The organism is Lepagella muris (assembly GCF_004793975.1).
GTDB classification, from domain to species: domain Bacteria; phylum Bacteroidota; class Bacteroidia; order Bacteroidales; family Muribaculaceae; genus Lepagella; species Lepagella muris.
In genome coordinates, this window is the sequence record NZ_SRYB01000005.1 from 115,343 (window position 1) to 206,815 (window position 91,473).

Here is a 91,473-nt window from a genome sequence, read left to right on the forward strand (position 1 = left end):
CCCACAAGAGGATGAAGAGAATTAACTTTGATTTTTAAATTTAATAATAGATATTGATATGGACGAGAAACTTAAAATTTTGCTTTGCGAGGATGATGAAAATCTCGGAATGCTCTTGAGAGAATTCTTGCAAGCCAAAGGCTTCAATGCCGACCTCTATCCCGACGGGGAAAAGGGATATAAAGCGTTCCTGAAAGGAAAATACGACCTGTGTGTGCTCGACGTGATGATGCCTAAGAAAGACGGATTCACTCTCGCTCAAGAGATAAGAAACGTAAATAGCGAGGTGCCTATCATTTTCCTTACGGCAAAAGCTCTAAAGGAAGACGTGCTCGAAGGATTCAAACTCGGAGCCGACGACTATATAACCAAGCCTTTCTCTATGGAGGAATTGGTATTCAGAATTGGTGCGATCCTGCGTAGGGTGAAAGGTAAGAAAGATAAGGAAATCACTCTATACAAGATTGGGAAATATACGTTCGACACTCAAAAGCAAGTACTTATCGCTGATGATAAGACCCAGAAACTCACAACCAAGGAATCTGAACTGCTTGCTCTTCTCTGTTCTCACATAAATGAAATTCTCGAACGTAATTTCGCACTCAAATCCATCTGGATTGACGACAATTACTTCAACGCGAGAAGTATGGACGTGTATATTACAAAACTACGTAAGCTACTTAAAGACGATCCAAATATCGAGATCATCAATATCCACGGCAAGGGCTATAAACTTATAGCTCCTGAAGGTCAAGTCTCTTCGCAAGAGATATGACGACTTTCTGGAATTTCCATCCTTAATGTGTCTACGGGAGAGAGCGGCAACAATCGCATCTCTCCCGTAGACATACATATTAGGGTGATGAAGATTCTATAATTTTACGTAGAAAATCTCAATCCCTACTCTTTACGCGTCCCTCATAGTAATTTATAAATGCCTTATTGACAAGTCTATTCCCTCCAGGAGTTGGATAATCTCCCGTGAAATACCAATCACCGGGATGATGGGGTATAGCCTTATGTAGATTTTCAACTGTCTGAAACACAATCTTCACCTTAGCTCTTACTGTATCCGGAGTAAGCATTTCTGCTATCTTGTCGGAAATCTCCTCATCACTGAAATTTTTATAGATATCCTTCACGTAATTACGGATTTCCTCTTTTGGCAAACTCTCCTGATCCTTGCAACGTCGGTACACCGAATCTATAACATCATGCATGCCTCGTTCCTCCAAAAGCGACATGGCGGCTCTAAATGCGATAAACTCCCCCATACGAGACATATCAATACCGTAACAATCAGGATAACGCACTTGAGGAGAACTTGACACTATAATTAATTTTGATGGATTCAGACGGTCAAGTATCCTGATGATAGACTGACGCAAGGTCGTGCCTCGTACTATGCTGTCGTCTATCACCACCAGATTATCACCTCGGTTGATTGAGCCGTATGTGATATCATACACGTGGGCGGCAAGATCATCACGGGTGCTACCCTCCGATATGAATGTGCGGAGCTTGATATCCTTTATAGCCACCTTCTCTTTTCTGACACGACGATGAAGCACCTCCGATATATTCTCATCCGTCAATGCCCCTGCTGCTGACAGTTGCTGAATCTCCTTAATCTTCTGACCTATCAGATTATTTTCAATCCCCTCCACAAGTCCATAAAAAGCCACTTCCGCCGTATTGGGAATGAATGAAAATACCGTCTTGTCTATATCATTATCCACAGCATCCAGTACCGGATCAACCAGATAACGCCCAAGAGTCTTCCTCTCATTATATATATCCTTGTCTGATCCCCTTGAAAAATAAATACGCTCAAAACTACAACGTGAATTACTCTTCGCCGGAAGAATACGCTCAATATCTACTGTACCATCACGGTCAACCACCAAAGCACATCCCGGCTCAAGCTCCTCCACATCTTCAGTCTGAAGGTTGAATGCCGTCTGTATGACCGGTCGTTCACTTGCCACAACCACAATCTCTTCATCCTTATAATAAAATGCCGGACGTATACCGTTGGGGTCTCTCATTGCCCACATATCACCGTTACCGACAATGCCGCAGATCACATAGCCGCCGTCCCACATCGGAGAACAACGTCTGAGTATCTTCGATACGTCAAGATCTCTGGCAATACTCTCCGCAAGTTCAAGATACGATAATCCGGAATCCTTATGAAGCGCATACAGACGCTCATTCTCCCTGTCAAGCGCATGACCCAATTGCTCCAGAAGGAGAAACGTATCGGCATATAGACGGGGATGCTGACCTGTACTTACTATGGAATCAAAAATCTCATCCACGTTTGTCATGTTGAAATTACCGCACAGAAGCATATTGCGCGAACTCCAATTATTGCGCCGCATAAACGGATGTGTATAATTAAGACCTGACCTACCCGTGGTGCTATAACGCAGATGCCCCATATACACATTGCCCAAATATGGCACATCCTTATAATCCGGATCTTCAAGTGACCGCCCTGTACGTTGACTCTCCTGAGCTATCTCTTTATAAACGGCATCAAACACTTTTGTAATTGCATCCGCCCCTTGTGCCCGCTGGCGGAATATATATTCATTTCCAGGCAACACATCAAGTTTAACGCATCCTATGCCTGCTGCCTCCTGTCCGCGGTTATGCTCCTTCTCCATTATAAGATAGAGTTTATTCAAACCATAGAAAGGGGTGCCGTATTTTTCCTTATAGTAATTGAGTGGCTTAAGCAGGCGTATCATCGCCACGCCACATTCATGTTTTATCAGTTCCATATATAATTTATCTTCCCTTCTCTGTGCTATATGCTATCGCTGCTTCCATAAACGACTCAAACAATGGATTTGGATTGAGCACCGTACTTTGGTATTCCGGATGATACTGCGTGCCTACAAACCATCGGTTGCCTTTCAGTTCAACTATCTCCACCAAGTGTGTGTCAGGATTCTCTCCGACACATTGCAAACCGGAAGCCTCGAACCGGTCTCGATAATCGTCGTTAAATTCAAAGCGGTGGCGATGACGCTCCCTTATATGAGTGGTGCCGTATGCCTGCGCTGCCTTCGAACCCTCCCGAATAACACAGTCATATCCTCCAAGGCGCATCGTGCCGCCGAGATTGGAGATACTTTTCTGCTCCTCCATCAAGTCTATCACATTATAAGGTGTAGTTGAATCCATTTCCGTTGAATTGGCATTCTTCATCCCGAGCACATTCCTTGCAAATTCTATCACCATACACTGCATGCCGAGGCAGATGCCGAACGTAGGCACATCATGCTCCCTACACCATTTTATCGCCACAAACTTCCCCTCGATACCACGCTGACCGAACCCCGGTGCAATTATGACGCCATCCATATCCCTCAGTTTCTCATCTACGTCTGATTCCGTCAACTTCTCTGAATGGATATAGACCAACTCAAGTTTACGGTCGCAATATGCAGCGGCATGGTTCAGCGACTCGCTTATCGATTTATAAGCATCCTGCAACTCCACATATTTCCCCACAAGACCTATCCTTATCCTCTTTGTGGCATGTTCCAATTTATGCAGGAAGTTATTCCAGGCACTGAGATCCGGATCTCCATCTCCATTAAGTCCGGTCTTTTCAAGCACTATTCTGTCAAGTCCCTCCTTATGCATCATGATCGGCACTTCATATATGGAAGATGCGTCAAGACTCTGGATAACCGCATCAGTCGATACATTACAGAACTGAGCCACTTTCCTACACATCGACTGAGGCAATTCCTTCTCCGTGCGCAACACAAGGATATCAGGCTGGATACCTGCCTGCTGAAGCATCTTGACTGAATGCTGTGTAGGCTTCGTCTTCAATTCCTTGGCAGCCTTAAGATAAGGCACGTAAGTGAGATGTATGCACACTGCATTCTTGCCAAGTTCCCAACGCAACTGCCTTACAGCCTCAAGATAGGGAGTGGATTCTATATCTCCGACAGTACCTCCTATCTCCGTGATGACAAAATCAAAATTACCTTTATCACCCAGCCTTTTCACACATCGCTTTATCTCATCAGTTATATGAGGTACGATCTGAACCGTTTTCCCAAGATAATCCCCTCGCCGCTCCTTATCTATGACCGATTGATAGATTCTACCCGTGGTGACATTGTTTGCCCGTGTAGTCTCAATGTTAGTAAACCTCTCATAATGCCCGAGATCAAGATCTGCTTCATGTCCGTCTACCGTCACGTAGCACTCTCCATGCTCGTAGGGATTCAAAGTGCCCGGATCTATGTTGATGTAGGGATCAAATTTCTGAATAGTCACTCTATATCCTCTTGACAAAAGAAGCCTTGCCAACGATGAGGATATGATCCCCTTACCCAATGATGACACTACGCCACCGGTCACAAAAATGTACTTTGTATCCATTGATATATTATTTTGATTAGGTATTCTTTCCGTCCTTAACATTGCATGCACCATGAAAAAAAAGAGAATCGGCATCAGAGGTGGGCTGTACTTCCGTCTGCCGATCATCTCTAACGCCGATTTTTATCTGTTTTTCTTCCGTTTGCGGGTATCGGATTATTCTTGATATCGTTTTATGGAGGGTAGTTACCCCAACCGACGCGCAAACACCACTTTGGCAATATTCCGCGCCGCGTTGAGGGATAATTAATATTGTCTTTTGTTCAAACATACTGTTTTTACCCGATCCCAAATCCTTATCAGAATAGTATTTTACCACATCAGGACATGAAATTTTCCGCGATGTTATTTTTTACAAGCTGCAAAACTACATCTTTTTCACAAATCTCGCAAATTTTTATTTATTTTTTATCATTATTTTTTTATCGGCAAAATCTCAAAATATCCCTTTTTTTATATAATTTTGCAGCATGTAAAATTAGCTATTAGTCCTTAAATTCCTCGGATAACATTTTTACGACATATCCATGACATATAATTTGGTGATAAGTGGTTATTATTCCAGGTGTTTTTATCTATGTTTTATATTTATATTGTGTCGCTGATATGTTATGCATGTGTCGTATTTTTGGTACCCGTAGGTTACTTTTTTGGTACCCGTGGATTTCAGTTTTGGTACTCGTGGTACTTTTGATACTCATCTTTTTTTAATCAATCAGTTATGGCATCAGTAAAAGAACCGGTGCGACTCCGGGAAAAGAGTCTCGCCAACGGTAACAAGTCGTTGTATCTTGCGATATATGTAAACGGTCAGAGAAGCTATGAGTTTTTGCGGCTGTATCTGATCCCTGCCAAGACTAAGGCGGACAGGGACCGGAATAAGGAAACGCTGGCTCTCGCCAACTCGGTCAAGGCCCAGAGAATCCTCGAAATACAGAATGGCACGTATGGCATCAGGAAGGCAAGGAAGGATGTGAGGTTCTATGACTTCATTGAGAATCTGGTAAGGACACACCAGAAGGGATCCAGCGCGAACAGGTCTATCCATCACTCGTGTATGAACCGGCTTAAGGATTATGACGGTCGGATAAATCTGACGTTTGCGGACATCACTGCCGAGTGGGTGAAGGGATTTTACAAATATCTTGACGAGTGTGACGATAATGAGGATTCCAAGTTCGGGAGGTTGTCACCAAATTCAAAAAGGGTGTATTTCGGCATATTCAAGAGTTTCCTTAACAAGGCTCTCTCGGAAGGGATCATCGACAAGCTGCCGACACATAACGTGCCGTGCTTTGCCGGGGAGGACAGTGTGCGCGAATACCTGACCATCGAGGAGCTGAAAAGGCTCGCTTCGACGGAGTGTCTTTATCCGGAGGTGGGAAGGGCGTTCCTGTTTTCGTGTCTGACGGGTCTGCGGCGCTCTGACATCGTGAAACTGACGTGGGGTGAGGTATCTACCCTTGCGGGGAGAACGCGGCTTATATACCGCCAGAAAAAGACGAGGAGCCAGGAGTATCTCGACATAACGGCACAGGCGGCGGAATTGCTCGGTGAGCGAGGGGATGCGGGTCCGGACGATCTTGTGTTTGATTCGATCTATCATCCACAGCGGACAATCGATATTCTGCGGGGATGGGCTGCCATGGCCGGGATAGACAAGAATATCACTTTCCATTCCGGACGACATACATTCGCGGTGATGATGCTGACGTTGGGGACAGACATCTATACCGTAAGCAAGCTTCTCGGGCACCGTTCGCTCCAAACGACCCAGATCTATGCGAAGATCGTGGACGCGAAGAAGCAGGAGGCGGTTGACAATATCCCGCAAATATTCTGATCGGGACGGGAGGGAGGAGGCTGTTTTTCCTTCCTCTCCATTTCTTAAAATATGTTAACAAAAATTTTTCTTTCTCGCGCGTATGCGCGTATGCGCGAAGTGAGAGAATATATATATATCTTTTCTTTTATTTGTGGTATAAATGCAGCATTAATCGGTATAAATGCAGCAATATCACGTATTTATTGCCATTAATGCAGCATTTATGGGAATTAATGTTACATTTATTCGGATAAATGTTGCATTTATTATGATTAATCCTACATTTATAAGTGGTAAAAAATGGCTTAAAACAGGCGTTTTTACCCCTTTTTTACCCTGTTTTCGGGGGTGTTTTTGCATGTTTTTGAATTATTGCAAACTTTTGTGCATTTATTGCGATAAATGCAGCATTAATCGGATAAATACGGTATTAATCGGATAAATGCAACATTTATGGGAATTAATGTTACATTTATTCGGATAAATGTTGCATTTATAGCTGTATTTCACGGTTTTTATAGTGTGTTTCTTGTGCATTTCCGTGCGTTTTCCGGCTTGTAATAGATCGGGGATGAGGCGTTGAATTTTTAATTATATTTAATATTAGTTAACAATATTATACAGTCGGGATCAAGGGCGTGGGAAGGGGGTCTACAAGTAGAGATTAGTAGATTGGAGCTGTTTTCGGGTGGTCGTTCATGGGTGTGGGCGGCCGCCTGTTTTTGTTGTCTTTTTTTTGTTGCCATTTGTTTTGCAGGTCGGCAAATAATGACTATCTTTATAGCCTAATCCATTATAACCTAATCCTATCCTAAAGAAATGAAGACTGATCCGCTTGAATCGATCATGACGCTCAGGGAGTGGCATGACTATACCGCTAATTTTTCGCTCAAATCCTACAGGGAGTCGCTGCAACGTAAGTTGTCGGCCCTTGACGTCATAGGCATGACGGAGGGGAGCGTGACGCCGGAGAAGCTGAGACTCGTGGCTATAATCGACAAGCTCGCCGACAGGGTGCTGTTTGGTGGGGAGGAGAAGCCGCGGTCGCTGGAGGAGTATTCCGACGAGGAGCTCGGCGCGGAGATCCAGAGGCGCGAGCTGCTCCGGCTGGAGGCTGAGCGCAAGGCTGCGAGGATCTGCGGCAACTGCAGGCATGTGTTTCAAATTCCGGAGATTGCGGATAAATCGTTCTGTGGGGCGAGGACTTCGGTATCGCGGGGCATAACAAGGAATTATTCAGTTATGCCGGAACAGAAGGCCTGTGTGAAGTTTTGCTCACGTCATGAATCGTAATAATGGGAGGTATGATATTAAAGAGTATTATCCCATCGACGCGGAGGGCTGACGTGACGTTTAGCGTGGACGGCAGGATTGATATATCGTCGCACGTTGTCACGGCTCTCGACATACAGCCGGGTGACGTGCTTGACGTGTTGGCGGCAAGTGACGGGAGTCTGTTTGCCGGGGTGCGTATCCCGGCAGAGAGTGTAGTGGGTAATCATCGCATGGCGTGCTATCCGACAAAGAGAGGATCGCGCAACTATCGGACGCATTGTGCGGAGATGGCGCGGGAGATACTGTTGCGGACGTTTCAGCCGGTAAGGGCGAGGTTTGCAGCCGGAGAGTCGCAGATGATTGACGGGAGGGTGCTCGTTGCCCTCATTCCAATATTGCAATAATAATCACAGATCATATATATGAAGAAGGAGATACATTTTGCGGGGATCAATGTGGTGCCCACGGATCATGATGCGCAGGACGGCATGCTTGAGGCTGCGTATAATCTGCTGCCGGAGCGTTCGGGGGCCCTCTCCCCTATCCTGCCTCACCGGACGGTGCTGGCGAGAGTGCCGCATAAGGTAATCGGTTTGCACAAGGTTTCGGGAGGACGGACCAATGTGCTGGTGTATGATGCGGGTAAGCGGATGGTGATGTATGCGCCGATGGATGATGTTGACGCGGGGTATGCGTCGGTCACGTCGTCGGATTCGGAGCCTAAGGTGGCGATACTGGACAAGACTCTGTTTTTCTCGGATGGTGAGTCGTCGAGCTATGCCCGCTGGGACACGGAGAGGGAGAGTTATGTCTCGCTTGGCAGGGGGATACCGGAGGTGGAGATAAGTCTTGCGCTGGCGCATAAGACGCTGACGGGGGAGGTGAGCAAGGGCGTGCTGTCGGTGCCGATACCGGAGGGGGTGTCGACGGACCTGACGGCGGCTCTGCTGGGAGGATTGTCGGGAGGACGGAGGCTTGTGCCGCCCCGGTCAAGCTCTGATGCGTTTATAGACTCGGTTAGCAATGCCGTGATAGGTTTTGCGGACAAGACGGTGGCGGATGCCGCCAATGACGGTCTGTTTATGATGCCGTTTATGGTGAGGTGGGCGATACGGCTGTTTGACGGGTCGTATATCCATCAGTCTGCCCCGATATTGATGATACCTAATTCCGCGGCTCCTCCGGTAAGATACAAGACATCTACGGACAATGGGATAATCAAGATGGAGGTGGAGATGCTTGCAAGGAAGTGCCGGCTGATGTACAGGATGGAGGGATTGTCGGATATGTGTCTGTGGCGGGATGTGGTGAAGTCGGTCGATTTCTTTGTCAGCCCGCCGATATATACATACGACCAGTCGGGTTCGGTGTCTGTGTCTCACCGTCAGGATCGGGAGATGTTCTCTCATTCGGGGGCTGAGTCTCCGATGGGATCAGGGGTGGCTGATATGGGGGGATCGCACCGGCATCCGGTGACTCCGGTGGAGAGTGACGTGTATTATGAGTTTGCGGATGGCAATGTTGAGTCGGGGCTTACGTTCGACGGGTCGTATCTCGAGATAGAGCCGTTCACGCGCCAGCATATAGAGGATGCAGTCACGTCGGCTGCGGCGTTTCATCTGATCGCGTCGGTGAGCCTTGACCTTGATTCGGCGGACGCGACGGCGGGGATGCCGGGCTTTGTGCCGTTGCCGATAGAGGATGCGTCGCTGCGTAACATCGCGGTGCGTCCGGCGCTTGGGGATGACTGGCGGTCGCACGACAGGGTTGTGTTCCGGCATCCGTTTGCGTATAACTCGCGTCTGGTGCTTTCGGGGGTGGGTTCACGGCTGTTCGGGGGGTTCGCGCTGCGGAGCATGTCGCAATATAGTGTATCGGCTGATAATGCGGATGCGGAGGTTGACGTGTGGGTCAAGGTGGTGCGCAATGCGCGTCCGTATTGGGTGGTGAGGCGTAGGGACAGGCTGATGTGCGGCAGATTGCCACGTCTGCTATATTATCCGGATGCGAATGCCGTGGAGATGCGCGTTGTGGCGACTGACGGGAGCGGGGGCTGGGCTTTGCCGCTGAAGCGTCATGATTTTCTGAACGGGGCGTATTGGTTTGACGGTCTGGGTAGGGAACGGACCGGAAAGCAGGCTGGTGTGAAGGCACCGGAGAGGGATGATACGGATGCTCTGGCGGATGAGCCTAACAGGATCTTTGTGTCGGAGGTAAGCAATCCTTATTTTCTCCCATTGGAGGGGAGGGTGACTGTGGGTAGCGGGAGCGTGATGGCGACTTCTGCGGCTGTGATGGCGTTGAGTCAGGGTCAGTTCGGTTCGTTTCCGCTGTATGCCTTCTCGACTGACGGGGTTTGGGCGTTGACGGTTTCGGGGACGGGTACGTTCTCGGCGGTGCAGCCGGTGTGCCGGGATGTGCTGCTGTCGTGTGATTCGGTGGCGCAGATAGACAGGTCGGTTGTGTTTGCGTCGGGTCGGGGTCTGATGCTGCTGTCGGGGTCGAGTGTCGAGGAGCTATCGGTGCAGATACATACCGATATGCCGTTTGATATATCGCGTCTGCGCGGTGGCGGCACGTTGCTCTCTATGGTGGGACATAACGTGCAGGACTCGATGATGGTGCCGTTTAGGGATTATCTTTCCGGTAGCCGTATTGCCTACGATTATCGGCGACAACGGATTGTGGTGTATAATCCGGATATGGCATATTGTTACGTCTATTGCATGGGATCCAAACAGTGGGGGATGTCGTGGTCGCGAATTTTTTCCTCGCTCAACTCATATCCCGACTCGTTGGTGCTGGTTAGGGATCATGATGGGGAATCTTACGTAATATCTGACCTGTCGGATGATGATGGGGATGAGTCGTGGGGGATGCTTATCACGCGGCCTATAGGTTTCGGGGATCCGGATATGCTGAAGACGGTTTCGCGTGTTATGGTGCGCGGGGTTATGCGTGAGACGACGGTCAAGGTTGCGTTGTATGGGACGCGTGATTTCAGGGATTGGCATCTGGTGGCGTCGTCGGGTACGGCGCATGTGGGGAATTTCCGGGGGACACCGTGGAAGTGTTTCCGGCTGGTTGTGCTGGGTCAGTTGCGGAGGGATGAGTCGCTGACGGGGGCGTCGTTTGAGATGACGCCGCGGTTTGTGAACCGTCTGCGCTGACACGTGTATCCCCTATCACTATATATTTTCCCTATTCCTATATATATAATCCCTATTCCTATACATATATAATAAGGAGAGCCGTCAGTGGTGGCGACTCTCCTTATTATATATGGGGGCAGGCTACATGGGAGTGTTCAGGAAGCGTTGCGGGTCGCGCATTGCGTTTACGCATTGGCGCATGACGGAGTAGTATTCGGCTTCGAGGTCTTTCAGGGCTTCCTTGTCGGTCTCTTCCTTCATTGCGTCGGAGAGGGCATCGATGTCGGGGGCGAACTCTCCGAATATCTCGTAGCGGAGGTATTGGTCGGAGTTGTAGAGGAAGTCGGCGCGTTCGGCGTATCCCATTATTCCGTCGTCGGCTGCGTTCTCGTATTTACGGAGCAGGCGTTCGGTCTCGCGGGTCTCGTTGAGGTAGTTGAAGTATTCGTTGCGGAGCTTGCGGAAGGCGGTGCGCTCGTCGCCGGCCTTGACGACACGGTTTGCGAGAGGTGTGTTGGACCATTCGAAGGGACGGTCTCCGAGGTCGGACTCGACGGACTTCCATAGTTTTTCGGGGAAGGAGAATGCCCCACCCAGATATCCTTTCAGTAGATATTCTACTTTCTGTGGGTTGATCTCTATTGCACCTCGTCGGAATTCATCTCCACCGGATGCCTCGCTGATCCATCTGGAAGCCTGCATTAGATTTCTGTCGGCGCTTTTGAAGACTCTCCGGTATTCGGGATCGTTTCGGTTGAAGTAGTTCTGTCGGGCGATTGGTAGTCCGGACCAGCTTCTGCCGCCATTGTCGGCGTCGATGAAATATGCCTCAGCTATTGGCTTGACGGCAGAAGGGACAAATGGGGAGATTCCTCCCCCACCCTCAAGCACATCAATGGGGAGGATCTGGGAGACCTGGGCTGCGATCTGCCAAGCGAGTTCAGAGTCGGAGTATCTCTCCTTTCCGGAGATGGCACCGGTGGCAAGTTCGCCGAGTCCGTATATTGCCCTGAATTCAATCGGGAGAGGTATCGCCACCCATTTGTCGCCGTCATTTATGCAGATGTTGCTTCGGCGGACGTATTCGGGGAGGTTGTAATATGCATTCTCGTCGTCGTCGTCACCGCCAGTCATACACTGCGCCAGAAGGGGGATGACAGCGCCCAGTATGAACATCGCGCTTGCGGCGACGGCAGCCTTTGCGGGATGGCGTGCGGAGTATCGCCCGAAGTTTGTCATTCCCTGAACCCCGGCGTTCCAGAATACGAAGAGGCTTCTTCCGGCACCGCTCATCAGAGCGCCGGCATTTCCCATGGCGGTCTGATTCCGCTTTCCGTAGAATTTTCCGCCGGAGCCTTTCTTGTTGAAGTTGACGGATACTTCCTTTGCATCCCAGATTGAGCGGTCGATGCTCCGCCCCATCTGTCGGGATGTGAGGAATGCCGCGAATCGTGCGGAGTTCTCCACGGAGCGGTTGAGGATGTCGATCTGCTGTCCGATGGCTGCCCAAGCCTGGCGAGGTATGGATCCCTGTCTCCTTAGCTCCTCGATGATTGTCTTCTTGTGGCGTTCAATATCCTTTATGGATGTGAATCCGGTCTCGCCTCCGTTGATCATGAAGTCGTAGAACATCGCCTGGAACTTGTCGGACCGGTCGAGGGTGCCGTTTTCCCATCTGTCAAACAGATACCACATGTTGGCGGGATTAAAGTCGAGGATATTCTTGAGGAACCGGAGAGCGTAGCTGGGGGGTTCCTTGACCCAAGACATAGCGTTTGAGTATAGGAAGTCGCGGATGTAGTTGCTGACGACGAAGTCTGGATTTCGGGTTGTGTATAATGCTGACAGCTCGCGGTTGAGCCTGACACCGATTTCGGATAGGCGGGCGATTCCCTCGTTGGAGACATCGGGGTTGGTGAGTCCGTTTAGAGCTTGTGCGGCGCGTGGGCTGCCGTTGATGGTGAGGACTTTTGTCACACCGTCGCGACGGACGAGCACTTGGTGTTGCCGGAGGTTTTCTTTCCTTACCTTGTATGGGATTGCGCGTGCTTCCTTGCCGTGCCTATAACTGTCGGGGTTAGCCTTCTGCAATGCCCTCATCTTCTCATTGAATTTGCTGACGGCCTCGGACACCTGTTGTGGTGTCATGTCTTCATCGATGTCGGCAAATACGGGCTGCCACTCACCACTGACGGCATCCTTTTGGAGCCAGAGATCGTTGTGAGCTACGAGGTCGGACGGGTTGTTGAGGACGAAGTTTAGAAACCGCTGCTTCATGATGTTGCGGTTTCCCTGACGTATGGCATCGTCTGCCATCTGAGCTATGTATGCGATTGGGTCGTCAGCCTTTGAGCGGCGTCCCTCGGCGTGGCGGAACACGTTGCCATGGAGGGGACCATCGGCATCGGTCACATAGTCGTAGACCTCGTCGCTTGTCTTTGCGTCCCATCCTCGGAGGGGGATGTAGTAGCGGAACATGGCGAGGGTGGAGTTGAATGTCTCCTCGCTCAGGATTCCGGAGATGTATAGCTTGCGGAGGGTTGCGCCGGTGGCAGCCTGTGTGGCGTCCCAGAGGGGGGATGTGTCGTGGGCGGCTTCGTAGCGGTCGACCATTTCCTGTGCCTTTGCTTCGGCATGGACGTTGGCAGGGATGCCGGTGAGGGCTGTGAGACCGGAGTAGTCGCGCTTGCGGTTTGCCTGATATTTCTTGTCGAGAGCCTCGTCGAAGAGCTGCTGCGCATCGGCGAGATCCTTCTGAAGGGCTGCGTCGGCGGGGTCGGCGGCGAGTGCCTTTGTGGCCTCCCTGAGGTCGTTTTCTTCGTTGGATCCGATCATAGCCTGCTCGGCATCGCGACGGGCAAGGACCTCGTTGCGCTCGAGACCGTGTTTCGCCATCATGTAGTCGGAGAGCGCACGGCGCTGCACGGCATCGCTGCCACAGAGCTTTCCGACCTCCTGGAGTAGCGGGGTCATGTATTGACGGAAATATTCATGCTGCTCGGCGTTGTTCTGGGAGGACATACGGTTTTCGGCGAGGTATGGGTTCTCGAATCCGGGAATGTCCTCAATGTAGGTTTTTCCTCCCTTTATTGCCTGCATTAGTTTCTTGAGAGACAGCATCGAGTCTTGCATTGCTTCCTGGAATTGGAATGATCCTTTTCGCATCATGCTGTCGTAGACGTCGGCTGCGAGTGCATGGTCGCGAGGAGAGAAGCCGGGGTCGCGGAAGCGGAGGTGGGAATGGGGATTCGCTTCTTTATGGGGGGAGAATTGCCCGACTCCAAGTCGGCTTTCCATTGCGATGCGCTCAGCCTGACCGAGGTAGGATCGGTAGGCACCGGGGTCTTGGAGATTCTTGTAGGAGATCCAGAGGATGTAGCGTAGCTCGTTGTCGGATATCGGGGCAATTGAGTCTAAACCGCAAGCACGCAGGAAACGGGAGAATAGGGTCTTGATCTTTCGCCACCAAGCTGCGGGAGTGTTTCGGAAGTCGGTTTCTTCGGCGAGGGAAGCGAGGTATTCCTCGGTGGCCTCGCGACGGTCCCATCCGTTGCGGGCAGCGAGGGAGTCGATTTTCTCCTTGACGATTCGGGAAGCGTTGAGATAGACGTGGTCGAGGAATTGGTCGAACCGGTCGTTGAAGAGGTCTCGCAGGCCTTTGTGGGCGACAGCCTCGTGGAGGATAGTGCGTGTGATGTCGGCGGTGTCGGCATGGTTGCCGAGAATGATTGTGATTTTTCCATTGGAGATGTCGAACCAGCCTTTTGCCCGGGCAAGTTTAGGGGGTAGGCTTTGCGGGGATTCGATAATCCCGATTTGGATTCCGAGACGGTCGGCAACGCCGGTTGCATGGTTTCGCATGTGGGAGCGGCGGTCGTCGCGGGATTTTGGGGATTGGTCATCTTGACTCTCCTGCAAATTTTTTTTGCCCTTATCGTAGGATTTTTCGACTCCATTTATTAATTTTGCAGCGGGAAAAGTACCCTCCTTTGAGGATGTGGGCGATTCCAATTCATTAGACGTGCTTGGCGATTCTTCGTTGAGCACGTCTATTTTTGACACATCTCCGGGACGGGAGTGCAATCTTGAAGGGTAGGATGAGTTCAGCTGACTCTCCTGCAAAATTTTTTCGCCGGATTTGTTGTGAATCTCAGCGCCTTTTAGTAAATTTGCAACTCGCACGGTGGAGTTCATGTATACGCCTGCGATACCATTCGGAGTGCTTGGCGCGTTGTCGTCGAGCACTTCGATTTTTGTAACCTCGTATGTATGAAGTCCGTTCCTTTCTTGTGATACATCCTCTTTTAGAGTCGTAATGACACGATGTATTGTGCCATCCAGACTCACCGCACCGGCGAAACGATGCATAAGGGCATCGGTATTATATCCGTTATCCTCGCTTCTTGATCCATTTTTCTTGCGGACATCCGGATGCTCCATAATCTCGATGCTTTCAGCAATCACGGCGTCCAGTTTATCCATCACTGCTGTATGAACGCCTGGATTCTCGCTTTTGCCAGAATGATTTGCGGCGTATGTCAATGAGCGTTTTGAGATTGTGTAGTCAAACTTTTGGTCATGATTATCATAGTGCAAGGTTTTGCCAGCATAACGTCCAACAGCCGCTTCCACGGCCTGGGAAAGCGGTTTATCTCCGTTGTATCCATGTTTGGGAACCTCGACCACCTTGACGACAGCCTCATTCAGGCCGGGCATTACAGTGCCGCGATTCCCGACAGCTATGCGCTGCCTCTGTTGGAATGTGAGGGGATCGTCGCCGAGACGGGTGCGTATGTCTGACGAGGGGGTGCGGGTCATCTCCTCGACGGTTTTACCGGCAAGACGTGCTGCGAGGGCAGCCATTTCGGCATATACTGCCTGGGCTTCGGGACCGCGCCATTCTTCGGCAGCGTATCCGGAGAATCGGTTGAAGCAGTCCTGAAGATAGCCCGGGAGGTTTTCCGGGGTGCGTAGCGCCCAATTGATGCTTGCGGAATTGAGGTATCTTCCGATCACGCGTATGCCGTCATTGTCAAGCTCGACTTCAGTGACTTTTTTCATGGAGCGGAGTTCGCGGGCGACAGGGGCGGCTTTCTTTCTGAGGCGTGCGTTGTGGTCGATGGTTCGCGCTGGCATGGAGACATCCCGGAGGTCGGCAAAGAAGTCCTCGATCTTGGCGTATTCGCGGTTGAGGTTGTATCTGCGGGCACGGGCGGCAGCTGCGGATGCGAGCTTTGGATTTGAAATCTTATCAATGACGAGAACACGACATGAGACGGCGGTGCCGGCCTGCTGGAACGTTACACGTGGGAGCTGCACCTCACCGGAGATCACGGCGGCTTTTTCAGAAAAGAACCATTTATCGAATTTTGCATCGGCGGATCCGCGTGGTATGAGAGCGACAACACGTCCGCCTTCCTCAAGATGCGAGAATGCCTTTGCGAGGTGATCGACGGCGAGACGTCCGGCAGTGCCGAACGGAGGGTTCATGAGAATAACGTCGTGCTTGTTGATGACGTTGTAGTTCTCGAAAGTCTTATTCTCGAACTTTCTTCCGACACCGCCGCACTTAACCTGAAGACGACCGAAGAGGCTCATTGATGGCTCTATTGCCGTGAGAGGGTTGTGCCGGGGGACGTATCGGGCAATGGCTCCGTGACCGGCTGAGGGTTCGAGGACGGATTCGCCCTCGGAAATCTCGCCCCACTGAGCCATCTTGAATCCGAGTGGTTCGGGAGTGGGATAATAGTCGGCTCCCTCGCGGTTGTCGCGACCGCCATTCAGCTTCCGGTTGCCGTAGAAGTCGAGGACGGCACGGTCAAATGGGTCAATCTCGACTGTCTCGCCAGCGTCATACTCCTTTCCCCCGATGCCCTGATCATCGAGGGACACGTCACCGCTGTGCTCATCTACCCCACGGGCGAAGCTATCGCGGAGGTTGCGTGCCTTGGATCCGAGGGCAAGGTTCTCGGTCGTGCCTACCTGTGCATTGAATTTCTGACCGAAGAGCAACATTTCGGAGTCGAGTCCGAGAAGGGGGTATTCAAAAATGGCGTTGCTGCGGTTTCCGATACGATATATGCGTCCTTCGGTCTGCAACGCGGTGATAGGACTCTGCGGAAGAGCGAGGGAGATCATTACGCGCGGATGATTTCCTGTGGTGTCATGTAGTGAGATTCCTTCTTTTCCGGATGCCTCCTGAATGACGATGATGTTCTTCCCAGATTTGTCGTCGTTGAACAGACGGACCGCCTCGTTCTTCTGCTTGGCACTTTCCTTTCCGGAGAAGAAAAGTATGTTGTCGATGCCGAATATATCGGCAAGCTGCTGGCGTGGCATACGGAGGTCGATTGTCTTCTCCCATTCGAGGAGCGGGGCGTATTTCGTTCTCATTCCGGCAATCTCAGCAAGCCGTTTCTCGCGTTTATTGAGATCGTATTCGCCCATTGCCAAGTTTACCGCAGCGTCGAAGATGCGGCGGAATGGAGGGCGTAGCGGCTCGCTGGTCTCGACACGGCGATGGAAGACGACAATCTTTCTACCGCGTTCCAGATGCTCGCGGATTCGGGGAGCAATCCGGTTGACCTTCATACTCTCGAAAAGTGCGCTGGAATATACGTAGTCGCCAAGGACTCTCCAAGTAGCCTCGCTCATGGACCCGGAGGCGCGGAATTCCTCGACTGCCTGGTTAAAGAGTGGAGCATATTTTCCGGTGACGGTCGGGAAGTCGCGCGAATAATCGAATTCGCTGTCGATGATTCTTCCGGACATGGTCTGAAGAGTGTTCTGCAAATAGTCGGAGAATTCGATTTCCTGCTGTGCGATAGCCTGCGGGTTGGATGATGAGGATTCGAGACGGTTGTATCTCCATTTATATGCAGCGCCGAAATGATCGAGATAGAATCTGCTTCTCGGATTGAGAGCGGAGGAATTATCTTCCTTTGGATATGAGAATATGTAGCCTTCGGCGTATGAAAGGTTCTCGCGGGTGTTGAATGGAGTAGCCGAAAGGAAAACGACCTTTGTCTTTGCCACTGCTTCCTTTGCCTTCTGCTGCAGGAGAGGCTTGACTTCGTTGTCAAATTTGCGGGAAAGTCGGAACACTTCATCCCTAATCGCGGCGAGTTTCGGGTAATCGGCAATATGTCGGGCATCCCAGTCCTCATGGATTTGGGGAGGAATCAGACCGTTTCTGACAAGATCATACGTTCGGTTGATGCCTGACTTCTCGGCAGCTGTGACCATCAGTTTGTCGTATTCCCGTTTGAACTCCTCGTTCTTCCTTGCGAGTTGCTGCCAGGTCGGGTCAATATCCCGAAGACGGGAGAAGGCGTGGTTCTGGTCCTTATTCGAGATCTTGTAGTGCCGGAAGAGTCCGGACGTGTCGGCACCTTTCTTATTTTCAAGGATTCGGTGGGACTCATCGTAGACAACAAGGTCAAACTCTGCATTCAGGAGAGCCTGATTCTGCCGGAAGTTAGCGAAGGTGGTTATGACGGGACCTTCTCCGGCTTCCTGCGTGGCATTTGTGGCCCTGGCTTTTGCCCAGTCGTCGAGGGATCGGAGGGGTATCTGCAAGTTGGCAGCATCCTTAATCCAGTCGGAGACCTTGGTCTGGCTTGGTGTGAGTATAAGGATGCGTGTCTTGCCCTGCTTCATGAACCGCTTGACGATTCCGAGTCCTGTATATGTCTTTCCAGTGCCGGTGCCGTTGGTGAACATGTATCCCTTTCCGTGGGCATGGTCGTGGTCGTCGTGACTCTTGTCGAAGAACTGCGTCTCGGCTCTTGCGACGTCTTCCTGCTGCTGAGGGAGGAGGAACGGGAGGGTCTGACGTATGTTGTCGATACTGCCGATCTCGACAGGGATGTCCTCAGCCTGTGCCTGTGCCTTTCTTTTCTCCCCGATGGTCATTGCCACCTTTTGGCGTAGGGATTCATGGCCCAATATTGAGGCCCATTCACGGACAGAGTGAGTGGCGCCATCGACGGTGAAAGAGCAATTCCACATCTCGTCTATCCATTCGTCGAGCTCGCTGCCTGTAATCCCGACGGCAGCCATGGGCTCCTGAATGTTGCGGCGCATCTCCGCGCTCCATTTTGAGAATGAGGTGAGTCCCTTACGTATAAGTGCATATCCGACCTTTGCCCCGGCGACGATTAGCCTGGGGAGCATCTCTATCTGGCGAGGATTCAGGAGGGCGATGTTTATGGATAGGGAGTCGCGGGCGGCATTGCCGAAGTCTCGTAGCAGGCTTTTAAATTCGTCGAGCGCACGGGTCAGATCGTCATGAGCTGTGCCATTGTCAATGGGTCGGGCCGGAGTGTGGCCTGCTCCATCTCGGAGAGAAGGATTGCCGCCTGTTTTTCCTCGTTTTGGTCTGCCATTGCTTCCCTTGCCCCGAGTCTGGCTCCCTCGTGAGGGTCTGTCACCTTTGGGAGGTATGGGATCCACTGGGGGTTTTCTTTCAGGAATCGGGCTATCGCCTTTCTCTCGAGGGTCAACAGTATTGACTCGCGGATTATCCGGTCTGTCAGTTGACTGCCGGGGAATCTGAGTGCTGCTGTCTGTTGTATCCAATTGGATAGGATTTCCTCCATCTGCTGCTCTTTCTCCCAGTCGGTGGCTCTCTCCAGGATTGGGAATATCCAGCTGTTGGCTTGTGGAGTCTTGAGGAGCGGGATGATTTCGATTGGTATTCCTAACATTTTCGTATGCGTTTAGATAAGATATTTGAGCGATTGCGTCACGGTCGCCGTTTAAGAAACGGATGGCGTTAGCCTTTATGACGTCGTCGACGTTGGAGGCGTCGATTTCTTGGGTGGATAGTGGTGCTTTTTCGGCATGAGCGATGCGTTCGGCTCCGTTCATGAGGGACCATGGTTTGGTTTCGGGGAGGGGGATGCCCTCGGGGCTGGGTTCGGTCGCGGGATTCAAGCCGGAGGAGGCATCTTCCGGAGATGGAATCTCCGGGACTTGGACGCCTTGGGCGCGAGACTGAGGCGGAGCGGCGACGGAGCCTTCGGCGCGAGACTGGCGGAGCGGGGAGAGGGATGGAGTTGAAGCTATGGATGCTGTCGGAGAAGTGATTGGGGAGCCATCTTGAGTAGGATTTTGTTCGTCGAATATTTGTAAATTTGCCGATGGAGTGTTATCTTTGCCGGTGGAAGTCTGAGAAGAGTTTCCTGCTGGCGCGGTTGCATCCATAGAAAGGCCGCTATTAACTTGGGGGGTATCGATGCCAGTACCTTCTCCGACTGCGGGTAAGGACCAGACTTTTGCTTTACGGCGCGAGTATTTCTTATTGAATATACCCGCGCTGTTTACGTTCCAAAAGCTGCCATCTCTTGACAACTGAATGAAAAGAGTGTTGTTATGCTTATCCGGGACTTCCAATAGATATGTCGGTTTATCCCCTATTCTTGCGCCCTCCCGAATCTCGGTATAATTTTTGGCGACATTCTCAACAAAATCCACAACGGATTTATATCCGGCATTGCGAATCTGCTCTCCATGTCCAGCCTCAATATGGAGTAACCCATAACCATGATTTTTTCCATCCTCGCCTACTGAATTTACTCCGAGGCTAAGCCGAATCGGAGCATCGGAGAGTCCGCTTCTGGCATCAATCTTTCCAAAAACAGATGTACCGTCAGAGGCAAGCACCAACGGTTTCCCATAGTAATCGGTTTCTTCCGGTGATAAATCGGCATCTAATTTTTTAGATTCCTCCTCATATCGTTGCCTTTGAGACAACTCTCGCTGATGATCAAGGGGGGTGGTTCCCTCTGACACGATCTCTGGCGCGGGGTTCAAGCCGGCGGTTGAATCGTTTTGATGGAGGTTGGCGAGGGCTTTGTGGAGACGGTCGGCGGCGTCGGCAGCGCGGTTTTCTGCGTCGTCGAGGTCGTGGGCGATGTCGGATAGGATCGAGTGGTCTTCGCCTGCGGCATCGGCATCGTCGAATTCTCCACGGAGGTTTTCAACGCGGTCGTTTGCGTGGTCCATTTCGTAGAGGGCGGGTGCGATCTGGGCTATCTGCAGGGGGGAGAGTGTGTCGGGGTCGATGTGGCTGATCTCGCCACGTCCGATCAGCTGGTCGATTCGCATGCGGACGTAGTCGGGGTCGAAGTCAAGTGGCTTCTCTTCCGAGATTGTCTTTTCTTGCGGAGATGGAATCTCCGGGACCGGGACGCCTTGGGCGCGAAACTGAGGCGTGGGCTTATCGGAATCTTCCCTGCTTTTTATTTGGGCATCTGATGATTTCTGATTATCTTTGCCGACATCAACAGACGAATCGATACCGAGCCCGATGCCATGATTGCCAGATGATGTAGTGGCATGCGAATCGTTGAGAGGAACCGGCTCCCCGACCTGCGCCATCGGATGCAGGCTGTTGTTTGAATTTATCCAAGCTGTCTTTCCTTGTTGAAGTGGCTTGGATATTCTATTTACAGTTGGTCGGGGTGTGCCTTGAGGTAGAGATCCCTGCGGAGAAGGGATTCGGGGCCCATCTTGAGGAGGAATTGCCGGTCGTGCTTCATCCTGGATATTTCTCCGGGACGGAAGAGATGATGTCGGAGGCAGAACCTGACTGCCTCGGCGAGGAGCTGTGCCTTCTGGGATGGGTTCATCTGTGAGATTTTCTCGTAGTCTATCATAGTCTTGGGTGTCTGATTGTGCAGTTGGCTCTGACTGAGAGAGCTGTTGTGAGGGTGCAATATTAGTATAATCGGGGGATTCCTGCAAGGCCTGATGGTCTTTTTCAACGGAATCCATTGCTATTTCGTCGTATTCGGCAATCTCGTCGGCAATTGCGCCGGCAAATTCTTCGGGGTCGAAGTCGGCAAGATGCTCCTGCGCCTGTCGGCGTGCGTCTTCGAGGGATGATTCGTAATCTTCGAAGGACATGTGGTATGATTCCTGTGCCCATTCCTGGCGCATGTCTTCCTCACGGCGGCGGAGCTGGTCGGCAATCTCTGTGGATTGCTCCATGCGACGACGGCGGATGTATTGCGTGATATCGGATGGGACCGAGGCCTGACGGATCATCTCGATGAGTGCGTCGCGGGCTTCGTTGTTGTCGTATGGTATGCCGTATTGCTCGCAGTATTCCTGCATGACGTCTTCGGCGAGGCGCTGCAGGCTGACGCCTCCGTTTTCAGCACGGCGAAAGATTGAGAAGAGTTTTTTTCTCTCCCCTTCGCGGAATCCGGTTTCGGATGCGGTGCCTTTTGAGGAACGGGTGTCGCCCCAAAGGACCTTGTGGCGAGAGAGGACGATGGATGCGACTTCAAGGATGTCTTCGGGTTCCTGCTGCGAGAGGCGGCTTACTGCTTCGGGGTATTCCTTAACATCGTCGAAGATGTCGGCGTATCGGCGGTCGATCTTTGCGAGTGCCTTGCGATTTTCCTCCTCTTCCTTTTCGGCGGCCTTTCGCTCAGCTTCGATGCGCCTGGCCTCCGCTTCTTGGGCTGCTTTTTGCTCGGCAAGCAGGCGTGCCTCTTCCTCAGCCCGTGCACGGGCTTCCGCCTCTGCCTGACTTTTGCGCAGTGCGGGGGTCTGTGCCATTGCTTTCCAATGGTCGATGTCGCGCTGCAATGCGTCGATGGCTGCCTTTCTCCGCTTTCCTTCCTCGATCTTTTGCTGGAGTGATAGACCGCCGGGGGTTTTCTGTTTTGTGAGCTGCCTGAGGTCGGCTTCTTTTTCGGCGATTGTCTGGGAAATCACGTCGGTGGCTATCCGGGTGTCGCCGTCGGTCTGCTCGAGGATTGCATCCCAGGCTGTGGCGGGGTCTGCCTGCTCGTAGATGGGGCTGCCGTCGTGGTCGGTCGGGATGCGGGAGAGTGCGGATGGGGATTCGGCCGACTGCTGGGGCCCGGCTGTGGTTTCGGCTGTGGGGACGATCCCCTCGCCCGTGGGCTCGGGCACGAAACTCCAGTCATTGGAGGCGGAAGGCTCGGGCACGGAACTCCAGTCGTTGGAGGGATTTTCCGGAGATGGAATCTCCGGGACTTGGACGCCTTCGGCGCGAGACTGACCCGACGGGGCGACGGAGGCTTCGGCGCGAGACTGAGGCGACGTGGCGGTCGGGGCAGTCGGGGCTGCTATTGGAGTCGGGGGGGCGGTGGGCTGCGCTTGCCGGGTGGATTCTGTCTTGCGGAGGATGGGGTGGTCAACGAGGATACGACCGCCGGCGAAGCGGATGTTGTCGCGGGTGAGTCCGAGTGCCTGCATGTAGGGGGTGAGGATGTCGGCGGCTGCCTCAAACTCGTCTTCGTGGACTGTGGCGGGGTCGTAGCTTCCGGGATCGTAGTCGCGAAGTTGGAGTGGGTTTGAGGGTGAGGCCATGTTGATTGGGACGGATGTTGTGATGATGGCACCGGATTCGTCGCGCTGGAGAGAGTAGCCGTGACGGAGCTGGTTTGCGAGGTTGCGGAGCCCGTCGGGGGATACGGATGAGTGCTCGGTGAGCTGATGGCCGTCGGGGAGGAGGGCTTGCGCGGATGTCATGAGGGTGCGGAAGAGGGATTTGTCGCCGGTGTCGTTCTGGAATTTGGCGGTCCAGCGGTCGGTGGGTGTTCCGTCGGGGAGGTATTCTCGCATGTAGCCGGCATAGGATCCGTCGGAACGGGCGGCGAGGACTATTGCGTCGTTGCCGTTGTCGTCGCGGTATAGGACGGCACCGACTCCGTTGTCGGCCGGGGTGAAACGTGCGGCATGTGTAGTGATTCCGGCGTAGGGTGAGGCGAAGTGGTCGGGGAGGAGGGATGTGTCGCGACGGGGGTCGGTGAGTCCGGCGGACTGACGGGCGAGTTGCTGCTCTTTCTCTTGGGCGCGCTGGTCGGCGAGGTCGGATTCGAATTGGGTGACGGCTTGGTCGCGGCGTGCGTCGGCCTGCTCCTGGAGGTCGGTTTTCGACATGGAATGGATGGAGCCGTCGGGCAGTTGGACGTCAACAACTCCGGGGACGAGGGTGCCGTCCTCCCCTATCGTATCGCCGATGATGATGGCTTCGGCCGGATTCGCTTCCGCTGACTCGCTATTATTTGCGGGCGCAGTCCCCTCGCCCATGGGCTCGGGCACAGGACTCCAGTCATTGGAGACGGAGGGAGCGGGCACGGGGCTCCGGTCTTCGGACTGGAATGCGACGGAGGGAGCGGGGGCGGAGTCGGGAGCTTCGGGGGTGATTATGACTGATGAACCCGGTGTGAATGGGAGGACGCCTTCTATGGCGTCGGCAGCCTGACGGGCGTGGGAGTCGGCTATGCGGTCGCGCTCCTGCTGACGGAAGGCGGCGGGGTCGAGTGTGGGGTCGGCCTGTGCGATGCGTGCCGGGGATGAGAATGCTATCTCGCTGGTGTCGTCGTAGCGGATGATTATGTCGGGGGATGATTGGTCGGGGATTATACTGCCGTCGGTGTCGATGAGGATCTCTCCATCGATGATATGGGCGGGGCGGTGTTCTTCTCCGGTGATGGAGACGGGGTGGATGAGTCCGGTGGTGCGGTTGACGGATGCGTTTACTCGCTCGTCGGATGCCGCAATCTCTTCGTCTATTCCGGACTGTACGGCGGAGATCATACCGTCGTAGACTGCCTTTGAGCTGAGGTAGTCGGCGGCCTGCTGGCGGAGTTCGGGGTCGGATTCGGGGATTGCGCGGAGGGCGTCGACGGGGTCTTCGGAGTCGAGGCGGTCTACCCATTCGGGGCTTGTGGATTGGGAGAGTCGTTCGCGGCGTGACTGCATGAGGGTGTGTGCCTGTGCCATTGCGTCGGAGTTGCCGGATCCGGCGATTTCCTCACCGTGGGAGAAGCTGTCGGAGATGGCAGTCTGCTCCGGGGAGTCGAGGTTTTCGGAGCGGCGGGCAACGTCGGCGAGGTTGAATCCCCGGCTTCGCATGAGGTCGTGGGCGTAGGTGGCGATTGCCTTTGCCTGTTCGGGGGACTGTGCATGGTCGATTGTGAGGTCGCGGACGATGGTGGCGAGGTCGGAGTCTTCTGCCTGATCTATCTGCGAACGGATGCCGTCCCAGTCTTCGCCGAATCGGAATGAGCCGACACGGTCGGATGTGCGGAGGTCACGACGCGCGCGTGAGCGTGCGACGGGGTATCCGGCGGCCTTCACGCCACCCATGAATCCGCCGAAGAGCCCGACACCGAGAAAGATGTCGACCTGTGTGTCGTAGTCGGTAAGGTCGGAGAGTGAGTTGTCGCCTGTGAATATTGAGTTGAGAACGATGCCGGCTTCCTCTTCGAGGATCTCTCCGGCGGTGCCGTTTATATTGGCGCGATTACCTGTGTTGTAGATTATCTTTACCCAGTCTTTTGCCTTGATTCGGTTTATAAGGTTGGACGTGTTATCGACGACTTTGCCGAGTCCGACCTTGCGCATGCCTTTTGCGGCGGTTTTTCCGGCGAAGTTGCCAATGACACCGAAGTGGTTGCCGAGCATCTCGGTGTAGTTTTCGATTATTGCCGCTCCCTGTGCCTTTGCGATTGCTGATGTGAGGTCGTGGTCTCCGTCGAAAGATATTGAACCGTCGGGATTTTCGACGGGGGCACCCTGGTATCGGCTTATTGCGTCGGCGGCAGTCGCGGGGGCCTGGAGTGTGTTTGCGAGGACGGCGGATTCGGCGACGTCTCCGGCGACGGTGAGTGCGATGCGTTTGAGTGCGTTTGTGCCAAACTTCTTTACAAGGGCACGGCTGAGACCGGATGCGGGGTTTAGCATCATCTGCACAATGTATGGTAACGCTCTGGTGATTGTCTGTCCGGCGGTGTAGCCGTGCGGGACATGGGCGTTGTCCTGGATGTCGTTGCCGAGCATTGTGGAATATAGGAGTGATGTCTCGGCATCGGAGAGGTCTTGTCCGGCTTTTAGCTTGTCTTCGATTGCGAGCATATGTGAAGCCGTCGATATAGACATGACGCCACCGGTGTAGATGTCTCCGTCGGAGAGGGCGTGGGATGCGCCTTTTGCGAAGTTCTTGAGATTGTTTATGTTCCAGAATCCGTCCATGAATCCTTCGGATTTGCGGAGGTGGCTTGCCTCGAGTCGTTTTCGCGCATTGTCGAGGATGTAGTTTTCGGCTATTAGGGCGCGCAGCTCGCTGTCGGATTGGGATAGGGATGCTTCGGGGCGTGGCGCGGGGTGCTGACGCTCGACGGATCGGCGCGTGGCACCGCCTATTATACGCGCCATGTTGTCCCAGAATCCCTGTGAGTCGTCCCAACGATTGGAGCCTTGGTCGCCGTCAATCTGTTGGGCGCGTCGGCTGTTGGCTTTGGCGATGTTTTCCTCGTTGCGTTCGATGCGGGCAGGGAGTGTCTTTTCGGCGACGTCGAGGGTGTCGCGGCGTCGTTGCTCGTCGATGTCTTCTGGGGTGGCGGGGTCGAGTCCGTTCTGCTTCATTCGGGAGAGGAAGGTTTGCCGGAGGCGTGCCTCTCGTGCGGAGCTGACGGCTCGGTCGGCTTCGGCGAATGAGTCGGTGATGGATCCGTCGGGGAGCTGCCATGAGCCTCGAAGATTGCCTTCGTCGTCGGTGGTGACGGTATGGAAGGTGGGGTTCTGTGTGGATGCGGGTGGGACGGTCCCCTCGCCCGTGGGCTTGGGCGCGGGACTCTGGTCGCTTGTGGCTGAGGAGGAACCTCGGATTATTCCGATTGGGTCGGTCTCTATTCCCATCTGCCGGGCGGCCTGACGCATGAGCCGGGAGCGCTGGCGGCCTTCGGGGGTGTTGGCTTGGGCGATGCGATGGGTGGCGGCGGAGGAGGCATGGAGGGAGCTGACTGTCTGCCCCACCCTGTCGTTGATGGAGCGGAGGATGGCTTCTTTCTGACGAAGGGATGGCTGCCAGGGTTCTGCCGGGGGCTGGGGGGCGGGGACAATCCCCTCGCCCATGGGCTCGGGCACGGAACTCCAGTCGACGGAGGGATTTTCCGGAGATGGAATCTCCGGGACTTGGACGCCTTGGGCGCGAAACTGACCCGACGGGGCGGCGGGAGCTGTCAGGACTGTGGGGGCAGACGGCGCGGCAGGGGCCGGTTGAGGATTGCCGAGCATGTCGGTGCGGAATGTGTCGTAATCCGGGGGGGTGTATCCTTCGCGGCGTAGTGTCTCGTAGACCCCCCGCAGATTTTTGTCGGCAGTCATGTCCTGACGGAACTTTTCGTATTCGGGGGGCGTGTATCCTTCACGGCGGAGGGTCTCGTAGACTTGGCGAAGGTTTTTGTCGTCGTTAGTTGCCATATCCTGTTCCTTTAGATGGGTTGTCTCCGTAGCCTTGTCCTTTTGCGGGCTTGGCTGGGTATCCGTTTTGTTTTGTGGTTGTCTTTGTTGTGGTGGAAGTTATTGGTTTGCCTTTGGAGTCGGTGATGGGTTTTCCTGACCGGGACGTGTTGGGCTTGACGGTTGTCTCGCGGACGTCGTATTCCTCGACATGGAATGTACCTTGCCGTCGGGCAAATTCGTGTGCTGCCTCCTGACTGACGAACTTATGTTCGCGACCCTGGGCATCCCATGCGCTGAATTCCTTTGGCTTGTCGGTGCCGGCGGCTTGTGCGTTGTATTTCTTAGCCTGTGCGTTGGATGCTCCGGCTGCGGCTTTCCGTTGGTCAATGCCAGCTTGCTTGTATTGGAGATCCAGCTTCTCATTTTGCTCGGCATATTGAGATTTAATCCTCTCCTGCTCTGCCTTGTATTCCGCCTCTGTGATTTGATGTTGCCGCAACTTTTCGTTGAGTGCTGCGAGAGCCTTATCTTGTTCCGCCTTGGCCTCGTAGCGCTCGTCGGCAATCTTCTCGCGGTCGAGGGTGTGCTGCCAGTTGCGCTGGTCTTTTTCATCGGCGTCGTCCATTGCGCGGGCACGGACGTAGGCTTCGTAGTAGGCCCGGTCGTTTGCCTGACGGTCGGCGTTGATCTTGTCCCAACGTTCCTTTGTGCGTGCAAGCATTGAGTTGGAGGGGTTGAAGGAGTCGGGCGCGCCGCGTGTGGTGAAGAATAGGTTGGCGAGTGATGAGATCCCGTCGGAGATTGCGGACATTACGTTTTCGCGTTTCTGTTTTTTCTCGCGCTGGCGCCGCTGCTCGACGGTCTCCGGCTTTTCGAGACCACCGAGCTTTTCGAAGAGTTCGGTATAGGACATCTTAGGACGGCTCTTGGATTGGACAGGGACCGGGCTTCTGTAAGAGCCTGGCTGCATTTTCTCGATCACGGAGATTCCATCGGGAATATCTTCCGGCGATGGAATCCCCAGGACTTGGACGCCTTTGGCGCGAAACTGACCGGACGGGGCGGTCGGGGATTCGGGAGCCTGGGGCGCGGATGAGGCTGACGGAGTCTGTGAGGTGGCGCCCGCAGTCGCTTCTTTGGGGGCGACTGCGGGGGATGCGATCCGCTGGCGGAGTTTCATTATTGATTCGTAGACTCCCATATCAGAAGGCTCCTCCCATGCCTGCGGCTGCCTGCTGGACGCCTTGGATTGCCTGTGAGACCTGTCCGGCTTTCTGTCGCTGGAGGTCGTTGAGTTCGGCACGGAGTGCGGCGTCTTTTGCCTGGTATTGCGACTCGATTGCGTCTTTGCGGCGCTCGGCGTTGACGACGATGTCGGTGGTGGCGTCGGTGAGCACCTTGTTGTTGGCGGCTTTTGCTGCTGCGACACTCTCGTCGGTTGCGCCGCCGACGGCTGCGGCGCCTGCTGCGGCTCGGTTTCGCTGACGGATGCTCTCCTCGGTGCGAGAGAGCATCGCCTGCGCGTCGGCGCGTTGTGTGGCGTCCTCGTTGTAGCGACGGTCGTACCAGTTCTGGTTTTCGGTCTGCTGCTGATTGAGGTCTTTCTCAATGTTTTTCATTGCCTTTGATGCGGCACGGCCGCCGAAAATGCCAGCTATCGCGGACACGCCGGCTCCGATTGCTCCTCCTATAAGTCCCATAATGGATTCGGTTTTAAAAGATATAAGAATGGCATAAAATTAGGGAGGTATCTTTGCGGATGTGGAATAAGTATTAAAGAACGGAAATCATGGCATTAGGAAGGAAGACCGGTGGGCGCGTGAAGGGGACACCGAATAAGCGGGAGCATCCTCTGAAGCGTCCGATAAGGGAGTATCTTGAGGCACAGTTCGAGCGCAAGGAGCGGGTGGATGAGGATACGGGGAAGAGATACACGGCATCGGATTTCGAGCTGGACATGGCGGCTCTGGAGCCGGGAGAACGGATCCAGGCGACGATGAGGTTGCTTCGGTTTGTGACTCCGGAGATGAAGGCCGTGGAGATGGAGACGACGAGCACGGCAGAGACGGAGTCGCTGTCGGAGCGTCTGTCGGAGCTTGCCGGTGAGGAATGATTAAAAGATAAGGTGAGGGAGGATGATGGGATTGATATATTTGCGCATCAAACGTAAAGAGAATGAAGGAACTGACGCTAATTGTCGCGAAGGGCGACGTATATGACGAGGTTGCGCTGACGACGAGCTACACCGGCTCGAAGATGGGTGGCGATCCGGATGCCTACGAGCGGATCTACACGACGACTGCGGACCAGGCGCAGCTTAACCGCTTCTGGACGGAGTCGAGGGTGGCGGTCTGCGAGGCTCTGCGGAAATTTCTTGATGATGTCGAGGAGGATGAGACGGGGCTGAGGATAGTGCTTTCCCTGCCGTCGTCGTTTGACGACAGTCTGGGGGAGGCCATGCAGGAGGAGATGCGGAGTTTCTTCGTGATGAACATCACGGCGAAATGGTACGTCTTCACGAATAAGGGTGAGGCGGGACAGTATTCGCTTGATGCGGCCGCACATATGGAGGGATTGAGGCGGAAGGCGTGCTATAAGCGCAGGCCTGTGCGCCCGACCTACGACCGAAAATAATGTTGAACCATATAAACCACCACATTTATGGCAGAAAGCAAGAAGGAGCTCACGGTGAGACTCCACGTCAGGGAGATGATGTATGACATCACGAATAAGGCTTACCTGACAGGACGCGCGCGTGAGGCGGAGAAGACTAAGGATTATGAGGCTGCATCGAACATGCAGGCGAGTGAGGACGAGGAGGATTCGTCGCAGCTGCGACGCTCGATGGCGGCGCATTTCACTGCGCTGAAGAGTCTTCTCGGCGAGTATCTGAACGAGGACAAGACCACGACGGATAATCTCATCAATGAGGAGATCGACAAGGACACGACGCTTGAGCTATGTTTCCGCCTGCCGTCGAACTATAACAATGCGTCGGCGGACAGTCTTGGCAAGGGTATCCATTCGTATATCGTGCACATGACGCTCGGGGACTGGTTCACAATCACGAACAAGGCGGATGCGAAGGAATATTTCGAGCTGGCGCAGGTGAGTCTTGACAATGTGAAGAGGGCGCTTTATAAGCGATCGCGCCCGGTGAGACCGACGTATGCTTCCGGAGGAGGCGGCGCATGATCAAGGAATGCGGAGAAAAGGAGAAGGGGGAACGACGGTTTCTCCTTCTCTTCAAACTGAAGGAACTGCTCTATGACATAGGGAATATGGCATGGGTGGAGGGTCATATCCTGGAGAGCGAGAATCTTGAACTTCGGCATACGGTCCAGGATATAGTTCAGGATGGAAACAGGGACAGGGTTGCCCGAATATTGGATAAGGCGCATTGTATAGTGACGGAGGCCCTGTATCCATATACAAGCCGTGAGCTTTATCTGAAATGGAGGGATGACCGTCCGGAACGCCGGCATGTGTTTGGAATATTGCTTAGGGTGCCGGATGATTTTTCGCAGACGACGATGAATCTGATGGAGCATCTGGTGCATGAGTATATGGTGGCTGACGTGATGCAGGATTGGCTGACGATCACTCACGCGGATAAGGCTGCGGTATGGCTGGAGAAGCGTGAGGAGGCGTTGAGCCGACTGCGGAGCTGCGTGAATCTGCGGAGGGGTGGCCAGCGTGTCAGACGCCGTCTGTCGCCGTTCTGAGCATAAGGATATAACGGAGCCTTTCCCGGGAGGGAGTGTGACGGCTCTGTGTTTACTATCGGTTAGATTTATTTTTTTACAGGAATGCAGGAGCCGTGGGTCGTGAGATTCGCGGCTCTTTTCGCGCTTCGCGCTCTCACCGGGATCAGAACTGCTGCGCTGTGCAGACGTCTTCCCGGCTTATGGTGAGGGTTATTGTTTATATATTAAAAGGAGATTATGGAGTAAGTCACACTCACACCTATGTATGTGGCAATCCCTTTGTGAGTGCAGCCAAGACCTATGGACGGTCCGATATGCCATCGTTTTGGTTTTCCGGGAGGCTGCCTGATTGTCACGGTCCTGATTCTCGGGAATACAGATATGCTGTCAAGCCTGGGAGCATATCCGCTGACCCATGCGTGATAATCATCACCCTCATATTCCCTCTGCGTTATCGGAATCTCCACCGCCATACTGTCAATCTCCGGTGGAATATTTTCCTCGGCCATTTTGCATGAATCCGGAATAAATCCGGATGTGCTGTCTTTGGAGATGAAGACGGGGAGAAGCCTGATCTGGGTGCCGAGGGAGAGCTCCTGTCGTGGGGATGGGAGGGAATACGGCACCGTGTCGATGTATGTCACTGTATCAATCACCACATCCCCGACAGTTCCGGGAGGATATGCCTGTTGAGGGGTCTGACACTTGTGCAGGTAGGCTCCGGCAATGATGCTGAGGACAACCACTGCAATGATTCCAAGAAGATTCTTCATGATTTAAGGGAATTTATATGGTTGATGTAATCAATGATTCCGTTGACGTGAGCGAGTGCTATGCGCTGCTTGCTTCCAGTGAGGAGCCTCACCCCTTCGCGAGTGTCATGGAAAGCGCTCTCGGTCAACACTGCGGGACATTTCGTGTCGCGACAGATGGCGAGGTCCTGCTGAATGAATCGCTTCCCCGGCTTGTCGACCACGGCCCGGTTTCCCCTGAGCCCGGCTTCTATGGCCCTTGCCCAGATGGCATCGGCAAGCCTCTTTGATTTCTGCGAGGCGTTGAGTGCCACCTCGGCGACGAATCCGGACCACTCGCCGTCATGCCACTTGCCGTCGCAAGAGTTGGCATTGCTGTGGATTGACACGAGCATCACATCCTCCTTGCCGTATAGGTCGCATATCGTGTTGACGCGCTTCACGCGGCTGTCTGTGCCTTTGTTGATTGGGATGTCGTCACGCTCCGGCACAAGCAGACGTGCGTCATAACCCAACCGTGTAAGCTCGCGCACGATGATGTCTGCCAATTCGCGGCTCCATGCCCATTCCTGATACTTCCCGTCCGGCGAACACTTACCCTTCGTGTCGAATCCGTGACCGTTGTCTACTAAGATTATCATTATCCAAAAGTTTTTTGATTAAATATTCAGTGATTAAATATTCAGATGGTGTCGTATCCATAATTCCTCAATATCAGATTTAGCCATCCTCTTCCGTTTTCTTAGCCGACACATCCTCCAGGCATTTGCCTATGTCGTGCCGACCGATAATCAGCTTCCAAAGATTCAGGATTTTTCCATAGCCGCGATACTCCGCATAATTGTTGATCACGCTGCTCAACTCATTGGCATAGACATAGATCACAATCGCTATCGACACCAGCGGGACACCCAACACCACACCGAAAGAGTGACGGCAGATGTATGCCACGAAAATCCATGTCACATAGTCAAGCATCTTGTTCATTGTCCTGCGGCGCATACGGCTGCCACGAATCTGCTCCCCGCGTTTCCTTGCCGCAAGGATCCCGAAACGGAGGTCTGCCATAATAAGGGCAATCGCAAACATCGCCCACCATCCCATGACGCTCACGAAATCAGCGAGCGTAACCCGGATCAGATCCTGGATTCCAAATAAAATTTCCTCATTCATTTTCGTTTCAGTTTTTTTGGTAAAATTTCTATCTATACCGTCGCCCTCTCCTCGCAAATGAGAGGCATGCGCATCAGTATACCCTTCTGAAATAAGCGGTCACAGTGCCGGTGGTGTTCCAGGTCTTTCCCCCGTCATTTGAGACCTCTATTACTATTGATGACGTCGTGCCGTATGGAATCAATGCATTTGCCTGTGCGTAGAGTGTCGTCTTTGACTTCGCCGCCATCGACCAACTGTTTTTTTCGGGACTTGCCGCGGGCTGGTCGGATATTTTCAGGGGTATGGGCTTAGACCTCGAGTAGTCATCTTCAGATATGTATCCCATGTTCTGCGGGATCCGGTCGAATGAGCCATAGGCAGTCGCACGCAATATTATGTGTCCGGATGCCTTCTGCATCTGGCTGTCGAGATAAGCCGTGCTGTTGGCGTTGTTGTCAAACCTCACCTTGAAGCGCAGCGAATCCGAGGATATCCTCGTCTCGGCAGAGGGGAAGTTGGCGTAGGCGGTAGACGTGGTGAGCGCGTATTGGAGCATGTTGGCGATGTATGGGGAAGCTTTCGTGACGGTTATCTTCGTGACGCATCTCTGGGCGGAGAGGCTGTAGGGGGCGATGAACGCCGCGCCGTTTGCCGCCGCGTAGGCGTTGGCAGGGGTAATCTGATAGTAGCTACCCTTGTCGGTCTTTGTCGCCGAGGACTTCACGCGGTTGAACCCCACGCAGGCGATGAAGTTGTAGTTGTTGGCAGTCAGTCCGCCCAGTGTCTCAATGACGGAGAGCGGCACCTCGATGCGCAGCCCCATACCCGTGGTGGCATACAGGGTGGTCTTCGGCGCGAAGACCGCGAATGGCACCTTGGTCGAGAAGTCGCCCCCGGTGACGGATTCATAGTCGGCGGTCTTATACAGCTCCACGACGAAGTAATACTCGTTGGGCTCGGGGATTAGATATCTGAACATCCACCCGACGGAGTCAGCCGGGATTAGGGCGTAGAACGGCACGTTGACGTCGTCATATCTGTTGACTGACATTGTTGCCGGCTTCGCGTTGATGCCCGCGGCGGCGCCCGCCACACCCGCGTCAAGGAACTGAGCGTTGTTGTGGCGGTATCCGTCGAAATCGGCGAGACGGCTGTAGTCAGTGCCGGCGACAGGCGGACGATATATGAAGTTGGAATGATTGCCGCCGCTCATGGCGACCACATCATAGCACAGCTGTATCAGGTTTCCCGTCGCTTTCCTGCAGTAGTTCTGCTCGGCGGTGTTCATGGGGTATTCCATTCCCCAGTATATCGGCTTGCCTGCCGCCTGCCCACGATTGCCGGCATAGATGCCCGTCTTGTCGGTGGCATTGCCGGGCGTTGTGCCGGTGCCGGGGTCGAAGTCCGTGCCGAACGGGTTGGTGCCCCTGACGGGCTTGCACCGGCTCCATTTGCAGATCTTGCCGTGGGAGTTGCCGCACAGATATGCAAGGTCATAGGCACCGTCGCTCTGCGCGGTGCCCAGACCTAAGAGGGAATACATCTCCGCGATCGTGATGGGGGCGGAGACCAGTCCGTTGCTCACGCTCATCTCTGCTGATTGGTGAAATAGTTTGTGAGCATGCCGAGGAACTGGATGCGCTCCTGCTCGAAGCAGCCAGCGGCATGGGATATTGTGATAGTGCCCTCCGTGCCGACGACGTCCACGATGTCGTCAAGCTCCTTGCGCGTCATGGGCTGGATCTCGACTTCCGTTGTGACTTGCGCCTGCTTGCGGCGCACATCGGAATATGCCTCGGTGAGCCCGTCCACAATCTTGTCGAACTCTTTGTCATATTCGTTGCCCTTGGATTTGGCTTCCTCATGCGCCTGTATCCTGGAGTCGAAGTCACTGTACTTCTCGTCTTTCTTGAGCTCATCGAGGGCTTTCCTGCATGCCTCCTCGTATTCCTCCATCTTGCGCTGATGCGCGAGACGGTGCAGCAGGATTGTGGTGACGGTGGATGCGGGCATCTTTCGCCCTTCCATCACGGTTGGGATGTTGGAGAGGATCTGATTGCTGATGAAGATCTCGTTGTAGGTCGCTTTCATTGTCTGATGATGTTTTTTAGGATATTGTTATAATGATGCCGTATTGATTGAGCCGCCCTTGACGGACTCGCTCACGTTGTTGACGAACGCGATGACCGCGGATAGGATTTCAGGCTGAGTGTCGTTCTCCACGTTCTGGAAGTTGATGGAGAGGTTCTTGGAAAGGTTCCCCGCGTCATATCCGCTGAATGATGCGAGGTTCACGCCTTCCGCTGCCACGGAGCCGACGATGTTGCCCGCTGAGTTTCCTGTCACGTCTACATTGCCCGTGATGTCATACGCCCTTGCCGGGTCGTTGGAGTTGTCAACAGTCAGGTTGGCACTGTTGATCCCTTTCAATGTCAATTTGTCATTCATAATTAAAAAGAGTTTAAAACATTTTTTTGATATATTTCAGGAATCTCTGGATGTCAAAGATTGCCTGTGGAAATTAATTCCTTCAGTTTTCTGTTTTCCCTTTCAAGGGCAGCGACCCTGCCTTTGAGGTCAAGGGTTTCCTTGCCCACGGATATCACGGACAGGAGAGCCGCCTTGCCGTAGTCGAGGGAGAGGGAGTCGCCACCCTCCACGACCTGCGGGAGTATGCGCTGCCAATACTGCGCGGAAGAGCCGACGTGGATGCCCCTGTCGGGGCGGTCGTTCCATACATGACGGAATGAGGGCGCCTTTGCGATGTCATCCAATCGGAGGGAGAGCTGGCTCACGACGGTCTTGTGGCGCATGTCGGAAAGACAGGTTACGCCTCCGGAGCAGACGAACCCACCCGATTGTGTGATCTCGGCAGTGATTGACGCGGTGCGGAACTTGATGCCCTTGTAGCCGTTGAGGTGAACGTAGTTGTCGGCGGCGAAGGTGAGTCCGTACCAATATGTCGAGCCTGTCTTGTCGTCGGGATATTGGGTGATTCCTCCACCACTACCGACCTGCATAAATGAGGCAAAAACTTTTCCGAAGAACCTTCCGTCGCCCGTGTGTGAAATTGAAGCCACGTTGCCACCGGTCTTATGTCGGAAAATCCAACCGCGTTTTGCCGCATTGGTTCCCCCGTCCATTGTGAAGTATGTCGCCCAATCTCCGGTTATTCCTCCATGAGTGCCGAATGTCGCGGTCTTTCCGAAGAGTATGCCATACGACTGGATATTGTTGACACCGTTGTATAGGGATATGCCGTCGCCTGTTCCGGTGTTTGTCCTCACGGCGAGCTTTGTGGAGGAGAGGTTGCCGTCCTTGTCGACGGAGAACTCGGAGTTTGCACCGCATTGCAGCTTGCCGTCGGAGCGGATGGTTCCACCCGCCGTATAGAATGCCTTGCCGTTGTATGTGCGCACCCATGTTGCGTCTGCCATGTAGATGCCTCCTCCATGAGTGTCGGATTTCCATCCGACATTACCCGTGGTGCCTATCCAACCGTTTGCGTGTATCTGTCCGTTAACGTCAAGTTTCTGCGCAGGTGTGTTTTGACCGATGCCGACATTGCCATTTGTAGATATAGAGATTGCGTCCACGCTATTATAGCCGATACCGAAACGATTATCACCGTACATACCGACACGGTAGTAGTTTGTGGTCTGATTCGCATTGTAAAACCGCATGAACGCTCCGCTGCTTGCTTCCTTGCGGTAGAGGGCGATACCTGTTTCGGTGGTGTAGTTGATTGTCATCGTACCCGTGATTTTGGTTGAGCCGTTGACATCCAACTTGGTGGAGGGTGTAGTAGTGCCGATGCCCACGTTCTTGTTGCCGAGGATTGCTATTGCAGGAGAATCGTATGTGCCGCCATAATACGTCCACTTCAACGCATCATTTACAGCGTATGATCCACACACACGAGCCAATACGGTCGTTGCGTCAGAGGCACAAGCCACCATACCGAATGCCGAGGATGAATCATGAATCAGTGTAACACCCTGTCCCGAAAATCTGACTTTTCTGTTTCCGTTTATCGCTTGCAGGTATGCGCCCGAAACAGCTAACGTGAGGTTTCCTGCATTAGTTATCCTTGCAAGCTCCGTGCGGGATGATGCATTGGCACCTTTGTAGAACCCGATCACACCCGTTTCTGATGCACCGAGCCACAGATTGTTGCTGTTGCCCGAATGAATCATGTTGGCATATAGGGATGCTGCGTTTGTCGCTGCGCTTCCAATGTTGCTTGCATCCTTTGATGTAAAGGCGATGCTGCCCACAGATGACAATGTGCCCGTTACGTTTGCCGTGCCGTTGAACGACTGCCCCCACAGGGTGCGGGCGGTTACAAGTTTGGTAGCACTCGCCACGTTGTCGGTGGTGAGCGCATCGTTGCGGGTTATCAGGGCGGGCTGTGTCGTGGTTGGGGCGATGGATTGGCTGCTGACGGTGTAGGATGCGGTGCGCAGTGTGGGGATGATGAACCGGCTTGTGTAGAAGTTGTACTTCGCACCGCCGCGTACATAGACGTATTCCGTGGAGGAGTTGGTTAGCTGCCCCAATCCGCAGACGGGATTTCCTGTCGCGCCCGCACCGGTTATGAACTTGTGGACGACACGTTGTGCCGAAGTCCAACCGTAGGATGATCCGTTGACGGTGTAGTCAAGCATAAGAGCCATCCTCTTGTCGGTTCGGGTGTTCCATGCGCCGGGAGCATCGTTGCTGCCCTCAATCCTTATGCGCGTCTGCAATGAGTTGCCGATAGCCATTGTGACGGGGTACCATGTGTTTGCGTCGAGTGCTGTCGCGTCAATGGTGGTCTTGCAGTAGCTTTCGAAGGATTCCTTGTGGTAGTTGTCGAGACGGTCGGCGTTGAGGTTGTCGCAGAGTGTCGTGGAGGTCACGTTGAATGGCTTCGTGCCTGTCGCGACAGAGGAGGTGATCTGCCCGGAGAAGTTGCCGAGTACGGAGTAGACGTTCTTCCAGCGATGTGTCGATTCGCCAAGGTCTACAAGGTTCGTGGTGCCGGGATTCAGCTTGTTTGCCTGTATGATGAGGTCGCAGTTGGCACCGGCTCCTGCCGCCTTTCCGTTGGTGACAAATCCCAATGTACCGCCTGCTGCTGTTGCAGCGATGTAGTTGTAGCTGGCACGTCCGAATCCGAGGTGCTTGACGGCTTGGTTAATGTTTATCTGCAACGCCCCTGTCATGGTGTCGCCTGCTTTCTTGACGTATGTGGAGGCGGCGGTAGCAGCAGTGATGCCATCCGTTATACCATAACCCGATAGAGTCGTAGGCTTGCTCGTGATTGCAGTCCACGACATTGAGGTGGGGATGTCGGAAGCTAATGCAATTCTTTGCCAAGCTTTCCATGTGGCACTATCACCATTATAATCCCTTATATATAAACCAACATTACTAACGGTTGACCGCAACAATTGAGAATACCAACCATTTGCACTGCGAAAACCTAATACGCCGTAAGCATCCACTCCGCTTGGTTTGTTTGCGGTAGTATTGCTCCCACCTGCAAACGACACCTCAAAACCTGTCGGTTTCATTGCATTAAGGTCTGCGTATGTTTTGGGATTGATATGGTCGAGTGCTTGATGGCTCGTCAAGAATGTCGCGCCCTTGGTCACGGTGATTGCGGTGCCGTTCTTGGCTATAGCGGTCACTGCGTTGCCTGTGCCTGTCGTGGTCACGGACAATGCGCTGCCTCCCTCAAGGCTCTTGACCCTTGTGTGCAGGTCGTAGCCGAGGTTCGCTCCAAGTGCATCGTTGGTGGTTGACGGCGGAGCGGACGTCCCCCATGCTCTCATCAATCCGAATGATGAACCGCCGCTTCCGCTTGCAGAACCGGAACCCAACGCGCTGACACCTCCCGTGGAGTAGAAGCTCCTGTCAACTTTCAGAGCCTTGTTTACGGAATCCCAAGATATTGTCGCATCGCCTATCTTGATGCCAGATGCGGACGCGGTTATCAGACCTGTCACGCCCAATGTGCCACTGACATGAAGTTTGTATGATGGGGATGTCGTCCCCACGCCGACATTTCCGCCGTGCACAACATACAGAGCCGAGTTGCCGATGTAGACATTGCCCGATTCATTGTTGATGCGGAAGGGTCTGAGCGCATTATACGTCCCTCCGGCATCATCCTTTGCGGTCAGCATGAAATATGTGTTTGCCCCGTCCTGCCGGATGAAGAATCCGTAGCTGCCGTATTTGGCGCGGAATGCGTTGGCGGACGTGGAAACCACCTCGCCTGTGAAGTTGCCACCGGTGGCGTAGAGTGTAGCCCAACGCGCAGTCGCACTGCCGAGAGTCAACTTGGTCGTCGCGGCATCGTAAGGCTTGAATGCGGAGGCGTTTAATATCACGGATTTTGTATCGTCATCGTTGGCTTTCAGTGCGATGTTTGCAGTGCTATGGAGTGTGAGCGCACCGTTGGCTTTTATTGTCATGGCAGCGGAACCAGTGATATTCCCGACACTTGTGAGGTTGCCCGTGACATTTGCAGTGCCATCAAATGATTTGCCCCACAGGGTGCGTGCGGTCTGCAATTTCGAGGCGGAAGCCACGTTGTCGGTGGTGAAGGCAATCGTCTTTATATCATCGTTCCATCCCGACATGTCCTCTTTCGCATTACGATAATAGACATGATTGTTGCCTCGTCCAGAAAAGATCTGCCATGCTCGAGCCATACCATTCCCTATGGAGATCCCACTTTTGTATGCCATTGTAGTTACATCTGTAACATTGCCGTTAGCTTGCCACATAAAAGCATTAGAGGGTATATCCGAAGCATTATCGAATGTAATGGCAGTTATATATTTAGCAGTTAAACTCCCGTTATGCACACCGTCCAACATGTCGGCATTAAGGTTGGTGTTGACCGTACCGTTGCTTATCGGGGCGTTGCCGTTTGCGTTGCCGAACGTGTATGTCCCTGCTGTGATTGTGCCAGCGTTCATATACACGGGACGGTTTGCCGCCCCCACCGTGGAAGACGATGCGGTGGCTGTTCCCAAACTAAGATATATCGGTTTCACCCCACTTCCGACGGTGGCTGAGCCGAGTTTTGAAGCCACGTCCGCAGTTCCCTTGAATGTTGCATCAACAAAACGGCTGATCCGTGTACTTGCCGACAATAATGTGAATGTGGTGTCCGTCGGTGTGGAAGTGTTTCCCGTCCAATCTATCGTAGCCTGCAATGCGAAGAGATTTAGGTTGTATGTCACATACTGACCTTTCAGTATAAGATACACCTGTCCTGCGGCATTGACACCGATGTCCCACGTGGCTGAGGATTGGTTAGTCACAAATCCTCTTATGCCTACACCGTTACGTCTGCCGGCATATATGTCGATCACTGCCTTTTCGGTTCCTCCGAAGCCGCCTATGTCACCCGTTATGTGTAGCGAGTCAAAGGTGGAATTGGATGATGTGGGCAGTGTGCCGAGAAGTATGTATTTTGTTCCTGTTTCAAGAGTCCTACCGGAGCATACACGGGTGAATCGGGATGCGTGAAGACCGTCCAACAAATCTGCATTGAGATTCGTCACAAGATTGGTGTTTGCCATCGAGCCCCCCGAAAGTTTCAGATAGAGGGCATCCGTCTTACCCTTGATGTAGTTCCAAACAAATGTTGCCTTCCTACGGTAATAGTTGTTGCCGGCAGGTGTTGACGCATGGGATGTCACAAACAGGGTGGAGTCTGTGACGTTGGAATCCCCCTCCGTCAGCTTGTTGATTAGCGCGGTGACACCGGGAGCGGTGCCGTTGGTGCCGTCGGTCTTTATATAGGATGCCAACAGCGTCTTGTCTGCCTTGTTGGTGTATAGATCGTAGCCTAATTTCGCAGAGAGGACGTGGAGCGACTTGTCTGCGGTGTAGTCAGTCCACCCGTCCAAGCGGGAGTAGGAACTTCCCGAACCGCTGCCCGACACATTGCCGTTGCCGAGGGCGGAGACGCCTCCCGTGGAATATATGCCCGTATTAAACTTCAATGCCTTGCTTGCGGAATCCCATGTGATTGTGCAGTCTCCTATCCTCACGCTTGCCAGGGTTGCCTGCCCTGTCGTGCGCAGTGTGCCCGTCACGTCAAGATTATAGGCGGGAGCGGTCTGTCCAATACCGACGTTACCGTTTGTATGCACCGATATTTTCTCGGTGCCGGCGACGCAGATGCGCAGGTTGTAGCCGCTATCCGTATCTATGTATCGCAGATAGGCACGCTCATATACCTTTGTGGAGGTGCCTATGGTCGATGCATGGGTAGTGGTGGGGATGATGTTGCCTGTGCCTGTAATGTCGCCGCTGACGTTCGCCGTGCCGTTGAACGACTGCCCCCACAGGGTGCGGGCGGTCTGGAGCTTCGTGGCGGTGGATATATTGCCATAAAGATTTACTCCGGATGTGTCATACACCACGGAGAGACCCGCGGCCGTGCCGTCGGATTCACACGGCACGGAAATGAACTCGGAAAGAAGATTTGCCTTATATCCGACAAAATAGTGGTTGCGTCCGCTCCCTGTCTTGTAGAGCGCGATATAATACTTGCCGTTGTATGACACTACCCTCGGGCGCAGATATGTGGTGTCGTCCGTGATCATCTTGCGGTAGGTGCGGTTATAGCAGCACATCGCTATGATTTTCTGAACCACAGTGCCTGCCATGTTGCCTCCACGCTGACCATACATATAGCCGATGATGCCCGCGTCAGATCCACCGTCGCCCTCGGTCTTGTTGTACCATGTGGTCACGTCGGCGATAAGCAGGTAGCTCGGCTTGCCGCCGTTGTCTGAAACGCCGAAACTCATGTAATGATAGTTGCCCACCGCCTTCGGTGTGACCGCCTTTGTCGTGCCTCCGATCGTGATTGAGAGCTGGTCAGAGGCATTGTTCGTGAAGGCAGTGAACAATCCGCCTGCGTGTATCCCGTCCAGGAGGTCGGCATCAAGGCCGCTGCCGGAGCCGTCAACGGTCTTCAGCTTCGCCAGCACATCCGCTGCCGTGTAGGATGACTTGGGCAGGGCATAGGTGGAGTAGTTGCCGGAATCAAGCACATTGTATGTCCCGCTGTTTCCTGTCCCGACAGTGAGATGTCCCGTCTTGCTTCTAAGGTGGGTCGCCGCCGTGGACGTTGCCCCGACGCTCCCTATGACGGTGCGCGTGCCGTCAAAAAACAGTATTCCTCCGGATGTCTCGTTCTTACCATATATGTATGATCCTTGCGGAATCACGATTGAATTGGAGAACGTCTTCTGTCCGGATATTGTCTGCGCTCCATTCAGATTCACATAATTCGCGAGCGACTGGTGGCTCGTGAGGAATGTCGCGCCCTTGGTCACGGTGATTGCGGTGCCGCTCTTGGCTATCGCGGTCACTGCGTTGCCCGTGCCTGTCGTGGTCACGGACAATGCGCTGCCACCCTCAAGGCTCTTGACCCTTGTGTGCAGGTCATAGCCGAGGTTCGCAGCGAGTGCATCTGTGGTGTTTGTTCCGGGGTCGGCGGATGGCCACGCCTTCATCAGACCATACGAGCCGCCACCGCCGCTGCCCGACACATTGCCGTTGCCGAGGGCGGACACACCGCCGACGGAGTAGAAGCCGTATTTCGCCTTGATCGCGTACTCGCCGTTGCCGAGCGACACTTTCTCGAACAGGTCGTTGAACGTGGTTTTGTCGAGCTTGCCGTCGAGGGAGGTCTGCAATCCGGTGATCTTGGAAATAGGGAGGGTCGGGATGTCGGTGGCGGAAAGCGTGGCGCCGGATGTCACACGTCCGTAGGCATCGACAGTGAGCTTCGTGTAGGTGCCGGCGGTCACGCCGCTCTCGGCAAGTGATAGGGTGCGGTCTGCCGAAAGGTCTCCCCCACCCGTCAATCCTGTTCCGGCGGAAATCGTCGTGCTCTTGTCGGCTTTCTTTGCAATGTCGGCACTGGGACAGCTCACGTCGCCGTCGCCTTCGAGGGCGTCGAGGAGGGTGAGGACCCATTGGCGGTCTTCGTCGCTCATGCCGGCAATTATTGTGAGGCGGTCGGCTATGGAGCCGTCGATGTATAGGGACATCCCCCCACCCTTCCCGCCTGTGGGGATCCACTGTCCGGCTTCGCTGCGGTAGACATCGCCGGGGATTGTGTCGCCAACGACGGCGTACCATCCGGGGAGTGGACAGGGGTAACGACGGCGGAGGTCGTCGATGGTGGCGTACAGTCCTTTCATGGCTCCGCGGAAGTTGCGTGCCTCGAACCAACCTTTTACGTTTAGGTCGTGGTCGATGCATGCGTTGCCGTTGAGTTCGAGGTCGCCGCCGATGACGGTGTTCTGGGAGACGTTGAGATGGCCTTGTATGTCTTGGCTGTCTTTGCTCATCGTGGATGGGGTTTGTTTTTTTTGCTTTTGGAGAGGATCCCCTCGGCCGTGGCCTCGGGCACGGGACTCCAGTAATCGGGACTATATCATGGATTTGGAAAGTTCGAGCATTGTGGTGGCGAGCTGGTCGCCGAGTGCCGCGAGGACGAGGGAGGCGGCACGGTAGACTGTGGCGCTGTAGAGGTCTTCGGGGATGTCGAGTGCCCCGTCGGCATCGATGCGGGGGATGGGGAGGTAGCACGCCTGTGCGATTGTGGCGTCGGCGTTGCGGCAGGAGTAGAATTCGAGCACCTTGCCTTCGGCGCGACGGACGAGTGCGACAACGGGGCGTTCCGGGTTGCCGCATATCCCTTTGAAGGGGGATGCCTGCTGCCTGTAGATAGGGTCGGATTCGGTGATTGCCTCGAAGACGGGACGGTCCCAGTCGCTCATCTGGAATGATATTAGGCGCATGAAGTCGTCGGGGAGGACGAGGAATCCTTTTCCGTCGGAGCCGATGAAGAATGTGGATTCCTCGCCGGGTTCGAGTATGTGTCCGGATTCGAGCATGAACAGTGGGGCTTCCATCTCGACAAGGCGGAGTGCGTCGGGGAGCTTCGCCTTTATGAGTGTGTCGAGGGTGAGCGTGTCGGAGTCGCCGACGGCAAGGAGGGGGGTGTCGGTACGGTTCATGTCGATGGCGACACGGACGGCACGGGTAAGTTCGTCGGTCTTGACTTTCATGCCATCATGCTATGATGATTTCCAGTCCGTGGGATCGTGCGGCGGATTTTGCCTGTGCGGTGGTGCGGACCTCGCGCTCTTCGTAGCCGAATTCTTTCTTGAGGTATTCGCGGGCATCGGGGAGACAGGCAAATTCCATTACGTGGGGAGCGGAGGCTGACTCGCTGGCGGCAGGGATGGAGCCCGAGGCCATGACCTCGGGCTCAGGACTCAAGGCGGCGGAGGGAGCTTCCGGAGATGGAATCTCCGGGACGGGGACGCCTTCGGCGCGAAACTGACGCTGGGCGGCGACGGAGGAGGCTTGCTCCGGGGCGGAGCAAGGGGATTGACCTGAAGCAACATCAGCGGGGGAAGGGGCTGGAGCGGAGCAAGGGGATTGGGGAGCAACCCCGGCGGCGGGGGCTTCTACGACCGGGAGGGAGGGGGCGGGATTGGTGTGGACGCGGATCTCCTCGTTGAGGGGGATGGTGCGGACACTGCGGATTTTTCCGGCACGGAAGTCGGGGGACTGCTCTATGGCGAGCTGGATGACGGGGTTGTCGGTCGTGTAGGTGGCGGGGATGATGCCGTTGGGGGTCTTGGAGCCTCCGGAGAATGAGATCTGGACGCAGCCTTTGCCGAATGGGATGCGCGCGCCCCATTCTATGAGTCCGTAGACGCCGTAGGTAGTTTTTCTTTTTTTCATGTGGGGTATTTTTTAGGATGAGGGAGGGGCGGAGCTGTGCCTCCCCTCCCCCTCGGGATTATGTCTGCATCGGGGATCAGCCGTGGATTATGCCGGAGAATTCCTTCCAAGTTTTGTTCTTGTATTGCCATGCCTCGCCGCAGACGGCGTTTGCGTTGATGCCGGGGCAGTCGGCAAGGAGGACGTAGATAGTGCCCTCGACAGGAGTGGCAGGAGCGTCGGCGGATGCCCACATGATGTAGGACTCGGCACCGGCTGCGGGACTCTCCCCTTCTCCGTCGATCCAGATGTGGCAGCTTCCTTTGAGGGCAAGTGCATCCCAGACAACGGTGGACTCGCGTTTTGCCTCGTGACCCTCGATGCGCTCGCTGTCCTTATGCTCGGCGGAGTAGACGTAGTGGACGAGGCGGTCGTAGGCAATGACTCCGGCGGAGTTGCTCCAACCGAGACGGTCGAGTGTGGGTTCGTGCTTGAGCTCGATGTCGCCGAAGACGGTGTGGATTGTGGATACGGACCATCCGACGGGGTTTGTCTTGACAATGATCTGCACTTCGGGGTGCTTGGAATAGTCGATTGTCTGGATGTTTTCGAGGAAGTTCTTTCCACAGAGTGCGATTACGCTCTTGGGAACGTCGTCGCCGGTGAAGATCATTTTTGCGAGGGAGATGAGCTCCTCGAAGGTCCATTTACCAACCTTGTCGAGGTGTCGCTTGATCTGGTAGCGTATGCCTTCGGTGGTGTAGATGCTCTGGATTCCGAGTGGGGTCTCGATCTGGATCTTGCCCTTACGACCTGCCCATAGCGTGCGGTTGCCCTTGACCTTGAAATCGGCAATCTGCGCCTCGGCGATGAGTGCTTGAGAGAATGGGATTCTTTTCTTGACGCTCTCGAAATAGTCGCTGACGATTGAGTTGAACCCTCGTTTCTGTGCGTAGATCTCGGTGGGCATAGGGACGATGAGGTTTGGAGCGACTTCCTTCTGTGTCTCGAACATGGCGGTTGACATAATGACGAGCGTTGTGCCGGCCGGAATTTCGGGGACGTTGGAGACCTCGTCGGTCTCGGTGGTCTTCTTCCCGTTGATTGCCATGGCGATGGGCGCACCGTCGTTGTCTTTCCCGGTGACGAAGAGCATTAGGTCTTCTCCGGGTGTGGCTGTCGCGCCCTTTGCGTCGTAGCCGTCGACGCCCTTGACAAGGACGGTGGTGAACGGCTGGAGAAGTTTCTTGTCGGTGTTCTCGAGACTGAGAGTGACGCGGTCTGTCGTGCCGTCGCCTACGGCTGCCTTCGTGACGATGCGTGCACGGGGCTCGTCGATGGCGTAGTGCTGTATGACGGGTGAGTTTACCTTTACACGCTTTGCGCGGAGCATGATCTGCATGAGCGGTGTGTCGTCGGAGTTAAACCGGAAAAGGTTCTCGTCGATGTCGGTGTCGATGAGGTTGCCGGGTGCGATTCCCCCGGTGGCTGCCGCCACGGTGCTGACGGTGGTTGACTCGCCGGGGAGCTGAGTTGGGAGCCCGGCATGACCGGGGGATGTGGTCGGGGTCTGTGCGCCTGTCACGACGGGACCTCCAGTTGCATTGTCTGTTGCCATTTGATGGATTATGTTATGATTAATATTCGGATTCTGATTCAGGAGGGCTCAATGATCAAGCCGGGACGAATCCCGCCGGAGAGGTCGGCGAGGGCGCTGACGGTGGCGGAGCATCCGGGAGCGTGGCAGGGTATGCCTGCGGAGCCGCGGACGGGGGCGTCGGAGGAGCGGCTTCCGACAATTTTCAGTTGGGAGCCGTTCATATCATCGTGCCTGTGCAGCTATGTCGAAGATTGACGGGGTCTTCTTGCGTGGAGGGGCGGCGTTCTTTCCGCCGAGGGGGACCGTGCCGTCGGACTGCGGCTTGCGGAGAGTCTCCTCAATGCGTGCGTTGCGTCCGGCAATCTCGCCTTCCTGCGATGCTGCGGCGACGTCGGAGTCGTGGTTGATGCCCTTCATGAGCATCTCGACGGTTTCGGGAGAGACCTTTCCGAGGATGTAGTCGCGACAGATCTCGGTGAGGCGCTGCATAGCTGCATCAAGATCGTCGTCGGAGATGCCGTTCTGCTGCACGTAGGATTCGAGTCCCTTCAAGGTCTGGGTGAGATTCTGCTTGTATTCCTCCTCGTATTGAGTCTCCTTCTTGATGCGTTCGGCAAATTCCTTATTGGCCTTTGCAATCTCGTCGAGCTTTTCGGGGTCGTTGATGGCGTCGAGGAGGTCGTCCTTGCCGTAGATGCGGATGAGGGCGACGGCGGGATCGTCGCCGTTCTTCCAGTCCATCATGAGGCGGGCGGAGCGCGGGTCGGACGTGAACATGTCGGAGAAAGCCTGCTCCCGCTTCGCGGACTCACCGAGGCGACGGTCGTAATCGTCGTAATCATCGGAAATCTGGGAGAAAATCTCCTCGTCGTCGGCGAATGCCTTGTCGGGATATTTCTTACGCAATCTTTCAATATGAGCGTCGCGTCGGCTCTTATTTTCTTTTGTATCAGCCATATCGCTTGGTAATGGTGGTTTCTTTCGCGAAGATAACGAGCAGAATATGGTTTGCAGCCTTATGTTTTAAAGTCTGCATGAGTTATTTTTGCGATATGGGACACAGTTTCCTATCCTAATCCATAGAATATTAATCCAAGGCTAAAATTATGAGACGAAAAGGGGCAGTGATAGAATATGCCAGAGAGCGGAACAGGGAGATCTTCCTATTGTTCCGGGAGATAAACTCGCGCGGCGGTCTGTCGCGCAGTGAGGTGTGTAAAATCATCGCGAAGTCGCCGGCATCGAGGTTCTGGGTGTCGGAGGAGCGAGCGTCATACGTGGTGTCGGCGATGCTTGCGGGGCGTCCGTTGCAGCGTATGAGAGCCGGGCGGGAGGCGATGTTCAGGGAAATACTGCGGAGGGTGCGCGTGCTGATGGAGGAGCATCCGGATGCACGGATCATCGAGCTTGTAACGACTGTGATCCATCAGCCGGCACCGGAGTTTTATCTGACGCCGGGGACGGTGGGGATCTTCTATCATTATCACTGCAAGAGCCAACGCGCACGGTCGCGCATAAATTTCGCGGATGTATGAAGCCAACTATAGAAGAGATATTGCAAGAGAATGCCCGGCGCAATGAGGCGGTGAATGCGGAGTTCAATCCGGTGACGGGTAAAGGGTCGGTAGGCGAACGTTTCCTGCTGGAGCTTCCGGACTATCCGATAAGACGGCAGTGGCTCCCGACAGGGATGATGAAGGTGCCGCTCGTGCAGAAGCTGCGGGAGTCGGGGACGGTGGAGAGGTTTATCAGGGAGCGGCTGGGATGTGAGGCCGATGAGGATGCGATGGAGTCGGTAGTGGAGAGTTTCGTACGGCTGCGCAACAGGTATGATTTCCCGTTCTGGGCGGCGGTGCACGTGTATATCCTATCGAAGGAGACGGGTGAGGGTGAGATATTGTTCCGGCTGTCGCGTCCGCAGCGGAAGTTTGTAAATATGCTGGAGAGGTTCCGGACGGCTAACAGGCCGATAAGGATGGTGCTTCTGAAGGCACGGCAATGGGGAGGGTCAACGACATCGCAACTTTATATGGCATGGTTGCAGCTTGTGCACCGTGTCGGTCTGAATTCGGTGATAATATCACAGACGAAGAAGACTTCGTTCGCTATCAAGGCTATGTATGACCGTGCGTTGTCGCGCTATCCGGTGGGGTTGCTGCACAGGGTCGGTGAGGCTTATGACGCGAATGAGGCTAAGATGGTGAACGTGGGTCTGACGGGTGACTACAAGAAGATCCCGCAGAGGGACTGCACGATCACGATAGCGTCATACGAATCGCCGGACGCATTGCGCGGCGACTCGTATTCGCTGGTGCATTGCTCGGAGGTGGGACTCTGGGCACCGACGGACATGAAGAGTCCGGATTCGGTCGTGAGGTCGGCGTGTTCAGGCATATTGCTGCGGCCGTACACCATGATCATTTACGAGTCGACTGCCAACGGGACTGGAAATTTCTTCGAGCGGGAGTATAAGGCCGCAAAGGAGGGTAAGTCGCAGTTTGCATCGCTGTTCATCTCATGGTATGACATAGACCTATACAGGGAGGAATTCGAGACAGAGGAGGAGAAGCGAGAGTTTGCCGAGAAGCTGATAGAGAACAGGCTGAACGCGAACGTGGGGAGCAACAGGGAGGAGCCGGGGCGTTATCTCTGGTGGTTATGGACGCAAGGCGCGCCGCTGGAGGGGATAAAGTGGTACGTCACGGAACGGTCGGGGAAGGATTCGCACGCGGTCATGGCTGCGGAGTATCCTACGGACGACATCGAGGCATTTGTGCATTCCGGATCGATGGTGTTTGACAAATATCGTGTGGAGCCGTTGAGGCGGACGTGCCGCCCGCCGGTGTACGTCGGGGAGGTAACGGGGAACGGCGAGTATGGAGAGAAGGCTCTTGATAACCTGCATTTCTCGGAGGACAGACAGGGCTGCCTGAAGGTGTGGTCGCTTCCGGAACCGGACTTGGAGGAGGAGCGCATAACGGACAGATACCTGACGGTGGTGGATATAGGCGGACGGTCGGATAAGGCTGACTGGTCGGTGATAGCGGTGTTTGACCGGATGGATATGATGGAGACGGAGGGACGTCCGGCGGTTGTGGCGCAATGGCGGGGGCATCTCGACATTGACCAGATAGCATGGAAGGCGGCGCAGATAGCGAAGTATTACAATGACTCGCTGCTGGTGATCGAGAGCAACACTCTGGAGACGCATGACAGGGAGCGACAGGTGGAGGGGGACCAGTCGGGGTATATCCTGAACCAGATAAAGAGCGTGTATGATAATCTTTATGCGCGGTCGCAGTCGGATGAGGAGATACGGAACCACGTGCCGGTGAAATACGGTTTCCATACGAACACGAAGACCAAGCCGCTGATCATCTCGTCGCTTGTGAGGATTGTGAGGGAGCGTCTGTATGTGGAGCGTGATGAGGATGTATTGACCGAGTATCTACAATATGAGCGACGGCAGAACGGAAGCTACGGTGCAATCGTGGGTCATCATGACGACCTGCTCATGACACGAGCAATCGGGCTGCACATCTGCTTCTCGGAGATGGAGATTCCTAAGATCGTGACGACATCGCGCGCACGACGGAAAGGGAGAGGCGCAATATCGGAGGCTGCGTTCTGATAATAGGCAACGTCAACGACGGAGCATCTGCTGCGCCTTGGCCACTGCCTGCGGGTCGGCCGCCTGCGTTGACTGCGCCATCATCTCCGGCGGAATGCCCTGCGGTGGCTGCCCCTGCGCCATGCGTTGCTCGTCGGCGTTTATGCTCTGGAGGAGACCATCGGCGAAGGGGAAGCATCCGTATTCGAGGAGCTGTTTCGTAGTTATGCCGTTGGCTTTCCAAAGCTCCATCATGAAGTCGTTGGCGGCTGCACGGTAGACGGGCGAGGATTGGCTCTGCGCTATCTTGAGGTCGTAGTCAACGTTGCGCTGGCTGCGGGAGTCATATCTGACGTAGGCACTCTTGCCTGAAATATTGATCAATCGCGGCTCGTCGTAGAACTGCTGGATGTTCTTGACGTCTTTCATGGCGCCTTCCTCCTGGAAGTCCTGATAGGTGTCGAGTATGTCCTGAAGGGATGTGGTGGCGTTCTGCGACTGCTGGTGGTATAGGCTCGCGGACATACCGGCGAATCCTTCCTTTCCCTGTATGGCACCGTTGACTCCGGAGATGTCTTCGAAGAATTTGAGCTGTATGTTGAGCAACTCGTGTATGCCGATGTTGGTGCAGTTGTTGGCTATCTGCTGCGGTATGGCTGTGCCGGATTTTGGCTGACGCATCATTATGACGCCGTTGAATCGTGCCCACTCGTCGGCAATGTCGTCCATTGTCATTCCGGTGGGGAGACACTCTTCCGGAAAGAGAAGGACACCCTTTGCGGATGCACGCATTATCCAGTCGTACATTATTATGAGGCGGTTGACGTAGCGTTGCTGGTCAATGACATCGGCGACGTAGCTATGGATCTCGCCGTCGATCATCGGGTAAGCCTTCCAGACGTATGGGTGAGACTTGTGCCAGTATGGGGTCTCCCCTTCCTTGAGGATCTCGCCGAATGGAGTCAAATAGTAATAGTACCAGTAGGAATCGATGAACCATTCCGCCTCGATGAGCGGGATCTCCTCTTCGGGCATTCCGGCGGCAAGACCACGGCGGATGCGGTCTTCATTGACGGCGCGGACCATACGGTCGTAGTCTGCGGTCTCGATCTTGTAGTAGTCGCCTGTGTTGTAGTCGTGGCAACGGTAGCGTTCCTTTGTCTCCTTTCGCCAGACTTCAATGACGCGGCAGCGCGTGGTGTCGGACGGGACGAGGAAGTCTGAACAGCGCGTGTCGATGGGGACCCCGAACTGCTGGTAGGTGCCGGCAATCACGTCGCGCTCCCTTGCCATGGCATAGACCTCGCGGAGATGGGCGTAGTCGGCGGGTGATTTCGCAAATTCCTGACAGAGGCTCTCGAAGGGGAGGTCGTGTATCTCTCCGACGCATGAGCAATCCCAGCCTCGGAAGTCGCGCATGTTGTTGTCGATAAAGAAATTGTCGGGCTGCACGTAGTCGGTCCAGCAATCGGTGCGCTCCATACGCCAACCGTACCATTTGCGGTGGACGACGAATCCGGAGATGAGGAATTCCTCCATGCTCCGGGCGTGAAGCTCGCGCATCTTGTTGAGATTCATGTTGCATTCGAGGGTGACAGTCATGGTCTCTCCGAGTTGCTGCTCATCGCGGTCGCGAGCGACGCAGACGGGAGTGAGTGCCTGTGTCTTGAAGAGTCCGAGGATGGAGCGCACCATCTTGCGGATAAGGTTGTTTTTCAGGGCAACGTTTCCCTGAGACTTGATGTAGTCTTCCTCACGCATACGATGGCCGTCGACACATATCACATCATCCCACTGTCGGCCGTAGGTGTAGTTCTTGTTGCGCTGTCGGTCGCGCCGGAACTGATCCATGGAGTTCCAGTAGTTCTGCGCTTCCATGAGGACGCGCATGCCTCTCTCGGTGGCGGATGAATATTCCGCCACGGAGTCGATTGCGGCTTTCCTATTTCGCCTTGGGGCGCCGCCGACGTTGCTGAGCCTGTGTAGTTTTTCTGCCATAGCGTGATGTGATAAAGGGATTGCCCGCGAAGTTAGTGTTCTGCGGGCAATCGTCGGAATATCTATTAAAATTGAGAGGATGAGTGGCTCAGAGTGTATGGTTTCGGGATCACTCTACAACCAATTCCCAGTCCTTTGCAAACACATCGCTGATGGAGGGAACCCAACTGTCGGCACGTCCGGTCTTGCGGTTATAGATAAGACATTGAGATGTGTAGTCAATGTGTGCTTCACCTGACATGATGAGTTCCTTTGCCCTGTATGGAAGTGACTGCATTTTGGGGATGATGGCTCCATTGATCTGTGCCAGCACTTGCTTGAATACGACAATATCCTTGCCGTTCCATCCTTGTCGGCGAATGACAAATCCCCTTTCAAGAAGCGTGATGGCAACTGCGAATGATAGTCCGGAGAAACCACCCTCGCCAGTTTCCATGAGAGTTGTGCGAAGCGCAAGAACGTTCATGTAGTCCTGCATGACCGCATTCTGAGCATGAAGCATAGCCTGTATTGTAGTCGGAAGTTTTTTGCTTTTGCTTTCAATGAAAGCGTTGAGATTTCCAAGTTTCTCTGCAAGCTCGTTCCATTCGATGTGCATACGATCAACCGCAGTTTCTGCAATGCGGTATGCTTTTTCAAATACTTCTTTTGGGGACCAAGACTCATAGCCGTCCTCATAGACAACCATGTAACCATCCTCAACGGGGTCAAGGCTCTTGGGGTTTTCATCACCGGGCATACATATCTTGCCGCCCTTTCTGACCGCGGGCATTGCCTGTACGGTCTTTGTTCCGATGTACTTTTTCATAATGTTTATATGGGTTTTACTAAGCCGCCCAAGGCTTTATTTCTTATCGTAGATATTGCCAACTACCTCAATTTTATTATTGTCTGAAATGTTGTGGTTTCCTGGGTTTGTAGCTCCAATCTCGCGTCCCACGAATGAGACGTTGCGATGATTATATTCAACCCGCATCATTGTCCCGAAGTAACCATATTTAATAACATCTCCCTCATAAATCTCAACTCCGTTGCGGTCTCAAAGTCCGGTATACTGACCGATTGTGTCTTTCTCCACCCACGGCTGACCGCCCCCTTTAGCTGCAATAGCGAACATACCATCTCCGTAGTCAATCAGAGAGCCGTAGACCCAATGACCGTTGGCTTTGGTTTTAGCTCGAAATTTAATTTGTCTGGTCATAGTTTCACATTCATCTTTTCAGCCAATTCATAAAGTTTCTCCCACGCTTGGTTAAAACTTTTTGATTGTTCGTTAAAATTATCCACCCATTCATCAACACTCTTGCGACAGCTTTCCTGAAGCGCGGCGTTTTCCTCCTTCATCTTGCGAATCAGTTCCCATGCCTTGGCTAATTGCTTGCGGTCATGCTCCACCCAAAGAGGATAGAGTCGTGTGGCACAGACGAGTGCCACAACGATAATCAGTGTAATGCAGTAAATCATATTCCTTTCATTGTCTCTTGATAAAACTTTTCACTTTCGATGCAGTCGATGCAGACTTCCTGCCCATCTTCGGTGTAGATAAGTTCGCTTGACTTTTCTCCACACCATTCACATTCTCCGGTGTGGAGGTCGGAGGGTGTGTAAATTGTTTCTGTTGTCATAAAAGTTCCATATTCTTTCGCTCCCAATATGTGGTGTATTTTGTAGATGGTTCCTTAACCACAAGAATACGCACGAATGAGAATGGCCCGGTATGTCCGCAACCTTTGCGCATTTCGATAATCTGTCCTATGTTGCCGGATCTTATATTACGGACTTTGTCGCCGATGTGAAATTCCATATTTTCTATCATTAAAATAGTCTTGGGATGTTTTGATATTCGATGATTCTTTTTCTGGCCGCATCATAATAAAACGGATCCAGCTCAATGCCCAACAGAGAGTATCCGAGTTGCTCACAGGCAATGGCATGGCTCCCGCTGCCGAGGTGGGTGTCGAGGATTTTCCAACCCTCCTGCGCGTATTGTGTGAGCAGCCACGCATATAGCGCGACGGGCTTCTGTGTCGGGTGAATGCGCTTCTCGTTGAGTTTCTTGTTGCCCTGCATCACGCGCCCTTCCTTAAAGGATTTACCCTGACACATACCATTCCACATGAAGGGGAATAGCCTGACGGAAGAGAAAAGGTTGGTAGCGGCTATCTCGCAATCGGAAAAAGTGGTGGAGGAATTACATTTGTCCCAGATTATACGTCCCGGAGCAAAGGGATAACCAATGAAATAGTTGCAACCCCATACGATGTAATACCGACTGACCCTTTCTAATTCCATGAAATAATCCTGACCGGGCACTTGCCACTTGTCGCACTTATGGTAGTCAATACGTTCAATTCCCGTTGTACTGTATCGCTTGCCGTAGAATCCACGTCTTTCCGGTCCGGAGAAATAGGGAGGGTCAACTATAGCGAGATCAAAAGATTTATCAGGCAAACTTCGGAGTATATCCATGCAGTCACCTTGATGGAGCGTAATGTTTCCCAACTGTTCCATATCTCAGCAATCGATGAAGTCAAACAGACTTGGTTGAACAATTCTGGATCTTTCGACTATCGCTATGGCTTCAATCGCTTTGCGAACATAGATGGGATGTGGTAGTTGTCTCATACCCTTTATGTGATTCAAAGCATTGATAAGACACCCCTTCAATGTGTAAGCCCTTTTATGGTCTTTCCAATGGGAAGACGGCCAGCAGCCTCCGCCATGTTCAGGCTCATACAGACCATACCCAAAGTGATAGTGCCCTTCCTCATCCATCGCCACATTGATGGAAAGGAAATAAGAATTACTTTGGGCGAAAACAAAAGCACAATCCGGATGCAGGGCTTTATGTTCAACCTGCTTTTGTGGCTTGAACAAATTCCCGACCTTTGTGTAATCTTCGATTGCAAACAGAGGAACGGAGCCATTCTCCATAATCCAAGACTTTTTTATCTTTTTGAATTCTATCTGTTGTGCTGTCATTGCGGGGATGTTTTGGGTTTGAATTGATAGGCTTATCCTTTTCGGAGATTGGGAGAATAATATCCTTTTGCCGGGTATGTGCCGTTGCGCAGGTGACTTTCCTTTGCCTTGCGTGAGGTGTATGCCTGTGATTCCTTCATGAACTGCGCGGTCTTTCTCAGATTCATGTCGGCGGCCAGGCGGTTGACCGTGCGCAGGCTCACGCCGAGATATGTGGCGCAAATCTCATTACGCATGTGGGGGAAGTTGAGGCGCAGCCAACGTCTTTCGCTATCGCCAAGTCTTATCCGGGCGTGATCGTAGCCTTTCCGCAGTCCGAGCTTCCAGCATTTCTGATGTATCGCCATTGCGGTAGTGCCAAACCGCTCTGCCAGCTGCCGGGCGGTCATGGCCTTGTATATCTTTCTGAGTTCTGTCTCCTCAGATGGTGTCCAGTGTTTCATGATTCCTGATTGAAGAGGTTTGGGGTCGATGTTGGAAAGATGATGGGGTGACTATTCAGCCCGTCCTTCAAGTCCTCCCCTATTTTCTCGACTTCCAGAAGATGCCGTTGGATCTTGCGGAGCTCCTTGTCAATGCCGAGTCGTCGGGTCTCGTGGGCAGGCAGCGCCGTTGCCCACCAGTAGCCCCTCTCGGCATTGCTGGTTATTTCATTTATGTGCGTGAGTATATCTTTCTTTGTCATGATTGTCGGTTTTATCATTTCTTGCGGAATGTGGCACCGCGCATGGGGACGAAGTTGAACATCTCCTTGCAACGGTCATAGATGCGTGCGCCGTAGACTTCGGCTATCTGATCGACGGACAGGTTGGTGGTGACGTGGGTGAATGACGTATGGCGGCGGTCATAGCGGCGCTGTAGGATGTATTGGAATACGTTCTCGGTGTTGCCGTAGTAGCCGGTGGGGATAGTCTCTGAACCCAGCTCGTCGAATGCCTGACGTCGGCTGTCGATGTAGGTCTGTATGCCGTCGTATCCCTTGCGCTGGTAGCCGGAGCAGACCTCTATGGCGTTGGAGATGCGGAATCCGTATGGGTTGCCTTCGGCATCGGCAGGACGGACGATGCGGCAGAAGCGGAGTATTACGTGGAGCATGGTGGTCTTTCCGGATCCTATGTCGCCCCATAGCCAGAGACCTTTGGAGGGGTCCAGCCTGCCGGGGGCAGAGAGACACCAGAGGAGAAGGTCGTTGAGCAGGGGCTTCATCCCGTCGCGCACGACGAATGAGGGGCATACGGTACGTGCGACACGGATGAGGAGCCTCTTGTAGTCGTCAATCCTCGATAAGTCCGCAGCCGGGTTTGACGGGGGCGCGACGGGGCGTGCGGCGTTGAGGAGAAGGCTTATTTGCGTCGGGTGCATTGCTGAGATTCTTTATGGCATATTTCAGCCAGTCGTTGAAATGCCGTTTGGCATCGGATAAACTTGAATGTGAAACGTCGCCGCTCTTGCAGTGGAGCGCGAACTTCTCCATGAATTGCCGGAACTCGTCGGCGGAGATGGAGTGGTTCTTGCATATAGCCTCTGCCCATATCTGCTCGCCTGCCATGAGGGGGATTTCCTGATCGACGGTCAGGGAGTATTCCGCAGGCGGGTCGGCCGGGCGTTCGGCTGTCTTTTTCTTCCGTGGGGCTTTCTCTTTCGAAGCCGGAGGAGCGGAGACGGCACTGTCTTTACTGTCGGTCTGCTGGGGCTGATGTCTCGTTTTCTTCCCTTTGGATCCGGTCACGCCGTCGGCTGACTTGCGCGGCATGAGGGAGTATTCGGCGATAGTGCCTCTGCGTCGGGATGATGAGCATATACCGGCATATCGTGCCTGTATGCCCTTTGAAGTAAGGATGCCTTCAGACTCAAACAGCTCTCGCGATAACAGACCAATGTTCATGCAGCATTCGATGACCTCCTGTATATTTGCCTCGGTATATCCGGTAAGTTCCGAAATCATAAAGGGCAGCTCCTTGTCCCACCTGATGTAGTACCCATTGCGGTAGATAATACACAGCAGGAGAGTATATACGCTTATGGCCTTGCCACCTTGATACTTGATGAGTTTTCTTATCTTGAGGTCCTGATAAAAATCCACGTCGAACGGGAAATAGTCAAGCCCCTGTTTGATAGTCCTTGCCATGGTTGTTAAACTTCTTTGATCCTTATTCCGTAGACGAGCAGCATCAGCTTTCTCTTGATGATGTATTCCGGGGTGCGGACCCCTTTGGTATCCTCGACGATTGTATCGCCCTTGCGGTCGCGGTAGACGAAATCGGCGATGTAGCGGCAGTCGTGCTCGAGGAGGTTTCCCTCGGCATCCCGCTGGACGGGTATCAGGATGAAGGATACCTGTTCGCGGAGGTCGGTGATCAGGCCGTCGCGCAGCTTGGCTTTCAGGGAGAGGGCGCGCCTGTGCTCCCTCTCCGAATCGTAGCCGCCCGACTTGCTGGCACCGAACTTATTCCTCTTTCCCTTTGGCTTCCGGGATTGGGACTTTGTTTCCTCGAGCGTCATTTCCGTAGGGCTGATTTTATTGCCTGGGACGGGGAGAAGCGGACTGCCTTGTGTGGCGGGACCGGCATCATGGCCTTCTCGGCAATGTTGAAACTTGTGCGTGCGGGCACATCGACGACACGGAAGACGCCGAAGTCGCGGATCATTATGTCCTCACCCTTGCAGAGGGTGGAGGCCATGAGGTCAAACATTCCGTTGACGGCACGTATGGCGGATGCGCGGTGGAGCCCGCAGCTGTGGGTGAGATACTCGATGATTTCTTGCTTTCTCATGATAGTTTTCTTTTTAGTTTGTTGATGAGTTTGTTTGTGATGCGGATCCTGTTGAGCTGTCGCGTGGATGGGTCGGGGATAGCCTTCATCATCGTGACGAGATTCTCCATGGCTGCGATGGCTGCATTCAGATCCGTCTTACATATCTCCGGCATGAGTCTGTATCATTTAGGGCGATATTTCCATCCGTTGAGTTCATAGACGCGGCGGCGTGCGAGCTCGCGGTCCTCGCGGGCAAATTCGGGTTCGCCGTCAACCTCGGCGTATGCGTAGCCGGGGAGTCCCTGCGTGGTGGTGAACACGTCGATCACCTGACAGATGCGCCACCATCCGCTTATCATGCGGAATATGTATTGTCCTAATCTCGGGGTCATATCGTTATGCGTTAAGGAATGATGAAACGAGTTCGTCGAAATACATCTCATCGGTGGGGATGTCGTCGGATGCCGCCATTATCATGTTGGCGATCGACTTCTTGCGATGGATGATTGAGTAGAGGGTGCGGTCGATGGTGTTGCGTCCGATGAGATAGTAGCAGGTAACGTTGTCTTTCTGCCCTATGCGGTGGGCGCGGTCCTCACACTGGCAACAGTCGGCGTAAGTCCAGGGGAATTCAACAAACGCCACGTCGGATGATGCAGTGAGGGTCAGCCCTACTCCCGCCGCCTTTATTGAGCAGATGATAAGGCGCGCGTGCCCGGACTGGAATGAATCAACCGCCGCCTGCTTTGCCGTGGAGGAGTCGCGTCCGGTGACGCTGACAGCTTCGGGGAATGCCTGAAGGAGGGCGTCAACAATCTCATGGAGCGAACAGAAGAGGATGAGCGGTTTGCCGGAGGCGAGGAATGCGGAGACGAAATCAACGGCCTGCCTGACCTTCCCTTTCGCGGAGAGGGAGCGCAGCGTCATGAACCGGACGAGCGCCTCCATGCGCATCTTGCGGCGGATGTCGGCATCGGTGCATGCGGTGTAGGTAGAGAGATACTCGCGGAGGTCGGCGGCTGCGGTGTCGTAGATCTTGCGGCTCTCCGGGTCAAGCTCGACGTAAAGGTCGGTGCGGGTCTTGTCGGGGAGCTGTGTCAGCACGGTCTTCTTCTCGCGGCGTATCATGCAATTGCCGTAGAGCATGGAGGAGAGCCGGGCAAGCGCCTCAGCCTGTTCGTCGTCCTGCTCCTTGGCGAATGAGCAATAGTCGGCACAGAACTTGGCACGTCCTCCGAAATCGGATGCGAGCCGCCCCATTATGGAGAGCTGGGCGATGAGATCTGCCGGACGGTTGACGACGGGGGTGCCGGAGAGGAGCGCGATGTATTCCTTGCCGGATGTTATACCCTTTGTGAATATGGTCTGTTGTGCCGAGGGATCCTTTACGCGGTGCGACTCGTCGATTATTACGGAGCGGAACAGGCTGATGCAGGAGGAGAAGACCACATCTTTCAGGCGGAAGGGACCGTCGCACTTTATGTCCCAGACGAAATATTTACGCAGGGACTCGTAGTTGACGATCGCCACCTGATAGATACCCATTGAGAGGAGATAGGGGAACGTGGCACGTGTGGCATTATCAAGGACAAGGGCCTTTGCATCCGTGAATTTCTCAAACTCGCGCTGCCAGTTAATCTTCAGCGAGGAGGGGCATATCACCAGACAGGGGTAGGCATGGGCGCAGTCAACCACGCCTATACTCTGGAGAGTCTTTCCAAGCCCAGGCTCGTCGCCGATGAGGAAGCGTTTCTTCCGGAGCCCGAAAAGGATTCCCTCACGCTGGTAGTCGTATGGCTCGACCTTCAAATTATGACGCAGTGTTGTCTTTTCCATGAGATAAGTTTAGGCACCACCACATGAATGCGAGATGCTCGTATTTGTCGCGTCCGCGTGTGTAGACGGGATCATCGCGACGGATGAATTTCTTGAATACCCGGCAATTTTTCTTGCTGATGGCATATATGAAGTCCTGATTGCTACGGGCCACGTCCATGTACCATGCACGGGAACGGTCCCAGTCGAAGAAGTCGACCGCCTCCTCAAATTCCTTCTGGGATGATGCGAAGGTTGATTTGAGATCGCCGCCGAAACGGGCATCGTCGAGCCACCAGTCCCATTTGCATCGCGTGGGGAGGAAGAATGGGAACCCGCAGTATTCGAAGTGCTGGGCGTCGTTGACCATGAAACGCTGTGTGGATGCGTGGTCGAGCACATGGCGTAGGAATCGGTCGGAGCGTGCCTCGGCACGCAATGAGCGATACATCTCGCGTGCGTGGTAGAACTCCTCCTCGGTGTAGGTCACGTTGTCAACGGTGAGGCGGTAGTAGTTGACACGCTCCGGCTCTGTGATGATGGCATCGACGAGCGAGCCGAAACGGAATGCCTTCTCCCTGTCGCCGAACTGTTGCCGGGGGTAGAGCAACTCCTTGAGCGCGGTGAGGTCGGAGTTGGAGACCTCACTGCGCTGGTAGTATGTATCGGGATTCGTGTTCATGGTCACTGTGCCTTCACTTCGTCAACATATATGATGCTCGGATCAACAATGCATTCCCCTTCCTTATTTGCAAGACGCTCGCAGAACGTGATCTGCTTGCGGAATATCTTGGCAAGCTCGGCATCGGGAAGAGTGCTCCCCTCCTTAGTCCACCACATCATGAGCACCTGAAGGTAGCCCTTTGGGTCGGTGATGCGGATTTTCTTCGAGACCTTAGCCTTCGGGGTGTAGGAAACGCGGGTCGCTTCCTCGGCGAAGAGGGATCCGGCTTCGGCTGCAACCTTTTCAGCCGCGCGACGGCGTGCCTCCTCCTCCTCACGGGCGGCACGCTCGGCTTCCTTTCGTGCGCGTTCGGCCTCCTCCCGGAGACGCATCTCCTCCTGTATGCGGCGCGCCTCCTCCGCCGACGCACGCGCGACACGTTCCAGCTCCGCTTTCCTTGAGGGGAGACGGTCAAGGATCTCCTGACGGTAGTCAGCTATCTCGGTGCAATATTGCTCCACGAACTGCTGACTACGCAGACGACTGAGCACCTCATTGCTTATAGCGCGTGACTCATCTGGGGTGAGATTGAGGGGCATACGGACAGAGAGAGTCGGCAGCCAATCATCGGAGAGTGAGGTTGAGATGCCAGATATGGTGTCGTAGATTGTCTGATAGTTGTCGAGTGTGACACTATCGACCAATCGGGTAAGTGCGTTTAACTGCGAGACTACATGATTATTGAACAATGTCTTGTAGTTTTCCTCACAGTCGGTACGGTAGCGGTCGCGTGCTGCCTGTGCCTGACGTCTGGCCTCCTCAGCGCGGCGGCGTGCCTCCTCTTCCTCGCGCTTACGCGCGGCATACTGGTTGCGAAGCTGCTGGAGCTGGTAAGGGATGGTGCCCGCCTTTGTGGGGTCGATGTCGTTCTCAAGGGTGGTGAACTCGCTGCGGATCCGGTCAAACATCTTCGTGACCGGGGAGCGGAGGTCGGACATTGCGCGGACGGTGCGCCGTGTACGCTCAATGTAGGTAGCTGCCTTCTTGTCAAGCTCGTCGGTCATTCCGGTCTGGCGGATGGCATCGAGGAGCGAGCCGCATGCCGCAAGGCAGTTGTCGTGGGATGTGCGGTTCTTAAGGTAGTGTTTCGGAGCGTCGCTCACGATTGCGGCAACATTGTCGGCTGATGATGCGATTGCCGTGGTTGCCGGGGTCTGTCTCTGGATTTCGTTGTTGCTCATGACTGATATTATTTTAAGGATTTTACCATGTCCCGTCGTCTTCACCGTCGGCGTTATCGGCTGCGGGATCCACCGTCACGCCGCCTGTGCAGTCGGCAGGCTCGGCGAATGATTCGGGGGTTTTCTTGGATCCGGCAGGTTCAGTAGATTCAGGAGTGGCACCGAGATTGTAATAGTCGGGCATCTGCTCCTCCTCTTCCGGCATGTCTGCCTCCATGACCATCCCTTTTCCGATGGGGAGCTTGGGGTAGCTCTTGAATGCGTGCTTGACGCATTTTGCGATGAGGAAGCCGGGATCGATGGTGTTGCCCTCGCCGGAGGTGTAAAGGGCGTTGACCTTCCCCTTGTTGTTCTTGCCGGAGTATTTCGCGAGGCGTGCCCATGCTTCTGGAAGGATGATTGCATAATCGACGGAGGCATCGATACGGGTTATCTTCATGAAGCAGGCTATGGGATTCGCCACGTTGTGGGAGAGGTTGAGGCCGTAGGAGACATACTTGCGGCCATCGCGCTCGCGATAGGAGAACTCGTCGCCTTCGTAAACGACGGTTGGGGTGTCGCAGTGGCGTATTTGTCCGGCACGCTGGCGGAGGAGTATCTCGCCGTATCCGGTGATTGAGATGTAGACGCGGTTTTCCCAGACCTCGGAGAGCTTGCCGGAGGCATCGGGGACGGTTATCGGCGTGCCACGGTGGAGGAGATAGCATACTGCCTGTGCGCCGGGTTCGAGGGTGAGATCCTTGACGGCGAGGTCGACGAATGCGAGAAATACGGAGAGGGAGGTGACGTTCCATTTGTTCTTGTCGTCGACGATCATGCGGTTGATGTAGCGTGACTCACGTTCGGCGAAACATTCGCCGCCCTCTCCGTGGATGGAGTTGTAGAGGGTGACGATGTGGTTTGTCACGTTGGGATCGAGGGGTACGTCCCACGGTTTCATCTGCTGGAGCTTGCCGAGAGTGTCGGCGAATCTGTTTGCACTCATGATTGATTATTTTTAGAGGTTGATATTATCGGAATCGTCTGCATTGATTGGAAAATGGCGGCACCACCGTGACGGCAGTGCCACCGGAATCAATCAAGAGCAGGACGAAGTCCTTTTGGGCACCCGGGGCGGGGTCGAACCGCCGACCGCATGAGTTGTCCGGATGATCCGGATTCCATGCCGCTCTACCGCTGAGCTACCGGGCGTACACCCTCACGTCATCACGACGGGAGGGGTTGCAAATTTTCCATTTATATGAACCTTTAAAGTGTGAAATAGGAATTGCCATCACGAATAATAGTCGGGTGTCTCCTCTGCACGGCGGCACCACCGCTCGAAGCGCATCAGCCAGGGGTCGCGTCGTGCCCATACGTTGTAGAGGAGGACGAGGGCGACAGCCGAGAGCACGGCGATCAGTTTGGAGCCGAGCAGGGAGAGCACCCACAGGCCGAAGGTAGACGGCCCGATAGGATTAGGATCTGCTATAAAGATTGTTATGAGTACACTTGTGGATAGGGAGAGGAGTATCATCAACCGTATGATAGATTTTAGTATTTTCATTGTCCTGGGGTATTTGAGGGTTATCTTGCTTTTTTCATTCTCTTTGTCACGATATAGGTGGCTGCCTTGGAGTCGGTCTCCGCTCTGGTGGGGATCCTTTCGCCGAGTTGCCATGCCTCTATCTCGGATCTGCGGAAATTGACCTGTCCGCGGTCGTTCTTGTAGTGTGGTATCTCGCGGTCGGCAACGAGGTGGCGTATGCGGCTCTCTGACCTGCCTATCAGCAAGGAGACTTCCTTTACGGTCAGCACTTCCTTCGCATTGATGGAGACGAGAGTCTCTATGCGCTCGAGGCGTTCGTCGATGCTCATGACGTGCGTGCTACTTTGATGATACGTAGCTCGCGGTCGGTCTTGGTGCGGAAGGTCTTGTTCCATTCCAAGCCGAAGCGTGAAGTGAGGGAGCGTATGTAGCTCGTCCGCTCGATGGGGAAGGAACAGGTCTCCCCTATCTCCATGTTCCGGAGCGCGGTGAGTGCCGGAATGTCTTGTATTTGTGAGGTGTTTGTTTGCATGTTTGTGTGTTTATTTGTAACTTTATGGTGCAAAGGTAAAATATTTTTTAGTCACGAAATTATTTTTTCGTGTTAAAAAATATTAATTACTAAATTATTTTTTCGTATTAAATTATAAATCTCTGTCTTATATGGATTTACAATTAATAAAAAATTTGTGTAGAAAAAGGAAAGGTGGAGTTAAGGGTTTATCTGAAGCTATTGGTATGACCGAACAAAATTTGCATCGGTGTATTCGTGAAAATAATATCCAAGCTTTGGATCTTGAAAAAATTGCTGCTGTGTTAAATGTAAATATCGGTTATTTCTTCGGAGAAAATTTGGATGAAAAGTATGAGTCCAAAGGAAAATATGCATTAGCCGGCAAAGAATTCAAGATTGAGCATCTGGGAGACAGTATGGCTGATACGCAAGTTGAGGATATTACGGATATTAAGCTGGATGAAGTTGTCTTGCCTTCTGGAAGTTCTGATGAAACCAAGCATACGGTTGAGAAAATGTCGCTTGAAATAGATATGCTCCGGAAGCTGCTTGCAAGTGCGGAGAAACAGCTGGAGGAGAAAGAGAGATTGATTAACCTTTTAATGGAAAGGAAATAACTATTCTAATATACTTTGAGTTATGAGTAATACAGTAAAATATGCGGCATCCTTAGCCGGTATTGGATTTGCAATTATGGTAATTCCCGGAATAATCTTCATTTTATGTGGTTTGCCTTTGCTTGTTGCTTCTTTCGGACTTTCTTTGGGAGTGATTCTATGTATAAAAGGGAAAATTGCACAAAGAATCTTTGGGAGTGAGAATTATCGGACTTCCACCACCGGACTTGCAATTGTGATTTTTATACTTACCGGATTCAAACTCTTGACGTCAATATTCACGATAATCTCATACATGCAACTCGAACCTATGCTAATTAGAGATTCCGCCTTCATCGCTGAGCAATATATCCCCGTTTTAATCAGCGCTCTCTTTTGGTCAGCAATGATTTTTGCAGCCGTAATGCTTAGAAATAAATTCAGAAAACCATCAGCCAAAATAAGTAAAACCAACAAACTTGTAGAATCAGACACTATCCCCTTAAAGCGGCTCAAATACAAAGATATTGTTTATCTTGATGGGATCGGGGAATGCGAATACGGCGACAAGTTTGAAGGGAAATATATTTTCGCCAAACCGAATTCTGAGATCTTAATGTTGACGAAAGACGAAGTAATCTCTACAGCAAGATCCATCAAAAACGACAATGGAGAGAAATGGATTGCAAATAATAAATAACTGAAATGAAACTCTTTATTTGGGCATTATGCATAACAAGTTTCCTGCAATTTTTTACAGCTCGTTATGCGAAGGATTTTAATGGCGCGTCTGTTGGCATGTTCAACTATCTTAATTTTATGACATGGTTTGTTGGTTTTACAATTTATGGTCTTCTGATATGGTCATGCTTTTTAACAACATGGTGGGTTCCAATTGCCGCTTTTGGAGTTACATTTGTCGTTAAAGTCGTATTTCCTCCATTGCCGGGACTTGAATTGGTCTCTGCATTCCTTTTACCAATTGCCTATTTGACTTCAATCGTTTTCCTAATCATGCAAATATGATTACAAATCGCATGAAAATTCTGAAACACATAATCATTGCATGTGGTGTCCTCATGGCATTGCCAGCACATGCCGAGCGTTCATTCCAAAAGTTTGTCGAGAAACATGATGTCGATGATGTCACAAAAAATCTTAAGAGCGATAATCCCGCAGACTTCTGGACTTCCATGTTGGAGAATAATCAGACGTATCAGGAGTTCCGGGAAAAGATGGCGACAAAGCGTGGTGCAGAAAGGGAGGTTGACCGGAAGATTTCAGAAATGGTTCGGTTTGAGCCTAAATACAGCCCAGATGTATTGGAGGAGCTACAACCATACGCCGACTCTATCTACTCAGTCATAGGGAAACTGAAGGATATGGAGGTATGCTTTGTGGCGGACAAGACCATAGATGCATTCAGCACCCTTTCATCCGACGGTCATGTGGTCGGACTTAATGTAGGGTTATTGTTCGCAAAAGGCATGACCGAGGACAGACTCCTGGGAGTTGCCGCTCATGAATATGCCCATTCTTGTCTTTCGCATATAGAGAACTCTCTATATTCTGATGCAAAGAGACGACGCAGGAATGATCTTATCGTGGCAGTCACAGCCGGTCTACAGGCTGTCTCAAAAATGACTACAAGTATATTTTTCCCTCTCCCCACAACTACGCCAGATTCCATAAGCAAGAAAATAATTCAGGCCGAGATTGACAATTACTATGGAATGATACAGTCACATCATGAGGATCTGGTCAAATACCATTTCAAATACATGCAGGAGCAGGAACTTGAAGCGGATCTCATGGCATTCCGTTTTTTGGAATGGTCGGGACGTGATGGACGGGAATATATCGAGACATTGAAAATACTCGAAGCAAACTATCCTTACCAAATGACCGAGGAGGAAAAGGAAATATCTGACCATCCGCCACTCAGAGAACGCATCACTTTCCTGCAATTTGTGGCTGATCATCCCGAACTTGGTAACACTGCCAATAAGAAATTGCTCAAGGAAAAGAGCCGGAAGGAAAAATTCGGGAATGATCCCCTTTATGACTAAAACACCCCTCTCCTACCCCATTTTTGAACATTTTGGTACCCGTTTGTCACCCACAGATGGAGCCAAACCAACTAAACAACTAATAGCAAATATGTTGTATTATAAACGTAAATTTACAGCATGAAAATTCTCATTCTTATATATCAATGGCTTATCGCGGCGCCTATCTTCGTCGTCGCAACTTTCTTAACGGCTTTAGTCACGAGCATTGGATCCCTCCTGTTTGGCACCCATTGGTGGGGCTATTATCCACCTCATATTTGGGCAAGACTCTCTTGCCGCCTTATGTTTGTAAATATAAAGGTGGTAGGCAGGGAGAATATTGACAGAAACACTTCCTATATTTTCGTGGCAAACCATCAGGGGGCTTTCGACATTTGGGCTATATACGGATACCTTAACCATAACTTCAAATGGCTGATGAAAAAAAGCCTTGAAAAAATATTCATGGTAGGTCCGGCATGCAAACGTGCGCACCATATATTTGTCGACGACTCGAATATCGCCGCCATAAAGCAGACTATAGCAGAGGCGGAAGACACCCTGAAGGAGGGCATGTCGCTCGTTATATTCCCTGAAGGGAGCCGTTCATGGGATGGAAAGATGATCCCGTTCAAACGCGGTGCTTTTATGCTTGCCGCTGAATTCCGTCTGCCAGTGGTGCCGATCACTATCGACGGAAGTTTCAAGAGAATGCCCCGCTTCTCATATAATATAACGCCCGGACAGATAACTCTCACTATACATAAACCCATATATCCCGGCGAACGTGGGTTCAATACAAAGCTCCTCATGGCAAAATGCCGTGAGGATATAGAATCAGCTCTCCCTGATTGCGACAAAGGGATCAGTGTCGGGCATAGAATTGATGCAATCTAAATCTCAACATTCAATTAATTATGAAAATACTATTTGAAAACACTATCATAGCCCTACCGTCAGATTTCATGTCGGTAGATGACTTCATGAAATGGAAAGGATTCAACCCACTCATATCTAAAGTCTATATCAACGGCATAAAAATTCCAAACAAAAGTTGGACATCAACAAATCTACAGCACCTTGACAGAATATCAGTAGATACAATCTGAACAACTTCATATATTCAATCATTTTATATATGAAACTTGTCTGGAGTTCCGGGCTAAACTCAGTGGCTCTGTCTGGAGTCCCGTGTCCTCACCTCTGGACAATAGGATTCTCCACTCAATCCTATATATGATTCCTTAAAACAGATTAATTATGCTACAATTCATTACCGACACAAAAAGTGATACCCCGGTCATTGACCAGATCAAAGCCGTGATTAAAGGCGGTTGCAAATGGGTACAGATAAGCATGCCCGATGCCTCCGATTCTGAGATACGCGAGGCAGTTGAGGCAATTAAACCTCTATGTATTGAAAAAGAAGTATTCCTAATCCTTGAAAGTAATGCTGAATTGGCTAAGGAATTAAACGTTGGAGGCGTGTGTCTGCATAAAGACGACATTCCGGCAAGCAAAGCGAGGATGATTCTCGGTCCGGCTGCCGTAATCGGGGTTGTTGTACACAGTTTCCAAGATATATTATCCGTCAGCAGTCTTGATATTGACTATTTCATGCTTGCCCCATTCCGGAAATCGGGTTGCAAGAATGACGAATCACCCGAACTTGGAGTAGAAGGCGTAAAATCAATTTGCGATAAGATGGAGGAAAACGAAATCAATATTCCGAGAGTGGCGGAAGGTGGCATAACCTATGACGATATCCCCTCTCTGCTGAATGCCGGAATAAATGGAATCGCCGTCAGCAACGCAATCGCAAACTCTGTCGACATTACGAAAGAGACAGAGAATTTCATTGGGGCTCTCCCGATGGCTTAAGACCCCGTCTAAAGTCAATTCAATGGACAGGCAATCCAAGCAAACCTTAAGGCATATATATTTGTTATATTTGAAAAACCAAATATACGAAAAAATATGAAATTCACACAACCAAAACTTCCTTATGCACAGGATGCACTTGCTCCTGTGATTTCACCTCTTACCATTGAGTATCATTATGGAAAGCATGAAAAAGCATACATCGATACTCTAAACAAACTGATTGCCGGAACTGAATTTGAAGATATGGCGCTTGAAGACATCATTGTCAAGAGCGAAGGAAAACTCTTCAACAATGCATCGCAAGCCTGGAATCACATCTTTTATTTCTTCCAGTTCTCCCCCGATGGTCTTAAAGAGCCGTCAGGATCTCTGCGCGATCAGATCGAGGAGCAATTCGGCAGTATTGATGAATTCAAGCATCAGTTTGAAGAGGCAGGCGCTACCCTATTCGGTTCCGGATGGGTATGGCTGGCAGTCGATCACGACAACAAGCTCTGCATCATCCAAGGGAAAAATGCTGAGAACCCTCTGACGAAGGGACTCAAACCGCTTCTCGTGTTTGACGTATGGGAACATGCATACTATCTTGACTACCAAAATCTGAGAGCAGACTATCTCCATAAATTATGGGATATCGTAGATTGGTCTGTCATTGAAATGAGATACAGATAAACGCATATCACATTTTTTAAGATTTCTGAATGCCCACCTCATTTTGCAGTGTGGGCATTTTTTTGTAATTTCGCGGTATTCTTTCGAAGTATGCACTACTTCTCTGAAAACATGCTATAAAATTCCTTATGACTCTCTTTTTATTGATGATTCATGATATTTTTGGCATGACTTTTGTTATATTAATAGTCACCCGTGAATTATGACTTGATCATAACACCGGGGATTGTTTAACTCTATCATAATAATGCAGCGAATGCAAAGTAATTCTGACATAACACCTCTGATTATTGACGCGATTTCTGATAAAAAAGGGAAAAAGACTGTCGTTGTCGATTTATCATCCTTAGATTCTGCTTCAGCAAGCAAACTGATTATATGCCAAGGCAACAGCACATCTCAAGTGGCGGCAATTGCCGACTCTGTAAGGGAAAAGCTTAATCTTGAATGTGGAGTCAAGCCTTTTAATTACGAAGGATATAAGAATTGCCAATGGATAGTGATTGACTATGGCTACATCATGGTCCATGTTTTTCTTCCTGAAGTGCGCGAGTTTTATTCACTTGAATCCCTTTGGGAAGACGCTCCGATAGAATATATCGAGGATACAGACTGACAAATCAAGTATCTGAATACAATCGGATGCTGACGGATAATGACGGAAGCAAACGATATCACCTTAATTTCTTTTAGTAATCTGTAATCTATTTTCCACATGCTTAAATACCCCAAACCTCAGCAAAACGGAAATAATAAGAAGCCGGCATTTAATATATACTGGATGTATGCCATTATTCTTCTTTCCCTTTTTGCTCTATTCTATTTTCAAGACGCGTCTCAGACTAAAGAGGTAGACTGGACTGCATTTGAGAAAGCCGCTCTTGCCGGCGACCTTAAAAAAGTGATGGTCTTATCCGAGGCTGGTATTGCCGAAGGATTTGTCACGGATGAGGGTGCTAAGAAACATAAGTTTGACACCTCCGATGATTTCGATGGCGACAAGAAAATAAAGACTATCATTCCATCCACTGATAAGATTCAAGATAAGATCGACTCCTGGAATGCGACTCTCTCTGCTGAAGGGAAGCCGACAATTACCGTGACTTACGAGAAAGGATCCGATCTCATGAAGCTATTCTGGTATTTCGGTCCGATTCTGCTGCTTGTCATTTTCATGGTGTTCATGTCCAAGAGAATGACTGGTGGTTCGGGTGGTGGCGGCATTTTCAATGTCGGCAAATCAAGAGCAACAGTTTTTGATAAGAACAACGGCACTCCTGTCACTTTCAAAGACGTTGCCGGTCTGGCTGAGGCAAAAGTAGAGATTGAAGAGATTGTGGAATTCCTTAAGAACCCACAGAGATATACTGAATTGGGTGCAAAAATACCCAAGGGTGCCCTACTCGTAGGTCCTCCCGGAACAGGTAAGACCCTACTCGCAAAGGCTGTGGCAGGCGAGGCAAACGTACCGTTCCTTTCAATGTCCGGATCGGATTTCGTGGAGATGTTTGTCGGTGTAGGTGCTGCGCGCGTGCGCGACCTTTTCAAGCAGGCAAAAGAGAAAGCCCCCTGCATTGTATTCATTGATGAGATCGATGCCGTCGGGCGTGCGCGTGGCAAGAATCCAAATATGGGATCAAACGATGAGCGCGAAAACACCCTCAACCAGATGCTTACCGAAATGGACGGCTTTGGGTCAAACAATGGTGTGATCATCCTTGCCGCAACCAACCGTGCGGATATGCTCGACAAGGCATTGTTGCGTCCCGGACGTTTTGACCGACAGATATATGTGGATCTTCCGGAACTTACCGACCGTATGGAGATATTCAACGTTCATCTACGCAGAATAAAAGTAAACAGTAAGCTTGATGTCGAGCAATTGGCGCGACAGACTCAAGGTTTTTCTGGCGCGGATATTGCTAATGTCTGCAATGAGGCAGCTCTTATTGCTGCACGCAACAATAAGAAGACTGTTGACTGGAACGACTTCATGGCGGCTATCGACAGAATCGTAGGCGGTCTTGAAAAACGATCCAGAATCATTACCGACGAAGAAAAATTCTCTATTGCCACTCACGAAGCCGGACATGCCACCATCAGCTGGATGACTCAATACGGAAATCCGCTTGTAAAGGTTACAATAGTACCACGTGGACGTGCTCTCGGAGCCGCATGGTATGCTCCTGAAGCAAGACAGATAATCCCGACACAAGCCCTTCTCGACACAATGTGCGGACTCCTTGGAGGCCGTGCGGCGGAAGACCTCTTTACCGGACAAGTTGGAACCGGAGCAAGTGACGACCTTGAGAAATGCACCAAGATCGCCCGTTCGCTCGTACTCGTCTATGGTATGAGCGACAGATTGCCCAACTTGAACTACAATGACTCCACTGGTCAGGAATATGGGTTCACAAAACCTTATTCAGATGAGACTGCAAAGATAATCGACGAAGAGGTGAAACGTATCGTAAACGAACAATACGAAAGGGCTAAGGATATCCTTAGAAAATATTCTGCCGAACACAACCGCATCCGCGATCTCCTTGTAGAGAAAGAAGTGATTTTCCATGCTGACGTAGAAGTCATCCTCGGTCCCCGAAAATGGAAATCTCGTACTGACGAAATTATCGAGATCAACAAAAAGGAAGAGGAGAAAAGACATGAATTGGAAATGTCGGATAAGAAAGACACCAGTGAAGACGACACTCCTCCTCCATTCTCCAAAGGATAACATAATCTTTTTATGATGGGGTATCAATAACGATATAAGACACATGCGAGCTCAGCCTGCCATGCAGGATGTGCCACCATGTGTCTTATATTTTAAGCATCCTGCAATCAAAAGGGAGATTCAAAAAAATCCAAGGCGCACCTCCAAAACCCGAAGATGTATCCCCAAAATCCGAAGATACATACCCAAAGACTATGGGATCATCTTATTGCAGACAAAAGAATTTGTGTGTCAAGAGATCAGACCAAAAATCTTATATATCTTGCCTCCCCTATTGTTTTCCAAACTGCACCAAAATTGGTCAATTTCTCTGTTTATTTTCTTTATAATCCCCTAAATTGACCAATTTTTACTAAATTTGCAGTAAAATTCAGCAAACAGGAGATAAGATATCTTATACTCCCTTGTTTTTCAATCCGATTCCTACATCCCCAAAGGTTAATCCCCAAAGATGTCTAACGGATAATTTCATGATGTATATAAACACAATTAATAATAATATATGAAAATTACGCAATTAAATGCGCTGGCACTATTGCTGGCGACAGGCGGCATGGTGCTGCCATCTTGCAAAGGAAATTCTGACCAACAACAGAACCAAATGGCTGCTCCGCAACTCGCAGTGATGACTGTAAGCGAGAGCGATGCCACTCTCGATTCCGGATTCCCAACTACTCTCGAAGGTGTGAACGATGTACAAATTCGTCCACAGATTACCGGATTCTTGACCAAGGTACATGTCAAGGATGGCCAGGCTGTCTCTAAAGGACAAGTGCTTTTCACTATCGACCAAGTGCAGCTTCAGGCTGCCGTCGATCAAGCTAAGGCATCCGTTGCCGTAGCTCAGGCAAATGTAAACACTGCGACTACAAGCGCAAACAATAATAAGATTCTTCTTGATAAAAATATTATCAGCGCATCTGCTTATCAGACCTCTGTGGATGCCTTGAATGCTGCGAAAGCTCAGTTGCAGCAGGCTGAAGCAGCCCTTGTCTCTGCTCGCAAAAACCTTTCATATTCATCCGTGACGGCTCCGGTTGCCGGAATCGTGGGTACAATTCCCGATAAAGAGGGCACTCTCGTAAGTCCCTCCACCGTGCTCACTGTAATATCCGACAATAAGGTGATGCAAGCCGACTTCTCTATTAATGAGAAAATCCTTCTTGAATACTCTGAAGGTGGCAAACGGTCGATGAATGAGATTGTAGCTTCATTCCCGGAAGTTTCCCTGAAACTTGCCGACGGCACAATATATCCGTATAAAGGAAAGATTGTATCTATTTCCGGTGTGATCGATCAAGCTACAGGTAGTGCCATGACTAAAGCTGAATTTCCAAACCCGGATGGTATGCTACGAAGCGGTAACACCGGACAGGTGCTTCTCCCCACAAATCATAACGCCACTATACAGATTCCTCAGAACGCAACATTCGAAATCCAGGATATGAAATTCTGTTTCGTTGTCGGGGATTCTGCAAAAGTTCACTCCACTCCTATCACTATCGCTCCAATCGACGATGGGAAGAACTATATCGTGACCTCCGGTCTGAAGCCCGGTGATGTAATCGTGACCGAGGGTATCGGCATATCCGTAAAAGACGGAATGGTCATCAACCCAAAACAGGCTACATCTGCAAATGCAGAATAAGTGGTCTTGATTTAATCCAACGTGATATTTTTTAATTTCAAAACATGAAACTTGATAGATTTATCAATCGCCCGGTGCTCTCTACCGTAATCTCGGTCTTCATCGTGATTTTCGGTATTCTCGGTCTGACGAGTCTCCCTATTGAGCAATATCCCGACATCGCGCCTCCTACAGTCAGGGTATCAACCACATATACCGGTGCGAACGCACAGACAGTGCTCAACTCTGTTATCGCGCCACTTGAGGAACAGATAAACGGTGCTGAAAATATGGACTATATGGTCTCTTCTGCATCAAATAACGGCTCTGCTTCAATTGAAGTGCACTTCAAACAGGGTATGGATCCCGACATGGCGGCAGTCGACGTGCAGAACCGTGTGGCTAAAGCGGCATCTTTCCTCCCATCTGAGGTAAACCAGGTAGGTGTCATCACTCAGAAACGCCAGACCTCAATGCTTATGGTTATCGGTATGTTTGACCCTGAGGATAAGTATACCACCCAGTTTATCGACAACTATATGTCAATCAACATCCTACCCCAGATCAAGCGTGTGTCTGGTGTAGGTGAGGCAATGGCTTTCGGTGCTGACTACTCCATGCGTATATGGTTGAAACCTGATAAAATGGCTCAATATCGTCTGATGCCTACCGACATATCCGCTGCTCTTGCCGAGCAGAATATTGAGGCTGCACCCGGTCAGTTTGGCGAGCAAGGCAATCAGAGTTTCCAGTATGTGCTACGCTATAAAGGTCGTCTGTCAGAACCATCTGAATTCGAAGACATCATCATCAAGGCTTCCCCGGATGGAGAGGTGCTCCGTCTGAGCGACGTGGCGGATGTGGAACTCGGACGCCTTACATACGGTTTCCAGAACCTTAACAACGGGCATATCGGCAGTTCTGCAATCATATTCCAGTCTGCCGGATCTAACGCTACCAAGGTTATCGAAGATATCGAGAAGCTGATGGATGAAGCCCGTAAATCTCTGCCTGCAGGAATGGTGCTACAGACAACTATGAGCGTCAACGACTTCCTCTTCGCATCAATTGAAGAGGTTATCAAGACCCTCATCGAGGCGTTTGTACTTGTGTTCATCGTGGTGTTTATATTCCTACAGGACTTCCGATCTACGCTTATCCCGATGATCGCCATCCCGGTCGCTCTTATCGGTACGTTCTTCCTCCTTTACATCTTCGGATTCACAATCAACTTGCTCACCCTTTCAGCTCTCGTACTTGCGATTGCGATTGTGGTCGACGATGCCATAGTCGTCGTCGAGGCGGTGCATGCCAAACTTGACCAAGGCTATAAGTCGCCGCGCAAAGCCTCCATCGACGCCATGAGAGAGATCTCCGGTGCCCTTATCTCAATCACCCTCGTCATGATGCTTGTGTTTATTCCGGTGTCATTCCTCGGAGGCACATCAGGTATCTTCTATCGTCAGTTCGGTCTGACCATGGCAATGTCAATCGGTCTTTCCGCAATCAACGCACTTACACTCTCCCCTGCTCTTTGCGCGATATTCCTTAAAGGACACGATGACAAGAATCTAAAGGAGAGAATGGGTGAGGCTTACGGTGAGGCTGCCAAGACTATGGCGGCTACTTACAAAAGCCGCTTCACACTCCCCCCGTTGGTGACCGTGATTTTCCTTATTGCTGCAATTGTATTCCTTGTGCTCGGATGGTACACGTTTGAAAACGTGGCTCTAAGTTGTATCGCTGTGATTGTTGCGATAATCGCTCTTTGTGGTCTCTTCACGAAATCCTTTATCAACGCATTCAACAACTCTTTCGACAAACTGCTTGGCGTCTACAACAAAGCTGTCAGATTCTGCACAAACCACAAGGTCACATCCTTCGGTCTGGTAGGACTATTCATAGCTATCCTTGTTTACCTTATGGCGATTACTCCGACCGCCCTTGTGCCGACTGAAGACACCGGTACCATAATGGGTGCGGTGACTCTTCCTCCCGCCACATCTCAGGAACGCACGCAGTCCATCATGAACCAGGTCGACAGCATTGTTGGTTCAATACCTGCCGTACAGAGCCGTACCGCAATCACAGGCTATAGCTTCGTCGGTGGTCAGGGTAATACCTACGGATCGTTCATCATCAAGCTTAAACCTTGGGATCAGCGTGATGAGGAGACGGAAAGTGCATCTGCCGTGCTCGGTCAGTTATTCATGATGACCGGAGCCATAAAGGATGCCCGAATAATGTTCTTCCAGCCACCTATGATTTCCGGTTATTCCGCCACTAACGGTTTTGAGATCAAACTTCAGGATAAGACCGGTGGCGATCTGGACAAGTTCTTCCAGGTTTATCAGAAATTTATCGGTGCGCTGAATGCCGATCCGTCTATCCAGATGGCATACTCCAACTTCAACCCAACATTCCCGCAGTATCTTGTGGAGATTGATGTGGCTAAAGTCAAGCAGGCAGGTCTTACTCAGAACACAATTCTGTCTGCGCTACAAGGCTACTACGGCGGTATGTATATCTCCAACTTCAACAGTTTCGGTAAGCTATACCGTGTCATGATGCAGGCTTCGCCAGATGCTCGTGTATCGCCCGAGACCTTGAAACAGATAAAGGTGAGAAACGGTGTGGAGATGGCTCCGATCGACAACTTTGTAAAGCTGACCCGCGTATATGGTCCTGACCTTATCGACCGCTTCAACATGTTTACCGCAATATCTGTCACCGGTACTCCGGCTCCCGGCGTATCTTCCGGTGATGCAATTGCCGTGATCAACAGAATCGCCGAGGAGACTCTCCCCGATGGCTATGGTTTCGAATATTCAGGTATGACCCGTGAGGAGGCTTCCGGTTCAAGCGGATCGACAGGCTACGTCTTCGCTCTCGTCCTTCTCTTCGTCTACTTGATTCTGTCCGCTCAGTATGAGAGCTACATCCTCCCCTGGTCGGTTATCCTTTCCGTACCGTTCGGTCTTGCAGGTGCATTCATCTTCGCCCGCATGATGGATATCGCAAACAACATCTATCTCCAGATTGCGCTCATCATGCTTATCGGTCTTCTCGCTAAGAATGCTATTCTTATCGTGGAGTTCGCACTTGACAGAAGAAAGACCGGAATGAGCATCACGAATGCAGCTGTGCAAGGTGCTATCGCCCGTCTCCGTCCGATCCTCATGACCTCTCTCGCAATGATCATCGGTCTTCTCCCGATGATGTTTGCACACGGTGCCGGACGAAACGGCAACCAGGCACTCGGTTCCGGTGCAATCGGTGGTATGCTTATCGGTATGGTTCTTCAGGTACTTGTTGTCCCGGCTCTATTCGTTGCTTTCCAGGCTCTTCAGGAGAAACTTTCTCCCCCGAAATGGAAAGACACCGACAATACGGGCATATCTTCCGAGCTTGAACAATATGCCATTAAACGCGATTAACGAAACTGCTTTCTCATGAACAATATAAAATTATGCGCTGCCGGCGCATTGATGGCGGTCGCTCTCTCAAGCTGCCACATCTATAAGAAATATGAACTACCTGTCAACGACAGTCAGATTGTCGGCGACTTCAAAAAGGCAGTCGATACTCCTGTCGATTCCACTGCGCTTCCGTATCTTGGATGGGAAAAGATTTTCCAGGATCCGAAGCTTCAGAATCTTATCCATCTCGCTCTTGCCAACAATAAGGATCTGAAGAATGCAAAGCTGAATGTGGATATCGCAAGGGCACAATTGAAAGGTGCAAAACTAAGTTATTTCCCCGCAGTTGCCATTTCTCCTAACGGAGGAACGGCAACCTACGGCGGTAACAAGATGGATTGGACCGATATGAACTGGAGCTATACCATACCTCTGAGCGTATCTTGGGAAATAGATGCCTTTGCAAAGATCCTTAACCGCAAACGCGGTGCTCAGGTAAGCATGGAAATGAGTAAGGATTACGAACAGGCTGTACATTCCCAGATCGTATGCGGAGTTGCTTCTGCCTATTATTCCCTCGTGATGCTTAACCAACAGCTCGACTTGACCAAACGCACGTGCGATATCTGGGCTGAACAAGTGACATCAATGGAGTTGCTCAAAGAGGCAGGTCGCACCACTGAAGCGGCTGTCGTGCAGAGCAGGGCAAATCTCTACAACATTCAGAGTTCAATCCCTACTCTCGAGCATTCCATCCATAGTGTGCAGAATACAATCTCTCTTCTTCTTAACACTTATCCGCAGACGTGGGACGTCACAAACACTCTTGATTTCTCAATCCCCGACCAGCTCATCAACGGGATCCCGGTCTCTTATCTCGCCGTGCGTCCTGACGTGAGGGCTGCCGAGAAATCCATGGCGGTGGCATACTATTCCACCAACAGTGCCCGTGCCGCGTTCTACCCAAGCATCGTGATCTCCGCACAAGGTGGATTCACCAACCTCCTCGGATCAATGATCAAGAATCCGGGAGAATGGTTCTTCCAGCTTGCCGGACAGCTCACCGCTCCCATCTTCTCGCGCGGTCAGAATATTGCATCACTCGAAGCTGCAAAGGCTCAGCAGAAACAGGCTTTGAATAATTTCGAATATGCCGTTCTGTCTGCAAGTGCTGACGTGAGCAATGCTTTGGTAAGCTACAACAAAAACGTTGAGAAAAACAAATTCCTCCAGCTTCAGGTAGATGAACTTGAGAAATCTGTGGAATACACCAACGAGCTTTTCATGTACAATCAGTCTACCACTTACCTTGAGGTCCTCACTGCGCGTTCAAGCCTGCTCAACGCTCAGCTGGCATGCATTGCCAACTGGCACGAGCGTGCTGCCGCTCTGATCTCCCTCTATCAATCTGTAGGTGGCGGACGATAATTTTGTTAACCTTATAAATCTCTATTCTATGGCAACAATCAGTAATCTCGCTTTCGTACATCCGGGTGCTAAAATTGATGATGACGTCACTATCGATGCTTTCGCATATATCGACGATGATGTCGTAATCGGTAAGGGATGCCACATTCATCCTCATGCCAGCGTGCTGGCAGGTGCCCGTATCGGACAGAACAATGAAATTTTCGAAGGTGCCATAATTGCTGCTACGCCTCAGGATTTCCGTTGGAAAGGACAGCGTTCATACGTAGTCATCGGCAACAACAATAAAATCCGTGAGCAAGTGATTATCAACCGGAGTATCCATGCTGAAGGGAAAACCGTAATCGGAAATGATTCCTTCATCATGGCACAATCTCATATCGGGCATGACTCGGAAATTGGAAATTACTGCGTTCTCGGAAATGCCGTGAAAATAGCCGGCGATGTCAAGATCGGCAACTACTCCATACTTTCATCCCATGCTCTCGTTCATGAGAAATGTCAGGTCGGGGAATGGGTGCTTGTAAAAGGTGGTTGCAGGGTCAACGGCAACGTGCCTCCGTTCGTTGTGATGGCTCACAATCCAATCGAATATTTCGGAGTGAATGCCTACGTGCTTAAGAAAGGTGGCAAGTCTCCTGAAATAATCGATGACATTGCGAAATGCTATCGCCACGTGTTCCAGACCTCCACTTCCCTTTTCAACGCTTTGCGCAGAATCGGGGAGGATGTTGATCAGTCGCCCGAACGTGACCAGATCATTGACTTCATCAAAGGACACGACATGAAACTGGCGGCGATTCCTTACGTCGACCTTGAAGACTGATAAGTCTGACTATACTTAATAGAGAAGTCCGATCCCATTCCGGGGTCGGACTTCCATTTTTTGATTTATATTGAAGAAAATAATTTTGAGTTTACATTCCTCAGATATACGACAGAAGCCTATCGATATCTGCATCCGTAGTAGCCCAATCAGTGACAAACCTAACCGGAGTCTCCTTCTCACCTCTGGCTCCCCACAATTCAAACGACGCCTTCGGCATAAGACAGTCTATCACCTCATTCGGCAATACAAAGAATTGCTGATTGGTAGGTGAGTCCATGAATAACGGGAAACCCTTCTGAAGCATACCATCCTTAAGACGACGTGCCTTATCCACTCCGTTACGTCCTACCCTTTCATATAGATCACCCTCAAACAATGACTCAAACTGAACTCCAAGCAACCGTCCTTTTGCCATCAATGCCCCATGTGCCTTAACGTGAGACAACACATTCTTCAACAACCGTGGATGACGCGTGACAACTGACTCTCCGAACAGAGTGCCGCACTTCGTCCCGCCTATATAAAATATATCTGCAATTGCTGCGATATCCTTCAGGTCAACGTCATCCGATGCAGCAAGTCCATACGCCAGACGCGCACCATCAATATAAAGTGGCAATTCCCATTTGTCGCATACCTCCCTGATAGCCATCAACTCCCCTTTGGTATAGACAGTGCCGACCTCAGTAGGGAATGTGATGTAGACGCAACCCGGCTTGACCATGTGTTGCCAAGTCTCATCTGCATAAAAGAGCGTCATATAAGTATCCAACTCCGACGCATCAAGAAGTCCGGAATGTGATGGCAGTGTGATTACCTTATGCCCCGAAGCCTCCACCGCTCCCGACTCATGCACATTAATATGCCCCGTCTCTACAGCAATCACCCCTTCATATCTCCCCGCCACAAGATCTATTATCGTGGCGTTAGTCTGTGTCCCTCCGACAAGGAATACCACATCGCCACTATCCTCATCAAGTCCACAAGCCTCCAGAATCAATCTCTTGGCACGTGCCGTATAAGCATCGCTGCCATAGCCTGGAGTCTGCTCCATATTTGTGCGCACAAGCCTATCCAGAATCTCCGGATGGCATCCTCGCATATAATCACTGTCAAAATGCAATTTTTCCATATTTGCGAATTTTTTTAACCTTCTGCATAAATTCTCTGCAAAATTACTCATTCACTCAACATTAATCAAACATTCCCCACATTTATTCATCTCTCACATTGAACTTGCCTGACAATATTGACCTAACCCTTTATCATTTTTCTATAATCCACATTGACTATTTCAAAAAAATTACTAATTTTGCGCATAATATCAACCTATAGCAACACCATGACAAGACAAAAGATTTTACTTTCGGATATTCTTCCGGAATATCCTGAATTTGTTGAAGGCATCCGACGTGCCCCCGACAGAGGATTCTCTCTCACTGACGAAAAAACTGTGACTGCCCTTAAAAACGCTCTACGTTACCTCCCGGAATCTCTTCATGAGAAAGTGGCTCCCGAATTTCTTGAGGAGCTGAAGACAAGAGGCAGAATATATGCCTACAGATGGCGTCCGCAAGGCGACATCAAGGCTAAACCCATCGATGAATATAAAGGTAAGTGTCTTGCAGGAAAGGCATTTCAGGTGATGATTGACAACAATCTATGCTTCGATATTGCCCTGTATCCCTACGAACTTGTCACTTACGGCGAAACCGGACAGGTATGCCAGAACTGGCTCCAATATAATCTCATCAAGAAATATCTTGAAGAACTGACCGACGAACAGACACTCGTAGTAGAATCCGGGCATCCCCTCGGTCTTTTCCCTTCAAAGAAAGATGCTCCCCGCGTAATCATTACCAACGCGATGATGGTCGGCATGTTCGACAATCTACATGATTGGCATGAGGCCATGCAGATGGGCGTTGCCAACTACGGACAGATGACTGCCGGCGGCTGGATGTATATCGGTCCGCAAGGTATAGTACACGGCACATTCAACACAATCCTGAATGCCGGACGAATGAAACTTGGAATACCCGAAGATGGTGATCTCTCCGGACATCTCTTCGTATCTTCCGGTCTCGGAGGTATGAGTGGTGCACAGCCTAAGGCTGCCGACATCGCCGGTGCCACTTCAATAATCGCCGAAGTGGATCCATCAAGAATCGAGACTCGACACAAGCAAGGATGGGTGCAGCGCGTCACCGACTCAATCCCGGAGGCTTTCGCTCTCGCCCACGAATCTATGGAGGCTCGTAAACCATTATCAATAGCATATCTCGGCAATGTGGTTGACCTTCTCGAATATGCCGTTGAGAATGATATCAAGATTGAATTGCTCAGCGACCAGACCTCATGCCATGCCGTATATGAAGGTGGATACTGCCCTGCCGGTCTATCTTTTGAAGAACGTACCGAACTACTCCACAAAAATCCCGAAGAATTCCGCAAGAAAGTAGATGAATCTCTCCATCGTCATTTCAATGCAATAAAGGCTCTCTCTGCTCGTGGCACATACTTCTTCGACTACGGCAACTCCTTCATGAAGGCTATATATGATGCCGGAGTAAAGGAGATTTCAAGAAATGGCATCGATGAGAAGGATGGTTTCATCTGGCCGTCATACGTGGAAGATATCATGGGTCCGATGCTCTTTGACTACGGCTACGGTCCCTTCCGTTGGGTATGTCTGAGCGGCAAGCACGAGGATCTTGTGAAGACCGACAAGGCGGCAATGGAATGTATCGACCCCAACCGTCGCGGACAGGATCGCGACAACTACAACTGGATCCGTGATGCTGAGAAAAACGCTCTCGTCGTAGGCACTCAGGCAAGAATCCTGTATCAGGATGCAATGGGGCGTCTAAAGATAGCCTTACGTTTCAATGAGATGGTTCGTAACGGGGAGGTCGGTCCCATCATGCTCGGAAGAGACCATCACGATGTCAGCGGCACCGACTCTCCATTCCGTGAGACATCAAACATAAAGGACGGTTCCAACGTGATGGCTGACATGGCGGTGCAATGCTTCGCCGGAAACTGTGCACGTGGAATGAGCCTTGTTGCCCTCCATAATGGTGGCGGTGTAGGAATCGGCAAATCAATCAACGGCGGATTCGGTATGGTGTGCGACGGATCCGAGAGAGTTGACGAGATTCTGAAGAACGCTATGCTTTGGGACGTGATGGGCGGTGTGGCGCGACGCAGCTGGGCACGCAATGAGAATGCAATATCCACCGTCAAGGAATGGAACGAGACCCAAGCTGAAAACGGCTTCATGATTACCGAGCCTTTCATTGCCGACGAGAATATGCTTCGCAAATTGATAAATAACTGAAATCTTTACTCATGAAAAAAATAATTGAATGCGTACCGAATTTCTCTGAAGGACGCGATAAGAACGTGATTGATGCGATAGTTGCAGAAATCGGGAAAGGTGGATTCGTTAAAGTCCTTGACGTTGATCCCGGTGAAGCCACCAACAGAACCGTCGTGACTTTTGTCGGCGAGCCGGATGCTGTAGTTGAAGCTGCCCTCCGTGGCATGAAGAAGGCGGCTGAACTCATCGACATGCGCCAGCATCATGGCGCACACCCCCGCATGGGTGCAACCGATGTATGCCCCTTGATTCCAGTCAGCGGCATCTCTCTGGAAGAATGTGCCCAACTTGCGCGTAAACTTGCAGAGAGAGCTGCAACCGAACTCAACATCCCCTGCTATTGCTACGAGGCTGCTGCATTCTCTCCCGAACGCAAGAATCTTGCTGTATGCCGTCAAGGGGAATATGAAGGTCTCCCTGAAAGAATGGGTAAGGAGGATGCCGGTCCCGACTATGGCAACCGCCCGTTTGACGATGACGCAGCCAGAACAGGCTGCACGGCTGTCGGTGCACGCGACTTCCTCATCGCCGTCAATTTCAATCTCAACACCACATCCACCCGCCGAGCCAACGCAATTGCATTCGATGTCCGTGAGAAAGGGCGTCCCAAACGTGAAGGAGGAAAGCCTAATGGCAAACCGATGAAAGATGCCGACGGCAATACAATCATGATCCCCGGCACTCTGAAAGCCACCAAAGCAATCGGATGGTTTATAGATGAATATGGCATTGCCCAGGTATCTATGAACATCACCGACATATCCACCACCCCGCTCCATATAGCCTTCGACGAAGTTTGCCGCGCAGCCGCTGCAAGAGGTCTTAGAGTCACCGGAACCGAAATCGTAGGTCTCGTGCCCAAACGCACCCTGATCGATGCCGGAAAGCATTATCTGCGCATGCAGCAACGCTCTCTCGGTATAACGGAAGATGAAATCATAAAGATTGCAGTCAAATCAATGGGGCTTGACGAACTGAAACCATTCATCCGAAATGAAAAGATAATCGAGGACATGCTTGCGGAAGATCATGGCAAGAAACTGGTGGATCTCTCATGCAAGGCATTTGCCGATGAGACAGCATCAGAATCGCCTGCTCCCGGAGGAGGAAGCATCTCCGCCTACATGGGTGCACTCGCCGCAGCGCTCGGCACAATGGTGGCAAACCTCTCCGCCCACAAAGCCGGATGGGACGACCGTTGGGAAGAATTTTCCGATTGCGCCGAGAAAGGCAGAGCAATTCTCGACCGTTTGATTCTGCTCGTTGACGAAGACACAGAGGCATTCAACCGCATCATGGCTGTATTCGCCATGCCGAAAAACACCCCCGAGGAAAAAGCGGCACGTTCCGCCGCCCTTGAGGCAGCCACTCTCTACGCCACCGAAGTGCCGCTCCGCACAATGAAAGCCGCCTACGACACCTTCGACCTCCTCCGTCAGATGGCATCCCAAGGCAACCCCGCCTCTGTCAGCGACGCTGGTGTCGGAGCTCTCGCCGCACGCAGTGCCGTCCTTGGCGCACAGCTCAACGTCCGCATCAACGCCGCCGGACTCAAAGACCGCGACACCGCCGACAAAATCCTGACCGAAGCCGCCGAAATCGCAGCCTCCGCCATAGCCCGCGAACAAGAGATCCTCGCCATCGTCAACCACATCATCGACAAATAACCCAAACAACTTCGCATTAGAGCATTTGCCCAATGCGCAGCAGTTTTGATCCTGGTGTGAGCGCAAAGCGCGATAAGCAAAAGCAATAGTTATGAGCAACCTGATTATAAATAACGCGACAATAGTCACCCCCGTCGGGAATTCCCCCCGACGGGGCAACGAAATGTCCCGTCTCGCAATCATCCCACACGCCACAGTAATTGTCCGAGACGGCATCATAGAATTTGTCGGTCCGACAAAAGATGCCCCCTCTCATAGCCAAGATGAGAGCAAAGTCATCGATGCCGAAGGGCGTGTCATATTACCCGGCTTCATCGATTCACATACCCACCTCATCTTCGGCGGATACCGTCCCGACGAATTCAGCTGGAGAATGAGCGGTGAATCCTACATGAACATAATGCAACGTGGCGGTGGAATACAATCCACCGTAAACGCCACGCGTCACGAATCCTGCGACAACCTCATCGCGAAAGCCCGTTGGTTCATCGACCGCATGTCAGAAATGGGAGTCACCACCGTAGAAGCCAAAAGCGGATACGGACTTGACACCGAATCCGAACTGAAAATGCTTGAAGCCATACACCGTCTCGCCACAGATCCCGATCGGAAACTGGATGTAGTCTCCACATTCCTCGGTGCCCATGCCGTCCCGAAAGAATACAAGGACAACACCGAAGGCTACGTCAATCTGATGATCAACGAGATGATTCCGGCAGCCAAAGGGAAAGCAGAGTTCTTCGACATATTCACCGAAAAGAATGTATTTGAGATCAACGACTCCCGCCGTCTCCTGAATGCCGCACGCGATGCCGGATTCAAACTGAAACTTCATGCCGATGAGATCGTCACACTCGGTGGTGCCGAACTGGCATCCGAGATGGGTGCAGTCTCCGCCGATCACCTCCTCCACGTCAGCGATGAAGGTATCCGCATGATGGCAGACAGAAACGTAGTCGCCACGCTCCTCCCCCTCACCGCCTTCTCGCTAAAGGAACCGTATGCCCCGGCACGTAAATTCATTGATGCCGGCGCAGCCGTGGCGCTTGCTACCGACCTGAACCCCGGAAGCTGCTTCTCCGGTTCCATACCATTGACAATCGCCCTTGCCTGCATCTACATGGGCATGTCAGTAGAGGAGACAATCACGGCTCTCACCCTCAATGCCGCCGCTGCCGTTGACCGTGCCGACACAATCGGATCCATCGAACCCGGCAAACGGGCAGATCTAATAATCCTGCATTTCGACAACTTCAGGATGCTACCCTACTACGTCGGCATGAACTGCGTCAAGACCACCATCTTCAACGGAAGAATAGTCTATGACTCCTGACCCACTCTCCCAATTAAAAACAAATCTATTTTGCTGAGTAAATTATGGAAATAAAAGATACATACGCCATAGGTTCGAGCCTTCTCACCTACGACATAATCGAAAAAATACTGAAAAACAACATCAAACTTACCCTCTCCGAAGAAGCCAAGGAGAAAATTCGTCATTGCCGTGAATACCTCGACAGCAAGGCAGATGCCGATGCAGCACCGATTTACGGAGTCACCACCGGTTTCGGCTCTCTTTGTAACAAGCAGATCTCATTTGAGCAGCTATCCACCCTACAGGAGAATCTCGTAAAAAGCCATTCATGCAGCGTCGGCAAGCCAGTTGACGGAGATGTAGTCAAACTTATGCTTCTCCTTAAAGCACACGCCCTCTCAATGGGCTTCAGCGGAGTGCAGTTGATTACAGTAGAGCGTATCATCGACTTCTACAACAACGACATCCTACCCATCGTCTACGACCGAGGCTCACTCGGAGCATCAGGCGACCTCGCCCCCCTTGCCAACCTGTTCCTCCCCCTCATCGGTGAAGGCGAGGTGATGTATAAAGGCGAGAGATACTCCGGCAAAGAGATTCTTGACAAATTCGGATGGGAGCCGATAAAATTGCAGTCAAAAGAGGGTCTGGCTCTCCTCAACGGCACACAATTCATGAGTGCGAACGGAATAAAGGCACTTATCGACGCATGGCATCTGGTAAACTGCTTCGACCTCTTCGGTGCAATGAGCCTTGAGGCATACGACGGACGTATCGAGCCATTCCTCGCACCGCTCCATCGCGTGCGTCCTCATCGCGGACAGATCGAGACCGCCGAAATATACCGCAAGATTCTGAATGGCAGCGAAATCATCACCCGTGAGAAACAGCACGTACAGGATCCCTACTCCTTCCGATGCATTCCGCAAGTACACGGAGCCGTAAAGGATGCAATGCACCACGTCACCGAAGTACTCCACACAGAAATCAACTCCGTCACCGACAACCCGACCGTATTCCCCGATGAAGACCTCGTACTTAGCGGTGGTAACTTCCACGGAGAACCGATCGCACTCGTATTCGACTACATGGGTGTAGCCCTTGCCGAACTTGGCAACATCTCCGAACGCCGTGTAGCCCAGCTCATACTCGGACAACGAGGGCTACCCGAATTCCTCGTGGCAAAACCCGGTCTTAACTCCGGATTCATGATCCCACAATACGCCGACGCATCCCTTGTTAGCCAGAACAAGATGTACGCATGGCCCGCCTCCTGCGATTCCATCGTAAGCTCCAACGGACAAGAAGACCTCGTATCAATGGGAGCCAACTCAGCGACAAAACTGCACAAAATCATCGACAACCTCAAGATAATCGCAGTAATCGAGCTGATGAACGCAGCCCAGGGAATCGACTTCCGTCGTCCGCTAAAATCATCCCCATTGATTGAAAAAGTAATGAAAGCCTACCGAGAGGCAGTCCCCTTCGTAGAAGACGACGTCGTGATGAACGACTACATCCGCAAATCGCAACACTTCCTCGAAAACTACGACATCGAAATCGAATAATACAAAAAGCATCGCGCCCATAATCTCTTATGGGCGCGATAAAAATCAAAAAGAAAGCAATCAAAAAAATAAAAGTAGTCCAATTTGTCCAAGTAGTCCAATTCGTCCAAAAATAAAAGTAGTCCAATTCGTCCAAAAAGTCCAATTCGTCCAAAAAGTCCAAGCTGTCCAATTTGTCCAATCAGTCCAATCCTCTCATTCATCAATACAATGAGCCTTCCCATCACGATACGAAGCCATCATACTCTCCAAAATCTCAATCATATCATTACGTAAGCTTTCAGGAGAAATCACAGCCACCTTATCACGCTGACTAAGCAACTCCTGCTTAAAATCGTATGTCGGGCGCACATAAAGCGAAAAATCCGTCCAATTCTCACACTCATCCACCACCCTCTGCGAAGCATGCAACGGCACCTCCTTCAGATACTTATTCTGAGGCCAGAAAGCACGAATCACAACCCTCTCCGGCTCATGCTGACGGATCACCCCATAACAATCCGAAAAATACTCCTCCGGATCCGGATTGACAGTAGGCGTCGCACACTCCCCCGTAGAGATATCCTTCATCCTCTCAAGCGCAAGCGTAGTAAGAAAATTCCTACCCACCGGCTGCCCGATCAAATACCACCGCTGCTTAAACAGACGGATAAACAACGGAATCACACTACAATCCCTATCCGGATTATAAGGCGAAGAATAACTAAAATTCAACACCCTATGCTCCCTACAGGCATTCGCAACCACATAAAGCAACTCCGACCCTGCCGGAGGAGCCTCCACAACAATATGATCCCTCATACCCACCATCGAACACAGCGAATGTAACCGCAAAGCCGACATCGACCACTCATCCGCATCAGCAAGCGCATCCGCATCAAGCCAATACTCATTCCTCGGCTTATAGCACTCAATATTCACCCTAAAAATCTCCTCAGCGAGAGCGCGATAGCGTGAAAAAGTACGAGGAGTCAACTCCATCCCCATAATATTCTCCCCACACCTACGCCACTCCTCCATAATCTCATGCAGCGTCATCCTCCTAATCGAAAGCCGCTCCACAAGCCAAAGACAAAACTTATATCTCGCAATCATATCAAACTAAAATTAAAAGACTCAAATCCCTACGAGAGAATCCCGTGCCCCCCTTCAAAAGACTGGAGTTCCGTGCCCTCGCCCATGGGCGAGGGGATCGTCAGTTTCGTCCCCCTGCCAGAGCGCAGCAGTTTTGATCCAGGTGTGAGCGCGAAGCGCGATAAAAACCGCGAAACAAAACCAAAAGCCAAGCGCGAATCCCCTCCAGAATCCAACCACAAAATTAGCAACAAACAACGACAAAATCTGTCCGAGTCTACAAAAAACATACCAAAAGCCACCCTCCCATTAACAAAACATAAATATGGAAAAATCCAATTATAATACAAAATTTCTTCAAAAATTTATCATTTTAGCAAATACCAAGACAGTATTTGTCATTGTATCAGCTTAAATTTGCACCCGTTACTTCTCAAAGAAACATTAGTTACACCAACTAAAAATAAATAGATATGGCTCTATTCAAAATCACCACTACCCGCTCATTCCGAGGAAGTTCAATTATCATTGAACCGGGAATGTCCGTACAGGTCTCTACCCCCTACCCTGTCAATCCTATCAATGTAGACGGTGGCCGTCTGGTCAATGATGCATTCCTCCGGATATACGGCATCGACCTTAAACGCGCCGGAATCCTCAACAATGCCTACCTCTCAGCCATCCAGATTGGCTGATAATCCATCAACCTTATCACATAAATGATTTTTACAATGGAAACGACATCCGACATACAATTAACAAAACCACAGAATAACAGCATGAACGATGAAAAACTGATTATATCCTTGTTGGACGACATTTCAGCACTCGAAGAGCAAGTGATTCCTCAGATCAACGAACTCAGCCAGAAGCTACCGGAAATTTATTCCAACTACGCTGAAACAGTAAGGGAATTAGTCTCAACCACTCTCGATATATGTCGCGATATCCCCAATATGAAGTCTTCCACAAGACTCAAAATCGAAATCGCAGGCGAAATCGCTGCCCGCAGCATTGAAGCCTTCGGAAAAGCAAAAGCTGCCTACAAGCATAACCAGCTCCTTGACAAGATGATGGCAGTAAAGAAAATGATTGCATCCGAGAATAGAGAGCGCAACGCCAAGGCGTTGGAATCTGCAAAAATAAAGTTTGAATCGAGTCGGCGTCTATTCAACAAATACATCAGCATCAATTATCCTGCCAAACTTAAAGATAACGACCAGATTTCCCGAATATCTGCCATATCCCTCAGGATTCTGAATCTGTATCGGACAAACATGTTCCTTCTCTCAATGTGTAATTATCTGAATGAGGAATACAGATATTGGAGCAATGATATGCAGTCTTCAGATCTTCCCCGCCCTGATTATTTCATGATCAATCAGATTATCATTCAAGAGATGTTTGGTGATAAAAAACCTATCGATGTTTTGGAAAGATCTTCAAAGATAGGAGGACAACTCTCCGGTGCCGAAGTGATGCTGATGGCGGATCCGCAGCTCCCTCTTATCACCTTCCAAAATAACCGCAACCGATTCACCCCACCTTCTGACCACTCCACGTCAAATACACTTATCTCCTCAAACGAGGCTATCAGCAACTACAACTATCTGGTGCAGCAAAGAGATGCGTGCCAGCAAGAGGAACCGGACAGCCCGATATACGCATCCGGTGTATTCTCCTCTATAATTATAATATTGCTCAGTATCTTCTATATACCTGGAGTATGGTGGGTAAAGACTATTGTCGGAGCTATCGCAATTATTTGGCTATGGTCTCGCCTGGGGTCGTATACATCAAAAATTGAAGAAATCCACATGCAAGATATCACGTATCTTGACAATGAGATCTCCAACTATATAGCCGGAGTATGCGGACTGATTAAGCAGCCGAACTTTGACTACAACAAGAAAAGTGCTATCTCAACATTCTTCAGCAGTTTCTTCTCCTGATTCAACAAATAAAAACTTTTAATTCAAGCATTATGAAGAATTACAACAATTCATATCCGGCAGAATATGCCGACAACATAGAGACCCCTATCGTTGTGGAGGAGGTCAGACAACTATCCACCCGCACCGACAATATTATCGCCAACGTCTCGAATGCCTTAAACAATATTTCGGCAAATGCAGTGGAAATATCACGCATATCTGCTGACGTGCAACTTCAGTGCGCACAACTTGAGCACATGCTCAACTGTATGATGGTCAAGGCGCAACGAGACGTGACTCTCTATGAGAAATCGCTACCCATACTCGACAAACAATTCAATTTCTGTCAGCAACGTCTTGACAAGCTGATGGATAAGGCTGTTGACCTCATATCTGACGACATATCTGATGCATCTTTAGCTCGTCAGGAAGCGATAATGACCCTCATCGAGACAACCAACTCTTCAATCAACAATCTAATCTCAAAATTAATCCCTTCGTTATGAATCAAGATATTAAAAAGATACAAAGAAAATCCTATTGGTTTCAAGCATTCATAATAATATTACTATTGCTTGTCGGATACTGGATGAGATAAGTCCGATCCAATAGCATTTCAAGATTACTTGCATATCAAGTGATCCCGACAAAGCACCGATCAAAAAAACACAAAAAAATCACACACAAAGACAACATCAGTCAGAGTCTTGTTATAACTTTGTAACAAAAAACAGCAAGTAGCTCCAAAAGCCCGCGACAATACACAACATTGTCACAAAACACATCACAGAATTTGGAAAAAACAAAATGTTGTTATAAATTTGCAACCCGACAAGACATAGAGATGTCATACGTCAAAACACAGCAACTATAACAACAGCCACTCCGCCCGAAAGTCAAAGTCTGGTAAACTTAAAAACGGTCAGGAACGAAGTGGCAAGTAATCATCCATACCCTGTGCATTGGGCGTGGAACTACTTGCTTCTTTGCATATCTGACCAAGGTTTTACCAGAGCCCGACTTTCGATAGCAGACGCAAAAGTGGTTTCACGTCTTTTTTATACCCATAACTTAGACCGAAATCCGCTATAATAAATACCAAGTCAGTGTCTGTAAATTTACTCTCCAACAACTATTGCTGTATAAACCATATAAACATTAATTTACAAGAAAGCAAACCAACAATTTATTTGATGGACTTTCTCTAAATTTCTTGATATAAACTAATACAAACCACTTAATTATTTTACAAATAGTTGAGTGATAATAAAAATATAAATACACATGAAACGGGAACACATACCATTTCTACTTGAAGTTGCAGGCTCAATTAATAGCAATACTATTATTTCTGAGCTACAATCTCTTTCTGTAAAAGCAAAATCAGGAAATACTCCCATAATTTTGCCTTTTATCGGAGAATTCAGTTCTGGAAAGACTACGCTGATTAATGCCCTCACGGATTCTCATGCACTTGAAACAGCAACTCGTCCTACAACCGCCACTATATATGAAGTACACTTTGGTGCACCAAAAAATTGTGCAGATATCATTTTTGAAGATGGAAGAGAAGAGCATGTAGACAATATCAAAACACTTATCAATGACAATCTGAAGGAAGCCAAAGTTGTCACTGTATTTGATACATCAACTAAAGTATCTCCATATACTATAATCGTTGATACTCCTGGAATTTCTTCTCCAGATCCCAAACATAAACTGACACTGGTTAATTTTTTACCCTCAGCAGATGGTATCATCTTAATTGTTGACATAAATCAACAATTAACAAAATCATTGATAGATTTCATTAAAACTGTTAAATTAGCAAATAAAGAAATTTACGCAGTTTTAACAAAAACTGATACTAAATCTCCAATAGATATAGAAAAAGCCAAGTGTTATCTTGCCCAAAACTGCGAAATGGAGATACGCCATATAGCGGCTGTTTCGGCAACGAAAAATGACATAACAGAACTTTCAGTAATATTCAAAGATATTGAATCACGCAAAGAGGAAATTGTACGTAAAGCAGATGAAAGGCGATTGGATTTAATTGCTGAAAAACTTAATGAAGAAATTAAGAATATAATAACTGCCTCATCTGATGATACAACACTTGAAAATAAAATTCAAGAGCAGAACGTAATTCTTAACAGATTACACAATCAGATTGAACGTCTAATAAGAAATATTCGAGACTCTCTTGAGCCTCTAAATCGTGAAGAATCAAGAAAATTTGAAGATCAAGTAACTAGGGTGTTCAGTTTGACGTTCCGAAAAACGGCATCCAGAACACCGGATTTTACA

General features: G+C 51.4%; 78 protein-coding genes, 1 tRNA gene and 1 pseudogene (1 of these 80 running past the window's edge). 37 read left to right on the top strand and 43 right to left on the bottom strand.

Annotated elements, in window-relative coordinates:
* Together E5331_RS05100 and rprY are read left to right on the top strand one after the other, a co-directional pair.
* Window positions 1–25, top strand: the 3' portion of a protein-coding gene (locus E5331_RS05100; protein WP_123481794.1) for a sensor histidine kinase. Its footprint begins 1,523 nt before the window's first position; only the last 25 of its 1,548 coding nucleotides appear in the window; its start codon lies beyond the left edge, outside the window; its stop codon occupies window positions 23–25.
* Between the two features lie 33 nt (window positions 26–58).
* Window positions 59–775 carry a response regulator transcription factor RprY gene (gene rprY, locus E5331_RS05105; RefSeq protein WP_123481793.1) on the top strand — a complete coding sequence of 239 codons (717 nt, stop codon included), beginning with the start codon at window positions 59–61 and terminating at the stop codon, window positions 773–775.
* A gap of 118 nt (window positions 776–893) precedes the next feature.
* On the opposite strand, the gene E5331_RS05110 is transcribed toward rprY, so the two are convergent.
* Complete coding sequence (locus tag E5331_RS05110; protein WP_123481792.1) at window positions 894–2,789, bottom strand: amidophosphoribosyltransferase; 1,896 nt, start codon at window positions 2,787–2,789, stop codon at window positions 894–896.
* 7 nt (window positions 2,790–2,796) lie between these two features.
* Window positions 2,797–4,413 carry a CTP synthase gene (locus E5331_RS05115; RefSeq protein ID WP_123481791.1) on the bottom strand — a complete coding sequence of 539 codons (1,617 nt, stop codon included), beginning with the start codon at window positions 4,411–4,413 and terminating at the stop codon, window positions 2,797–2,799.
* A 721-nt stretch (window positions 4,414–5,134) separates the two neighbouring features.
* On the opposite strand from E5331_RS05115, the gene E5331_RS05120 reads away from it, so the two are divergent.
* The 4 genes from E5331_RS05120 (at window position 5,135) to E5331_RS05135 (ending at window position 10,683) form a co-directional block, all read left to right on the top strand.
* Complete coding sequence (locus E5331_RS05120; RefSeq protein WP_123481789.1) at window positions 5,135–6,256, top strand: site-specific integrase; 1,122 nt, start codon at window positions 5,135–5,137, stop codon at window positions 6,254–6,256.
* An 801-nt stretch (window positions 6,257–7,057) separates the two neighbouring features.
* Complete coding sequence (locus tag E5331_RS05125; protein ID WP_123481788.1) at window positions 7,058–7,531, top strand: hypothetical protein; 474 nt, start codon at window positions 7,058–7,060, stop codon at window positions 7,529–7,531.
* A gap of 11 nt (window positions 7,532–7,542) precedes the next feature.
* Window positions 7,543–7,917 (top strand): hypothetical protein, encoded by a 375-nt coding sequence (locus E5331_RS05130; protein ID WP_135985410.1) that lies wholly within the window; start codon window positions 7,543–7,545, stop codon window positions 7,915–7,917.
* Between the two features lie 18 nt (window positions 7,918–7,935).
* Complete coding sequence (locus E5331_RS05135; protein WP_123481786.1) at window positions 7,936–10,683, top strand: hypothetical protein; 2,748 nt, start codon at window positions 7,936–7,938, stop codon at window positions 10,681–10,683.
* A gap of 123 nt (window positions 10,684–10,806) precedes the next feature.
* Here the strand turns inward: E5331_RS05135 and E5331_RS05140 are convergent, their stop codons facing one another.
* From E5331_RS05140 to E5331_RS05150, 3 genes are read right to left on the bottom strand one after another with little or no spacing between them, the layout of a single operon-like run.
* Complete coding sequence (locus tag E5331_RS05140) at window positions 10,807–26,916, bottom strand: LPD38 domain-containing protein (protein WP_123481785.1); 16,110 nt, start codon at window positions 26,914–26,916, stop codon at window positions 10,807–10,809.
* The gene (locus tag E5331_RS05145; RefSeq protein WP_135985408.1) at window positions 26,906–28,201 is read right to left on the bottom strand and encodes a hypothetical protein; all 1,296 of its coding nucleotides are present in this window, start codon (window positions 28,199–28,201) and stop codon (window positions 26,906–26,908) included. The genes E5331_RS05140 and E5331_RS05145 overlap by 11 nt, the downstream gene beginning before the upstream one ends.
* The gene (locus tag E5331_RS05150) at window positions 28,101–28,598 is read right to left on the bottom strand and encodes a hypothetical protein (protein WP_123481783.1); all 498 of its coding nucleotides are present in this window, start codon (window positions 28,596–28,598) and stop codon (window positions 28,101–28,103) included. The genes E5331_RS05145 and E5331_RS05150 overlap by 101 nt, the downstream gene beginning before the upstream one ends.
* 89 nt (window positions 28,599–28,687) lie before the next feature.
* On the opposite strand from E5331_RS05150, the gene E5331_RS05155 reads away from it, so the two are divergent.
* The 4 genes from E5331_RS05155 to E5331_RS05170 all read left to right on the top strand — a co-directional run bounded on the left by E5331_RS05155 (window position 28,688) and on the right by E5331_RS05170 (window position 30,623).
* Window positions 28,688–29,011 carry a hypothetical protein gene (locus tag E5331_RS05155; protein ID WP_123481782.1) on the top strand — a complete coding sequence of 108 codons (324 nt, stop codon included), beginning with the start codon at window positions 28,688–28,690 and terminating at the stop codon, window positions 29,009–29,011.
* A 62-nt stretch (window positions 29,012–29,073) separates the two neighbouring features.
* A complete protein-coding gene (locus E5331_RS05160; protein ID WP_123481781.1) occupies window positions 29,074–29,532 on the top strand; it encodes a hypothetical protein in 459 nt (152 codons plus the stop codon).
* Window positions 29,533–29,559: 27 nt separating this feature from the next.
* Window positions 29,560–30,093, top strand: a complete 534-nt coding sequence (locus E5331_RS05165; protein ID WP_123481780.1) for a hypothetical protein — start codon at window positions 29,560–29,562, stop codon at window positions 30,091–30,093.
* Window positions 30,090–30,623: a hypothetical protein gene (locus tag E5331_RS05170; protein ID WP_123481779.1), complete on the top strand. Its 534-nt coding sequence runs from the start codon at window positions 30,090–30,092 to the stop codon at window positions 30,621–30,623. Before E5331_RS05165 ends, E5331_RS05170 begins: the two co-directional genes overlap by 4 nt.
* A 206-nt stretch (window positions 30,624–30,829) precedes the next feature.
* On the opposite strand, the gene E5331_RS05175 is transcribed toward E5331_RS05170, so the two are convergent.
* The 8 genes from E5331_RS05175 to E5331_RS05210 all read right to left on the bottom strand — a co-directional run bounded on the left by E5331_RS05175 (window position 30,830) and on the right by E5331_RS05210 (window position 43,455).
* Window positions 30,830–31,378, bottom strand: coding sequence for a DUF6808 domain-containing protein (locus E5331_RS05175; protein ID WP_123481778.1), 549 nt, complete (start codon window positions 31,376–31,378; stop codon window positions 30,830–30,832).
* Complete coding sequence (locus E5331_RS05180; protein ID WP_135985406.1) at window positions 31,375–31,998, bottom strand: N-acetylmuramoyl-L-alanine amidase; 624 nt, start codon at window positions 31,996–31,998, stop codon at window positions 31,375–31,377. The genes E5331_RS05175 and E5331_RS05180 overlap by 4 nt, the downstream gene beginning before the upstream one ends.
* A 79-nt stretch (window positions 31,999–32,077) precedes the next feature.
* Window positions 32,078–32,530: a phage holin family protein gene (locus tag E5331_RS05185; RefSeq protein WP_123481776.1), complete on the bottom strand. Its 453-nt coding sequence runs from the start codon at window positions 32,528–32,530 to the stop codon at window positions 32,078–32,080.
* A gap of 73 nt (window positions 32,531–32,603) precedes the next feature.
* Window positions 32,604–34,103 (bottom strand): hypothetical protein, encoded by a 1,500-nt coding sequence (locus E5331_RS05190; protein ID WP_123481775.1) that lies wholly within the window; start codon window positions 34,101–34,103, stop codon window positions 32,604–32,606.
* A complete protein-coding gene (locus E5331_RS05195) occupies window positions 34,100–34,540 on the bottom strand; it encodes a hypothetical protein (protein WP_135985404.1) in 441 nt (146 codons plus the stop codon). Before E5331_RS05195 ends, E5331_RS05190 begins: the two co-directional genes overlap by 4 nt.
* Before the next feature lie 90 nt (window positions 34,541–34,630).
* A complete protein-coding gene (locus E5331_RS05200) occupies window positions 34,631–34,960 on the bottom strand; it encodes a hypothetical protein (protein ID WP_123481773.1) in 330 nt (109 codons plus the stop codon).
* A gap of 53 nt (window positions 34,961–35,013) precedes the next feature.
* Complete coding sequence (locus E5331_RS05205; RefSeq protein ID WP_136013218.1) at window positions 35,014–42,888, bottom strand: phage tail fiber protein; 7,875 nt, start codon at window positions 42,886–42,888, stop codon at window positions 35,014–35,016.
* A gap of 81 nt (window positions 42,889–42,969) precedes the next feature.
* Complete coding sequence (locus E5331_RS05210) at window positions 42,970–43,455, bottom strand: hypothetical protein (protein WP_135986006.1); 486 nt, start codon at window positions 43,453–43,455, stop codon at window positions 42,970–42,972.
* Between E5331_RS05210 and E5331_RS05215 the strand changes: the two genes are divergently transcribed.
* Entirely contained in the window at window positions 43,420–43,626 is a 207-nt protein-coding gene (locus E5331_RS05215; RefSeq protein ID WP_135986004.1) for a hypothetical protein, read from the top strand. The genes E5331_RS05210 and E5331_RS05215 overlap by 36 nt on opposite strands.
* Here E5331_RS05215 and E5331_RS05220 read toward each other — a convergent pair.
* The gene (locus tag E5331_RS05220; RefSeq protein WP_135986002.1) at window positions 43,616–43,804 is read right to left on the bottom strand and encodes a hypothetical protein; all 189 of its coding nucleotides are present in this window, start codon (window positions 43,802–43,804) and stop codon (window positions 43,616–43,618) included. The genes E5331_RS05215 and E5331_RS05220 overlap by 11 nt on opposite strands.
* A gap of 243 nt (window positions 43,805–44,047) precedes the next feature.
* On the opposite strand from E5331_RS05220, the gene E5331_RS20285 reads away from it, so the two are divergent.
* Window positions 44,048–44,209: a hypothetical protein gene (locus E5331_RS20285; RefSeq protein WP_168355149.1), complete on the top strand. Its 162-nt coding sequence runs from the start codon at window positions 44,048–44,050 to the stop codon at window positions 44,207–44,209.
* Between the two features lie 163 nt (window positions 44,210–44,372).
* On the opposite strand, the gene E5331_RS05225 is transcribed toward E5331_RS20285, so the two are convergent.
* Together E5331_RS05225 and E5331_RS05230 are read right to left on the bottom strand one after the other, a co-directional pair.
* Complete coding sequence (locus E5331_RS05225) at window positions 44,373–45,893, bottom strand: hypothetical protein (protein ID WP_123481769.1); 1,521 nt, start codon at window positions 45,891–45,893, stop codon at window positions 44,373–44,375.
* 204 nt (window positions 45,894–46,097) lie between these two features.
* The gene (locus E5331_RS05230; protein WP_123481768.1) at window positions 46,098–46,832 is read right to left on the bottom strand and encodes a hypothetical protein; all 735 of its coding nucleotides are present in this window, start codon (window positions 46,830–46,832) and stop codon (window positions 46,098–46,100) included.
* A gap of 149 nt (window positions 46,833–46,981) precedes the next feature.
* Here E5331_RS05230 and E5331_RS05235 point away from each other — a divergent pair, with 149 nt between their 5' ends.
* Both E5331_RS05235 and E5331_RS05240 read left to right on the top strand, forming a co-directional pair.
* A complete protein-coding gene (locus E5331_RS05235; protein WP_123481767.1) occupies window positions 46,982–47,410 on the top strand; it encodes a hypothetical protein in 429 nt (142 codons plus the stop codon).
* Window positions 47,407–49,506 carry a terminase large subunit gene (locus tag E5331_RS05240; protein ID WP_123481766.1) on the top strand — a complete coding sequence of 700 codons (2,100 nt, stop codon included), beginning with the start codon at window positions 47,407–47,409 and terminating at the stop codon, window positions 49,504–49,506. Before E5331_RS05235 ends, E5331_RS05240 begins: the two co-directional genes overlap by 4 nt.
* A 12-nt stretch (window positions 49,507–49,518) precedes the next feature.
* On the opposite strand, the gene E5331_RS05245 is transcribed toward E5331_RS05240, so the two are convergent.
* The 25 genes and pseudogenes from E5331_RS05245 to E5331_RS05350 all read right to left on the bottom strand — a co-directional run bounded on the left by E5331_RS05245 (window position 49,519) and on the right by E5331_RS05350 (window position 63,001).
* On the bottom strand, window positions 49,519–51,483 hold the full coding sequence (locus E5331_RS05245) for a portal protein (protein WP_123481765.1): 1,965 nt from the start codon (window positions 51,481–51,483) through the stop codon (window positions 49,519–49,521).
* A gap of 109 nt (window positions 51,484–51,592) precedes the next feature.
* Window positions 51,593–52,291, bottom strand: coding sequence for a Thoeris anti-defense Tad2 family protein (locus E5331_RS05250; protein ID WP_135986000.1), 699 nt, complete (start codon window positions 52,289–52,291; stop codon window positions 51,593–51,595).
* 36 nt (window positions 52,292–52,327) lie between these two features.
* A pseudogene (locus tag E5331_RS20950) lies at window positions 52,328–52,510 on the bottom strand (YopX family protein); the annotation flags it as partial.
* 12 nt (window positions 52,511–52,522) lie between these two features.
* Window positions 52,523–52,684, bottom strand: coding sequence for a YopX family protein (locus E5331_RS20290; protein ID WP_168355150.1), 162 nt, complete (start codon window positions 52,682–52,684; stop codon window positions 52,523–52,525).
* Window positions 52,681–52,947, bottom strand: a complete 267-nt coding sequence (locus E5331_RS05260) for a hypothetical protein (RefSeq protein ID WP_123481762.1) — start codon at window positions 52,945–52,947, stop codon at window positions 52,681–52,683. The genes E5331_RS20290 and E5331_RS05260 overlap by 4 nt, the downstream gene beginning before the upstream one ends.
* Entirely contained in the window at window positions 52,944–53,108 is a 165-nt protein-coding gene (locus tag E5331_RS20295; protein ID WP_168355151.1) for a hypothetical protein, read from the bottom strand. Before E5331_RS20295 ends, E5331_RS05260 begins: the two co-directional genes overlap by 4 nt.
* Window positions 53,105–53,287: a hypothetical protein gene (locus E5331_RS05265; RefSeq protein ID WP_135985998.1), complete on the bottom strand. Its 183-nt coding sequence runs from the start codon at window positions 53,285–53,287 to the stop codon at window positions 53,105–53,107. Before E5331_RS05265 ends, E5331_RS20295 begins: the two co-directional genes overlap by 4 nt.
* Before the next feature lie 11 nt (window positions 53,288–53,298).
* Entirely contained in the window at window positions 53,299–53,994 is a 696-nt protein-coding gene (locus E5331_RS05270; RefSeq protein ID WP_123481760.1) for a DNA-methyltransferase, read from the bottom strand.
* A gap of 3 nt (window positions 53,995–53,997) precedes the next feature.
* Window positions 53,998–54,465 (bottom strand): hypothetical protein, encoded by a 468-nt coding sequence (locus E5331_RS05275; protein WP_123481759.1) that lies wholly within the window; start codon window positions 54,463–54,465, stop codon window positions 53,998–54,000.
* A gap of 32 nt (window positions 54,466–54,497) precedes the next feature.
* Window positions 54,498–54,908 carry a hypothetical protein gene (locus E5331_RS05280; protein ID WP_123481758.1) on the bottom strand — a complete coding sequence of 137 codons (411 nt, stop codon included), beginning with the start codon at window positions 54,906–54,908 and terminating at the stop codon, window positions 54,498–54,500.
* On the bottom strand, window positions 54,905–55,150 hold the full coding sequence (locus E5331_RS05285) for a hypothetical protein (protein ID WP_135985995.1): 246 nt from the start codon (window positions 55,148–55,150) through the stop codon (window positions 54,905–54,907). Before E5331_RS05285 ends, E5331_RS05280 begins: the two co-directional genes overlap by 4 nt.
* 14 nt (window positions 55,151–55,164) lie before the next feature.
* Window positions 55,165–55,827 (bottom strand): P-loop NTPase family protein, encoded by a 663-nt coding sequence (locus E5331_RS05290; RefSeq protein WP_135985993.1) that lies wholly within the window; start codon window positions 55,825–55,827, stop codon window positions 55,165–55,167.
* Entirely contained in the window at window positions 55,739–56,593 is an 855-nt protein-coding gene (locus E5331_RS05295; protein WP_123481755.1) for a DUF4373 domain-containing protein, read from the bottom strand. Before E5331_RS05295 ends, E5331_RS05290 begins: the two co-directional genes overlap by 89 nt.
* A gap of 5 nt (window positions 56,594–56,598) precedes the next feature.
* Window positions 56,599–56,967 carry a DUF1064 domain-containing protein gene (locus E5331_RS05300; RefSeq protein ID WP_123481754.1) on the bottom strand — a complete coding sequence of 123 codons (369 nt, stop codon included), beginning with the start codon at window positions 56,965–56,967 and terminating at the stop codon, window positions 56,599–56,601.
* Window positions 56,964–57,239, bottom strand: a complete 276-nt coding sequence (locus E5331_RS05305) for an HU family DNA-binding protein (protein ID WP_123481753.1) — start codon at window positions 57,237–57,239, stop codon at window positions 56,964–56,966. Before E5331_RS05305 ends, E5331_RS05300 begins: the two co-directional genes overlap by 4 nt.
* Entirely contained in the window at window positions 57,236–57,394 is a 159-nt protein-coding gene (locus tag E5331_RS20300) for a hypothetical protein (RefSeq protein WP_168355152.1), read from the bottom strand. The genes E5331_RS05305 and E5331_RS20300 overlap by 4 nt, the downstream gene beginning before the upstream one ends.
* 9 nt (window positions 57,395–57,403) lie before the next feature.
* The gene (locus E5331_RS05310) at window positions 57,404–57,613 is read right to left on the bottom strand and encodes a hypothetical protein (protein WP_123481752.1); all 210 of its coding nucleotides are present in this window, start codon (window positions 57,611–57,613) and stop codon (window positions 57,404–57,406) included.
* 4 nt (window positions 57,614–57,617) lie between these two features.
* A complete protein-coding gene (locus E5331_RS05315; protein ID WP_123481751.1) occupies window positions 57,618–59,057 on the bottom strand; it encodes a DEAD/DEAH box helicase in 1,440 nt (479 codons plus the stop codon).
* Window positions 59,032–59,718, bottom strand: a complete 687-nt coding sequence (locus E5331_RS05320) for a PD-(D/E)XK nuclease-like domain-containing protein (protein ID WP_123481750.1) — start codon at window positions 59,716–59,718, stop codon at window positions 59,032–59,034. Before E5331_RS05320 ends, E5331_RS05315 begins: the two co-directional genes overlap by 26 nt.
* A gap of 2 nt (window positions 59,719–59,720) precedes the next feature.
* Window positions 59,721–60,941 carry a hypothetical protein gene (locus E5331_RS05325; protein WP_135985991.1) on the bottom strand — a complete coding sequence of 407 codons (1,221 nt, stop codon included), beginning with the start codon at window positions 60,939–60,941 and terminating at the stop codon, window positions 59,721–59,723.
* Between the two features lie 22 nt (window positions 60,942–60,963).
* Complete coding sequence (locus tag E5331_RS05330; protein ID WP_123481748.1) at window positions 60,964–61,926, bottom strand: recombinase family protein; 963 nt, start codon at window positions 61,924–61,926, stop codon at window positions 60,964–60,966.
* Window positions 61,927–62,042: 116 nt separating this feature from the next.
* A tRNA-OTHER gene (locus E5331_RS05335) sits at window positions 62,043–62,132 on the bottom strand.
* Between the two features lie 82 nt (window positions 62,133–62,214).
* Window positions 62,215–62,487, bottom strand: coding sequence for a hypothetical protein (locus tag E5331_RS05340; protein WP_123481747.1), 273 nt, complete (start codon window positions 62,485–62,487; stop codon window positions 62,215–62,217).
* Between the two features lie 20 nt (window positions 62,488–62,507).
* Window positions 62,508–62,798, bottom strand: coding sequence for a helix-turn-helix domain-containing protein (locus tag E5331_RS05345; RefSeq protein WP_123481746.1), 291 nt, complete (start codon window positions 62,796–62,798; stop codon window positions 62,508–62,510).
* Window positions 62,795–63,001, bottom strand: a complete 207-nt coding sequence (locus tag E5331_RS05350) for a hypothetical protein (RefSeq protein WP_123481745.1) — start codon at window positions 62,999–63,001, stop codon at window positions 62,795–62,797. Before E5331_RS05350 ends, E5331_RS05345 begins: the two co-directional genes overlap by 4 nt.
* A 131-nt stretch (window positions 63,002–63,132) precedes the next feature.
* On the opposite strand from E5331_RS05350, the gene E5331_RS05355 reads away from it, so the two are divergent.
* From E5331_RS05355 to lpxA, 14 genes are all read left to right on the top strand, one after another.
* Window positions 63,133–63,600: a helix-turn-helix domain-containing protein gene (locus tag E5331_RS05355; protein WP_123481744.1), complete on the top strand. Its 468-nt coding sequence runs from the start codon at window positions 63,133–63,135 to the stop codon at window positions 63,598–63,600.
* A gap of 22 nt (window positions 63,601–63,622) precedes the next feature.
* Window positions 63,623–64,279 (top strand): hypothetical protein, encoded by a 657-nt coding sequence (locus E5331_RS05360; protein WP_123481743.1) that lies wholly within the window; start codon window positions 63,623–63,625, stop codon window positions 64,277–64,279.
* A gap of 5 nt (window positions 64,280–64,284) precedes the next feature.
* On the top strand, window positions 64,285–64,605 hold the full coding sequence (locus E5331_RS05365) for a hypothetical protein (protein WP_123481742.1): 321 nt from the start codon (window positions 64,285–64,287) through the stop codon (window positions 64,603–64,605).
* An 11-nt stretch (window positions 64,606–64,616) separates the two neighbouring features.
* Window positions 64,617–65,648, top strand: a complete 1,032-nt coding sequence (locus E5331_RS05370; protein WP_168355153.1) for a M48 family metalloprotease — start codon at window positions 64,617–64,619, stop codon at window positions 65,646–65,648.
* 120 nt (window positions 65,649–65,768) lie between these two features.
* Window positions 65,769–66,527, top strand: a complete 759-nt coding sequence (locus tag E5331_RS05375; protein ID WP_135985989.1) for a lysophospholipid acyltransferase family protein — start codon at window positions 65,769–65,771, stop codon at window positions 66,525–66,527.
* 20 nt (window positions 66,528–66,547) lie between these two features.
* Window positions 66,548–66,739: a hypothetical protein gene (locus E5331_RS05380; RefSeq protein WP_123481739.1), complete on the top strand. Its 192-nt coding sequence runs from the start codon at window positions 66,548–66,550 to the stop codon at window positions 66,737–66,739.
* Window positions 66,740–66,890: 151 nt separating this feature from the next.
* A complete protein-coding gene (locus E5331_RS05385) occupies window positions 66,891–67,511 on the top strand; it encodes a thiamine phosphate synthase (RefSeq protein ID WP_123481738.1) in 621 nt (206 codons plus the stop codon).
* Between the two features lie 96 nt (window positions 67,512–67,607).
* A complete protein-coding gene (locus E5331_RS05390; protein ID WP_123481737.1) occupies window positions 67,608–68,186 on the top strand; it encodes a superoxide dismutase in 579 nt (192 codons plus the stop codon).
* A 256-nt stretch (window positions 68,187–68,442) separates the two neighbouring features.
* Window positions 68,443–68,802: a ribosome silencing factor gene (gene rsfS / locus E5331_RS05395; RefSeq protein ID WP_123481867.1), complete on the top strand. Its 360-nt coding sequence runs from the start codon at window positions 68,443–68,445 to the stop codon at window positions 68,800–68,802.
* A 99-nt stretch (window positions 68,803–68,901) separates the two neighbouring features.
* Window positions 68,902–70,920 carry an ATP-dependent zinc metalloprotease FtsH gene (gene ftsH, locus E5331_RS05400; RefSeq protein ID WP_123481736.1) on the top strand — a complete coding sequence of 673 codons (2,019 nt, stop codon included), beginning with the start codon at window positions 68,902–68,904 and terminating at the stop codon, window positions 70,918–70,920.
* A 502-nt stretch (window positions 70,921–71,422) separates the two neighbouring features.
* Complete coding sequence (locus E5331_RS05405; protein ID WP_123481735.1) at window positions 71,423–72,568, top strand: efflux RND transporter periplasmic adaptor subunit; 1,146 nt, start codon at window positions 71,423–71,425, stop codon at window positions 72,566–72,568.
* Window positions 72,569–72,612: 44 nt separating this feature from the next.
* The gene (locus E5331_RS05410; protein ID WP_123481734.1) at window positions 72,613–75,984 is read left to right on the top strand and encodes an efflux RND transporter permease subunit; all 3,372 of its coding nucleotides are present in this window, start codon (window positions 72,613–72,615) and stop codon (window positions 75,982–75,984) included.
* A gap of 15 nt (window positions 75,985–75,999) precedes the next feature.
* Window positions 76,000–77,394, top strand: coding sequence for a TolC family protein (locus tag E5331_RS05415; protein ID WP_123481733.1), 1,395 nt, complete (start codon window positions 76,000–76,002; stop codon window positions 77,392–77,394).
* Between the two features lie 28 nt (window positions 77,395–77,422).
* Entirely contained in the window at window positions 77,423–78,220 is a 798-nt protein-coding gene (gene lpxA, locus E5331_RS05420) for an acyl-ACP--UDP-N-acetylglucosamine O-acyltransferase (RefSeq protein WP_123481732.1), read from the top strand.
* A 100-nt stretch (window positions 78,221–78,320) separates the two neighbouring features.
* Here the strand turns inward: lpxA and E5331_RS05425 are convergent, their stop codons facing one another.
* The gene (locus tag E5331_RS05425; protein ID WP_123481731.1) at window positions 78,321–79,355 is read right to left on the bottom strand and encodes a threonine aldolase family protein; all 1,035 of its coding nucleotides are present in this window, start codon (window positions 79,353–79,355) and stop codon (window positions 78,321–78,323) included.
* A gap of 210 nt (window positions 79,356–79,565) precedes the next feature.
* Here E5331_RS05425 and E5331_RS05430 point away from each other — a divergent pair, with 210 nt between their 5' ends.
* From E5331_RS05430 to hutH, 4 genes are all read left to right on the top strand, one after another.
* Window positions 79,566–81,563, top strand: coding sequence for a urocanate hydratase (locus E5331_RS05430; protein WP_123481730.1), 1,998 nt, complete (start codon window positions 79,566–79,568; stop codon window positions 81,561–81,563).
* An 11-nt stretch (window positions 81,564–81,574) separates the two neighbouring features.
* Complete coding sequence (gene ftcD, locus E5331_RS05435) at window positions 81,575–83,272, top strand: glutamate formimidoyltransferase (RefSeq protein ID WP_123481729.1); 1,698 nt, start codon at window positions 81,575–81,577, stop codon at window positions 83,270–83,272.
* Window positions 83,273–83,363: 91 nt separating this feature from the next.
* Window positions 83,364–84,605, top strand: a complete 1,242-nt coding sequence (hutI, locus tag E5331_RS05440) for an imidazolonepropionase (RefSeq protein ID WP_123481728.1) — start codon at window positions 83,364–83,366, stop codon at window positions 84,603–84,605.
* Window positions 84,606–84,655: 50 nt separating this feature from the next.
* Window positions 84,656–86,155, top strand: a complete 1,500-nt coding sequence (gene hutH / locus E5331_RS05445) for a histidine ammonia-lyase (protein WP_123481866.1) — start codon at window positions 84,656–84,658, stop codon at window positions 86,153–86,155.
* 195 nt (window positions 86,156–86,350) lie between these two features.
* Here hutH and E5331_RS05450 read toward each other — a convergent pair whose 3' ends face one another.
* Window positions 86,351–87,250, bottom strand: a complete 900-nt coding sequence (locus E5331_RS05450) for a helix-turn-helix transcriptional regulator (protein WP_123481727.1) — start codon at window positions 87,248–87,250, stop codon at window positions 86,351–86,353.
* An 84-nt stretch (window positions 87,251–87,334) separates the two neighbouring features.
* Here E5331_RS05450 and E5331_RS05455 point away from each other — a divergent pair, with 84 nt between their 5' ends.
* The 5 genes from E5331_RS05455 to E5331_RS05475 all read left to right on the top strand — a co-directional run.
* Window positions 87,335–87,574, top strand: a complete 240-nt coding sequence (locus tag E5331_RS05455; protein WP_123481726.1) for a hypothetical protein — start codon at window positions 87,335–87,337, stop codon at window positions 87,572–87,574.
* A 128-nt stretch (window positions 87,575–87,702) separates the two neighbouring features.
* A complete protein-coding gene (locus tag E5331_RS05460) occupies window positions 87,703–87,924 on the top strand; it encodes a DUF6140 family protein (protein WP_123481725.1) in 222 nt (73 codons plus the stop codon).
* A 36-nt stretch (window positions 87,925–87,960) separates the two neighbouring features.
* Entirely contained in the window at window positions 87,961–89,181 is a 1,221-nt protein-coding gene (locus E5331_RS05465; protein ID WP_135985987.1) for a hypothetical protein, read from the top strand.
* Window positions 89,182–89,213: 32 nt separating this feature from the next.
* Complete coding sequence (locus tag E5331_RS05470) at window positions 89,214–89,669, top strand: hypothetical protein (RefSeq protein ID WP_123481723.1); 456 nt, start codon at window positions 89,214–89,216, stop codon at window positions 89,667–89,669.
* 778 nt (window positions 89,670–90,447) lie between these two features.
* Window positions 90,448–91,473 (top strand): dynamin family protein (locus E5331_RS05475; RefSeq protein ID WP_135985985.1); only part of this gene is annotated, 1,026 nt, incomplete at its 3' end.

Excerpts from the sequence above, each read along its gene's own strand:
- E5331_RS05380 (WP_123481739.1), top strand. The coding sequence starts at position 66,548 with ATGAAAATACTATTTGAAAACACTATCATAGCCCTACCGTCAGATTTC.
- E5331_RS05345 (WP_123481746.1), bottom strand. The coding sequence starts at position 62,798 with ATGAGCATCGACGAACGCCTCGAGCGCATAGAGACTCTCGTCTCCATC.
- E5331_RS05220 (WP_135986002.1), bottom strand. The coding sequence starts at position 43,804 with ATGGCCTCGGGCTCCATCCCTGCCGCCAGCGAGTCAGCCTCCGCTCCC.
- ftcD (WP_123481729.1), top strand. The coding sequence starts at position 81,575 with ATGAAAAAAATAATTGAATGCGTACCGAATTTCTCTGAAGGACGCGAT.
- E5331_RS05425 (WP_123481731.1), bottom strand. The coding sequence starts at position 79,355 with ATGGAAAAATTGCATTTTGACAGTGATTATATGCGAGGATGCCATCCG.
- E5331_RS05305 (WP_123481753.1), bottom strand. The coding sequence starts at position 57,239 with ATGAGAAAGCAAGAAATCATCGAGTATCTCACCCACAGCTGCGGGCTC.
- hutI (WP_123481728.1), top strand. The coding sequence starts at position 83,364 with ATGAGCAACCTGATTATAAATAACGCGACAATAGTCACCCCCGTCGGG.
- E5331_RS05110 (WP_123481792.1), bottom strand. The coding sequence starts at position 2,789 with ATGGAACTGATAAAACATGAATGTGGCGTGGCGATGATACGCCTGCTT.
- lpxA (WP_123481732.1), top strand. The coding sequence starts at position 77,423 with ATGGCAACAATCAGTAATCTCGCTTTCGTACATCCGGGTGCTAAAATT.
- E5331_RS05325 (WP_135985991.1), bottom strand. The coding sequence starts at position 60,941 with ATGAGCAACAACGAAATCCAGAGACAGACCCCGGCAACCACGGCAATC.
- E5331_RS05170 (WP_123481779.1), top strand. The coding sequence starts at position 30,090 with ATGATCAAGGAATGCGGAGAAAAGGAGAAGGGGGAACGACGGTTTCTC.
- E5331_RS05405 (WP_123481735.1), top strand. The coding sequence starts at position 71,423 with ATGAAAATTACGCAATTAAATGCGCTGGCACTATTGCTGGCGACAGGC.
- E5331_RS05155 (WP_123481782.1), top strand. The coding sequence starts at position 28,688 with ATGGCATTAGGAAGGAAGACCGGTGGGCGCGTGAAGGGGACACCGAAT.
- E5331_RS05355 (WP_123481744.1), top strand. The coding sequence starts at position 63,133 with ATGGATTTACAATTAATAAAAAATTTGTGTAGAAAAAGGAAAGGTGGA.
- E5331_RS05275 (WP_123481759.1), bottom strand. The coding sequence starts at position 54,465 with ATGACAGCACAACAGATAGAATTCAAAAAGATAAAAAAGTCTTGGATT.
- E5331_RS05135 (WP_123481786.1), top strand. The coding sequence starts at position 7,936 with ATGAAGAAGGAGATACATTTTGCGGGGATCAATGTGGTGCCCACGGAT.
- E5331_RS05185 (WP_123481776.1), bottom strand. The coding sequence starts at position 32,530 with ATGAATGAGGAAATTTTATTTGGAATCCAGGATCTGATCCGGGTTACG.
- E5331_RS05330 (WP_123481748.1), bottom strand. The coding sequence starts at position 61,926 with ATGAGTGCAAACAGATTCGCCGACACTCTCGGCAAGCTCCAGCAGATG.
- E5331_RS05205 (WP_136013218.1), bottom strand. The coding sequence starts at position 42,888 with ATGAGCAAAGACAGCCAAGACATACAAGGCCATCTCAACGTCTCCCAG.
- E5331_RS05120 (WP_123481789.1), top strand. The coding sequence starts at position 5,135 with ATGGCATCAGTAAAAGAACCGGTGCGACTCCGGGAAAAGAGTCTCGCC.
- E5331_RS05430 (WP_123481730.1), top strand. The coding sequence starts at position 79,566 with ATGACAAGACAAAAGATTTTACTTTCGGATATTCTTCCGGAATATCCT.
- E5331_RS05310 (WP_123481752.1), bottom strand. The coding sequence starts at position 57,613 with ATGACCCCGAGATTAGGACAATACATATTCCGCATGATAAGCGGATGG.
- rprY (WP_123481793.1), top strand. The coding sequence starts at position 59 with ATGGACGAGAAACTTAAAATTTTGCTTTGCGAGGATGATGAAAATCTC.
- E5331_RS05225 (WP_123481769.1), bottom strand. The coding sequence starts at position 45,893 with ATGGCAACAGACAATGCAACTGGAGGTCCCGTCGTGACAGGCGCACAG.
- E5331_RS05290 (WP_135985993.1), bottom strand. The coding sequence starts at position 55,827 with ATGCACCCGACGCAAATAAGCCTTCTCCTCAACGCCGCACGCCCCGTC.
- E5331_RS05460 (WP_123481725.1), top strand. The coding sequence starts at position 87,703 with ATGGCTCTATTCAAAATCACCACTACCCGCTCATTCCGAGGAAGTTCA.
- E5331_RS05210 (WP_135986006.1), bottom strand. The coding sequence starts at position 43,455 with ATGGAAGCCCCACTGTTCATGCTCGAATCCGGACACATACTCGAACCC.
- E5331_RS05340 (WP_123481747.1), bottom strand. The coding sequence starts at position 62,487 with ATGAAAATACTAAAATCTATCATACGGTTGATGATACTCCTCTCCCTA.
- E5331_RS20295 (WP_168355151.1), bottom strand. The coding sequence starts at position 53,108 with ATGACAACAGAAACAATTTACACACCCTCCGACCTCCACACCGGAGAA.
- E5331_RS05125 (WP_123481788.1), top strand. The coding sequence starts at position 7,058 with ATGAAGACTGATCCGCTTGAATCGATCATGACGCTCAGGGAGTGGCAT.
- E5331_RS05365 (WP_123481742.1), top strand. The coding sequence starts at position 64,285 with ATGAAACTCTTTATTTGGGCATTATGCATAACAAGTTTCCTGCAATTT.
- E5331_RS05320 (WP_123481750.1), bottom strand. The coding sequence starts at position 59,718 with ATGAACACGAATCCCGATACATACTACCAGCGCAGTGAGGTCTCCAAC.
- E5331_RS05250 (WP_135986000.1), bottom strand. The coding sequence starts at position 52,291 with ATGAAAAAGTACATCGGAACAAAGACCGTACAGGCAATGCCCGCGGTC.
- rsfS (WP_123481867.1), top strand. The coding sequence starts at position 68,443 with ATGCAAAGTAATTCTGACATAACACCTCTGATTATTGACGCGATTTCT.
- E5331_RS05175 (WP_123481778.1), bottom strand. The coding sequence starts at position 31,378 with ATGAAGAATCTTCTTGGAATCATTGCAGTGGTTGTCCTCAGCATCATT.
- E5331_RS05450 (WP_123481727.1), bottom strand. The coding sequence starts at position 87,250 with ATGATTGCGAGATATAAGTTTTGTCTTTGGCTTGTGGAGCGGCTTTCG.
- E5331_RS05295 (WP_123481755.1), bottom strand. The coding sequence starts at position 56,593 with ATGGCAAGGACTATCAAACAGGGGCTTGACTATTTCCCGTTCGACGTG.
- E5331_RS05165 (WP_123481780.1), top strand. The coding sequence starts at position 29,560 with ATGGCAGAAAGCAAGAAGGAGCTCACGGTGAGACTCCACGTCAGGGAG.
- E5331_RS05265 (WP_135985998.1), bottom strand. The coding sequence starts at position 53,287 with ATGGAATTTCACATCGGCGACAAAGTCCGTAATATAAGATCCGGCAAC.
- E5331_RS05180 (WP_135985406.1), bottom strand. The coding sequence starts at position 31,998 with ATGATAATCTTAGTAGACAACGGTCACGGATTCGACACGAAGGGTAAG.
- E5331_RS05465 (WP_135985987.1), top strand. The coding sequence starts at position 87,961 with ATGGAAACGACATCCGACATACAATTAACAAAACCACAGAATAACAGC.
- E5331_RS05315 (WP_123481751.1), bottom strand. The coding sequence starts at position 59,057 with ATGGAAAAGACAACACTGCGTCATAATTTGAAGGTCGAGCCATACGAC.
- E5331_RS05140 (WP_123481785.1), bottom strand. The coding sequence starts at position 26,916 with ATGGCAACTAACGACGACAAAAACCTTCGCCAAGTCTACGAGACCCTC.
- E5331_RS05240 (WP_123481766.1), top strand. The coding sequence starts at position 47,407 with ATGAAGCCAACTATAGAAGAGATATTGCAAGAGAATGCCCGGCGCAAT.
- E5331_RS05190 (WP_123481775.1), bottom strand. The coding sequence starts at position 34,103 with ATGAGCGTGAGCAACGGACTGGTCTCCGCCCCCATCACGATCGCGGAG.
- E5331_RS05235 (WP_123481767.1), top strand. The coding sequence starts at position 46,982 with ATGAGACGAAAAGGGGCAGTGATAGAATATGCCAGAGAGCGGAACAGG.
- E5331_RS05375 (WP_135985989.1), top strand. The coding sequence starts at position 65,769 with ATGAAAATTCTCATTCTTATATATCAATGGCTTATCGCGGCGCCTATC.
- E5331_RS05385 (WP_123481738.1), top strand. The coding sequence starts at position 66,891 with ATGCTACAATTCATTACCGACACAAAAAGTGATACCCCGGTCATTGAC.
- E5331_RS05270 (WP_123481760.1), bottom strand. The coding sequence starts at position 53,994 with ATGGAACAGTTGGGAAACATTACGCTCCATCAAGGTGACTGCATGGAT.
- E5331_RS05415 (WP_123481733.1), top strand. The coding sequence starts at position 76,000 with ATGAACAATATAAAATTATGCGCTGCCGGCGCATTGATGGCGGTCGCT.
- E5331_RS05390 (WP_123481737.1), top strand. The coding sequence starts at position 67,608 with ATGAAATTCACACAACCAAAACTTCCTTATGCACAGGATGCACTTGCT.
- E5331_RS05350 (WP_123481745.1), bottom strand. The coding sequence starts at position 63,001 with ATGCAAACAAACACCTCACAAATACAAGACATTCCGGCACTCACCGCG.
- E5331_RS05410 (WP_123481734.1), top strand. The coding sequence starts at position 72,613 with ATGAAACTTGATAGATTTATCAATCGCCCGGTGCTCTCTACCGTAATC.
- E5331_RS05115 (WP_123481791.1), bottom strand. The coding sequence starts at position 4,413 with ATGGATACAAAGTACATTTTTGTGACCGGTGGCGTAGTGTCATCATTG.
- E5331_RS05230 (WP_123481768.1), bottom strand. The coding sequence starts at position 46,832 with ATGGCTGATACAAAAGAAAATAAGAGCCGACGCGACGCTCATATTGAA.
- E5331_RS05260 (WP_123481762.1), bottom strand. The coding sequence starts at position 52,947 with ATGATTTACTGCATTACACTGATTATCGTTGTGGCACTCGTCTGTGCC.
- E5331_RS20300 (WP_168355152.1), bottom strand. The coding sequence starts at position 57,394 with ATGCCGGAGATATGTAAGACGGATCTGAATGCAGCCATCGCAGCCATG.
- E5331_RS05300 (WP_123481754.1), bottom strand. The coding sequence starts at position 56,967 with ATGACGCTCGAGGAAACAAAGTCCCAATCCCGGAAGCCAAAGGGAAAG.
- E5331_RS05455 (WP_123481726.1), top strand. The coding sequence starts at position 87,335 with ATGGGCGAGGGGATCGTCAGTTTCGTCCCCCTGCCAGAGCGCAGCAGT.
- E5331_RS05195 (WP_135985404.1), bottom strand. The coding sequence starts at position 34,540 with ATGGAAGGGCGAAAGATGCCCGCATCCACCGTCACCACAATCCTGCTG.
- ftsH (WP_123481736.1), top strand. The coding sequence starts at position 68,902 with ATGCTTAAATACCCCAAACCTCAGCAAAACGGAAATAATAAGAAGCCG.
- E5331_RS05200 (WP_123481773.1), bottom strand. The coding sequence starts at position 34,960 with ATGAATGACAAATTGACATTGAAAGGGATCAACAGTGCCAACCTGACT.
- E5331_RS20290 (WP_168355150.1), bottom strand. The coding sequence starts at position 52,684 with ATGACCAGACAAATTAAATTTCGAGCTAAAACCAAAGCCAACGGTCAT.
- E5331_RS05370 (WP_168355153.1), top strand. The coding sequence starts at position 64,617 with ATGAAAATTCTGAAACACATAATCATTGCATGTGGTGTCCTCATGGCA.
- E5331_RS05285 (WP_135985995.1), bottom strand. The coding sequence starts at position 55,150 with ATGACAAAGAAAGATATACTCACGCACATAAATGAAATAACCAGCAAT.
- E5331_RS05150 (WP_123481783.1), bottom strand. The coding sequence starts at position 28,598 with ATGGGACTTATAGGAGGAGCAATCGGAGCCGGCGTGTCCGCGATAGCT.
- E5331_RS05245 (WP_123481765.1), bottom strand. The coding sequence starts at position 51,483 with ATGGCAGAAAAACTACACAGGCTCAGCAACGTCGGCGGCGCCCCAAGG.
- E5331_RS05160 (WP_123481781.1), top strand. The coding sequence starts at position 29,074 with ATGAAGGAACTGACGCTAATTGTCGCGAAGGGCGACGTATATGACGAG.
- E5331_RS05130 (WP_135985410.1), top strand. The coding sequence starts at position 7,543 with ATGATATTAAAGAGTATTATCCCATCGACGCGGAGGGCTGACGTGACG.
- E5331_RS05360 (WP_123481743.1), top strand. The coding sequence starts at position 63,623 with ATGAGTAATACAGTAAAATATGCGGCATCCTTAGCCGGTATTGGATTT.
- E5331_RS05470 (WP_123481723.1), top strand. The coding sequence starts at position 89,214 with ATGAAGAATTACAACAATTCATATCCGGCAGAATATGCCGACAACATA.
- E5331_RS05280 (WP_123481758.1), bottom strand. The coding sequence starts at position 54,908 with ATGAAACACTGGACACCATCTGAGGAGACAGAACTCAGAAAGATATAC.